The sequence below is a fragment of the Methanolobus halotolerans genome (assembly GCF_004745425.1).
In the GTDB taxonomy this organism is placed as follows: Archaea; Halobacteriota; Methanosarcinia; order Methanosarcinales; family Methanosarcinaceae; genus Methanolobus; species Methanolobus halotolerans.
The window spans coordinates 114483-229825 of record NZ_PGGK01000004.1 but is presented as its reverse complement, the minus strand read 5'-3'; the positions used below and the strand labels follow the sequence as shown (position 1 = coordinate 229825).

Sequence of the window (115343 nt, the reverse complement as noted above, 5' to 3'; positions counted from 1 at the left end):
CACTTTAGGCACTTATTATTCCAGATTAAATGCGGCAGCTTAAATTTACTTTGATGAATTATCTACGTGCAAAGTTCTAAGAAGAAATTGGTTAAATATACAGTAATAATTAAAATTTTAATGTTATTAAGCACTGAATAACATATATACTAATAGACCAAACTAATATTGTATGAAAGAAATTACTACTGATGAATTATCTGAGAATTTACATAGATATAAGGTAATCGATATCAGGTCCGTTGATGCTTATAACGGATGGAAAGAGGGTGGAGAAGCAAAAGGGGGACACATTAAGGGTGCAAAATCACTGCCATATAAATGGTCACACTATATTGACTGGATAGAGATCGTAAGAAATAAGGGTATAATGCCGGAAGATTCTCTTCTGATCTATGGTTATAACAAAGATAACATCAAAGAAGTGGCAGAACTATTTGGAAAAGCCGGATATCCTGATGTAACTGTTTACAACTCATTTTTCGAATGGGCTGAAAAGGATCTGCCCATGGAACGCCTTGAAAGGTACAGGCAGCTGGTCTCAGCTGATTGGTTAAATCAGTTGATCACAAAGAACAATGCTCCTGAGTATAATAACGATAAGTTCGTGGTATGCCATGTCCACTACAGGAATCCTCTAGATTATGATGAAGGGCACATTCCGGGAGCAATACCAATTGATACAAATTCTCTCGAATCCCCGCAGACATGGAACCGCCGCTCTCCCGAAGAACTAAAAGAAGCACTGGAAAGTGCAGGCATATCATATGATACCACAGTTATTGTTTATGGAAGGTTCTCCTATCCAAAGAACGAGGACCCCTTCCCGGGAAGCAGCGCAGGTCATCTGGGTGCAATGCGATGTGCATTTATCCTGCTTTATGCCGGTGTAAAAGATGTCCGTATACTCAATGGAGGTCTTCATTCATGGCTTGATTCAGGTTATGATGTCACAAAAGAGCCTGCTGTAAGCAACAGAGTGTCTTTCGGTATCGAAATTCCTCAAAAGCCTGAGATAGCTGTCGATCTTGAAGAAGCAAAAGAGATTCTTTTATCCTCTGACAAAAACCTGGTGTGTGTCAGAAGCTGGCGGGAATATATCGGAGAGGTAACCGGTTATAATTATATTCAGAAAAAAGGCAGGATTGCGGGAGCAGTTTTCGGGGATTGCGGGTCAGATGCATACCATATGGAAAATTACAGGAATCTGGATCACACTATGCGTGAGCACAGGGAAGTTGCAGAAAACTGGAAGAAGGCAGGGATCACTCCTGACAAGCGCAATGCATTTTACTGCGGAACTGGCTGGAGGGGCAGTGAAGCCTTCTTTAATGCATGGCTTATGGGGTGGGATAATTCCGCAGTTTATGATGGCGGATGGTTTGAGTGGAGCAATAATGATATGCCATTTGAAACAGGTGTGCCGGAAGAATGATAATAGAGGATCTTATGCCGGAGATCGGAGAAAGTTCGATCAAAGAGAAACTGGTAGCTTGTTTGAAGTCTGATCCAAAAACCCTTCCCTGTATGTTCTTCTATGACCCGGCGGGGTCGGAGTTGTTTGAGAAAATAACAAAACTTGAGGAATACTATCCACCAAAGATCGAGATACCATTGTTAAGGTCAACTGCCAGAAAACTGAACTCCGATCTTAAAGACTGCAATCTTGTAGAGCTTGGGAGCGGGGATTGTTCAAAGATCTCTGTATTCCTTGATGAAGTTCCTGAAGAAGTCCGTCAGACTATAGTGTATTACCCAATGGACGTCTCCAGAGAAGCTCTGGAAAAGTCTGCCCGTATTCTCCGGAAGAGATACCCCGAAATGGGTATTCATGGGGTCAATGCTGATTTTCTTGAGCATATGGAAACAATTCCGGGAAATAGAAAGAAGTTTTTCTGTTTTTTCGGGAGCACAATAGGTAATCTTACTGAATTAAGAACAATGGAATTTATGAGACATCTCGGAGATGTCATGAACAGTAACGACAGATTGCTTCTTGGGGTTGACATGGTAAAAGATATTACTGTAATTGAGAGGGCATATAACGACAGTCGGGGAATCACTGCGGAATTCAATAAGAACATATTGAAAGTTACAAATAATCATCTTGGAACAAATTTCAATCCTGATGATTTTGAGCACCTTGCGTTCTTCAATAAGGAACTGTCCCGGATCGAGATGCACTTAAAAGCAAAAAAGGATCTGGAAATAACAAGCCCTCTGCTAAACGAAAGTATAACCTTTAAAAGAGGTGAGACAATCCACACGGAAAACTCTCATAAGTATACTGTTGACCATATCAGTAAAATGGCAGATGCCGGAGGCCTTTCCCTGGCAAATATCTATGCAGATGGTAAAAAGTGGTTTTCTCTTGCTGAAATGGTGAAAAGATGACCGATTTTAAGAAAGACTTTCCGATACTTGATAAAGAGATATATGGGAAACAACTATTTTATCTTGATAATGCAGCAACAAGCCAGAAACCAAATCTAGTGCTTGATACTATATCTGATTTCTACAGGTCTGACAACAGCAATATTCATAGAGGAGTGCATTATTTAAGCGAGATATCAAGTGAAAAATATGAGAAGGCAAGGCAAAAGGTCTGTGACTTCATTGGTGCCGGTAATCCGGATGAGGTGACGTTTACTGCCGGGACAACCGATTCCATTAATCAGGTAGCACGCTCGCTTGAACCGGTTTTGAAGGGCAACGAAGTTATGATAACCGGTGTGGAACACCACTCAAATATCGTGCCATGGCAACTCGCAGGTGCAAAGCTCAGGGCAATTCCGATGGATTTTGACTGCAATTTGTTGATGGATTCAATGGAGATTACTGCTAAAACAAAACTGATATCGATCTCTCATGTCTCGAATGTCCTTGGTTCTGTAAATAAGATAAAAGAGATAACCGGGATCGCAAAGGATCACGATATTCCTGTCCTGGTGGACGCAGCCCAGTCTATCCAGCACCTGCCGCTTGATATGAAGGATATAGGTTGTGATTTCCTGGCTTTCTCAGGCCATAAGATGTATGCAGCTACCGGGGTTGGCGTGCTTTACACCAGCGAGCGCTTTAGTGATATCATGCCTGCAAAAGGCGGTGGGGGTATGGTTGACAGGGTGACCCTTGAAGAAACGACTTACCTGGACCCTCCTCTAAAATACGAAGCAGGCACACCCCACATTGCGGGTGCAATAAGTATCGGTGCTGCAATCGATTACATGCAGAATATCGGCATGGGCCGGATAAGGAAGCACGAGCATGAGGTATATTCCTATGCAAGGGACAGGTTACTGGAAACCGACGGTGTGACGGTTTACGGGAACACCGAAGAGATGTGCGGTTCCATCTCGTTCAACCTTGACGGTATTCATCACTACGACACAGGACTGATACTGGACAAGATGGGAATAGCTGTGCGGACCGGACATCACTGTGCCCAGCCTCTGATGAGGTCCCTCGGAACCGAAGGCACGGTGAGGGCAAGTTTTGCATTGTACAATACAAAAGAAGATGCCGATATGCTGATTGAAGGCATAGAAAAAGTAAGGATGATGTATGCATGAGAGATGCTGTCCAGGACGAGATCATAGCACAGTTCGATGGCCTCGAATGGCTTGACAAGTACGGTCTGCTCATCTCCTATGCCAAAGAGCTCGAGCCCATGGATGAGAGATTCAGGAACGAGGAGAACTCCATCAGCGGATGCCAGTCAAAGGTCTGGATCAGGACATATAAAGAGGACAGCAGACTCATAATCGATCTTGATAGTGATGCCATGATAACCAGGGGAATCATTTCTCTTTTACTCAAGGTTGTGAACAACCGCCCTCCTCAGGAGGTACTGGATCTCGACCTGTATTTCATAGATGAGATCGGCCTGAAGTCAAATCTTTCGCCTGCAAGGGCGGATGGGCTGGCGTCGATCATCAGGAGGATTAGGGAGGTTGCTGAGAGAGAGGTGAATTAGGAACATTGCTTTATTGACAGATATCTGGTGGACAGAGGTGATTTAAATGCCTGTCAAGCCAGGATGTTAGATGTTCTAAATTACCAAAAGGATTTTCAGCACAGGCTCTATAACCTACCTGTCAATGGTTGTGAAAACGTGAAAGATGAAAAAAAAGAGTATCTAGTACACAAGCAGCTTTATGATGAAACCGCAAGAAAGAATAAAAAGATAGGTATGGTCAATCTGGTGATCTTTGGTATTGGCCTGGCCCTGAAATATCTGGGTATGCCTGAAACAGGAGAGCACTTTATATGGCTGGGTTTCGTCATTCTTTTATACACGTTTGGCTCCAACATGATGGCAAAACGTGAGATGCAGAAACATAAATCAAAATGAGAAGTTGTTGATATTTTTAGCGTTGCTTAAACTAAGAAGGTGTGGTATGTCAACAGATGATATTCAGATAAGGGAAACAAAAGACTCAGATTTTAACAATGTAATGGAAATTGAAAAAGAGGCTTTTGAATCTGAGGATGAAGCAGTTCTTGTAGCTCAGCTTCTGGAAGATAAAAGCGCAGAACCAGTCATATCTTTGTTGGCTTTCAAGAAAGAAGAAGCATTAGGGCATATTCTTTTCACAAAAGCAGCCATTGATGGAAATACATCATCTCCATTAGTTTACATTCTTGCACCTCTGGCAGTTAAACCGACCCATCAGAGACAGGGAATTGGTGGAATGTTAATTAATGAGGGATTGAATAGATTAAAAGCAAGTGGTGCTGAAATGGTTTTTGTTTTCGGACCTGAAAGCTATTATCCAAAATATGGATTTAAGCAGGATGCTGCAAGTATGGGGTTTACTGCACCTTATCCAATTCCTGAAGAACATGCGGGTGCATGGATGATCTATTCTCTAAGCACAGGAACAACTGATGGATTTAAGGGCAGAGTTGTTTGTGCAGATGCTTTGAATAAACCAGAGTATTGGTGAGAATGAAAAAGCATTGAACTAACATATTAAATAAATCCTTCCAAATTCATGCATGAGAGATGAGTGCATGACAAGTCCATAAAACTCCCTCCATTATTCCCCGCCCCTCTCCAAAACTAAATATACGATACTGAAAATTAGGAGGCTAGAATTTACTGGTGATAACGTGGTTTCCATTTCAGAATCAAAAACTAGGAATCCTTATGTTGAGCTCCTCCGGCCCGAGATAGCCGATATGGATATTGCCCTTCCTGCTGCCAGTGCTCTGCTGGCAGCCTATCTTGCGACTGGATCGTTCCCTCCGTTGATACCTTTCATAATCGCGGTGATTGGCGGTTACGCAGCTATCACGAGTTCCTATGTCTATAATGACTGTTGCGATATGGATATCGATAAGATCAACCTTCCCAACCGTCCGCTGGTATCCAAACGGCTCACGCGGAATCAGGCGCTCAAATACGCGCTTTTCCTTTTCCTGGTTGCCGGTGCGGCTGCGCTTATACTCAACCCGGAGTCCTTTGTGGTGCTTTTGATAGCTGTTGCAACAATCAGCATCTACTCGGCCATAGCTAAAAGAGCCACATTCCTGAGCTTTGTGCCCGTGGGTATTGCCTACGGTCTTGTTCCCATAGGTATCTGGCTTGCATTCGACTCTACCGGAGTGCTTAACATTCCCGGGCTTTTCGGCGTAGTCCCATCCTACGGTGACATACTGCCGCTGCCTGCAATTTTCCTTGGTTTGATGATGTGTTTTACAGATTGGGGTTTCACTCTTTCGGGCGTTGCAAGGGACATTGAGGGAGACCGTGCAAGAGGTGCTCCCACATTCCCGGTAACATTCGGGGTGCCTGGAACTGCAAAGTTCGTAACCCTCATGTGGGTCGTAGGTGTTGTTGCTTCCATTGCCATCGGACTCACAGCAAAGATCGGTCCCATATACTTTGCCGGTGCGTTGCTTGCAGGCGGGTGGATGCTCACTCAGTCATTTGATTTTATGAAGAACCCGACACCTGAACGTGGAGGAAGATTGTTCCTTCAGGGTTCCAGATACAGGGGCATCATGTTTGGTTCTCTCATTCTTGATGTAATACTTTGCATATTTGTTCCGGCATATGCCGTTATATTATGGTAGGACTAGAATTAATTAATTGTGAACGAGGTTCGATATGGATGCGGATATCATTGTAATAGGAGCTTCCCCTGCGGGAGTTATGGCAGCAAGGAATGCATCAGCAAAAGGCTGCAAAGTTATCCTTCTGGATAAAAAAGAAGCAGCAGGTGTGCCCACCCACCCGGCGAACACGTTCTTCAAAGGAATGTTTGACCGTACAGGCGAGAAAGTGGACCCGAGTTATGTTGTCAAGAACCTCAGGGGTGCCTATATTATAGCACCTTCGGGCAGGAATGTTGCTTTTGAAGGAGATGCATACTTCCTTGACCGCAGGAAGTTCGATGAATTCTATATCAGGCAGGCGGAGGAAGCGGGCGCAGAGGTTCGCTTTGGTATAGAGGTCCTAAACGTTCTCAGGTCTGAAAAAAGCTTTCTGGTAAGTACTTCGAAAGGTAAGATGAAGTGTAAACTGGTAATCGTCTCGGACGGTATCAACTCAAGGATAAGTGCACTTCTTGGCATGAAACCCATAAAGCATCCGGAAGATATCGCCTGGTCCCTGGAAGCCGAGATCGAGGCAGAAGGTATCGGTGAACCGGATATGTTCGAATACTATGTTGGGAATCATGCACCGGGCTGGAAGTCCACTTATTCTCCATGTGGCGGGAACAGGGCGACCCTTGGTATGTATGTACGCAGGCACGGCAAGGATGTCTCTGATTTCTTTGATGACTGGCTTGAAAAGTTCAAGACCCTGAAGGGTATAGATGAAGTGAAGATCATCAACACATCAGTGGGTGGTGACCCGATAGCTGCTCTCCCGGGGGAGATAGTTGCAGACGGCGTAATGATAACCGGCGGCTCCGCAGCTCAGTCCGGCATAGGATATGGCATGCATGCAGGGCAGATGTGTGGTGACATCGCAGCTGAAGCCATTGCAAAAGGTGATACATCAAAAAGATACCTGTCCGAATACAGGCAACTCTGGAACAGAACATACAGGACAGAGTACTATCTTGGAAGGTTAGCCCTTGAGACTCTCAGGAAAATGAACAATAAAGAGATCGATGAGATGATAAAGGTCTTTGAAGGAGAAGACCTGAAGATCCTTGGTGGAAGTCCCTTTAGCCAGGCTTTACAGATATCAAAGATGATATTGAAGAACAATCCCTCTTCGATACTCTCATACAGGGCTGTCTTCAGGACAAAGTGAACGATGAAGGATAAATATTATTTCTACAGGAACCCGTTTTTCAAAGTATATGCCCGGCTAGAGGATGGCAGGGTCAGGATGAAGACTTCAGGTATAGCATCCTCTATCATGGGCTCATTTGTTTCGGATATATTGGAGATATTCGAGGATACAAAACCCTCTAAGGTAGAAAAAGACCGGCTGATATACTCTACCTGGATGCCTCCCATACCCAGCGAGGCATTTGACCGCCTTGTATCAAGCCAGATGAGTGCAATGAGGGGAAAATATATTCCGGAACAGATCACAATCTCAATCACCGAGGAGTGTCCTAACAGGTGTATACACTGTGCTCTCCCGGACACCAGAAATAATGCACGGCTGGATCCTGGTGTTGTGAAGAGCGTGATTGACCAGGCCCAGCATATGGGTACAACTCTTATCATATTTGATGGCGGGGAGCCTCTGCTCTACGATGGTCTTGAAAATCTCATCAGCTATGTCGACCAGTCATGTGCAATCCCTGGTCTTTTTACGTCCGGTGTGGGCCTGAATCCGGAGCGTGCTTCAAGTCTAAAAGATGCCGGGCTCTCTATGCTTAGTGTAAGCCTTGACAGTGCACATGAAGCAGGACATGACCTTATGCGTGGCAGGCCGGGCGTTTTCAGGGAAGCCACGGATGCTATAAAGAACGGTCTGGATGCCGGTCTTCTGGTCGGTATCTATGTGGTTCTTTCCCCCCGGAACATCGGTGAACTGGATGACTTCTATGAGCTTGCAAAGGAACTGAGTGTGCATGAACTTTCTTTCTATGAGATAGTTCCCACTGGCAGGTGGCAGGGTCATGAAAAGGAAGTCCTTTCTGCAGAAGATCTGGAAAAGTTCGATGATTTCGTAGAGCGCACATCCTGTGCAGAAGGCCCGCGTGTATTCCCGATCCCTCAACTCATCCGAAAAATGGGCTGTTTTGCAGGCAGGAAGTGGCTCCACGTAACTCCTGAAGGGAATGTGCTGCCTTGTGCATGCATGCCGAAACCATACGGTAACATCCACAGTGAATCATTGGGATCTGTATGGAAAAAGATATATAAAGACCCTGTTTTCAAAGCAGGTCCCTGCCTGATGCGGGATCCTGAATTCAGGAAGGTCCATCTCGGACTTGAACGATAATTATTATAAAAACTATAAAAACAGAATGGGAAGGGTGAAAGTTCACCCCTCAATTTTGATCAATTTTTGATTATTTAAGGAAACCTGACCTCTGGAGAGCCATGAGGTTCTCGGTTGTAAGTTTGCCACCTGACTTGAACTTATCGAAAATATCCTCTGCATCCTTGCGGGCATCTGCCTTTGCAGCCTCTTTCTTGCCATCGACATCGCCTTTTTTGATCTTGCGGATCTCTTTATCAATGTCACGGATCTCTTTCTGAGCTGATATAAACAGTTTGTGCTGCTCATCGGCACTTTCCTGGAACTTGACAAAATCCTTGTGGGCAGCGTCGGATTCTGCACGGATCTTATCCGCTTCCTTGAAAGTGGTAATCATCTTATCGTGATAATCCTGTGCTTGCTGGGCATATTCAGAAAGTACTTTATGATGTTCAGAAGCCTCGTCTCTTATTTCCTGGGCTTTGTTCAAAAGGTCCTTGAGTTCCTGATTGCCTTCAAGCTGTTCTTTCTTTGCAGAATAGAGTTTCTGAAGTTCAGTAATCTTGTTGACAAGTTCTCTTTCCTTGCTTGTCGTAAGGACTTCGGTCTGCTGTGTGAATTCCAGTTTGTCGATCTCTTTGCGTATGTCCTTTATAGAAGGGCCGCCAAGATTGTTCACATTGCGGATCTGGTCTATCTGTGCAAAGATGTCGTTTGCCTTTGCGTTGACCTCATCACGAAGTACTTTGTATTCCTTTACCTTCTCGTTGTTCTCATCGCGGAGTTTCTTGTACTCCTGTGCTTCGTTGATAAGGTCTTTTGTCTTCTTGTTGAGCTCGTTACGCTTTGAGGCTAAATTACTTGCTTCTGCGTTGAGTTCGTTTCTTTTTGTCTTGTATTCTTCAGACTGCTTCTTAAGTTCAGTCTTCTTGTCGTTCAGTTCTTTCAACATATCCTTTTTATCCTCCCGATCCAGCAAAAAAGCTGGCATTTCATGCATTCATAATGCACGATTCTGGCTTTACGGGTCCAGTGCCTGGATCACTGGTATTACTGCCTCAAGGTCTTTTTCTGTGATGACAATGTCGGCGTGCTCGTGTAATATAGGTTTTGAATTAAATGCTATGGCATATCTGGCTCTTTTGAAGATACAGATATCATTGGCACCATCACCTATCACAACACACTCTTCGGGTTCTATCCCATATTCACCGGAGATCTCTTCCAGGACAGGTTCCTTTGATCCTTCTCCTGTAAGAGGTCCCGTGACCTCCCCTGTTATGTGTCCATTGTCTATCAGAAGTTCGTTTGAAACCACATGGTCCATACCCAGTGTTTCACCCACACGCTCTGCAGCAAGGGTGAATCCGCCGGATATCATTGCGGTTTTGTATCCATGGGATTTTAAAAATTTGACCAGCTCTTTTGCGCCAGGCATGAAAGGCATACTGTCCAGGGCTTCTTTTGCCCTTTCAAAGTTCAGACCTTCCAGAAGACGCACTCTCTCAGTAAGGGCCTCTGAGTAGTTGAGTTCTCCATTCATAGCCAGTTTGGTTATCATGGCTACCTTCTCTCCTACCCCTGCAACTTTTGCAAGTTCGTCAATGGTTTCAGCATCTATCAGGGTGCTGTCCATATCAAAAACTACTAACTTGATCCTTGCTTCAGAATTGTCAGTACTACTCACTTGATCAAACCTAGATTTTAAATCCCGTCATGAAACAGTATTTAAGTGCCGAGATTGATGTGAAATAAGTCACATTGCTTTTAAGGTTTTCGGACAAATACTTTCAAACTAAGCCCTTTTTTTGAGTTGATGCTAAAAAAGATTGCATGTGATCTGTTTATATATAGCTAATTATTATATATTATAATATATTATTATCTTGTATTATGCTTTTTAATCACGTTTTTAACCAGGAGGTATTAGATGGTTAACGAAAATGTAAGTTCAGATAATGTGGAAAATGTGGATATTGCAAAGGATGTGCTTAATCAACTTCCATGTATGGTGATGGCCGTTGATCTGGATTTTAATATACTGTTCTTAAACAACACAGGATGCGAATGGATGGGGGACGATTTTGAAAATGTCGAGGGTAAGAAGTGTTATGACTTTGTGCAGTCCTCCCATTGCAGAACAGATAACTGCCGCGTCAAGCAGGCAATGAAAAATGACAGGAAGTATGTATGGAGAAATGAGATTACAACCGGAGGCAAGACCTTCCCCATCGAATACACTGCGTCACCTTTGAGAGATAAGGATGGTAATATTGTGGGCGGAGTCGAGTACGTCATTGATATTACCGAGAGGGTGAAGATCGAGGAAGAAGTTCAGGAACACAGCCGAACTATAATGGAGCTTTCTACTCCGGTTATCAAACTCTGGGAAGGTATTGTAATACTTCCGCTTGTAGGGGTGATTGACACTATGCGTGCCCAGCAGATTATTGAGAATCTCCTTTCATCTATAGTTGAGAACGAAGCCACCGTGGCGATACTTGATGTGACCGGTGTTCCGATGATCGATACCAGCGTTGCACAGCATATTCTCAAGACTGTCAGTGCGGGTAAAATGCTTGGCGCTGAAATTATCATAACCGGTTTCAGCCCCAATGTTGCCCAGACTCTTGTAACTCTTGGGGTTGACCTAAGTGATATTATCACATGTGGCTCGTTAAAAGATGGTGTATCAAAAGCCTTCACACTTGTAGGAAGAAAACTTGTGTAAGCAGAGGTGATTATGTGGAAATTCCAATACTGAAATTGAAAAATATTCTTCTCACCTCGATACAGAGTGATATGAACGATGATGACGCACTGAAATACCAGTCCGATGTCATGTCAACTCTGGAGAAAAGCGGTGCTAAAGGTCTTGTCATAGACATCACGGCAATGGACATAATCGACTCTTTCATGGCCCGTGTCATCAATGAGACCGCAAGAATGGCACGTCTAATGGGTGCAAGGGTTGTCCTCTGTGGCATGCAACCAATGGTTGCGCTGACACTGGTTGAAATGGGGCGTGAGCTGATCGGTGTGGATACCGCACTGAATCTTGACAAAGGTTTTGACAAACTGGTAAAAATGTTCAACGAAGGGGTTGATTGAAATAAGTGAGATTAGCATAGATCTTCGAAATGAAGATGACATCCTAATAGCCAGGCAGACTGCAAGGAAAAAAATGGCTGATATAGGCTTTGGCTCTGCTGATCAGACACGTATGGCCACTGCGATCTCCGAGCTGACAAGAAATGTGATCAAATATGCAGGAGAAGGTGTATGTCATATTGTTACGGGAACTTCTTCTTCAGAGATATGTATTAAAGTAGAGATCGAGGATTATGGGCCAGGCATTGTTGATGTGGACAAGGCTATGGAAGATGGTTATACAACTGGTGGAGGACTGGGTGCAGGCCTCCCCGGTGCAAAGAGGCTTGTTAATGATTTTCAGATAGAGTCGCAGCCCGGATTGACAAAGATAAATCTGGAAATGAGTCGTCCACATGTCTGATATCCCTGCTCCCGGTTCTGCTGGAGGGAATCTTGAGGCAAAAGTGGAGGTAACAAAGACCTCTCATGTCGCAAACGTTCAGACCAAAGTACGGGCAATCACAAGGATACTTGGTTTTCCGGAACTGTACATATTCAAGGCAGCAATTTCAGCATCTGAACTTGCCTCTAATCTTGTGTATCACACTTCTGCAGGTGGTACCATATCTATCAGAGGGATCAGGAAAAACGGATGCATCGGGATTGAGATTATTTCAATCGACTCTGGTCCGGGGATAAAGGATGTGAATATGGCTTTGCAGGATGGTTATTCAACGGGACCGGGTCTTGGATCAGGTCTTCCTGCAGTTGAAAGGTTGATGGATGAACTTGACATTTTGGTAACTGACGATTTCAAAACATGTATTAGAAGCAGGTTGTGGTATTTTTGCGAATAGCAATGGAATCCCGTTCGTTCAATGGAGACGTACATTGTGGGGACCAGTGTGACTGGTGGCTTGAAAATGATCTTCTGACCCTCTGTATGATCGACGGACTGGGTCATGGAATACATGCAGAGGAAGCTGCAAAAGCTGCTCTTGGGTATGTCTCTTCCCATCTCGGTGAATCTCTGGATACTCTCTTTTCGGGATGTGACAGGGCTGTCAAACAAACAAGAGGTGTGGCCATGGGTATTGTCCGTGTGGATCAGAATGAGTACAGCCTTGAGTATGGAGGTATCGGGAACACACGTGCTATGATTTACGGGGAAGATGTTTCTCACTTTTCTTCAAGCTGGGGTATCGTGGGAGGCGGTTTCAGGCATTTGCACATTGAGAGAACACAGTTATCTCCTGATAACCTCCTTCTTATGTGGACAGATGGTATACCTGAAAGTCTCAAGCTTTCGGCGTACGATAGGTATCTGCTTCAGGATGAACAGGAACTGGCCAGAACACTACTCGGGGATCACGGTCGCATGACAGATGATGCAACTATACTTGTGTATATGACAGGGTGATGAATATTACAAAAACGGAATTCAAAGACAGGTATTATAAGATTTTAAGGGGTTATGTCGAGACACATGAAGAAAAGTATCTTATGAGATCTGAAGATCTGGGTTATGAACTGGTAAAATTCAACGTTCCTCCAGAAGATATCATCGAGTTGCATGAAACTGCAGTTTCAAGATTGACCACTGAACTTCCTCCCAAGAGAATGATGGAGTCAGTAGGTTTCCTTTCAACACCTCTTGTAGAAGTCATGATGGCTTATGGACTTGCTTTCAGGCGATGGATCGAGGATCTGGAAAAGAACAAGCAGGAACTTATGGTCTATTCAGAGGAACTGCAGTATTCTAACCAGTTGAAAGAACTTTTTGCAGATATCCTGCGTCATGATCTGTTAAATCCTGCATCTCTGATCAACGGCTTTGTCGGCATTCTGCTTGAATTGGAGGACGATGAAAAGAAGAAGTCCTTGCTTTCCAATATTGAAAAAAGTAATATTAACCTGATCAATATTATAGAACAGGCAGCGGAACTTGCCAAACTTGATTCTGTGACCGGACTGGATTTTTCAGCGGATGACCTCGGAGTGATCCTCAGGAATATTGCAGATGAGTTCACACCGGAATTCGAAAAAAAGGAAATGACCATATGTCTGGAAACAGAGGGCCGGTATCCTGTATTGGTGCACTCTACGATAAAACTGGTCTTTGCGAATCTTGTATCCAATGCGATCAAGTACAGCCCGAAGGGAAGCCATGTGGAAATATCCATCTCAGACTCAGATGATCAATGGCAGGCATGTGTGAAGGACCGGGGAAGTGGCATTCCCGAGGAGGACTGTGAATTTATATTTAAACGCTTTTCAAGGCTGGATAAAGCAAAAAAGGGAAGTATCAGGGGGAAAGGTCTTGGTCTTGCAATTGTGCATAAGATTGTAACTCTTCACAACGGCAGTGTTGGTGTGGACAGCAATTTTCCTGAAGAGGGCAGCACTTTCTGGGTCAGGCTCGATAAAGCTCAGGTAAGTTAATTAAATAAAATTTTCCTGCTTTGTCCTGTATCCGTTACTCCTGAATACAGGTGCCGGTATTATTCCAAAAGTAATATATGCTACTCCGAACATTGCACTACTGTGATTTTACATGGCAAAGATTGGATTCATTAAACTAGGTAACCTTGGTATGAGCCAGGTTATTGATCTGGTACAGGACGAAATCGCAGCAAGAGAAGGGATCACTGTTCGTGTTTTCGGAACCGGTCCAAAAATGGGCAAAGACGAAGCAGCCGCAACAGAGGAGCTTAAAAAATTCGATGCTGATTTCTACGTCATGATCAGCCCTAACTCAAGCGCACCCGGGCCAACCGCAGCACGTGAACTTTACAAGGACGTTCCATGCATCGTTATTTCCGACGGTCCTACCAAGAAGGACGACCGCGCAGCTCTTGAGGAAGCAGGCTTTGGTTATATAATCATGACCGTTGACCCGCTCATCGGTGCAAAGACAGAGTTCCTCGACCCTGTGGAGATGGCATCATTCAACTCCGACGCAATGAAGGTCCTTTCAACCTGTGGTGTTGTAAGGCTCATTCAGGAAGAACTCGACAAGGTTACTGCAATGGCTGACGAAGGTAAGGAACTTGAACTTCCGCACATACTCGCAAAACCGGAGAAATGCATAGAGAGAGCAGGTTTCAACAATCCGTACGCAAAGGCAAAGGGACTGGCAGCACTCCATATGGCAGATATGGTCGCAAAGATCAACTTCCCTGCATGCTTCATGATGAAGGAACTCGAACAGGTTGCGCTCACAACAGCAGCAGGTCACGAGATGATGCGCGCAGCAGCGCAGATGGCAATCGAGGCAAGGGAAATAGAGAAGGCTAACGACAGCGTCTTCAGACAGGCACACTCCAAGAAAGGAAACCTGATGACCAAGACCCGGCTCTACGAGAAACCACAGTAAAGTACCATCTGGTACTTTTCTCTACTTTTTTATGGATACACTAACAGTTCTGGTAATTGCAGTTGTAGTTTTTGCAGTGTTTGTATTGCTGACTGCGTATTTTCTCAAGATGGCTACATCCATGGGTTCGGAGTCCGGTAAAATAAGGAATTCAAAGGAATCTGACATTTGCGACCTTCCGGATGAGGATAAAAAAAAGGATAAAAGATAAAGTTAGTTTTTTTATTATCCTGCTCAATTCTTCACAAATATTGCATTGAATGCCCGGACATTTTTAGGCCTTCGGATATCTCTGATAATTATTCTCTCATTCCTCTTTATTCCGGGGCATGGCTATGATCTCCTTCACCTGCATGCTGAAAAAGTCAAATGAGTGTGCAGGCCTGAGTACCACTGAAACATCAGCTCCCCATCGGGTTCCGCCAATGGCAATTATCTCCGTGTCCTTTGAAACAGGTATGTGTCCCGAATCCGCTGCCATCATGGCGCATTCAATAGCTACCTTGAAACCTTTTCCGAAGACCGCACGAAGTGTATCAGAGATCACGTCCGCCCTGCTGGCGCCTCCTATGCGCTTCTGGATTGCCCTCTCTACACCTGAGAACATGTGTGACTGGGTTGTCATAACAATTCCCAGTTCATTAAGTTTTTTAAGCTTGTCCTCATCAACTTCCCATTTGCCGCTCTCTTTCAGGCCGTACTGATGTGTGATCGCAATTATCTTCACTTTCTGGTCTTTGAATTCTTCAGCTGCCTTTAATGCGGTCTCTCCACTTGTACTGGCAAGTACCACATATTCGATCCCGAGTTCAGCTGCTCTTTTTGCAGATGCTTTCAGAAGTTCTTGAGTGTTCTCTGGTCCTACATCTTCAAAATATGTTATTGATCTTTCCATTTTATCACCTGGATTCTGAATATACCATTGCTTCGTTTATCTGATATAAGTTATTGTAATGGCAAACGATGCTCTTATCTATGTAGCAAGTATATATCTTCATCAGGGAGTTGACTTAGTTCCTTTTGGAAGGTGATTTTTTGTCAGAAACAGATTACGATGATAATGATGTAAAGATAATGACAAGTACAATAAAGTCTGAGAGTCCTGTTCTTATAGAAGGCTTTCCGGGGATTGGGCTGGTTGGTAATATTGCAAGCCAGCAAATAATCGATGAGCTCAAAATGGAATATATGGGTTCTATGGACTCAAGGCATTTTCCTCCCATAACTGTCCTTTATGAGGGGCTCATAAACATGCCAGTAAGGATCTATGAAAGCGTCGAGAACAATATTGTCATGGTGGTGTCTGACATTCCTGTAAACCCAGTGGTAGCCTATGATATAAGTAAGGCTTTTCTTGACTGGGCACAATCTATCAATGTCAAGGAAGTTGTTTCTCTTGCTGGAATTGCCACGATGAGCGAGGACCATCAGGTCTTCGGTGCAGCAACAAATAATGAGATGCTGGAGAAGATAAAGGATAAGGTGGAACTTTTCAAGATGGGGACGATATCCGGTATTTCGGGGAGTATAATGTCCGAGTGTCTGGTACGCCATATGCCTGCTATAAGTCTGCTGGGATCGACAAGGAGCCAGAATCCTGACCCACGGGCAGCTGCAGTTGTGATAGACGTATTAAATCTCCTTTATGATCTTAATGTTAATACCGAAAGTCTCATAGAACAGGCAGAGAAGATCGAAATAGAAATGCAAAGGCTTGCAGAGGATATCAGGACAAGCGAACAGCCTCCGGGTCCGAGAAAGGAATTCCCGATGTATGGGTGATAAAATGGAATACGTTGCATTAACCGGTTTATCTGAACGTGTAATCGCAGAATTAAAACAGAACAGGTTACTTACTATCGAGATTCGAAGCCCTCATAATTTCTTTGCGGCAATGAATCTGGCCGTGGGTGAGTTTATCTTTCTCACACGTACAAGTCCGGATGACCTGACAGGTGGGACAACCGGTATAGTAGCAAGACTGCTCAAACATCACGTAAGTACTCAGAGGGTCGTTCAAAACAGTGAGATGTATTATGAAGAACGTGAGATGACGATTCTCCGGTTACAGCTCGACCCCAGGTGTATAGCTCGTGTACGTAAGGTTCTGAATAACAAGATGGGTGAAGTTTCAAAGGTTGACGCAGAAGAAATACCTTTGTACAATGCACAGTAATTCTTTGTAACGTTTCATTCATATGTATCAGGGGTCTTTTCAAGCCCCTCTTCTATTTTTTGAATAATGTCCCTGCTTATGCCCAGGGGGACCTCTGTATCTGCGTAATCGCTGTGTTTTCTGGAACCTTTACAGCCAAAGGACATGCCAAGTCCCTGCGTAAGTGGTCTTGCAGTGCAGTCACAGCATATGGAGGCGGCTCCGATGCCAGTAGTATCCGGCCCTTTTCCGAAATGGTACGCATATGCCTGCAAGATCCTCATTGCACTTTCAGGTCTGAGGAAAAGCAGGAATACGTCCGGATCATTTTTGCTCACGGACAATGGTTCGATACGGATCGATCTGTATTCCTTTTCGATGCATAGAAGTGAGTCTGCCGCCCTGATCGCGGTTTCCATGTCCCTGTACCTTCCGGCCCGCAGGTAGTAATCGGCAGGGCTCCGGGATGTTTTTCCCAGTATATGATCTCCTGCGCTACAGCGTTGTTTTTCAATGAGGAATGATTCGCCGTATCTTGCCCTATGTACGATCTCGCAATACAGCAGCTCTGAAGAAGTTCCCTTCTCATTCTCGAATGTAATACACACAGGCTCGCCAATGCCTGCCAGTGATATGATGTTAGGTATTTCAAGCTGTGCTCTCAGGCGGATTCCTCCGTTTTTCGCCTGAGTTCCTCTCTTATCTCACCTGCATAGTTGTGTGCAAGCCTTGTGGGTTCCGGAAGTTTGTATCCTTTAAGGCAGTGTTGTACCACCTCAAGGCAGCTACCCATGGAAACCTTGTTTCCGGGAGCTATGATTATCGGGTTACTCTTCTTGTTGGATTTCAGGACCCAGCCTATCTGCTCCTCATACTGCATTAGTTCATGGTATTCGCCTGTATTCACAGGAGTGATGGCGTGGCCGCAAAGTATCTTTTTTGAAACACCGACCGTGGGGACATCCATTACAGCACCAAAATAAGCCGCCATTCCCGCTCTTATCGGATGGTTTATCCCGCAGGAGTCAAATATCGTGATGTCCGGCCTTGTGGACACCTGCAAAAAAACAGATGCCATGGCACATCCCTCTCTGAAATTGAGATATGTGGGTATGTAAGGCAGCCCCACTTCCTGGATAGCATGCCTTTTCTCAATGACTTCCATGGTTGCATAGTCGAGAATGACCATTGCACATATTATATTCTTGTCAATGTATGAGCAGTCCATGCCCGCAACTGTTTCTATCCGATCGAAACCGTCCTCCAGATCGATTCTTTCAACGGCCCTGTGCTGTAGTTCCCTGAGTTCTTTCAGACTTCGTTTTTGTGGGTCGAACCACTCACGCAGTCTATCTTTATTCAATTGTTGTCCTCACTGTGGTAAACACCGGTCCGCGGATATCTATTTTTTTCTTCTTGCCGGTTATATAGCGGCTTGCAAGAGGCTCCAGGCAGATGTTTATCTCGGATGGGACCTTGACGATACGTACCCTTGTCTCAACTTCATCCTCGCCGTTTGCAATGGCCTCTTCTATGTCCCTTGCAGCCTTTGCGGCAAAGGAGTCAAGGAATCTCAATCCCGTTCTGGCGGAATGGTTCTCGAGGGCTTCTTTCCACTTCTTGTTATCGGGTATGCCAAGTATATCATTATTGAATACAACTATCTCGTTGAAAGCGGCGGGTCCGCAGAGTTTGGTGTTCTCTTCAGGTTCGACGACACTGACCTTTACATTCTTCCCTTCGATCTCATTTTCCCATGCCACGAACTCGCATGGGCTTGGAGTGGAGCCATATTCATCACATACAGCTACAATGGCCTCTGCGATATCTTTACCCTCCGGGGTTTCAGGGACATTTTCCACATAGATCATTCTTGCAAGTTCGTCATCTGCCATATTCCACTCGGAATATTGTGCGATCTGTGGGTATATGAGTGAACGGATGTCAGTTGCGTTGTATAATATCATTGCAAGTCTTTCGACACCTAGCCCGAGATTCATTACCGGGCAGGAGATGCCGTATTGTGCAAGTGCAGTGGGTGAATATATCCCGAAAGTGGCGATTTCCACCCAGCCGTCGGAATACTTGGTCCTGGAGCCTACTAGCTTCGGGTGGTATGCGAAGACCTCGATCTGCGTATCAGGAACATAGTACTTACTGCGCTTGTCATCGGGCCTGAACATGAACTTCTCGAATCCGAACTGGGACAGCAGGCTCTGGGCCACGGCCTTTCCATGGTCTACGGTCACATCCTCATTCATTATCACACAGGATGCGGAGTAATATGTCATAAGGCGTGCAGCATCTTCTTCCTGTTCTCTCCTGAAACAGCGGTCAATGGAAAACAGATTGAACGGAGGCTTTGCGCGCTCCTGAAGGGATGCGAGGCTGATGAACCACCCGGAGGTCATATGGCTTCTCAGTGTCCTTCTTGTAGACTGGGGGACCAGTTCCTTGAACTCGGGAAACACCTGGTCTATCATCTCGACTACGAGGGTATCTGATACGCCGACTGCTGATGATATCTCCGGAATGAGGTCATCTCCCTCGATGTCACCCTTCTTGTAAGAATGCAGGATCTTCCTGATCGTCTCGACATCCTCATCACCAATATCTCCCAGAATGCATCTGATTGCACTTATGCTCTCATCAGAAATACCGACATTGGGGCGTGGCAGGCCGGCAAGATAATAGCACCTGTCAAGGACTGCAAGGGCCTCGTGCCCGAACTGCTTGTGAACTTCCCTTTCATCCACTATAAGCGGGTTCATCATCTCTTCAAAGCCCATGCGAAGATATGCTTCACGCAGTTTTGAAATGGTCTCATATATAGGATGTGGTTTTCCATATTTGATGGACAGATGAGGATACTGTTCGTTCAGACCTGTTGTTTTTACGAACTCTTTTCCCGCGTTCCACGTGCTGTCAAAATCTTCATTGGCTTTTTTCTTTATTTCATCAGGATCGAATCTCATGAACAGTCCTCTTAATATTATAAAGGAAATTAATCTGTCCTTCTCTCAAACTCTCTCATCGCGTTTTCCAGTCTCAGCTGTCTGATGGCAGTCGACACATCTCCGCGTGTACGCTCGAGTATTGCGCGCGTGGTATCTGTTTTGTGTCGAAGGCCCCGTGTCATCGCATCCGGGAAATCGAACATCATAAGGCATGTGTATATCTCTTCCATAGTGTCCAGGAACTTTTCTGCTTCCGGGGCCCTTTCCTTCCTTAAAAGGTCAAGTATGTGCCTCCTGAGTTCTCCGTTCACATCACCCAGGCCATTAAGGTAAGCGGCATATTCCACTTTAAGTTCTTCCGGTCCTGGTATGCTGTTGGTTTCAACTCCGTGCCTGAGCAACTCGAAAACTATGGAACATTCGACATACTCCTGCTGAGCATGCTCGACAAATCCTGAATAGTATACATCAGGATGTTCCTCAAGAACGTAACTGAGGTCTTTGATCGACCTCTTAGATGTTTCAAGGAGTACGGTAGCCTTTTCAAACTTGCCTTTATGCATGTCGAACATGGCTGTCCTGCAATTGCGTACTATGTCGCGTGATATTGCTAAACTTCGCTCGCGGGCTGTATCCTTATCCTCGAGTTTTGTTCTGATCCTGTCGAAGATGTCAATTATCACGTTTCCCCCATCTTGCTACAACTGTGGATGAGCCTATTACGGCTTGTTACTGTTTAAGGAAAGAACAGTGTGCCAGTCCCGGTGGACTGCACATTGAGAGAACCAAATGCTTAATTATACGGATTATTCCTTATTACTCGTCAACTGGTATTGTTTCAAGCTGACTGGCCACGTCCCAGATAAGGGTTCTGGTGTGAACAGGAATGTTCGGATCATTGCTTATATCTTCAAGCACTGATATGCTTGATGAGGTTCTCAAGAATAACGGTTCGTCTTTTTTCCTTAAAGTTTCCAGAACTTCATTTGCGGAACGTCTGATATTTCTAGGAACCGAATTGTCGTTCGCTATATACTCTAATTTCTGTTTACATTCCTCAATGACTTGTCCATAATCTGACATATGATCACCTTGATAATTTTAAAATCAAAATAAGGGTTACCTCAGTTATTCCTAAATAGTTACGTTCTATAAAAAGACTTTCATTGGTATATATTTTGTGTAACCAGGATGGAATTCAATGACAAATACGGACGATGATATGGTAAAAAAGATCTCCAGAATGCTGGAGATCGGTGGCACTATGCTTGCGCAGCATTGCGATGTTTGTGGATCGCCTATGTTCAGATACCAAGGTAGGATCATGTGTCCTGTCTGTGAGGGCGCGACTGACCCGCGCAACAAGCTCCAGCAGGAATTACAGCCCGAGTCAGGCACAAGTAACAGGCTTGCTCCAGTATCTGCGGAAGGGGATTCTCTTTCCGAAGAGCTCAACGACATACAGTCGCAGGCTGCGATGGAAGATACGGTAAAGACAGATGCTCCCTCTCAGGTACCAGAGGCAGACTCTGCCAGACATCCTTCCAGCCAGCCGGATTCTCCTTCAGCAACTGAACTTGAATCACTGTTGATGGAAAAGATGATCTCATGCGCGCGTTCCATGCGCTCAGAGGATGACATCAGGAAAATATCCGATCACATGGATATGATAGAACGTGGTCTTTCAATAATCGAGAAAATGAGGAAGACACTTTAGATATAGTATACTTTAAGGGATAGCAGGGATAGCACAATTTTGTGTTATCCTGTGTACTCCCTGCTGACAAGTTCCCGTATGCGGATGGCAGTTTTTGGTCCGATGTTCCTGACCTTCAGCAGTTCCTCATAGTCTGCCTTGATAACATTTTCCACAGTTCCGAAATGCTGCAGGAGACTTCTGGCAGCCTTGGGACCGATATCAGATATGGATGATATGATGTATTCCTGCTGTTGCGGAAGCATCTGGGAGGCTTTCTTCCCATGAAGGCTGACCTCTCTTTTCTCCTCTGTCTGCTCCCTTTTTGCTATCTGTTTTATTAAACTGGCTGTATCTTCGGAATCCCTTGTATACAACACCGCCACACCGAAATCAATGGCAATAGAGGATAGTGCGCCATGTATGGCAGCAGGATTGAGTTTCCTGCTTGTGAACAGGTTCTCTCCTTCAAGTATCAGCACAGGCTTTTGATATGTCCTGCTAAGGTTTGATATCTGCTCGAAGAGCTTATGCTCGATGAGCGAGCTTGTAAAATCCTCTGTACTCTTCCTTTCCACAGCTATCCGGTCGCTCAGAATATAATCCCCGACTTCCAGTGTCTTTAATATAATGTCCACTCCTGCCTTATCGAGCATTCTGGCAACAGAGCTTTTCACTTCTCTCTGGTCCACAATGACCTTCGGGGAGTTCTCATCAAAATCGGCCAGTGTGACCTGGTCATTGTATTCCGTGTCTGTCAGCGTCTCCTGATGATTCTCTCTTGCCCCGGAAGGCATAATGTCCTGGAGTGTCTGCATATTACTTTGCATTTTCTTCTCTTTTGCAAGGCTGCTCCAGTAGTATCCCTCATCCCTTGTTCCTTTGGTGACAAGGACCACAACACGTCCTTCATGTTTTCTCCCGGTCCTGCCTTTTCTCTGAATGCTGCGTATCTCGGAAGGGACCGGTTCATAGAAGAGCACCAGATCTGTGGATGGAATGTCCAGGCCTTCTTCTGCAACCGATGTGGCCACAAGGGTGTTGTACTCTCCTGCCTTGAACATGTCTATTATTCCGACCTGTTGTTTCTGCGTAAGTCCTTTGTCCTTGTACTTGGACGCCTGTCCTACAAAGCGTACCGGCCGGATAAGTTCGATCTCTGCAAGTGCACCGGTTATCATCTCCGCAGTGTCGCGATAGTTGGCAAAGACTATTACCCTTGAATCCGGTTTATTGGTGAGCTGCTCAAACACGATTTGCTTCACATGCTCCATTTTAGGGTGTTCGCAGTCGCAGTTACTGAGACGGTGGACTGCCTGCCTGATATACAGGTCCTCTGCCAGACGTTTGGATGCCTTGCTCCCTTTACTGGAGCCCGCTTCATTGTCAAGTCTTTCCATATACATGCGCAGGGCACCAAGTCCCTGTGTCTCAGTAATCTCCACTGCATGGCTTACTTTGAGTATCTCTGCAAGTATGGAGATGGCAGTGTATACCGATGACTCTGGTAAACCTCTCAGTTCCCCCTGCAGTCTTTGTTGCAGTGAAAGCAGGTCCTTCTTGGAAACATACCTCTGGTTGTGTATGGGATAGCCTGCATCTGTGAGCTTTTTATACCTGTCATCAAGGACCTTCTGGAGCAGGTCCTTTATTTCTTTCATCTCGGACGGAAGGTTGATACGCTTCCATTCGATGTCCTTCTTCTGGATATACTGGGCCACATCCCTGTCCGACTCTGTCTTAACAGCGACCGATTCGATGCGCAGGGCACGGCATACTTCGGCTATTCTCTCATCCGAACTTCCGGGGCTTGCCGTTATCCCCAGGCAGAGGGGGTCCCTGGCAATTTCAAAATACTTTTCCGCAATATAGGTATAGGCATAGTTCCCGGTTGCACGGTGTGCCTCATCAAAGGTAATGTGCGTCACATCATCAAGTGTGATACGTTTTGTAAGAATATCGTTCTCGATGACCTGCGGTGTTGATACTATCACCCGGCCACTCTTCCACAGTTCCTCTCTTTGCAGGGGATTGATGCTGCCTGTGAAGGTCAGTACCTCTTCCTCGGGTATGGACAGTACTTTACGGAAAAAAGATGCATGCTGTTCAACAAGAGGCTTTGTGGGTGAAAGTACCAGCACCTTCCCGCCTGCCTTTTCCAGGCGCGATGCGATGACCAGAAGGGCTACTATGGTCTTTCCGAGCCCGGTGGGGAGGACGACCAGCGTGGATGCCGCAAGAGCCTTTCCGGCCAGGTCCAGCTGGTAAAGCCGCTGCTCAACAGCATCCTGTTTGATCAGTGGGTGTCTGATATGTTCTGGCATGTTTTCAAGCTAAAAGTTTGTCATATATACAATCTTTAAGCTTTTAAATATGTGGCAAGCACGGTGAAAGTATTAGAGTGCAGTTCCCGCACTCTCAAAATCCTTGCTCTTGTACATGAGGTCGTACAGGGTATCCTCTATGCCCTCGATGGATGTGCGTACCTGCTTCATACTGTCTCGTTCGCGTATCGTCACAGTATTGTCCTCAAGGGTGTCATAGTCGATGGTGACTGAATACGGGGTGCCTATTTCGTCATTTCTCCTGTAACGGCGTCCGATGGTACCCGAATCATCATATGACACAAGCAGCCCCTTCTCCCTGAGTTTGCTCTCCATTTTTCTGGCAGGTTCGATGAGTTCCTTCCGTGTAAGCAGTGGAAGCACGGCAATCTGGACAGGCGAGACCTCATTCCTGAACCTCATGATGATCCTGGCCTCTTCTTCAGTATCTTCTTTTGCCGGCATTGCCTCTTCATCGAAGGCATGTTCCAGTACCGTATAGAATATCCTGTCTATACCGAAAGAAGGTTCAACCACATGAGGCACGATGTTCTCACCGCTGACCTTGATGGTCTCTTCTGCGAATTCAACGACGCCCTTCGGAATGATGATCTCCTCGGAATCCACAATGACCTTGATCTCTTCTTTTTCCAGGTCTTCTCTAGGGAGTGCCTTAAGTGCTTCAGCAACTGTTTTAGCCTTTCCCTTGAACAGTGGTCCGAGTTTTCCCATGTTCGGTTTTACGACAAACCGGGTTACCATTTTAGGCTCGGGATATTCCCTGTAAATGGAGAGTTCGGTCTTGCTGACCGCAGCATGTGCGCAGAGGTCGTAATTCGTTCTGTCGGCGATCCCTACGACCTCCACCCAGCCGAACCTGTCAGTACTGACCTCTGCATCCCAGCAATCCATGGCATAGTGTGCCATCTCATCCTTCTTGTGCTGTCTGAATCTCAACATCTCCGGGGCAACACCCACACGCTGCAGGAAAATGTTGGTAAGGCCTATCTGGTATGCAAGGAATTCGTGGGCGATAATGCCTCTCTGCACTGCCTCTGCAATGGTTATCTTCTCCACTTCTCCCTTCTCCTGTGCAGCGTCCGAGTACAGGTTCAATATTGTGTCAGCAAATCTGCCGATGTTCGGATGGCTCTTATCCTGCGGGTCTATGAATATCTCGGCCTCTGCCTGGGTGAACTCCCTGAGCCTGATGACTCCCTGTCTCGGTGATATCTCATTACGGTATGACTTACCGATCTGGGTGGCGCCGAATGGTAATTTTTCACGATAGAAGCGTGCAAGCCTCAGGAAATCAACGAACATTCCCTGGGCTGTCTCAGGACGCATATACCCCTGTCTCCCGGAGCCAGGGCCGATCTGGGTCTTGAACATAAGGTTGAATTCATAGGTTTCACCAAGTTCACCCTCACACTCAGGACATTTTATCTGGTTTTCCCTGATAATCCTGTCCAGTTCATCGTTACTGAGTGCATCTGCAACAGGCACTATCCTGTCGACTAGGTGGTCAGCCCTGAAAGCTTCACCACATGCCCTGCATTCACATAGCGGGTCCGAGAAACCGCCAACATGACCCGATGCCACAAAGACATTTTCGATACCCACTGTAGGGGTTTCAATCTCCATGAACCCTTCCTGGATCACGAACAGTTCTCGCCATATCTGCTCAATCCTGCGTTTTAGTGTGCTGCCGAGCGGTCCGTAATCATAGAATCCTGCACTTCCTCCGTAGAGTTCGAATGAGTTCCACAAGAAGCCCCGACGTTTCGCCAGTTCTATAACCTGTTCATATTTATCCATAAAATATCCTCATAATTATCAGTCGATTATAAATATTGATAGAACCTCGACAGTTCCATTGGATTTAATAGTAACGCGACTTCACTTAATGCAATGCATGTGCATTGTTCGTACTTTTTGTGTACATATTTGACTTTATGCCATGCATAATGGATATATAGATGCTCATATCTTTTTCAAGCTGAGCAAGGTCAGTAAAGCAATCATATTTCATATCGTACCACCACTTTATATGATTCAATTGGTCATTTCAAAACTTGACCTTGCTTATCTTATCCATTGTCCTTTGCGCTTTTTTCTGATTCTGACATGAATCTGCTTATGTATTTTAGTCTGCCAGCTTTGTGCTTTTAGTTCAATCTGAAATATGTCCGGGAATGACCCCCCTGTTTCCGATGGAAAAAAGAAACTAACTCACTGCACCTGTTACACAGGATCAGATAAGTACTAAAAAAACCAGGAACCATTTAAGTTAAGATTCCATTGCTTCATCCGGAGTAAATCCTTTGTGAACTATCATGGAGATCCGGGATACAAGTTTTATCGGATCATCTGACTGGAACACGTTCCTTCCAATGGCAACCCCTTTTCCTCCTACCTGCAGGGAATCGTATATCATCTCAAGCAGCTCATTCTCTGTTTCCATTCTCGGTCCGCCTGCTATGACTACGGGTACCGGACATCCCTGAACTACCTCTCTGAATGAGTCCATATCGCCTGTGTAGTTTGTTTTGACTATGTCTGCACCAAGCTCAGCTCCGATCCTTGCAGCGTGTTTGACATATTCAACATCATGCTCGGATGTTACCTTTGATCCTCTGGGATACATCATTGCAAGCAGCGGCATTCCCCATTCATCACATTTGCGTGCGATATGGCCCAGGTCCTGGAGCATCTTTGCCTCATCATGCGCACCGACGTTTATGTGGACAGAGACTGCATCGGCTCCTACCTTAATTGCTTCTTCTACAGTGGTTACAAGTACCTTGTGGTTCGGGTCTGGTCCCAGGGATGTGGAAGCTGAAAGGTGGATTATCAAACCGACATCCCTGCCATAGCCTCTGTGTCCGTACTTGGGAAGTCCCATATGTCCCAGGACTGCATTTGCTCCTCCTTCTGCAATCTTGTTAACGGTTGATGGCATATCTATTAACCCTTTTATAGGACCGGCTCCTACTCCGTGGTCCATTGGGATTATTATAGCATTGCCGGTATTACGGTCAAATATCCTTTCCATCCTGACAGATTTGCCAATTTCGCTCATGCATCCCTCATAGGCTTGATTCTACATAATTTTTACGTGACTGCTCTCACAGCCAAGGCAGTGGGCTTTCTCTACCCTACACCCCGGCAGCTGTAAACCAATATGCTCATAAGTTTTCGTTCTGGTACCTGCCGCAGTATCCCTCACTGACGTCCTGGTGAAGACTGTAGAATACAAGCTGCAACAGACGTGCATTCTTCTTAACCCTGAAGCCGTGGGGACTGTGTACTACAAGCATTGATTCACTCCTCCCTTTGTACCCGGAATCCCACACTGCGGATTCCACGGTGACTCCGCATCTGAGCAGACTTGATCTTGGCCTTGCGATGGCAGCCAGATCCAGGGGTATATTGACGATCTCGTTGAATCTTATCTTGTAAGTGCCAGGATCCAGGAATGCCCAGCCTTCACTGTCGAACTCAATGATTTCGCTTTCCGGTATAAGTCTTTCACTGTTATCAAAATCCACTGCTCCTGCACCTCTAAGCAACTCGATACTTTTGAGAGTAAGCTCAAAACTGTTGGGTTGCAACTGGGTCTCAGCATCTATCATGTTCTCAACCAGCGGTATCTTGCTGTTGATCCTGTCTTTAAGTTCGTCTCTGGATAGCATTGTCATGGACACTATCTTCTGAATAATAAGATATTATTATTGCGGCGTTGAATGTATTATGGGTGTAATATCTGAAGTAAAACATATGGGGTGAGCATGTGTTTTTTAAAACTATGTTAATATGTTCTTGAAACGATTAAAAATGTATTTAAGCCTTGCAATTGATGATTTATAACAGGATATAAAAAGGGTATCATGGGGGAACTCTTTATGTATAAGGTTATAAGTGCAAAAGTAGCATCTGGTACAGATGGCGGTAAAGTTTACAATACCGACCTTGATGGAATTGGCGGGCGAGTAAGGCTGATATTTGAACTATATACTATGATCGATCCGGGTCAGGATTCGACTGCAATAGGGGTCGAATGAACGGCGGTGTAACGTATGAGCACAGGCCCGGAAACAGATTACGCTCTGCCAGGTAAGGCTGAATCCTACTGGCTGTCCACAACTCCGGAATCCAGTTATCCAAGTCCTTCAGAAGATGTGGAAGTGGATGTAGCGATTGTCGGGGGAGGTATAGTGGGGATTACCTCTGCATTACTTTTGAAACAAGCGGGGTTGTCAGTGGCTGTGATAGAGGCAGGCAGGATACTTCACGGGGTGAGCGGCCAGACAACGGCAAAGGTCACCTCGCAGCATCACCTGATATATGACCGGCTGATCTCTCATTTCGGGGAAGACCAGGCAAGGCAGTATGCAGAATCGAACCAGGCAGCTATAGACAAGATTGCCTCTCTGGTAAGGTCCGAGAATATCGATTGTGATCTCATTTACAAACCTGCGTACGTCTATGCAGGTTCCCTGGACTCTGTGGAAAAGATACACAAAGAAGTGGATGCAGCTAAAAACCTGGGACTTCCTGCCTCCTTCGATGAGAGCCCGCCTCTGCCTTTTGGAACGCACGGAGCTGTCCGTTTCGATAAGCAGGCGCAGTTTCATCCGCGTAAATACCTGTGCGCCCTTGCGCAGCAGATACCGGGAGGAGGATCCCATATATTCGAAGAACAACAGGTACATGGGATAGAAGGTGAAGGTCCTGTAAACGTAAAAACGCATCAGGGCATTACAGTGAAGGCGCAGGATGTGGTTCAGGCAACACATTTCCCTATAGTGGACAGGCCCGGAATGCTGTTCTCCCGGCTTTACCAGTCCCGTTCGTATCTGCTGGGAGTACGCATCGACGAACCTTTTCCTGATGGTATGTTCATCAATGCGGAAAAACCTGCCCGTTCCATGCGCTCCCAGCCGGCCGATGATGGTGAACTCGTGCTTGTGGCCGGGGAAGAACACAGGACCGGTGAAGGTAATAACACTATAGGCCACTACAGGAGGCTGGAGGAATGGGTCCGGTCCGTTTACCCGGTAAATTCGATCGATTACCACTGGTCGACACAGGATGTCATGCCGGCAGATGGTGTTCCGTATATCGGAAGAATCACATCCGGCAGCAAGCATTCATATCTGGCAACCGGCTTCCGCAAATGGGGTATGACCACCGGCACAGTGGCAGCAATGATCATCAGCGATATGATCCTCGGTAAGGATAACTCCTGGGCTCCGGTGTACAATCCCTCACGCTTCAAGCCGGTCGAGTCTGCGAAGCAGATATTCTCCCAGACCGTGGAATCAACCAAAGGTCTTGTGGGTGCCAGGGTACTTCCACTTCACGAGGATGCCGCGCATATAGTTCCCGGCACAGGTGCTATTGTTAAGATCGGGGGTGAGAGGGTTGCTGCCTATCGTGACGATAAAGGTGATATCCATGCCCTTGATCCGGCATGCAGGCACATGGGATGCTTCGTTTCCTGGAACAATGCTGAGAACACCTGGGATTGCCCGTGTCATGGCTCACGTTATAATGTAAAAGGAGAGGTGGTCCACAATCCTGCTGTTCACAACCTGTCTGAAAAGAATGTAAATCAAAACAAGGTAAAGAAATAAAGTGTTTTTTTTTGAGAGGTGTCGGGAGCCTTTCTTAAGCTCCCCTTTTTGTTAAATCTTTTATAAGTTCCTATCAACTCTCCTATCATACTCTCCCATACTTGTCCTCAAGTCTTTCTATATCTTCTTCTTCTATGAAATCTCCCTTTGCTATTTCAACGAAGGTGAGGTTCTCATCTCCTGTGTTCATGATGCGGTGTACAGCAGTCGTCGGGATATCGACTGAATCTCCATCTTTAACTTTGAAGTGCTGTTTATCCTCATCTACGACCCCTTCCCCTTCCACCACGAACCAGTGTTCGCTCCTGTGGAAATGTCTCTGGAGGGATATCTTTTCCCCTGGCATCACGGTAATGGTCTTGACCTTGAAACCAGGGTCGTCTGACAATATCTTGTAATATCCCCATGGTCTCTTGTCTTCTGTTTTACGTTTGTCCAGTATGGTCTCATAGGCATTGATATAATCATCTGCCATTCTGTCAGCAGAATATTGTTTTTCAGCGACCTCCCTGCATTTCCTGCGCGGGATTGAGTCGATATACTTCAGTGCATCCACAGCCTCATCAATATCGTTTACAATAAATCCTGTTTCCCCGCTTTGGATCAATTCCGGCATTGAGCCTCTGTTATAGGCTATGACAGGTGTGCCACAGGCAAATGCCTCGACTATTCCCAGCCCGAAGGGTTCGTCGAACTTGACCGGGTGTATTAATGCATATGCATTTGAAAGCAGTTCCTTTTTAAATCCGGAATCTATATGTCCTTCGTAAGTGATCTGCTCACCATCGATATGTGGCCTGACCTCTTTCTCGAAATAATCCATGTCGGGGATAAAACCGGCTATTCTCAGTTTCATGCCCGATCTTTTAGATATTTCGATAGCATCCTTAATTCCCTTGAACCTGTCAAGTCTTGATAAGAAAAGAATGTAATCCTGCGGCTTCTCATTGAACGGGAAACTCTCCACATCAATACCATGAAGGACAGTGGCGACATAATCCAGTTCGGGACACCTGTGAGAGTCACTGATGGATACATAGAATGTGTTCTCGTTGTATTTCTTATAAACCGGCAGGATGGACCTGGACGAAAATCCATGTATGGTCGTGACTACCGGAGTGTCTACAAGCCTGCTGTACGTAAGTGGCAGGAAATCGAAATGGTTGTGTATTATATCGAACTCATCAGCCCTTTCGAAAACCTCTGCTATATGCAGGCTTTCATAGACCTTTACATTCATCTCCTTGTCTTCCTCATAAGGTCTTGGGTAAACAGAATGCAGCTTTCCTGCAGTACTTGAATCTCCTGTTGCGAACAGTGTGACATCAATGCCCTTCTTTAACAGACTCTCCGTCAGCAAAGAGACTATATACTCCCACGGCCCGTATTTCTTAGGTGGTGTGCTCCATGCGATTGGAGATAACATAGCTACTCTCAAGAAAATTCCCCCTCAAATTCCCCTCTAATACTAAAGTAGATTTGTCTATAATGATTTGCAACTTTTTACATAGTCCAGCAGGTCTGATAATTTAGCAGTGGCTACAGATACGTATGTGTCAGCACTTCCATAATACAGACGTACCTCATCACCATGAACTATCCACCCACAGGGAAATACGACATCGTTGACATCGCCCGATCTTTCATACATTTCACGTGGTCCGAACACCCAGCCTTCCGACCTGCAAATCACCTTGCTCGGGTCATCCAGGTCAAGCAGTGCCAGTCCCAAACGATAACTTGTCTTTGATGTGGTGGCACGCACACCGTGGTACATGAGAAGCCACCCATCTTTCGTGCGGATCGGCTGTGGTGACAGTCCTATCTTATTAGCATCCCACCAGCCGCCTTCACGTGCATATAATAGTACCTGATGTTCTCCCCAGTACTTCATGTCAGGTGAGAAGGAGATCCAGATGTTGGACTTTGCCATGGCCATACTGGACACCGGCCTGTGGAGCATCGCCCATCTGTCATTGAACCTTACCGGGAATATGGCTGCATCCTTGTTTTCCGGCGGCAGGGTAGCTCCTATCCTTTCAAAATTACGGAAGTCCTTTGTAAGTGCCATTGCTGTCAAAGGTCCGGACTCAGAATAGGCCGTATATGTTATAGCCCATAAATCCTGTTCGGGAATGTGAGTTATACGCGGATCCTCTATTCCGTACTGCTCTTCAGGATAGTTCTCCGGTTCCGGGCTGAAGGTCGGTTTTTTGTCTATGCTCCAGTTTTCATAACCATCCTTGCTCCGTGCAACAGTGACATGGGAGAAACCCCTGTGATCCTCTACCCTTACCATTAGCAGTGTTTCTCCGTCCACGATTGCCGCTGCCGGGTTGAACACAGAGTTGGCCGGGTATGGCCAGTTCTCTGCACGGAGTATTGGGTTGTTCTCATAACGCTTGAATAACTCTCCCCTGTCTTCCCATTCCATATTCATTCCTCCTTTAAACTTTAGCTCAGGCTCTTGGTTGAGAATTTATTTTTCCCGTAAATTTGCATTAGTTCTTTGCCGGTTTCCTGTTGCTTTGATCCTTCTGTTTTTTCAGAATATCTGGTCAGCATCTCCAGGGCCATGATAAAACAGACCACTGATTCAGCTCCCTGGTTGGGATTCATTCCTTTCATGTCGAGTCCGTCACACACTGCCCCGCTCTCGTGGTCGTACATGACTGCATTTAACCTGTTCCTGCCAAGGAAATACTCTATGGAGCGGTTTGCAAGCTGAAAATATCTTTCCCTGCGGGTCAGTTCGTAGGCAGTGACATAAGCCTCTGTAAGATAGGCAGCATCAATGGGTTGTTGCCCAAATAATGCCTTTTCACATTTGTATTTACACCAGCCTTCATTTCCCACAAGGTCAAAGAACTCCCCGTTCCACTGAAGTTCCGTAAGAAAATCCAGGGTTTTTATCCCCGTATCCCTGTATTTCGGGTTGCCTGTAAGATTATATGCGAGCATAAGGACCTCACACATCTTGGCATTACCATATGTTACCTCCGGCTCGAACCACTCCCAGTCATCCTGCCTGTTATCTTCGTATAGGCCTGTCAGATGATCCGCATACCTGATGAAAACCGGGAGAAATATGTCCTTATCAATTCCCTTGTCCAGTATCTCATAAAGGCCTGACATTGTGTACGCTTTTGCCCTGGGTGCATGGATCTCATCCATGACCGGCCTGGACCTGCGTATCATCCCAAGTGCATGGGAACGCAGATTATCGGGGAGCAGGGAGCACGCACATACATGTCCCAATCCATACAGAGCTCTTCCGAAAGTGTCATCGCTTCCTTTATCATCCAGGAATTTCCTGTCATAGCTCATGAAATTATGAAAATGCCCTTTTTCGGTCTGTGCATGGTCCAGATAACTCAGATACAGGGTAACAAGCTTTTTTATATCCCTTATCCGATCGTTTCCGGACATAGCCCTTGTCAGCGCTACCAGGCCTCTTCCTACGTCATCGGTGCTGTAGCCGTGCCGGCGACTCGGCACTCCGAAAGTTGCATGCTGGAATATGCCGACATCATCTGTCATTGAGATCATGTAGTCAAGTTTTGTTTTCGGCAGGTTAACGGAGAATAACGAGAAATCTGTTTTTTCATCTGTTGTGGACACAGGATAGTTTTTAAGGGCAAGTCTGAATATGCTTATATATTCTTTACCGACGTTCTTCCAGATCATCTGTCTGCCAAATTCATAGGCATTTCTGCGCATCTCATTGCATTCCTGCGGATTTTCGATCAGGTGCATTAATGCTTTACTGATGCCTGTAATGTCCTCGAATTCTACAAGTATGCCACGGTTCTCAGTAAGCGTCTCCTGAGCATACCAGTAGGGAGTAGATACGATTGCTTTCCCCATTCCTATGGCATAGGTCAGGGCCCCGCTGACGACCTGTTCTCTGGAATGATAGGGGGATACGTATATGTCACTTGCAAGGATGTATTCATAAAGTTCGTTTTTCTCAACAAACTTGTCATGGAATATGACATTACTTTCAAGCCCAAGCTCATGGACCTTATCTAGGAGATATTCCCTGTAAGCCTCTCCAAAGTTCCTTTTAATTTCAGGATGTGTGGCACCCAGTACAAGATATTTCAGGCCGGGATGCTTTTCAACCACTGCCGGGAGTGCATCCAGGGTGGTCTCAACACCTTTGTTAGGGTTGAGGAGCCCGAAAGTAAGAATAAGGGGCGACCCTTTCAGGCCCAGCAGTTCTTTATGCTCCTTCGAGTCCGTGAAAGGGCAATCCGGAATTCCGTGATATACTAACTCTGTCTTACCATTATGGATATCGTATACTTCATGCAGGATGTTCTCTGAAGTTTCACTCATCACGATTACCTTATCGGAGTACTGCATGAGTTTCTCAGTTACCCTGCGATACGGGGGTTCCGGATCTTTTATCACTGTATGGAGGGTTGTTATTATTGGCTTGTCTATACTTGAAAGCAGTGCAAATATGTAGTCTCCGGCATCTCCCCAGTAAAGGCCGAATTCATGTTGTAGACATACCACGTCATGATCTGATCGATTGATGTGATCGGCTGCACGGTAATAATCTTCCAGTTTGTTTCTCCTTATCTCAAAGACGACTTCTTCCGGATAGTCGTAGGTCTCATCTATATCATTTAACGCTATAACTTCACAGCAATCGACCTCATCTTCCTTTGATATGGTATTGAATAGGTCGGAAGTGAACGTGGCGATCCCGCATTCTCGCGGAACATACGTTCCTATAAAAAGTACCTTTAATTTTCGTTTCAAATAATTACCCCCAATTCATAGTATGTTTGAACATGCTTTCAGAAAATATGAAATATGTCAACCTTACTTTTAATAATTCAAGTAAAGTTACAACTATTTGTCCCATTATTCAAAGATACTACCCCTCTTGTAACATCAGTCCTTTCTTCCCCGTCTGACCACTGGCCTTTGCTTTTTCGCGGTCAGGTAACTAAATACATATTGGGCCAAATTCTATTTAACCTTATTCACAAACAAATTTCTAAGCGGGTGCCCTTTTTCTAAGTTAGTTTCTGGGGCAGGGTGGACTATTTCGGCATGCTGCGGGCTTATTTATGAGGTCTGTGTCTGAAAGATGGCATATATGTCTGTAAATGTTAGGGATATATGTATTATTAGTAACAAAAAAATGTAAACAAATTATATATTTTAACTTTAAAACTAATATCTTCCAGCTTTTTACTACATGTATATTATTTTATAAGAGATGGCTGATAAAAAGCTATTTATACTATGCAAAGGCTTTCGAGCCCTTGCTCAACAAACCACCACGTGGAGCATATAGGGATGATCATAACTGAAAGTCTTTCCTAGCCCTGGCTCTGTATCCACCACGAACAACCACAGGCTATTGAAGGTAGACTCCGGTTACGGATCATGGCTTTTCCACAGACTGGTTACTAACAATGAATGGGTGGTAACTAGATGTCACTTAACGAATCCGTAAACAGAATAGTAATAGGTTCAGGAGTTATCTTCGCAGGTACAATAAGCGGACTCCTCCTGAACATCTTCATCAAAGGGGTACTGACAAGGAACCTCTCCCAGACCGACTTCGGCACTTACTCACTCGCACTTACTGTCATCTCCCTCACAGGCGCTATTGCCACACTGGGGCTGCATGAAGGTGTACCCAGGTATATAGCATATTTCAGAGGTAGAAGAGAAGATCACAAAATCCAGGAAATTGTCGTATCAGGCTTGTTAATGGGACTATTGGCAGGCCTAGCAGGAATGTTCATATCCCCTATCGCGTTCCAGCATTTCGCAGCAGGTATGTTCGATACCCATGAAAACATCCTCTCAGTGATAAGGATAATGATCTTTGCGATCCCGCTCACTATATTCATGAACATAGCCGTAGCAATTTACAGAGGTTTTGACCGTACTAACGTCAACATGTACTTCTATGATGTGATAAGGCCGGTATCTTTGTGGATATGTGTATCATTAGCCGTGTTTACAGGTGTATCCCTGCATACCTTCGTACTTGCAGATCTTCTCTCGATGATATTCACATTCGGCCTGATGGTCGTATATTTCATCAAGCACCCTCCTTTCAAGCCGGAGCTGAAGATACGCTTCAGCGAACCTACCAGGCAGCTGTTCAAGTATTCGTTCCCGCTGCTCATAAGTGCGACTCTGCTAAACCTTATGACATGGACGGACACTATAATGCTGGGATATTTCAAGTCCTCGGAAGTTGTAGGCGTGTACAGTGCAGTCTACCCACTGGTCAGTTTCCTTACGATTATAATAACATCGATGGGATTTGTGTACATACCGGTAGCATCCAGGTTATGGGGGGAGGGCTGCAAGGATATTCTTGAATCCCTCTACCAGATAGTAACAAAATGGTGCTTCGTACTCTCATTCCCGATATTCGTGCTAATGTTCGTGTATCCCGAAGCCATCCTTACAAGGCTGTACGGTGCGGAGTATGCAATGGGTGCCACGGTATTGAGGATCCTTTCGCTGGGTTTCATCACGAATGCTTATTTCGGGTTCAACTACCACACCATTATGGCTGTGGGCGATTCCGGTTTCCTCATGAAGTGTTCAACAGCAAGTGCCGTGATAAATGTAGTATTCAATTTCCTGCTGATACCTGACTATGGTATGCTTGGAGCAGCAGCAGCATCGGCGGCATCCTTTGCATCCATCGAACTTCTCATGACGGCAAGAGCATGGAGAACCCACCAGATGCATCCTTTTACGATGGCCTACAGAAAGTTCACAGTCATCTGCCTGTCACTTCTGTCATCAATGCTGATACTCAAATTAGCGTTCCCGACAGTTAATATGATATGGGTGTACCTTTCGTTCCTCGTGCTGTATCTCGTCATCTGCCAGTATTCCGGTATCATCGACGCTGATGAAAGGACAATAGCCAGAGAAGTGCGCACGAATGTCCGGCGCCATATAGGTGGTTTTGTGCCAAGATCGATCAGGAACGTGTAAATAAATCGCTAATAATATCCGGAAGTCGTGTAAGCGAACTGATAGAACTGAGCTGCAGGGAAGCGGGTTTCGCAATATTCGGAGCCACTATCCTGCCTTTTTTCCTTATTTCTTTTAATTATGTGCAGAAATGAGCATATGTACGAGTTTACCGATATGAGTTCTGCGATGACCTTATGAAATACTGCCCTTCAATGGCAAGACGGCCGTATAAAGGATTATGTTTTATAGTATTCTATTCTTTCAGACTATGCAATATTATCTTTAAGAAAAGATTGAGACACCCGATAAACCACCACGCTTATGGTGCCTCTTTCCTTACGAATCCGGGATGTCCCCGCATCCCTTCAATCCCCACTCACTCAACCCGCATGGTTGAGAAGGCAGGATGAGACGCCTGATAAAGCACCACGCTTTAAGGCATCTCTTCCTTATATGTCCGGGATATTCCCAATATCTCTCTTTAGCTCCACTCCCTGATCTTTGCGAGCGACCCCTGCCGCAGGACGTAATAAGTTGTTTTTTTATTTAAGCAAAACCTTTCTTAATTGCAGGAATGAGATTATGTTTTATTGATATCCTGCTTTTCAATAGCGTTATAATTCCATGCAGGCGCTCAAAGTAGATCACAGCCATAAAATTGCACTATTCATGACTATAGTACGTAATATGCAATAGGGTCAGGTCAAAGTCCTTTAAAGGAACAGATATTCAGCTATCACTCTTAATCTTCCCGGCAAGTTCTGCTCCGAGTTCACGAATTAGGCTGAGATTGTCTTCCTTAGCTGGCCCGTTAATCTCCACAGCACCCAGGATTTCCACCTTTGTAGATTCAAGAGTTGTCTGAAGCTGTTTGATCGCGCCTCCTCCCCAGCCATAGGAACTGAGTGCTATGGCATACCTGGTAGGCGGGCGCAGAATCTTGAAAACATTGGCTGCATAAATAGCAAGAGGATGCATCCCTCCAAGCACCGTGGGAGTTCCGAACACAATGCCACGGGAATCTACAAGGTCCATGGCGATATCACCAAGATCGGCGTTTGCCAGATTATATATGCGTACCTCAATGCCCTCTGACAGGAGTATCTCAGATAATGCCTTAACCATGTTCTCCGTGGCACTCCACATACTCACATAGATCACGATTACCTTCTCTTTTGTCTCTCCGGCTGTCCAGAGGTCATATAACCTGAATATCGTTTCAGGATTCCTGTACATGGGTCCATGGCTTGGGGCGAGGAGCAGGGGATCAAGTTCCCTTGCTTTCTCAAGTCCTTTCTTTCCCATACTCTTGAAAGGCATCATGATCTCGCCGAAGTAACGCTTTGCAAGAGTGGAAAGGTCCTCTACATCATCCTCGTAGATGCCAAAGGCCGTATGTGCACCAAAGAAATCACATGAGAACAGGACCCTTTCTTCAGGAAGGAATGTGAACATTGTCTCAGGCCAGTGGAGCCAGGGAGCCTCTATAAACTGCAGGGTCCTGGCTCCAAGGTCCAGAGTATCGCCCTCTTTAACGGTCTTTATCCTGTCCCGCGGGGTATCAAAGTAGAGCTCTGCCATCTTTGCCCCCTTCTCGGTCGTGACAAGCACAGATCCGGGTACCAACTCCATGATAAAGGGAATGGAGGTCGAGTGGTCGGGTTCAGCATGGTTCATCACCACGTAGTCGATATCGCTGAGTGAACCGACCTGCTCTATCCTGGCCTTTAATTCCTTTTCGAATCCAGGGTTCACAGAGTCTATGAGTGCAGTCTTCTCGGCTCCTTTTACCAGGTAAGCGTTATAACTGGTTCCCTGGGGCAGTGGTATAAGGGCGTCGAAAAGACGGCGGTTCCAATCTTTTGCCCCAACCCAGAAAACGTTATCAGCTATTTCATGTGTAGCATATTTGTTCATATCCATCATTGTTTAATTTGCCAGATCCGGTAATTTAATGGTACTGAAACAATGCTATCACGGTCCGATCATTCTCCTGCGGAATAAATACATAAAGAATAAATAAGCATAGAATTATTATAGACATGGGGGTATTAAATGTCTGAACAAGAAGAATTTAAACATGAAGAGCTACTTGATAAGATGGGTGAGAAGCTGGGTTTCACTCCCTGTATACTTGAAACACTCGGAGAAGTCGATTCCAAATTCCTGAAAAAGTATGGCCTCTGCAATCATAAACTATTGTCAGATGGCGCACTGCCTGCTAAAATGAAAATACTGATGGCACTTGCGGTAGTTGCATCCAAGCAGTGTGAAAGGTGTACTGTAGTGCAGATGCAGAGCGCACTCAATAACGGTGCCACCAAGGAAGAGATCATGGAAACAATGGATGTCATCTTCATAACTTCAGGAGCTCCTGCAGTGGCAGCTTGTAGGGATGCCCTCAAACTCCTTAAATAATTCCTGAAACAAATCTTTATGAAGATTGGCAAAAACGAATTACATTTTTTTATGCACGGATCAATGCAGGAGTTGTGAATGCAGTAATGGCTTAATAAATAAATAAGAGGGGTTGATCCTCCTCTCGTATACTCATGCCGGAACCTGCATCTTACTCTCCCGGTCCCAGTGCCGGTGCTGTGCTATAGCGGCAATGAAGGATTCATTGAACCCGCCGTCCATGGGGTCGCGTACTGTCACAATGCCTTTATCTGACACAACATCAGTTCCGTCACCTGCAAATTCAACTCCGGTGACATCGGAGGAAGCAAGCAGGTCTACGCCGTCACCTGTTGCTCCAATGGGTTTGCAATGCCTGAAAGCTTCATTGATGAAGTGAACGGCATCTCCATGCATCTTCAGGCTGCTAATACTTTCCTGACCTCCCGGGATGTATATAGCGTCGTACATCACAGACTCAGCAGCTTCATAGTTTTTATCTACTTCCATTTCCTTTCCTTGCGAGCTTTTAAGCATACCTCTGAACTTAGAGATGATCTCAGTCTGTGCTCCGGCATCAATCAATGCCTTTTTGACACTCTCAACTTCGCTGTGGTTGTACCCGGTAGCAGCAAGAATGGCTATCTTCCTTGTCATCACAGTGTCCTTGCGCGTATGCTCGCTAAGCTCCTGGCTGACGTTCCTGGATTTCTTTGTCACCGGGGATCCACCCTTTGTTTTAGGTGCATCCGCACCCACACCCTTTGCAATCTCGATAGCGAGGTCCCCATCCACATTATTGAACATATCTACGATACCCTGCCGGATGCTGCGGTCCTTGACCTTTCCTATCTCGAAATGGAATGCCTTTACGATGTGCATCTTTTCGGGCTCTGACATGCTGTTCCAGAAAAGCTTTGCCTGGCTGTAGAAGTCCTTGAACTTCTCACTTCTTGCACGAATCTTCCTGCCTTCCACTTTTTCCATATAGTGAACGTAGCCTCCTTCCTCTGAAGACGCGGGTCTTGGCAAACCTTTGGCGACAGTATTGGGGAAATAACTTCCCTTTCCCTTGTTGATGGTCATGCGGTTGTAGCCTTCTCTCTGGTTGTTACTTACAGGTGCAAGAGGCCGGTTGATAGGTATCTCCTGGAAGTTGGGACCTCCGAGGCGTATCAACTGTGTGTCCAGATAGGAGAACAGCCTTCCCTGCAGTAGGGGATCGTTTGAGAAGTCAATGCCCGGAACTATGTTTGCTGGGCAGAAAGCCACCTGTTCAGTTTCTGCGAAGAAATTGTCAGGGTTGCGGTTAAGTGTCATCTTACCGATCCATTTGACAGGTACTTCCTCTTCTGGCCATATCTTTGTCGGGTCCAGAATATCGAAATCAAAGTTCAGTTCATCCTCTTCCTCTATCAGCTGCACTCCCATCTCAAATTCGGGATAGTTCCCCGTCTCGATAGCTTCCCACAGATCGCGTCTGTTAAAGTCGGAATCCTTTCCGGCCAGTTTCTGTGCTTCATCCCATACAAGAGAGTGAATGCCGAGTATCGGCCTCCAGTGGAACTTTATGAATCTGCCCTTTCCTTCAGCATTTACGAAGCGGAAAGTATTGACGCCGAATCCCTGCATCATCCTGTAGCTTCGGGGGATGCCGCGGTCAGAGAGCAGCCACATTATCATGTGTGCATTCTCCGGATGTTGCGCCACGAAATCCCAAAATGTGTCGTGAGCTGCTGAAGCCTGGGGTATCTGGTTGTCCTGCTCAGGTTTGATGGCGTGGACAAGATCCGGGAACTTCATGGCATCCTGGATGAAAAAGACTGGGATGTTGTTACCCACGATGTCATAATTGCCCTCTTCGGTATAGAATTTAGTTGCAAAGCCCCGCACATCCCGCACAGTATCAGCCGAGCCTCTGAAACCAACGACTGTAGAGAACCTGACGAACACGGGCGTCTTCTTTTCCGGATCCTGCAGGAATTTCGCGAAAGTGTACTCTGTGAGGGGTTCATATACCTGAAAATACCCGTGTGCTCCCGATCCTCTTGCATGGACAACTCTTTCAGGTATCCGTTCATGGTCAAAATGGGTTAGCTTCTCCCTGAAGTGAAAGTCTTCGAGCAGTGTTGGTCCCCTCTCTCCTGCCTTCAGCGATATGTCGGTATCATCAACCCTGAGTCCCTGGTTGGTTGTGAGTAACTCTCGCTCTTTGTCTTCGTTAAACTGTTCAAGTTGCTCGTTTTTACTATTTTCATCTACTCTCCTTTTATTCATGATATGGTCCTCTTCTATGATATTCACGAGCAATTATCTGATCTTAATCGCGCTGAAGGAATAAAGGCACATACTAAGTAGGTTCAGGATATGCGCTATGATATTGTTTCGGACACAATGTTATGTGGCATTCTATTCACATCAGAATAAGCCCTGCTTTCATATCCCCTGATCTGGCTGGTGTTAATCTGTAAGCCAAGCTACTTTCCACTACCTACTCCCTACAAGAATGAGAGTCCTTAATATTTGAACGTTTTTATATGTCTAATGGGAGATATTTTGAAGTAAGTGAATTTGTGCGGCATGATGCAGTGATTGCCACCTGAGATGTCCAGTAGTGCTTTGCCAAACCTGGTAACGGATTTCAAATGCTTTTTTTCCGCGTATCTTATTTTTTGTATATCAAAAAATTAGGTATATGGGATCATATTGTAATATCATAGGTAATATTGTAATATGATGTAACCTTTCAGGATTCATAATAGTTGCAATCGTTACAAGCTGTTAGTTAGTTAATAATTAGGGAGTGTTGGTATGACTGAACGTCAGGTTGAGAGTGTGCTTATCGAAATTCCGCAAGGAAGTCGTAACAAATACGAGTACGATAAAGAGAAGAAAATGGTCAAATTCGACAGAATGCTTTTCTCTTCAATGGTATATCCCTGTGAGTATGGGTTTTTTCCCAATACTCTGGCACTTGACGGGGATCCTCTGGATGCCCTTGTTTTAACATGGGAGCCTACATTTCCGGGATGTATAATAGATGTACACCCTGTTGCATTGTTTGACATGAAGGATGATAAGGGAAGGGATGAAAAGATACTCTGTGTTCCGGAGACTGATCCTTTATGGAATCATATATTAACAATTGAGCAGGTGCCTCCTCATCTATTGAAGGAAATAACTCATTTCTTTGAAACTTACAAGAATTTAGAGAACAAGCACGTGGTGATCTTTGGCTGGGAAGGTTTCGAAGCAGCGGTCAATGTACTTCGGGAAGCTAAATGTCGATACGTTGAATAAAATAAATGATTATTCCTCTTTTTTTCATTTTAGAGCTTATGCTTCCTGCTTTGTCTTGAATCATAAAAAGCCTTGCCTATATCTATGTAATAATTTAATTAATTATTTAGTAAATATTAATTTTGGTTGTGAATGATTTTATATACAATTAGCTCTCAATTTATGATTATGAAAGGATTCTCTATCAATATCGAAGACGCAACTCTGGAAAATGATAATTTCCGCAAAGTTCTCTACACTTCAAAGCACAGCCAACTGGTACTTATGAGTCTCAGGCCCCGGGAAGAGATCGGGATGGAAGTGCATGAGGAAAATGACCAGTTCTTCCGCTTTGAAAGTGGACAGGGAAAGTGCATAATAGACGGCAACGAGTATAAAGTAAGTGACGGGGTTGCAGTGGTAGTGCCGGCAGGCGCACAGCACAATGTCATCAATACCTCGGAAACCGAAGAACTGAAACTCTATACGATCTATTCGCCGGCACACCACAAGGATGGCATCGTGCGTGCCACCAAGGAGGAAGCTGAAGCCAATGAGGCGGAATTCGACGGAGTGACTACGGAATAAGATTATAATAAGCGGAATACAACTGATTTCAGGCTAAAGACTTGCTGCGCTTTATGAAAATAAAGTGTTCCTGTTTTTACCGTTAAACTTATTTTAGTGCACTGGCTTTAGTTGCTGTTATACAATGCAGCCCCCAATGCTCCCGTTATCTGCGGTTCAGCAGGTACGTAAAGTGATATTCCCAGTTCTTTTTCCAGCGCAGATTTAATGGCGGTATTCTTTGCCACGCCTCCAACGAAGGCCACATTTTGTTTTAGCTCTAATTGTCGGGCCATGACAGCAACTCTGCGGGCAATACTCTCAATGATCCCGGCTGCTATATCCTGCTTCGTAAACCCTCTCGTACGAAGCGATATAACCTCGGATTCTGCAAAAACAGTGCACATACTTGTTATACTCGCAGGTGTTTCAGAGTCAAACGCCAGACTTCCCAGGTCATCTATCGGAACTTCAAGAGCACGTGCAGTGTATTCTAAAAACTTGCCTGTGCCAGCTGCACACTTGTCATTCATTAAAAAATCAGTTACCTTGCCGTCATTTACCGAAATTACTTTGCTGTCCTGCCCACCAATGTCGATTATCCCGTTAACTTCCGGGTACAGGTGATATACGCCCTTAGCATGGGTAGTAATCTCGCTGATGGCCTTGTCTGCAAACTGTATACTATTTCTTCCATAGCCTGTTGCATATACATGGTCAACATCTTTCTTGCCGATGCCTGCATGGTCGAGAACTTCCTGATATGCAATCTCAGCAGCTGATATGAAATCGAATGCTGTTGGGCGTATGGTCTGAGTGATTTTCCTGCCATCTTTGATCAGGACTGCCTTTGTTGTGGCAGAACCGGCATCCAATCCAACTGAGATCATGAAAGCATCTCCATGAATGCATCCACCCGGAGCCCGATCTGTTCAACATCCGAGTTACTATAATCCGTCTCAACAAAAAGCATAGGTATTCCGGCCTTTTTCAGGGCCTGCTGGACCTTATATTTCTCGATGTTGTATCCATGGCAGAACTGCAGGGTATAGTAAACAACTCCATCGACTTTAAAGTCTCTAGCAAGTTCCAGAATGTTATCTATACGTCTGTCGTTAGGACTCATACAGGAGCAGGGTATTTCTATGTATCTTTCGGCCAGTGCGAGCATAGGTTCCTTGTCTTCATCTACCATGTCCCAGAACGACCTCGTGCCGGTACAGCTTTCCTCTACAACGATCACACCACCTTTGTCCTCTATGATCTCAGGTACTTTCGTGTTACCGCCTGGCATTGGACAACCGGAGATCATTATCCTGGGCCTGTGTGCACCTTCAGGTTCAACGCTCTCCACTTCACTGATAAGCATCCGAAGGTGTTCCTTTAATTCGCCGGGTGACAGGAAATACTGCTTCTGAAGGATTTTCAGCATATCGACTCCGCTTATAGGACTTGGATCTCTCTTTCGTAGTTCATAGAGGCTGTGTAGAAGCTTTCTGGTCTCGTTGGAGGATATGATCTCCTGTCGTAATCGTTCGTTAGTTACCTTGTTGCCTGTAAGCTGTTCCATGGCATCCCTGAACTTATCGAGCTCAGTTACAAAGTATTTCAGAGCTTCAGGGGTGTCAGGCCTTTGAGGGAGATCAATTACGTAGGTCGGAACATAGTTATCCAGCAGTTCATACATCTTTTTTTTGCTATCACAGGTGTTCTCGGCTACGATCATATCTACCATACTGAAGTGAGAACAGGATTTTACACCTGAACAGCCATCGTTGACAATTGATCCAAATGAGGATTTCACCAGGGGGCAGATGTTCCTTGGTAAATATTGTTCCGCAATGGATATAGTGTCGTTCTTTCCCCCGCATAGTATCATGCGGTCAGCACCTGCAGCAAAGATTATCTCGTCAGGTACGAAAAGACAAAAGGTACCAACTGATTTCTTCCCGGATCTCCTTTCATCTGATACCTGATGGATACGCTCAATATATGCGCTTTTGAGATTTTCAAGGCTTTTGAAACAGTGCATTTTATCAAAAAGCATTGGTATTTTATGCATGTTAAGTCTTTTGCGGATCAGAATTAACATTAAACGTATCTAATCTCCCTCTAAAATCGCAAATAATGGTTTGACATTATAGTTTCCCTTTGTTTTTATCAATAGTGTTGATATGATATTACAGTTAATGCTATATTAATTTCTAAATAAGTAGTCAATAGCTGTACGTACATATTGTACGTATGCACATTTGATCAATTTACTAATGGGCATTTGTATAAACAACTCAGGGACTGATATCATGGTAAGACTAAAATGGGAAATTAAATGGGATAGCGCACAACTTGGAAAAACAAATGATTTTGTAATGATCGATGGGATCAAATATTTCAATCGTGATTTTTTGAATATGGAATATTTAAAAGAGAATGACCATCATACAGAAGATGATAAGGGCCAGATAAATTATTACGATATAGTAGTTGATGGAAAAGTCTATGAGAACGGTGCATGGTACTATACCGATTACAAAAGCCATGCAAGGGATTTTAGCAACTTTGTAGCTTTTGGTGAAGATGTAAAATTGTCTGTTTGATTAAAGAATCCTTTATTGAAGGGATACTAATATCTCCTTTGTCTTTTTAGTCACTTCACAACTCGGATGCTTCCCGAATTTGAGCATAAATGCTTGGTTGGATAAAACTAATATCGTATAAGTTTGTAAAATTGAATATTGATTTTTTATAAGGAATGGGATACATGAAGTTGTTACTATTCGATGTTGAGTATTTTTGGTTTGACACACACTGTAAAACGATTGAAACCGTGGGGGATGTAGAAATCGAAGAAAGAATAGAGGATACTGCCGTTGTTTTCATCCATGCTGAAGCAGAGGATGAAGAAAGAATGAGCAAGGTAATAAAAAGTGCAGTGGGAAACATCAAGTGGTATCTGAATAAAGTAAATAAGAACAAGATCGTCTTGCATTCATTTGCCCATCTGTCTTCAAGTAAATCATCGCCTGAATTTGCAATGGAAGTTATCGTATCGATTGAAGAAAAACTGAAAAACAAAGGAATAAACGTTTATTCAGTGCCTTTTGGATATCTTTACCAGTTCTCCATCCATGTTAAAGGCGAGTCACTTGCAAAGGTTTTCAAAGAGATTTGAATACCAGGAAAATACCTTATCAGCAAATCCCGGATTAAAAAATGAAAGTCAGAGAAAGCGGAATGCCTGATGAAGATGTATGGAAAGGGTTTTTTGAACCGAATAAAATCCTTAAAATGCTGAGTTTGAATGATAAGGCTGCAGATGTAGCAGATTTTGGTAGCGGGTATGGAACTTTTACAATCCCTGTTGCAAAGATAATAAGCGGAAAGGTCTGCGCTATCGACATAGAGCCGGAAATGATAGAGATCACAGAACAAAAGGCAAAGGCGGAAAATCTAAACAATGTTGAAACCGTACTCCGTGATTTCATATCAGAAGGCAGCGGTCTTGAAGATGAAAGTGTGGATTATGTCCTCCTCGCTAACATTTTGCACCTGGAGGGACCGGAAAAGTTGCTCAGAGAAGCTAACAGGATTCTAAGACCAAATGGAAATGTAGTGATCATTCACTGGAACTACGATCCGGCAACTCCGAGAGGGCCACCAATGGAAATCCGGCCTACACCGGAAAAATGTATTGAATGGGCTATTTCTTCAGGGTTCAGCAATCCGGATAAATATGATTTAAAACCATATCATTATGGAATTGTCCTGAGTAAAGAGTGGTGATTAAATGAAACTTGGTATTGTTATAAGTACGAATGAACCGGAAATTGTCTGGAACGCTTTCAGATTTGGAGTTACGTCACTGAAAGCGGAACATGAAGTAAAGATTTTTTTGCTGAATAAGGGAGTTGAAGCAGAGGGGATCAAAGATGAAAAATACAATGTAAAAGAACAGATCGATTCATTTGTTGAGGATAAAGGAGAGATACTCGCTTGCGGGACCTGCCTGGAATCAAGACAGAAAGAAGGGTCCGATGTTTGTCCGATTTCAACTATGATGGACTTATTGGTATTAGTAGAGGAATCGGATAAGATTCTAACCTTTGGCTGATATGGTAAACCCGATTCAAAAGCCTGTGTACTTCCATGCAATTACTTTATGGAAAAATGATGGGTTTTGAAGAGTTCTCTGGTGTGCTGGAAAATAGCAGATCATAAGTTTTGAAATAGGTTCAACGCATAAAAACTACAAAGTAGATTGTTCACTTTATGTTCACAGAAAAAGTGAGGTTTTTATATGCATCGTTTCCAGAAAGAAATAAGTTCATGTATTGATTGTAAGAAATGCTGGGATGTATGCCCTGCCAACATGGTTACTGAAGGTAATCGCTTTACTCCGCAAGGAAAGATCGAATCGCTTGCAAAGATAATCGCAGGTGAGGAACTCACACAGGATGAGATGGATAATATTTACCTTTCCACACGGTGTGGAGCATGTGATGATGTATGTCCTGTGGACATACCCATAACTGATATTATCCAATATGAAAGGGAGCTGTTAGCACAGCAGGGCAGGGAGCCTGCCAAAACCACTGCCATCTCAATGAACATTATCGAGCGTAACAGTCCCGGAAGCATGGACCCTTCAACGAGGTTTGACTGGGTGACTGACGATCTTGAGATCGCCGAAAATTCTGATATAGCCTACATGACAGGCTGCTGGATTGCGCACAGCCAGCCGGACATAGCCAGGTCCACTATTCGTCTGCTCAACCATGCCGGTATTAAGCCAATGCTTCTGAAGGAAGAGAAATGCTGCGGTCTTTTTCTCATAGACAACGGTCATCTTGAGGAGGCAGCATCTCATGCAAAAGGTTTCGTAGACTATATTGAATCCCTGGGAGTGAAGAAGGTTATAGCCTCATGCCCGGGTTGCTACCTGGTTCTGGGTCAGGATTACCCTAAACTCTATAGGGAACTGAACTTCGAGGTAGAGCATTCCCTTAACTTGTTCAGGGATATGATCGCTGACGGCACTCTCAAACCCGGAAAGCTCGATTACACCGTTTCAGTAAGAGACGCCTGTCCACTGAGAAAATCAAAGGATGTCCCACGCAGTATTCTTGAAAGTATGGGTGTTGAAGTTAAAGAGCTCTTTGACGGTAAACATGTGTGCTGCGGAGGTCCTGCCGGGTTTAAACCCAACTTCCCGGAAATATCTTCTGATGTTGCTATGTTGTCGGTTCAGGACTATAAAAAGAAGGCCGATATGATGATATCGTATTGTCCTTTCTGCATGCATCACATAGGCGGTGTTTGTAAGTCAAAGGATGAAGAGTTGAATATGAAGGACATTTCAGTTTTGCTTGCAGAAAGCATATTTGGAGATGTAAAGGAGGCAGAATCATGAAAGTCGGATTGATCAGGTGTATGCAAACAGAAGACATATGTCCTGCAACAACGGATTTTAAAGTAATGAAGGAGAAAAAACTTGCATTCGAGGGTGTTGAGGATGAAATTGAAGTGATCGGTGTTGTTTCATGTGGTGGTTGTCCCGGTAAAAAAGCAGTTCAGAGGGCTGCTGAAATGGTCAAAAGAGGGGCAGATACAATCGTTCTTGCTTCCTGCATCACAAAAGGTAATCCTATAGGCTTTGCCTGCCCGCATGCTGAACAGATGAAATCAGCAATTGAAAAGAAAATCGGTGATTCGATACAATTAATTGATTATACTCATTGATGGCTCTGTAGAAATCACATATATGCTGACAGATTTTCGTCCTGTAGGGATTCCTCTAAGCAAAGGTGGCATGTTTAAAATTTAATGTTAATACATTTTAAGCAAGCTTTTTAATTTAAGACCAGTTTAGCTTATATAGAAATATGTAATTACATATTCAAAGTCTGACCAGAGTCCCAGGGGCCTGTACAGATGGGTAGGGAGCAGACATATTATCTGATTCACATGGGGTTCAAGTGAAACAATTAAAAGAGTATCCTAGGTGCAATGCATACATGCATAATGGATAAACATAAAGCATAATACAAAGAGTCGTATCTGTATATTGCCTTGGATTGAAAGGTAAACTAAACATGCAGATGCATGATTTGTGAATGTAATTATGAACTTTTTTGTTTCATACCTTATGTGCATATTGAATTAATTTGCGACATGCTGTAAGATAGGAAGAAATTTAAATGGCATTAGAGAATCTGAATCAGAAGAAAGATATTCTATCGTTTTGTGATGTTCGAATAGAGCAATTGACCAATGATAGAAAAAAGGTATTGACTCAATGTGAAGATGAATTTAAATATGAGATAAATTCAAAATTCGCTGCAAAAATTGAAGAAATAAATCATATTAAAAATATTGTAAATGATGGCAAATTAGATGATCATTCAAAATATGATTTTGATAAAATTGAATAAGTGTGCTTATAGGCATATTTGAGTTGATATAATACAGGCAGTATACTAGAATATAAGCAAGTTATACAAAATTTTTTTATTCTTCTTTCTCTTTTATTTTATTCTCACTAAATTAAATTTGTTTTTGCTTTGAATCGTGAGAAAAGGTTCGATCTGTAGAAATACTTGGTCTGAAAGTGATTAATTATGCTAGTAATATTTTTTAAATGGGCTTTGATTATTTCACAGCTACTGCTCTGGGAAGCAACTGATTTTTTACTAAAGGTTCAGTTAAATGATGTTAATACGGTTAGTGGGCCCGCGGAGATTCGAACTCCGGACCTCCGCCGTGTGAAGGCGACGTCATGACCAGCTAGACCACGAGCCCAGAAATAGAGATAAATACATATGCAAGGCTATAAAAGTATCGCATCATTGGATCTCAGGCTTTTACTTCGATCTTGCCTTCAACAGGGCGTATGTCAGGAGTGCTACTATGAGAGCGCTGCTGAATACTGATATGAGAGCAGTTGTCGGGGGTAAATATGTGTATGCGGCGATTGCGATAAGTGTTCCCGCTACAAATGCTATTGGTATCAATACAGAGTTCTTTATCAGCGTTTTTTGGTCTAGTTCGAATGATGTCATTTTTACTCAGCCCAATATCTTAACAATTATAATATATATTTATATCAATATCAATTTTTGGGTATATAAACTTATCTAAGAATTATCGTTAACAGAGCCATTCGCGTTAATCCTGTGCACATAAAAAATTAAACATTATGTGTTTCTAAACATGTATATTTATACATAAATTTATATGAATACCAAACTGTACATATTTTATAACATCTAAGTTGAAGTATGTGCGTATTTATAAAATATTGATTATATAATTAACTTATTATGTTTGTTAGTTAATTATTGTGTGAATCCTCCTCTTTAGAAAAATGGAATTGGTTTTTACATATGCTTGAACAGTACAGGTCAAGAATCCTGGTTGTAGATGATGATCCCGTTAATGTCCGGTTAGTGGAAGCCCAGCTGGTCAACGAATATGACATAGTGACTGCTTTCAGTGGTGAGGAAGCCCTTAAGGTCCTTGCTCAGGAAAAACCTGATCTAATAATCCTCGATGTTATGATGCCGGGCATAAATGGCTATGAAACCTGCAGACATATAAAATCATCAAAAGAGACATGCTTCATTGTGATAATTGTAACAGCACTTTCCTCAAGAGATGATCGTCTGGAGGGCATCAGGGCAGGAGCCGATGATTTCCTCGCAAAGCCCATTGACAGGGTAGAGTTGATCACTCGTGTGAGGAATCTTTTAAAAAGCAAAAAGTTACATGACAAACTGATCGCCGAAAGTGAGCGTGCAAAGAAGTATCTTGAGGTCGCCGGCTCCATGATCGTTGCACTGGATGTCCACGGTACTGTAGTCCTTGCCAATGCGAAATGTTGTGAGGTTCTGGGGTATGCCGGGAGCGAGTTGATCGGTTCAAACTGGTTCAGTAAGATCATCCTGCCTGAACACAGACAGGATATGTTATGTTATTTCAACAGAATATTAGAAGATGGTCCGGAGTCAGTTGAGTATTCCGAGAGCTACATTCTCACCAGGAGCGGCAGTAAAAAGCTGATATCATGGCAAAATTCATGCATGAAAGACTCCTCCGGCAAGATCACAACAGTTCTGGGCTCGGGTTCGGATATCACAGAGCAAAGGAATACCGGGCAAAAGATTAAGGAATCTGAAGAAAAATTCAGGGCACTTTTCGAGAACTCGGTAGACTCTGTCATGATACTGAATTCCGATGGTATTATCCTGGAAGCGAACCATGCAGCCTGCAAAATGCTGGGGTATAGCCGTGAGGAAATCCTTCTGATGTCCGGGAGTGATCTCATTACGCCGGAACTCCGGGACAAGTGCATGGAAAACGCTGCCAGACTTATGGAAAAAGGACAGGATATGTTTGAAACTATCTATGTCAGGAAAGATAGTTCCCGGGTGCCTGTGGAAATAAATGTCAAACTCATAGATTATAATAAGGAAACTGCCATTCTTAGTAACGGGCGTGATATAACCGAAAGAAAACTGGCGGAAAGAAATCTTAAGAAAAGTGAAGAGAAATTCCGCCTGCTTGCGGAGAATGCCAACGATGTCATCTGGACAATGGATAAGCATTGCAGGTTTCTTTATATAAGTCCTTCAGTTATGAAGCTCAGGGGCTATACTCCTGAAGAAGCACGAAATCAGGTCTTTGGGGAGGCCTTCACTCCTGACAGTATCATGAAGATAGAATCAGCTGTTAATTCTTTTTTTGCAGATATGCAACCTGGTGAGATGCAGAACCACTCAGAAGTACTAGAAATAGGGCAATTTCACAGGAATGGCCATGTTGTCTGGACTGAAGCAGTAGCTAGAGCTGTTTTTAGCAATGATGGGGAATTCCAGTTCTTCCTGGGTGTCACCCGTGACATAAGCGAACGAAAAAAAGCGGAGGAGGCCATACATAAATACACCCGGGACCTTTCAAAGGCAAACGAAGCCCTGAAATCTCTTGACAGGATGAAGGATGAGTTCATTTCGAATCTGAGTCATGAACTTAAAACACCGCTCATATCTATCAAAGGGTACAGTGAACTTGTTCACGATGAGGTGCTGGGCCCCTTAATCAAAAACAGAAGGATGCCATGCACATAGTGCTGGATAAATACGATCATCTGAGTTTCCTGCTGGACTCCCTTATATACATGAGCATCGTGAAATCCGGCAATGTCAAATACCGATTCGATCCCGTCAGAATAGAGGACAGCCTGAGGAGGGTAACTGACGATCTGTCATTCAAGGCCGGGGAAAAACAAATTTCAGTGACAAACTCTTTTGAAAATGACCTTCCTCTTGTAATGGGTGATGTGGAATACCTGCCATATCTTTTCAGGTCCCTTGTCGATAATTCTATCAAGTTCAGCCCCCCGGGCGGCAATGTGGATATCACAGCCTTCAAGGATGACGGTCATGTGCATATTATAATAAAGGACAGTGGCATAGGTATTCCAAAAACTGAATTCTCAAATGTTTTTAAACGTTTTTATCAGATCGATGGCTCAATGGCAAGAAAATATGACGGCAGTGGGCTTGGATTATACGTGAGCAAGATGATCGCCGATGTCCACCAGGGGGGAGATATGGATAGAGAGTGAAGAGGGCTCTGGAACACATGTGCATGTAAGATTTCCCTATTATTCTCCTTCAGCCGGCATATAGGATGTCACGTTGAATATGGCAATAACAGTGGCTGTCAGGCCGGGAAGCCCGGTCATCATCCCTCCTTATAGAAAACAGTTTATAACTTGGTAAACTATCCACTTTCTGATGTATGTGGAACAAGTGTTCTCCCGGCTTAAAGAACTGTATCCGAACGGTTATTTCCATGCGAACCGGGACCCTTTTTATCTTCTTATCTCAACTGTCCTGTCCCAACGCACACGCGATGAGGTAACTATTCCTGCTACACAGGATCTTTTCGAGGTGTTCGGTACTGTTCAGGAACTGGCAGGAGCAGATGTGGATGAGGTCCGGGAACTTATCAGGAACGTAGGTTTTTACAGGGTCAAATCACACCGTATTATCGATATATCCCGTATGATTTTACAGGATTATGGCGGTGTGGTCCCAAACAGCATTGATGAGCTTCTCAAATTGCCCGGAGTTGGACGCAAGACTGCCAACTGTGTGCTGGGTTATGGGTACGAGCAGGATGTCATAGCAGTAGATACCCACGTGCACCGGATATCCAACCGCATGGGCCTTGTCGATACATCAGAGCCTGATGAGACTGAAAAGGAACTTGAAAAAGTTGTTTCAAAGCAGGACTGGAAGGATATCAATGGTCTGATGGTGTTGTTCGGTCAGAACGTCTGCCGTCCTGTAAGTCCGAAATGCGGGGGATGTATTATGAATGATATCTGTCCCAAGATCATTTAAGATTGATCGGATTACTTTAACCAGAAATTGCTCAACCAAGAGTAAATAACTATATTAAAAACAATGGGTACAAGCTTATGAAAATCTGTTTTTTTGGAGTTGGAGGAGTTGGAGGGTACTTTGGAGCTCTTGTGACGAAAAAATTTGGTGAAAAACACGATATTTTCTTTGTTGCACGTGGTCCTCATGAGGATACCATAAATTCACAGGGTTTGACGTTGAAAAAATCCGGAGGTGAGGAACTAATAAACGTTTCTCCGAAATTGTGCACTAATAATGTTGGCGATTTACCAATATGCGATATTATTGTATTATTGGTTAAGGCATATGACCTGGAAAGTGCGATTGCTGAAATTGCTAAAATATCCAATGAGGAGACTGTTATTCTTCCATTATTAAATGGTGTTGATATTTATGAAAAGATAAGAAGTCAACTGGATACAGGAGTCGTTTTCCCTTCATGTATTTATGTTGGCACTCACATTGAAAGTCCCGGGGTTATTTATCAAAAAGGCGGTAGTTGTAAAATATCGTTGGGAAAAGACCCAATGTATCCTGAATTTTATCCAAGGGCATTGTTATCATTGCTAAATGATTCATCGATCAACTTTAACTGGGAGAATCCGGTCCAGATATCGATATGGTCAAAATATATGTTCATAGCAGCATTCGGATTAGTAACAGCTGCTTATGGAAAAACATTGGGTGAAGTATTAGACAGTCCTGAATTGAGCGAACTGACAAAGTCGATAATGAATGAGGTCGAAGAAATAGCTAAAAAGTTGGATATCAATTTAGACAACGATATTGTAGAAACTTCACTTTCAAAAGCAAAGGGATTTCCATATGAAGCGAAAACATCTTTCCAACGGGACGTGGAGCTAAAAGGAGAAATAAACGAAGGTGACCTGTTTGGAGGAACATTGATTCGTTATGGAAAAGAGCTTAACGTGACTACTCCAAATACCGAAATAGTATATACAAGACTTCTAAACAAATAGGGGTAACTTCGCAAATCAATGTATTATTTAACTTAAGCCATCTGTCCCAGGATTATATTTAGCTCTTGAAACTAAGAACGAAAGTTTCAACAAACTATTTATTGATATATAATATATAAAGCACAAATCTCGTGATTCTGCCATAAATCTAATATATAAAGCGCTGGTTTTGCACGAGAAATAGTAAATCCCCTATCTGAATATTAGCATAAGAACTAATAAGCGAATCCAAACAAATTAATATTAAACAAATTGCAAACAAATTGATATTTATAGTATATACGTAGGTGAATCATGTTACTAATCGGAGAAGCATTAATTGGCGAGGAACCAGAACTCGCACACATTGACATTATGGTCGGAAACAAAGACGGTCCTGTGGGCCAGGCATTTGCAAATGGTTTTACACAGTTATCAGTAGGTCACACGCCTCTGCTTTCAGTGATCCGTCCAAATCTTCCGGCAAAGCCTGCAACACTTATCGTTCCAAAGGTCACAGTAAAGAACATGGCCCAGGCTGCACAGATATTCGGTCCTGCACAGGCTGCTGTATCAAAGGCTATCGCAGATGCTCTTGAAGAAGGGGCATTCGGAGACATGGATATTGAAGACATAGTTGTTGTTGCAAGTGTTTTCATCCATCCTGGGGCAAAGGACTACAATAAGATATACAGATATAACTACGGAGCAGCAAAATTGGCAGTAAAACGTGCAGTTGATGGTTTCCCGGATGTTGACACTGTACTTAGAGAGAAGGACAGAATGGGCCATGCTGTTATGGGATTCAAGGTCTCCAGACTCTGGAACCCGCCATATCTGCAGGTTGCCCTGGATAACCCTAACCTTCCTGTAATTCTGGACATCGTAAAGCAGATACCAAAGAGCGATCACGTTATTCTTGAAGCAGGCACACCTCTTATCAAGCGCTATGGTGTGGACGTTATCTCAAAACTCAGGGAGATCCGTCCTGATGCATTCATAGTTGCTGACCTCAAGACCCTTGATACAGGAAACCTCGAGGCACGCATGGTTGCAGACGCAACAGCAGACGCAATTGTCGTTTCAGCTCTTGCACCAATAGCAACCATGAATAAAGTTATCGAGGAAGCCCACAAGACAGGTATCTACGCTGTCATGGACACTCTCAACTGCGACGACCCTGTGGCTGTACTCAAGAAGCTTGATGTACTCCCTGATGTAGTTGAACTTCACCGTGGTATCGATGTTGAGAGTACTGCGCACGCATGGGGAAGTATAGACGACATCAAGGCACTCTCGCCAAAGATACTGGTCGCAGTTGCCGGTGGCGTACGTATCGACACCATGCCACAGGCACTTGAAGCAGGTGCTGATGTCCTTGTGGTAGGAAGAGCTATCACCAACGCCAAGGATGTAAGGCAGGTTGCAGAGAAATTCATTGAAGGCCTTAACAACCCTGAGATCGACCAGTTCAGGGTAATGACCGACTTCTAAGCGTGTGTTCTTCACACGTTTTCTTTTTCTTTTATCTTTTCACTTTTGTATTTATACTTGAAGTTACATCTATAGTGCTACGTACTTGACACATATACTGATATTCATATTGGAGTGACCGAAATTGAGTTCTACACTGATAGTCCTGAACCTCAAGACATATCTTGAGGGTACAGGCGAAGGCGCCGTAAAGGTTGCACAGGCATGTAAAGAAGTTGCAGATGATTCCGGTATAGAGATTGGTGTTGCACCACAGTTCTGCGATATCTATCGTGTAGCATCACAGGTTGACCTGCCGGTCTATTCACAGAGTCTTGACCCGGTAGGTGCAGGCAGTTTTACCGGACATGCATTCGCTCAATGTGTAAAGGATTCAGGCGCAATCGGAACTCTTATCAACCATTCCGAATGCCGTCTTACGCTGGCAAATATCGATGCATCGATCAGCGCTGCAAAAGGAGTCGGCTTCAGGACAATAGTCTGTACCAACAATGTTGCAACCTCCGCAGCAGCAGCAGCACTTGGGCCTGATTATGTTGCTGTGGAACCACCCGAACTGATCGGTTCCGGTATCCCTGTATCACAGGCGGACCCGGAAGTTGTGACTGGTTCCGTGGAAGCGGTAAAGCGTATCGACCCTGCAGTACAGGTTCTCTGTGGGGCAGGTATATCAAAAGGAGAAGACCTTGTAGCGGCTCTTGAACTTGGTTCAGTTGGTGTCCTTCTGGCATCAGGTATAGTAAAAGCTGCAGACCCCGGGGCCGCACTTGAGGATCTTGTAAGTAAGATCTGACTGATTTTTCCTGTTTTCTTTTTCAGGGCAGGCTCAACCATGCGATAAGCAGTAGCAGAGTTGCAATTAGCATTCTGGCGGCCATCGATATGTCGATATTGAATTGTTGCTTCAGCATAGCGGAAATGCCTACCGGTGGGGGTGCTATCAGTATTGCGGCAATGAAAAGGGGTATGCCGGTTATGAAGTTATTGGCTACGATCATTAGATATAACCCCTGGATTCCGAGATATAATCCGAAAGCAGCGGTAAAGAATATCCCGATTTTGTAAAACCGGATATATTGCTGGGGATTTTGGGATAAGCCGTTCACAATATCACTAATCTGATATAGGTGCAGGTACCTGATAATATTTCCCCTGTGTATCTTCCCGCGAATATTGTCAGAACAGCATGCAAATGGAAGTTGGGAAATGATCATTTCGGGAATGATGTCATATTCTGAGTTTGCAGCCTATGCCACAAAGCAGCTCCACTATATCATCATTAACCTTGGTGGCATCTGCATCTCCGGCTATGCTGACACGATAGGTAACGCTGGTCCTTTCGGTTTCTTTCAAGCCGGTGTAAGTATCTATTTTATTCACTGAGATTATGCCGCCTTACACTGGCAAACATAGATGCATCCTTTACAACCGCAAAGGATACGTATCTCAAAAGGAGAGGATCTTGCAGCAGCTCTTGAACTTGGTTCAGTTGGAGTTTTCCTGGCATCGGGTATCGTGAAGGCTGCGGACCCGAAAGCTGCGCTTGAGGACCTTGTGACTAAACTGTAAGTTTTTTGATATCATTATTATTGGTTCTACAGAATACCTACTTTTTATTCTTTTTTTGCATAAGTATGCATGGAATTTATTTGTTTTAGACATCATGCCATAGTAAATGGAAAGCAACTACTCTGCCGGAGTCAAGTTATTATGCTTGATTATGATGCTTATTACTAACAGTTTGAAGATTAGGCCGTAATACTTATTAATCATAAAAAATTTTAGTACCAACCACACATTGAAAATATGTGTGCAAGGAGTCCAAAGGAATTTACTAGATTGGCTTTGAACTCCTTGAGCCTTAAAGGCAGAAGTAAGATAGGCTTACTAGACTTAAGACTTCCTATTTCTGCTTTAAGAGTAAATAGAAAAAGCGGATATTATGTGTGAAAAGCAAAAAAATAAAATTTTGAAAACAGAATCTTCCTTGGGAGATACACTTGTGGATAGTTGTAATCAAGAGCACTTTGATGCTACTGGCGATGGTATATATTAACTTTACTGGCAAATTGTATGAACGCTCCAATGGTAGCAGATATATAAATGTAGATTGGTTTGTAAGTGGATGTCAAACAACATCCAAAAAATTCAATTCCCCCGCTCCCTGTGAAATGAAAATTACTATCTGGGTTAGTGAGCCAATAAGTCTAACTCCAATAGTCCATAGTGTTCCTGAATCTTGTTCAGCTTCTGGAAACGATTATATTGATGTTCCAAGTAGTGGGGACTACAGGACAAATGTGAAACTAGAAGTTAAATGCTATGCATATCTACCCTTGAAAACTTTGGTTGGAATGAGAGAAGATTCTTGCTATTGTGATATTTGATGGTGAGGTTTGAGATCTAGTTTCAATGGTGACAAATAATTTATATTTACATTTAGATGCGTTAACAATCCATTTAATTCTACTAAAATAGATTGTTAAAAGAAAATCAAAAATGTGGATATAAAATTTTTATTGAATTCAGGGAATATTTATTATGTTTGGCTTTAAAAAGATGGCAATTGTTTTTGTCTTGACAATTTTGTGTACTTTATCATTAGGTTGTGATGAAAAAATTAGCACTGATGATATTTTATCGAAAGTGCATATGAGGGCAGATTCCTTTGAAGACTATTCCTATACAATGTATGTTAATTCAAGCCTGGATGACAATAATACGGAAAAATATAGTATTATTTGGAAAAAACCTGTGTTTATGAAAGGCTCTTTTCAAGCATCAAACATTAATCCAGGAATTGGGATGATGTCCAATAGAAGCATGCAATTAATTTATAATCCTGATTATGGCATCGTTTTCAAAAAATCACTATACAATACTTCAGACGATGACAAATTATTTGAGCCAAATCTTTATTCTGTGTTTTTAAATGAAACACTTAACGGAATGTCACCATCTCTGGTAGGATCTGATATTATAGATGGAAGAGATGCATATATACTTGAGTTAATTCCTTCAACCGATAGCAATAAAACAATAGGGGAAAAATCAAAAATATGGGTTGATAAAAAAAATTGGATGGTTATAAGATATGAAATTTCTAATAAAAATGAGGATGCGTTATTTGTAGTAAGTATCAAAGACATAAAAATAAATTCTGATATTCCGGAACATGTGTTTGATTTTGAGATACCAAAGGAATCAAAAGTAATAGTGCTGAAAGAAGAACAGTTTAGTACTGAATTAAAAAAGCTGCAGTTGGAAGTCTCAAGAAAAAGGGTTACTTTTGAAATACTTACTCCTGATTATATGCCAAAAGGATACAAACTCAACTATACAACTGTCTCCTCTAGTATGGATACTCAATATTTATCGTTTATACATAGTGGCTTTAGTATTTTTTCAGGCCAGCCTTGTGAAAGAGTGACTCTTGTTTATACAAATGGTGATAACGAACTACATGTTAGAGAAGTTCTTTCTGAAAGAAATACATCCGATATCTATGGCTTTGAAAAAGACGTAAACCATATCAATATCAACGGAAGTGAAGGAAAGATTTATCCTGTTTTTGAAGGAAATATGAAAGCACTTGAGTGGCAATCAGGAAATATCACAATTACTATCATCTCTTCACTCAATGAATCAGAGATTAAATCGATTGCGGAGTCTTTTTCATAACTACGGAAGGTAAAAAAAGAGGCACTGTAGAAATCATTGTCAATTAAGACTTTCGAATCTACATAACCTTTAATAACTTTTTTTTGCTGGATATGTTTTGTTTCAACGGATAGTGCAACCAATCCCCTTAAGCTGTCTTTCTATCTCCTGCTGAACCTTCTCAACTTCAATATCGCCCATTATCATCACCCGGTATGTCACACTCAGGCGGCTTGTGCCTTTTATTCCGTCATATCTGTCGATTATCTCCACTGAAACAACATCCCCGTTGCAGTAAATGAAGTCCGTGATGACATTCGGCTCGGCACCCTCGGGAATAAGAACCGATACATCCCTCAGATGATGCTCAAGATTCTCGAGCTTCCACTCATGCATTTCCTCTTCGCTCAACAGTCGGATATTCTCTGTTTTGAGAGGTATCATCCTGCTTCCAGTATCCAGCACAACGGTTCTTGGTGTGACCTTGTTTACGATACCTGTGTGTACGATTCCAGAATAGGTGTGCATGATGCCGATCTCCTGTCCAATGGATTCCAGCAGGCTGTCAAACTCAGCGATCTTTGAGTTTATGAGCTTGTCAGAGCGGCGAAGTGCCGATGCAGTGTCACCGAAATGTACTGCTGCACCTTTCATTTTTGCAGTGAAGGCTTCCACGTCCTTTTTCCTGACAATGGAGGACATCTCACCGCACTGTTTCATGAAAGCATCATGCACCTTGAGAACTTCCGGGTTCTCCATCTGGATGTATGCGTAGAGGTACGGGTTCTGTCCAAGTATCCTGCCTACGAAATCAAGCATGATGTCGTAGACCGGGCTCATGAACCTTCTTGATTCGTTCACGCTGAAATCGAGGCTCTCAAAAGTGGTGCCGATGGTGATGTAGGCAAAGTGAGTAAGTCCCTGCACAACGGATACGAATCTGTCGTGCTCTGCCGGGCTGATGACCTCGATGTGTGCTCCGTTATCCTCAAAAAGTGAGCGCATCACAGGGAACCATTTGTCACATCGTCCCTCGATGGGTGTAAGTATGAATATCTGTCCATGCAGGCTTGGTATGGATGGTCCGAACATGGGGTGGGTACCAAGTATCTCCACATTTTCGGGAGCGTACTTCTTCATGGCCTCCGTGGGTCCGGTCTTAAGAGATGTGAAATCCATCAGCAGGCTGCCACCCTTCATTTTCGGTGCCGCCTCACGGATGACATCTTCAGTTATATTGATGGGCACTGTGACTATGACTATATCACTGGTGCTGATCGTGGCATCAAGGTCACAGGCGAACTCCACTCCCATTCGTTCAGCGATCTCGACCTTGCCGCTGCTGCCCCATACAACAACCTCATAACCATGGCTCTTGAAAAAAGGGGTGAACCATTGCCCCATCTCTCCGGTACCACCTATAATAAGGACTTTCAAATTCAGAGCTCCTCCAGTACTGCTTTTTTCATAGTGCTTACCGGCGGTTCAACACCTGTCCATATCCTGAAAGCCTCTGCTCCCTGGTAGATGAGCATCATTTCGCCGGTGATCGCTTTTGCACCTGCTTTTTTTGCTTCCTTCAAAAGCCTGGTTTCCAGAGGATTGTAAACAATATCTAATACAGTAAGTTCAGGGTGCATTTCCTCTGATGTTGCTATTGTCCCTTCGGTATTGGGATGCATTCCCATGGTGGTGCAGTTGATAAGTATGTCACTCTCCATGATAAGTTCCTTGATGTTCTCAAGTCCGCATCCTCTGGCACTGGTGGCAATGAATGAAATATCGGATGCCAGGTCAATGGCCTTCTGCTCCGTCCTGTTGGCTATGGTGATATTTGCTCCATCCTTTGCTAACTGGAAGGCGATTGCACGGGAAGCGCCTCCTGCACCCACTATGAGCAGATTAGAACCTTTTATTTCAACGCTCTTTTCCTCAAGAGTACGTTTTGCTCCAAATCCGTCTGTATTATAACCCTTCATTCCGTCCTTGAAATCGATAGTGTTGACAGCACCTATGCTCTTTGCCAGCGGATCAGCATCAACGATCTTCAATGCTTCCTGTTTCAGCGGTACTGTAAGGTTCACGCCGCCAAAACCCATGGCCTTACCTCCGAGAAGAGCATCCTTCAGATTACCCCGGCTGACCCTGAATGCATGATATGTACACTCCATGCCAAGTTCCCTGAAAGCTGCATTGTGCATATGGGGGGATCTTGAATGTGCTATCGGGTCACCGAACACTCCGAAAACGGTTCTCAAAAGAGTATCTCCAGAGCTGATCTTAGTTCGTGGATCTTGATCTGTCCGGGTGCAACGGCTTTTGCTATTGCTCCGTATGTCAGGCATGAACCATAACAGGGAGCAACTATGCGGCTGTGTTTTCCAATTTCTCCCATTGCAATTGTGCAAACAGGCTTTTCCATATCTGCGGTTGCCTGCAATACATTGAGTACATCCTGCTTTGATTGTGCCATTACTGCCAGTTTCGCAATATCGCCACCTGCTTCATGTGCACTACTGAGCATTCCTTTCATTTCCTTAACAGATGGCGTACCATAGAAATCATGGGAGGAAACAATAACTGTTACACCAGCTACTGTTGCAGCTTCTATTACTCTGTTACGCTGTCCGGCATCTGTACTGAGCTCGATATCGACTGCTTCCACAAAAGGGAGTATATCGATCAGGACTGCAATCCTCTCCTCTTCGCTGCCTTCCCACTTGCCGCCATCCGATAGTAACCTATTGGTTGCAATACACGGAAGATTGGTATTGGCTTTTATCCTGTCAATAATTTTCTTAGCCTCATCAATGTCTGAAAAATTGAGCAGGTCCAGTCTCAGTTCAAGCATGTTCGCACCCAGCCATTTTGCAGCTTTTGCATTCTCGGCGGGGTCATCACCTATCACTGAAACTATAGCAGGTTTTTGATCAAGGTCAAAAGTCCCTATCTTTACCATCGGTGACATCTCCGGCTTATTTCTCTATAATTGTCTCTTCTATCTTCATTCCGAAGTGGCGGCCTATGTCCTCTGAGTGGACCAGTATCTCATCACCAACCTTAAGATCGGTAACAGCTATGGGCTCTTTGTCCTTCGTAACGAGTTTAATTGTCTCTGCATTCTGGAGTATGTTCTTGATGATCTTTCCATTAAGGTCTGCTTCAACCAGCATAAGAGGTCTTCTTTCTATTTTTACACGGCCTACTACGCCTTTTCTCTGCTTTCCTTCACCGTCAACTATAGTGACCTCGTCGCCTGCCTGGAGTTCGGAAAGGTAGCGTGTCTTTTCCCCTACTTTGATATAGGCATGTACCGCACCCGCGTTGACCCTGAACGGACGGGATGCAACGTAAGGGCTTTCTTCTGATTCGGAATGCACAAGGAACATGCCGTTTGCCTGTGATCCAACAAGCATTCCCTCTCCTTTTATCATCAGGTTGCATGTATCCACACAGACTCTGTCACCCATGCCAATAGACTCAACCCTTGTAACAACCGCGGTCTGGATCTCTATATTCTGAACACCTGCATTTTCGACGATCTCTGAGGTCTTTTTTATCTGGCTCAGATCTTTTGTGTCAAGCAGTACACCGTCAGTGCCGTGTTCCATTGTCTCAAAAGCAAGCTTTGCTTCTTCGGAGGTCTTGACGCCTGACATGATCTTAACATCTTTCTTTTGAAGTCCTGCTATAAGGTTCTCCAGCGGGATGACCTGCCAGTCAGTGCCTATGGTTATCAGATAATCGCAGATGTTTCCCATCTCTGCTGCAAAGTTCTCATAGTTCTTGTTGCGAATGACGACATATCCTGCAACTTTGAGCCCTTTTTCTTTCAGGCGAAGAGCAGTCGTAACGTCAAGAGAGCCGCCGTAGTCAGGCGGTAATGGCTTTGTTCCATCACCTTCTCCTCCTTTTCCTACTACGATTATGTCTGCTCCTTTTACCTGGTCGGAGGCAAATGCAGCAACTTTAGCATTTCCAAGCTCCTTTACCTTCTCAACATCTGCAGCATTGACTAATATGGCATCCACGCCTGATTCCATTCCGGTGGTAACCACAGCCTTGCGTTCATCCCAGTTGCCCTCATCGGCTTTGATCCAGATCATCTTATTGTTCATATGAGCACGTCCGCAAGCATGGAATACTATTTGAATTCATTTCAGCATTTCCAGTGCTTCTTCAACTGACCTTTTATGATGCACTATCTGTGTTATGGCTTTTGTAATTTTTGTAGGATTTTCGTGCTGGAATACATTTCTTCCTATGGCAACTCCTCTTGCACCCGCTTCCATTGCACCTTCTATCATTTCAAGGAACTCCTTGTCGGTGTTTGTCTTAGGTCCGCCTGCAATCACAACCGGAACCGGGCAACCCTTTACTACATCCTTGAACGAATCTACTTCTCCTGTGTATAGTGTTTTGACGACGTCAGCACCAAGTTCTGCACCGACCCTTGCAACATGTGCAACAAGTTCCGGGTCATGCGGATTGGTGATGTTCTTTCCACGTGGATACATCATTGCAAGCAGTGGCATTCCCCAGTAATCACATTCTCTTGCGACATTCCCAAGTTTCTGCAATTGGTCCGCTTCGGTCTCCGATCCGACATTAACGTGTATCGATACGGCATCAGCACCCATTTTCATTACTTCTTCCACAGTGCATACCTGGACTTTGTTATTGGGGTCGGGTCCAAGTGAAGTAGAAGCGCTCATGTGCACTATCAGGCCTACATCGTGTCCGTATCCTCTGTGCCCGTATGTAACAATTCCTTTTTGCATGAGGACTGCATCCGCTCCGCCCTCTGCAACTTTGTTTATGGAATCTGCAACATTTATTAGCCCTTTTATAGGTCCATCGGATATCCCGTGGTCCATGGGGATGATGAGAATATTCCTGCTGTATCTGTGCATTATTCTTTCAATACGTATATTTTTCCCGATCTCTGTCATGGTGTTTGCCTTCCTTCTGTATTATACTGCTTAAACTTTGAGTTCAATAGTACTAACGTGTGCATCAGTGTATAAATGATTTCTTTGCTACTATGTCACATAGTGACACGGTTTATTATTTAAAGGTTATCGTCTTACCATGAAATGAATCTGAAAAATAAAAAAAGTTATCTGTCTTTCAGGAACTCGCCTATATGTATTCCTTCTGAATCGATATAATAGCTGATAAGACGTTTTTCGTGAATGCTTCCATGCATCTTTAAAATGTAAAGGGCTTTTTTAATATCACTCTCTATCTCCAGGTTTCGCATGAGTATGAGATTGTCAACAAAGGATGATATCGGTATTTCAGAGACGAGTGGGTCACTTCCTGCAGCCATATTTCCGCTGATGAATAAGGATGTGACGTCCTTATCCTTAAAGATTCTGATGAGGTTTGACAGGTGTTTTCTCTTTTCTGAGCAATCTCCGAAAGCATGGTCGAATCCCGATATGTCGTCAAGTACTATTCTTCTTGCTCCTATAGCTTCGATATGCTCTTGCAGTTCGGCAGCATGTTTGCAGGCATTGATCTCCGAAGGAGCCACGCAGAGTATCCTGACAAGGTCTCTTTCTTCCAGTTCTTTGATGTCCATTCCGAAGTTTGCAGCGTAGTGCCGGATCTCTCCGGGTGTTTCTTCAAAACTGCTTATAATGCCTGGCTCCCCTTTCCTTGCCCCGTCAACAATGAACTGCAGGCCAAAAAGGGTTTTACCTGTACCTGTATTGCCGGCCAGTAATGTAGACGATTGCCTGAACAATCCTCCTCCCATGAACTTTTCCAGTTCTTCTATTCCGAATCCTGTTCTTTCGGAATTCCATTCCGGTTTGGGAACAGGGACCTGAATCCTTGGGTACAGGTGCGTTCCGGAAGCTGATATTTCAAAGAAATGTTCTCCGCTAAGATAGCTCATGCCGCTGAATTTCACAACTCTCAGACGGCGATCCGTGTGCACACGCTCTATCTTCTGGGAAAGATATATCACGCCATCGGCAATGTCGGTGATGACCGACCTGCACATTTCTACGGTCGTCATCGTCCCGGTCATGTATACAATGGCATTCCAGTCATTTATTGCTGAATTAAGTGAATACATGAATCTTCTTCTTTCAGCTTCAGGGAATCCGAAACCAATTGGGGTGACAGGATCAATAAGTACTCTGTCGGGGTTTAGGGATGCAACTGCGTTACCAAGGTCCACCAGCATTGTCAGGGGGTCCCTTTCTACCGAACTGATATTGTATGTGCGAATATTCAGGCTCTCTTCATAGAAATCGTAACCCGATAATATCTCACGTACCGAACTCTCGGATTTGGTAGTGGGGCATACATAAAGGACTTTTTCTCCTTCCCTGGCTGCATAGCACAGACTCTGGATTCCAAGTGTTGTTCTTCCTGTGCCGGGATTTCCTGCTATGAGTATTGTTGAGGGCTGGGGAATCCCGCCACCCAGTATTTCATCCAGGCCGGGTATGCCTGTAGACTTTGTATCCAATATAATTCCTCGATCAATAATGCGGTAACCAGAAATATTATATTTTTCTTTATATTAAATTTCCTCTCCCTTATGTAGTTTACATTTTGATTTTACTTAACACTATTTGTTTTTGTGGCATCATAACATGAAACTGCCTGATAATGTGAATTCCAACATCAATATTATCTATTAGCATCACATAAAGATGAACACATGAGAGAACTAAAGATTCTTGTTATCAATAACTATGGGCAGTTTTGCCACCTTATCCACCGTTCAGTAAGGGATCTGGACATGGATACTAAGATCGTTGCCAACACAATACCTATTGATGATATTCTTGACGAAGAACCCGACGGGCTGATACTGAGCGGCGGTCCTGCTCTGGACAGGGCTGGCATATGCTCTGAATATATTGAAAGTATTGACCTTCCGATCCTTGGTATCTGTCTCGGGCACCAGCTGATCGCTAAGACATTCGGCGGAGGGGTTGGTCCGGGTCCGTCTGGCGGATATGCGAACATCGAGATCGAGATCGTTGATGAGGATGAGATCCTGAAGGGACTGGGTCCGCGAACCTCTGTATGGGCATCACATGCGGATGAAGTTGTAAGCTTACCCGGGGATTTCATACAACTTGCAAGGTCTAATATTTGTGAGTACGAAGCAATGAGGCATGTGGAACGTCCAATCTTCGGTGTGCAGTGGCATCCTGAAGTAGCACATACGGAAAAAGGAGAACAGCTTCTGACGAACTTCTTCGAGATCTGTGAGAAATATTGATCTCACATACCCATTTTCTTCATCATTTTTTGCATGTTGAACTTACCGCCACGGAATCCTTTCATGGCTGTCTGCATCATTTTGTGATACTTCAAGAGTTCCCTTACATCATCTGCACTGGATCCCGAACCCATGGCAATTCGCTTGATGCGGGAGCTGCCGATAAGTCTTGGGTTGAGCATCTCTTCCTCTGTCATTGAATCCATGAGCACTCTGTAGCGTTTGAGCTTATCACCGGTGACCTGGTAGGCATCTTCGGGTATCTTGGCACCCATGCCTCCAAGGGGCAACATCTGCATGATCTGTTTCATGGGTCCCATCTTGTTGAGGCTCTCAAGCTGCTTGTACATATCCTTGAGGGTAAAACGACCTGTCATCATGGCCTGTACATCGAGTTCCTCGTCTCCAAGGGCTTCTTCTGCCTTTTCTATAAGACTTTTGATGTCGCCCATTCCCAGAAGCCTGGAAATGAACCTGTCCGACTCGAACCTCTCAAGGTCATCGGGTGTCTCTCCCATGCCGATAAAAGCTATCGATGAGTTTGTTTCGGATACTGCGGAAAGTGCACCGCCACCCTTTGCCGTACCATCCAGTTTGGAGATGATCACACCTGATATACCCACCGACTCATTGAATGCACGAGCCTGCTCGCTTGCCTGCTGTCCTATCGCACCATCAAGTACGAGCAGTTTGTAATCAGGTTTTGCAACGTCATGGATGTTCTCCATTTCAATGATAAGGTCGCTTTCAAGGGAGTGACGTCCGGCTGTATCCACAATGATAATGTCGTATTTCTGGACCTCTTTGAGTCCTCTTTCAACTATTCCCACTGCATCGGGGTTACCCTCCTCTCCGTAGAATGCAACGTTAAGTTTGTCACAGAGGGTCTTTAACTGTTGGTAAGCACCCGGGCGGAACGTATCAGCACAGATCACTGCAGGTTTAAGACCTTTTTTCTGGAAATAACGGGCAAGTTTAGCAGACGTCGTGGTCTTACCGCTACCCTGCAACCCTATCATCATTATCTTCTGAGGTTTGAGCGGAATCTCTGTGCTCTTGCCGATTATACTGATCAGTTCCTGGTATACTATCCTGATCACATGTTCCCTGGGATTCATCCCGGAGGGTACCTCTTCCTTGAGCGCGCGCTCTTTGATGTGCTTTGACATCTCCATGACCAGCTTAACGTTCACATCGGCCTGAAGCAAAGCTCTCTGGATATCCTTGACAACCTCGTTCACGGTACGTTCGTCGATGCGTCCGGATTTAACCAACTTCTTGAGTGCATCCTGCAAGGAACTTCCTAATTTATCCATAACCATTTAAAGATCATCCTGTATATTTTTGTTAATAAATGGGCAGTTCGTATTTAATATTGTTGTGAAACTCTTCTGCATGCTGTACATCACCGTATCAGGCGATAAGCACAACTGCCATCATCACTGAAAGCACGCCAAGCCACTGCCTTTGAGCTAAGCGTTCCTTCAGAAGTATCCATGCCATCAGGACTGTTAGAGCCGGGTAGAGTGATGTAAGTACGGCTGCTATGTCCAGTCTTCCTGCCTGGGCTGCAAGTGCGTAGAACAGGTTTCCTCCTGTGTCCAGTACGCCTGCAAAGATCATAAGCGGGAAATAAGTGATTACCGGCACTTTTGTCTTTTTCATATATATAGCTGCCAGGCAGAACATTATCAAGGAAGCTATCCTTGCTCCGACAAGTGGCCACAGGATGGCATCTCCCTGTATCCTGTCAATAAATATCATGAAAAGGCCAAAGCCAAGACCTGCTACCAGTGGGAGTCTCAGGTTGTATAGATTTATCTTCGATCCGTCCTCTTCTCTTGATATGAACCAGACCCCTATGAATGCAAATATAAAGCCCAGTATCTGGCTGTTGGCAGGTAATCCTTCCAGTGCTATGCCAAAGGTCACGGGAATGATCGCACTTGATACTGCCGCCACAGGGGCAACGACTCCCATCTTGGAGGCAGAAAGGGCATGATACAATGCTAAGATACCGATACCTCCGGAAATTCCTCCAAGTGCTCCCCATAGGATGTCCTGCATAGAAGGTACTACCTCTCCGATAATGAGTGCAGATGATGCGAGCAGTAATGCTCCGACTATCTGAGAAACGATTGCAACTGCAAGCGCACCGCTACGTTTCGTAGCGATTCCCCCGCAGAAATCACCTGCTCCCCAGCAGGCTGCAGCTCCAAGTCCGAATATAACAGTGGATAATTCCATCTACCAACTTGATCCTGTATTCTTTGACGAACCAAAGGATGTTTGATTGTAAAAAAAAGTATCTCAATAGCGGGGGATGGATTCGAACCATCGGTCTACGGGTTATGAGCCCGTCGGGATCTCCTGGCTACCCCACCCCGCTTCTTCGATTGCTTCCTTGTGTGGGAGGGCACTCCCCTACAACAATATCATTGCAGATAAAGGTTGCGTATGGATATGTTTCAAGCCAAAATATATATCTACTGTCTATGCAAATTATATTCTCGTCCGGAGGGATAAAAAAATGGTATTGCCTGATAAATTCAAATGCGTTGTGACTAACTGGGATTACATTTACGATCTTTGCAGAGAAGTTTCTGACCAGATAAAAAGCTCTGGCTATGAACCGGATATGATAATTGCCCTTGCAAGAGGAGGGTGGTTTGCAGGACGTGTGTTGTGTGACTTTCTGGGACTTGATGACCTCACCAGCCTGAAAATAGAACATTACCTCGGTACAGCACTTGCAGGTGATGGACCAATGATAAAGTACCCGCTGGCCGACAATGCCGTCTCAGGGAAAAAGGTGCTTATTGTTGACGATATCACAGATACGGGTAAGAGCCTGATGCATTCGATCGAGTATGTAAAACAGCAAGGCCCAAAAGAAGTAAGGACCGTGGTACTTCAGTACCTGGACTCTTCTGAATATGATCCGGACTATTGTGGCGAGCGTCTTGAGGAATGGGCGTGGGTTGTGTTCCCGTGGAACTTCCTTGAAGACATGATCGATCTGATATCAACGCTCATGAAAAAAGAGGAACGCAGCATGTGGAGTATTCCTAATATAAAGCATGGCCTTTACATGTACCATTCACTTGATTCTTTCGCATTCGAGATCGCCCAGCCTGGCAGACTTCCTGAGATCATGGCAGAGATGAACCGCAGGGGAATTGTAAAGTGCGTAACTGAAGATGGAGATCATTATTGGAAGCTTGCCTGATCAGGTTCCTGGCCGAATATTGTTATAATTGCTGCAGAATGATCAGGTCATTGTTGCTTCATCAGCCTGCATCCCTATGTTCAAATGCAGGCTTATCGCAAGAATTTTAATATATCATTATGCTTGTATAAATCGGTGAATCATGCCTCACAAATGTACAAGATGTGAATCTATCTTTGAAGACGGTGCTTCGGTCATATTGAGTGGGTGCCCTGAATGTGGCTGGAACAAGTTTCTTTTCGTAAAGGAAGACGGGTCAGAAGGTGAGGAGAACGAAATAGTTGGGGATGAGGAAAAGGTAGAGCAGCATACTGTCATAGATGAAAGCCATGATCATGCACCCCGGGGTAAGATCATCCGGGAGATTGATGATATCATTGGACCTGGTGCGGACAGACATAGTGTAGCCGAAGAGGAGGGCGAGCGTGTGGAATCCGTGCGCATCCTTGGTCCGGGCTCATATGAACTTAACCTTGATTCCCTTCTGGACCGCAAGGAAATAGTTATGGCAATAAAAGAGGATGGTGCCTATGCCCTTCATTTGGGGTCGGTTTTCAAAAAGGACAGGGAAAAGGGCAAAGCTAAAAAATAATTTTTTATGGATGAATCACCATGGATGCACATCTCCAAAAGCGATTCTGGGAGGTTGACGTTTTCCGTGGTATCGCGATCATCTTTATGGTGATCTACCATGTTTTTTTTGATCTGGAATACCTGGGCGTATATGAGTCGGGTGTTCGCTCAGGCATCTTGCTGTTTATTGGGAGGGGCGCTGCGATCACCTTCATTTTCCTGGTGGGCCTGTCCCTGACTTTGAGCTATTCCCGGGCAAGGCATTTTTCGGATAAGGGTCAGAATCTGTTCCCCAAATATCTGAAAAGGGGTGCGGCCATATTTTCATGGGGACTTGTTATTACACTTGTAACTGGCTTTTTTCTGGAGAGGGGTATGGTCGTCTTCGGGATCCTTCATCTCATCGGCGTTTCAATAGTCCTTGCTTATCCATTCCTTAAGTATCGTGTCAAGCCTCTGTCTGTGGGACTGGCAATATTGTTCATGGGTTTTTTCACGCAGAATGCATATGTGGATTTCCCCTGGCTGCTCTGGCTCGGCCTGAAACCCTTCGGTTTCTATTCCCTTGATTATTTCCCCCTTATCCCCTGGTTCGGCCTGGTCCTGCTGGGCGTATTCGCAGGAAACAACCTGTATCTGGGATACCGAAGGCAATTTGAGATACGCGATCTTGAGTACAATCCTCTGATAAGGTTACTCGATTATCTTGGCAGGAAGTCACTTTTTATATACATCGTACACCAACCTGTTATCATTGGTTTGCTGATGATCTTCGGGTATATTGATCTCAATTTTGCGGGATTTTGAAAGAATCCCGATGTATTATTTTGTGAAAGTTCCGCTCCTGTAATCCTCAAATGCCTGTCTGGCTTCTTCCTCAGTATTCATGACCACCGAACCATGCCAGGCAACAGGTTCATTGAGTGGTCTGCCCGACATTAGCAGGAATCTCACTCCCTTGTCTGCGGCCTTTATCTCGACCCAGTAATCATGCTCGAATATGACTAGGCTTCCACTATCAACAAGCGGTCCCAGCTCGGGATGGAAGTAGGCCTTCCCTTCAAGGACATATGCAAGTACTGTGTTTTCCTTCTCTGTATAATGCCTGTAGGATCCGTTGGCAGGTATTGTCACGTCAATGTACTCTATCGGTGTGATTATATTTTTCACAGGCCCGCGCATGCCCTTAAAATCTCCACAAATCACCTTGGCCAGGGTGCCGTTTGCGGTATGGACCTCTGGTATCTGCTCACTTTTGATTTCTCTGTATCGGGGCTCTGTCATCTTATGGTCAGCAGGCAGATTGATCCACAATTGCAGTCCCCACAACTCGCCGTTCTCATCTCCTTCGGGCATTTCCTGATGAACTATTCCACTGCCTGCGGTCATCCACTGCACATCCCCCGGTCCGATGACTCCTCTGTTTCCATGATCGTCGCTGTGCGTGATCTTTCCGGCCAGCATATAGGTTATCGTATCGATTCCCCTATGGGGGTGATACGGGAATCCCGACCTGTACTCCTCAGGATTATCGGAGTGGAACTCATCCAGTATTAAAAATGGGTCTGTCTCCTTTACATGGTTGTGGCTGAAAGCTCTTTTAAGATGCACTCCGGCCCCTTCGGTAACAGGTACGCTTTTGTTTATCTTACTGACAGTTCTTATATTGTCCATTACTGTCCCTTCCTCCTGGTATTGTTCTTATGTTCTCTTCGATAAGGACGTTTAAGCTTCCATCAATATATCCTGTTGTAATTCTTCGAATATGATGGCATTTTCGCGTATCCTGGCCTCTGCTTCCGTAAAATCCATATCCTTACATTCATTGTAGAATGCAGCGAACCTTGCAAGCCACATAACTCTCAGGGCATCGATAAGATTGATGTCGTATGTTTTGGAATACTCTTTATAGATGTACCACACAATACGGGCCCAGTGGTCGGCTCCAAGTTGCTCATCTCCTTCAAGGAAGCTCTTCAGATGGCGCAGGACATCTGATGGCAGCAGAGTGTTATATATGTCCGAATATTCGGAGTAACGTTTGGATACGGTCTCAAGCATCTTCTCCTTGTTCACGTTCACAGGAAGTGGTATGGGGCCGTAGTATTCTGATACTTCTACAATATCTGTTATTATGGGCTTTTTGTTCTTCTCTTCATAATATACAGCAAGGTCGAACATCGTTTTTACAACCTGCCTGAACATCGGGATAAGGGACGACTCGGGGTCCGCATATTTAGTCGTGGACTCGTGTAATTTAAGTCCGAGCATTGCCTCCCTTATTCTGCGTCTCTCTGCAGATGCTACTGTCGTGATGAATATATCGATTCCAAAGTCAGAGGGGAAAAGGGGGTGGTTCCGAAGTATTTCCATGAGCTTGCATGATATGCAGAACTCACCGCCGATAGGTTGCCGTATATCACTTCCATAGTATGCCCTTGTAAACGGGTATGCGAGGTTATTGGTGATGACTCCGTCGAATTTGTCACGTACATAGAAAGGCACCACCAGATCCGTACGTCCGTATAGCACCGGCCTGACCATCTCCTGTATCCATTCTCCCTTTATCGACAGGAGGTCCCCGTCTACAAAGGCAATGGCCTTTGAATTAAGTTGATGTGCTATTTCCATCACGGTTCGTATCCCATCGCCCTTTCCGGGGACTCCCATCTGTTCGACAACTATCTTTTTCACAGGTGATATGTCGAACATACCTGCGATCTCTGCTGTCCTGTCGGTCGAAAACCCGTCTGACACGACTATAAGTGTGTTGTACGGAGAAAGATACTGCAATACTCCTTCGCGGACCACGTTCATTACATGAAGTATAGTAGGTTCTACATTTTTGGTGAGTATTCCCACTACCACATCTGCTTCTTCTATCTCTTCAAGTCTGTCTCCTATACTCTGTTTAAGTTCCATGCAACTCCCCCTCTTGTGCGTTGATCTGGCTATAATTAAAAATCTATTTGGATTGTATTTAAATGAAACCTCCAAAAAATACCATGATTGGCATAACCGGCTCTATGTGGGAATTTATTGAAGGCACATTTCATTGTTTCATATTGTCTGAAAAGAAATACAATCGGGAATTTAATAGAAATGACAAATATTTATGTGCTGGCTGATCAGAAGAAGTCGTTGAGTATTGTCTGCCTGTCATCTATCTTCTCAAGTTTGCTGACGCCTACTCCAAGAAGTCTGAACCTTCCTTTACCTGCGAATTCCTCCATAAGTAACAGGGCAGTCTTTACTATAGCCTGTTTATCAGTGGTCGCTGCGTAGAGGGTCTTTGCACGGGTATATGTTCTGAAATCCTCAAACCGGACCTTTATGGTCACAGTCCTGAAGCGAAATCTTTTCCTTGCCAGTGAATCATGTACTTTTTCCGAAAGGTCCAGAAAGACATTTCGTATTGCTGCAGGGTCAAAGATATCCTCCTCGAATGTATCTTCTGTGCTAATGGATTTTACTTCTTCTCTCTCCCTGACTTCCCGATGATCAATACCATTTGCAAGCTGGTGCATTACGACCCCGGTTCTTCCGAAACGTGCAATCAGTAGCTGCACATCCATAGTAGCAAGTTGGCCTATGGTCTCTATGCCCATTTCTTCCAGAACGGGACTGGTCTTTTTTCCTATACCTGGTATTTTTGAAACCGGAAGTGGAAAAAGAAAATCTTCGACTTCGTCCGGTCTTACGACTGTCAGGCCGTCTGGTTTGTTGAAGTCCGATGCTATTTTGGCCAGGATCTTGTTAGGTGCTACCCCGATGGAGCATGTCAGCCCTTGCTTGCGGAGCACCTCCTCTTTTATCTTTCGTGCAAGCAGGGATGCAGATTCATAATCCTCTATGCAGTTGCTGATATCAAGGTACGCTTCATCTACACTCACCTGTTGGAACCTGTCTGCAAAGATGCGCATAAGGTTCATTATTTTCTCGGATGCTTCTTTGTAGAGTTCCATATTCACAGGCAGGTAGGTGGCATCAGGGCAGAGTTTGTATGCCCTGGAGATCGGCATTGCCGAATGTATCCCTAATTCCCGTGCCTCATATGAACATGTGCTGACCACTCCTCTGCCGTTTCCTACTTTCGGATCCGAGCCCACGATGACCGGAAGTCCTTTGAGCTCAGGTCTTTCCCTGACTTCGACGGAGGAATAGAAACTGTCCATGTCTACATGTAGTGTGATCCTGTTCCTGGCTGGATTGTTCATTTTGGTTGTTTTATATAATAAGTTATTTAACTAAATTATGGGATACTATATTAAAATAAGGGAATACTGAAATAATATCACATCCTAAGGTGCATGGCTCAGGTGTACAAATGTATATTTATATCTCAATGTTCGCTTATTTCGTTGTCCTTTTCCTGACTCTGCGTGATATCCGTATATTCAGGCGTACAGGTATTGTTTCCTATCGCAAGGGTGCCTTGAAAGGGCTGATCGCATCGACAGTGGTGCTCTTTGGAGTCCTGATCACACCTGCAAACGCAGAACTGGGGCTTCTTGCAGTTTTCATCGGACTTTTTATAAACCGCAAGGGTATCAGGGAAAAAGTCTTCATTGAAGCAGGTACCGTTGACCGTCTGCTGGGCAAGACTGATATCTGATATTATGTATTGTCCAATCAGCCGCAATCCAAAAGGTATAAATGTAAGAGTATTTATTATAAGCCGATACAGACTTAGTTTCATATACTTAACAGTTCAATTAATAATTTCACAATTATATACACTAATGGAGAATTTACATGGGAAATATTAGACAAACCAACATCAAGAACGTTGCATTACGTTTAGTTGAAAACTACGGCAACACCTTTACAGAAGATTTCGACGCCAACAAGCATCTTGTAACAAAGTACACTACCATCGAGAGTAAGGTCATCAGAAACCGTGTTGCAGGCTATGTAACAAGAAAGATGACGCACAAGCCTAAAGAATAACCTTTGAGGGGATGATCCCATGTTCGAAGGAGTTCTACCTGCGCTTGTAACCCCGTTCTCAAAGGATAATAGCATTGATTCCGAAAATTTCTGCAATATCGTCTCTTTTGTAGAAGAAGGCGGTGTTTCAGGTATAGTTGCCTGTGGTACGACCGGTGAATCGGCTACCCTCTCGATGGATGAGCACAAAGAACTGATCGCTATTGCAATGGACTGTGCCAGTGTCCCGGTAGTGGCCGGTACAGGGTCCAACAATACGGCAGAGGCAGTTGAACTTACCAAACACGCAGCCGATGTAGGGACTGATGGTGCTCTTGTTATATCTCCATATTATAACAAATCCAATACTGCCGGGCTGCTGGCTCATTTTAAGACCATCGCGGAAGCTGCGGATATTCCTATCATTCTGTATAATGTACCTTCCCGTACCGGTCAGGACCTTTCAGTGGAAGTGATCGCAGAACTTGCCAGGGTGGATAACATCGTTGCTGTCAAGGAAGCAAGCGGAAGCGTGGAAAAGGTATCGTGTATACTTGAGATGACGGCTGATGAGGATTTTATCGTACTTTCAGGCGAGGATTCGCTAACATTCCCAATAGTCGCCCTCGGAGGCAGTGGAGTTGTATCTGTCATTGCTAACGTGGTTCCTGATATGATGGTAAAACTTGTGGAATCGACGAAAAAGGGAGATCTGCAGACAGCAAGGGAGATGCACTTCAAGATGGCGCCTCTGATAAGGGCTCTCTTCTCAGAGACCAATCCTATTCCTGTGAAGCGTGCTATGGAACACATGGGACTTGTGGAAGGAAATCTCAGACTTCCTCTTGCACCGCTTAGTAAGGAGAACGATACGATTCTGAAAGATGCCCTTCGCGGGCTGGGGTGCATATCATGATCAATGTAGCGGTCACAGGTGCATCCGGCAGGATGGGGCGGCTCATAATTTCAAATGTTCTCCGGTCTGAGGAAACCAGGCTATCTGCGGCATTCGATCTCATGAATGTGGGAAGTGACGCCGGCGAGGTCGCCCAGCTCGGTGCTCTTGATGTTCCTATCTCATCTATAGATGATATGGAGTCGGTGCTGAGATCTTCAAAGACCGATGTACTTGTTGATTTCACAATTGCTGATGCAACGGTTGCCAATGCTCCCCGGGTAGCTTCGAGCGGGGTGAACCTGGTTATAGGTACTACGGGTCTGAATTCCGAACAGAAAGCTCTGATCAAGGACTCCATTCTTAAGAATAATGTTGCAGGAATCATATCTCCGAATTATTCCGTGGGTGTGAACGTATTCTTCGGGATACTCAAAGAGGCTGCAAAATATCTGGAAGATGCGGATATCGAAGTAATAGAGGCCCATCATAACCAGAAGAAGGACGCTCCAAGCGGTACTGCTCTGCGGGCTGCGGATATTATCAGTGAGGTCCTTGGAGGCAAAGAATATGTTCACGGACGTCAGGGTCTGGCACCCCGCGGCAAAGAGATAGGGATACATGCCGTACGCGGAGGGGATATAGTTGGTGACCACACCGTACTTTTTGCAGGTGACGGTGAAAGGATCGAGATAAAACACCAGGCGCATTCGCGACAGGCCTTTGCAGGCGGTGCGGTAAAAGCAACTATGTGGATTGCAAAAGCAAAGCCCGGTGTCTATACAATGAATGATATTCTGGGATTATAGTCCCTATATTTTCTTTATTTGATACGTAAGGTCAATCTTCATGCATAGTTCTTTATGAACAAATGTGGCATAGTTCATTCTATTTACGTTCACATATTATCATGATTTATAATTATTTATAACCGTCGATATTATATATTTGGCTGTATATATTATATGTTATAGCACCACTACACTCCACAAAAGTGCTATGCCATCTGTACCTCCATAATTTCAATTTTTCCTGTTTTCTTTTTAAAAAGTTCAGAGCAAATGTTTCGCAATATTCTCCGATATAACCCTTCCGCAGTATATGCAGCGGAGTTTCAGGTTATCATCATCCACTGTGACATTGAATCTGGATGTTATCGGTTCGTTGCTGTTGGAGATACAGTTGGGATTGATGCATCTGACAACACCTTCCATAAATTCTGGGATATGGACCTTCTTTTTCTGGGATACGTTGAAATTGCGTATTATGTTTATTGTTGCATTTGGTGCAATAAGAGCTATCCTGTCAACCTCGGTGACCTTGAGTTCCCGGTTCTCTATCTTAACAACATCTTTTTTCCCGCACTTTCCGGGTGAGTTCAGCAGAACACTCACGACTCCCTCACTGGAGTCGGGTATGCCAAGTATTTTAGTCACATTTAGGGCCTGGCCTGCTGTTATGTGGTCTATGACTGTACCATTTTCTATCCTGCGGACCCTTAGTTCCTCTTCCTCGCCCATTACTTCATCGCCCCCAGCACAAGTGCTACCAGTGCCATACGTACCGGCACACCATAGAATGCTTGCTTGAAATAGCATGCATGTACGGTTTTATCCACCTCGGGATGTATTTCGTTCACCCTTGGGAGAGGATGCATTATCCTGAGTTCTGGTCTTACGTTCTTTAATAGATCAGGAGTTATCTTCAGCCTGTTCGCAACCTTCTGGAACTCAGCAGGGTCAGGAAACCTCTCCTTCTGAATGCGTGTCATATAAAGCACATCTACATCATTGATGGCCTCTTCTATGGAATCAAGCTCTGTGACCTTTGCACCTCTATTCTCAAGGTCGTTTATTATTTCCTCGGGCATTCGCAACTCCCGTGGTGATATCATGGTTATCTGAGCTCCGTAGAGGGAGAGCGCATAACAAAGCGAGTGCACAGTCCTGCCATATTTAAGATCTCCGACAAGTGCTATTTTCAAACCTTCCAGTTGGCTCTCTCGTTTGATTGTATAAAGGTCAAGCAGTGTCTGTGTGGGGTGATGTCCTGCCCCGTCCCCTGCGTTGAGTATGGGTATGGCGGAAAACTCAGATGCAAGGCGTGCGGCCCCTTCCTTGGGATGCCTGAGTACGATGGCATCTGCATAACTGTCAACAACCCTTATGGTATCTGCAAGTGTCTCTCCTTTTGCAATGGAGCTGGCATCGATTGAACCGAGGTTGAGCACATTTCCTCCAAGTCTGTACATTGCGGTTTCGAAAGACATGCGTGTTCTGGTGCTTGGTTCAAAGAAGAGGACTGCCAGGACCTTACCACTGAGAAGGTCGGACTTTTGTTTACCACGGGCTATGGGTTCCATTTTTTCAGCGGTCTCAAGTATATGATCTATCATATCCTTGGAGAAAGATGTCATTGAAATAATATGATGGTCCTTGAATCTCATCGACCACTAAAGGAATTCCATCAGATATATGTTTACTGATACATCTCACTCCTGATCAGATCTGTCTCCTCTGGATATGAGGATTTTCATAAGCCGGTCCCACTCATCCGTCTTGACATCCTTACAGATATGCTTTGTATCCCCTGAAGATTTTCTCTTTGAAGGTTCAGTAAGTTCCCGGAGGTCCATGATAGCACGCATCAATCCTGCAGTTTCGCTGAAGATGTCCTTTGCTTCCCCCGGCTTAAGGTCTCCTTCTTCAAGATACTTTTCACATTCTTGCTCTTTCTCATAGAGCATGTCAAGGAATACCTGTATATTCTCCAGATCTTTAGAAGTGTACCTTTTCTTGTTAACAATCTCCCATACCACTTCGTGCAGGTCGACTTCCTTCCCATCAAGCGTTATTCTGCGCGGTATCTGCTCCCCTACCCAGAAAAGACGCCTGTTCAGGCTGTTTAGCAGCTTGTTCCTCTCACTATCGGTTATCTCACACTCTTCAGCCATTTCCCTCATATTAGAGTTGAACTATATATTATTAAGATTTAATCCCGATTAAATTTATAGGTTTTAAAGTATTTAGTACTAAGAACATAAATGTAGGTGATTAGATAAAACCCATAATTCAGGTTGCTCTGGATCTTCTGGAAACGGACCGTGCTATCCGGATAGGACAGGAGGCCCTTGAAGGCGGTGCCGACTGGATAGAAGCAGGTACACCCCTTATCAAGAGCGAAGGAATGGATTCCATCAGGAAACTAAGGGAAGCCTTTCCGGCAAAGGTCATTGTAGCCGATATGAAGATTGCGGATACCGGTTCAATGGAGGTCGAAATGGCTGCAAAGGCCGGTGCAGATGTTATTGTGATACTAGGCAGTGCGGATGATTCCACGGTGCTTGAGGCTGTCAGAGCGGCAAAGAAATACGGTGCAAGGATCATGGCTGATCTTATATCGGTCCCTGATCCGGTCCCGCGCTCGGGGGAACTGGAGAAGATGGGTGTCGATATCATTAACGTACATGCAGGCATCGACCAGCAGATGACGGGCCGGGACTCGCTTTCCCTGATGAAGGAAGTTGTAAGGGAAGTCAGCATACAGGTTGCCATTGCAGGAGGACTAGATATCGGTTCATGCTCAATGGCGGTTAAGGAAGGTGCGGACATAGTGATAGTAGGAGGCAATATAGTCCGTTCTGCTGACGTCACCGCTTCTGCAAAGGCTATCAGGGATGCAGTGGATTCTCCTTCTGTCACAGGGTATTCAAAGAAGACTGTGGATGAAGAGATCCGTTCCATTCTGGGATCAGTATCAACTCCCAACATTTCTGATGCAATGCACCGCAAGGGTGCCATGCAGGATATATTTACCATGGTCCCCGGAAAGAAAATAGTAGGTACTGCCGTCACTGTCCAGGCATTCAAAGGGGACTGGGCTAAAGCCGTGGAAGCTATAGATGAAGCAAATCCCGGGGATATCATCGTTATTTATAACGGTAGCAGGCATGTGGCTCCCTGGGGTGGCCTTGCAACCCAGAGCTGCCTGAACAAGGGGGTCGCAGGTGTGGTGATAGACGGGGCTGTAAGGGATATAGATGACATACGGAGAATTGATTTCCCTGTATTTGCAACGTGCAATGTGCCCAATGCCGGGGAACCCAAGGGATTTGGCGAGATCAATTCCGAGATAGTATGCGGCAACCAAGCTGTAAAGCCAGGTGATTATATTGTGGGAGACGACAATGGTGTGGTTGTTATACCCCGGGAGCATGCATACGAGATCGCAAGGCGTGCAAAGGAAGTTGAGAAGACCGAACAGCGTTTGTTCGAAGAGATCAGGAGGGGGGCAACCCTCTCAGAGGTTATGGACCTCAGAAAATGGGAGAAGCACTAATGATGGAACTGCTAAAAGTACTTGTTTGCATGCCCTTTTTACTCTATGCCTGTTACGCGGACATAAAGACACGCAGGGTTGCCAACGAGGTGTGGGTTGCCATGTTCGGGGTCGGTTACATATTCATTCTCTATGACCTGATGATGCTCGGCATGCCATATCTTGTCAGGAACGTACTTACCTTCGCTTTCATCTTCACATTCGTGTACATCCTGTTCCAGCTCGGGGCCTTCGGGGGCGCAGATGCCAAGGTGCTAATGGTCATATCTCTTATTATCCCGATGTTCCCGGATATCACGATATATGGCACACAACTGCCGATTAACGGAGTTCCGCTGCTGGGATTGTTTGCCTTTAGCGTATTCGGCAATTCGGTGATACTCACAGTGGTGGTGCCTGTAGGTTTGTTCATTTATAATCTTCTGAACAACTCACTAAAAGATAATCTGAAAAGCCCTCTCTACATGTTCATAGGTTATCAAACTCCGGTTTCAGGACTTGCAGAGGGTCATATCCGCATGATCGACTCATACAGTGAAACCGATGAAGGCGTAAATTTCGGGTTCTCCAGGTCAGGGACAGAACTGACCTCGAATGTCATCGCAGAACTAAAAGGCCATCTCCGGGAAGGCAGGATCAATGACAGTGTATGGGTCACTCCGGGCCTTCCCTTCATGGTCCCTATTACCGCGGGCTTTATAACTGCAGTTGTCTTCGGTGACCTGATATTCTATCTGACAATGCAGTTCATGATGATGTGAACTGCTTTTCCTTTTCATCATCTTTTAATACCACTGATTACAAAATGTAAATCAGGAGGTGGGCTCTTTGGCAGATAAGATCACAGAAAAGAAAGACCGCAAAGTTGATGGTGAAAAGGAAGCAAAGGAAGCAAAGGTGTCTCCTGTCAGACCGGGCGATTCCCGCGTGCGCGGCAGAAGGCATCTGCTGGACACATGCGAGTGAACGAAGCTATCAGGCTTTCTCACTTTACGCAAGTATCTCTGACCACACGGCTTTGATCTCCTCGTCCGAAAAACTATTATCTAGCTTTGCTTTTGTCAGAATGATCAGTTCTTTTTCGAGTCCTTTTATGGCTTCAACGATCCTGCCACGCTTTTTAGCCTGTTCGATCTTTAAAGTCTCTTTTTTATTATCAATCGCAATCCCGGGGGATTCTGTCTCTTTAATATTCGCAACATTCTGATGGGCGGATGAAGGTCCTTCCTGATCTTCGCAGTACTTGCTTATTTCCTTCAGGAATATGTCGCCATATTTCTTAAGCTTGTACTCACCTACTCCTGTGATCTTCAGCATCTCTGCCTTATTGCCGGGCTTTTTGGAAGCCATCTGTTTCAGGCTCGTGTCTGCAAATACTACATAAGGTGGCACATCCTGCAGTTCGGCCATGCTCTTACGTAATTCTTTAAGCCTGTTGAATAACTCGTTCTCTTTGTTTGATGCCTTTTCCCTTTCAAATGCCGGGGACGCCTTGGTCTTGTTTTCTGTAAATAGCATGGCTTCTTCCGGCAGTTCCTCTTCTAAACCTTCGGCATCAGTAACGTTCGCTGCTTCTATGGTTGTAAGGGTGACAGTCCTTTTACCTACCATGATGTCCATGCTTGTTCTATTGAGTTTGAGAAGTGGATATCTTGCCCCTTCCACCTTAATCAGGTTCTGCTGTATCATCTCGCGGGCGATCTCCAGCCATCTGTCCCGGGTGTGAATATCACCTGTACCATATGACTTCAGCTTATTGTGCTTCTTATCCCTGATCTTTTTTGCATTGGAGCCGCAGAGAACATCAATGACATGATTCATGCCGTAGCGCTGGCCAAGTTCATCGATACAGTTTATCAGCAGTTTCGCTTCGTCTGTACCGTCGATCTTCTGTCTTGGCTGCAGGCAGACGTCGCATTTACCGCAGTTATCATCTTCGAGTATTTCTCCGAAATAACCCAGGAGCACCTTCCTGCGGCATATGGTACTTTCACAAAAAGCAACCATGTCCTGGAGTTGCTTTAAGGCTATGTCCCTTTCTTCCTTCTTTCCTTTCTGCTTGATGAAATACTCGATCTTGTACCTGTCCCCGCGGCTGAAGAATAGGGTGCATTCACATTCGAGCCCGTCACGTCCGCCCCTTCCTGTCTCCTGATAATAACCTTCCAGGTTTTTTGGAAGGTCATGGTGGATGACGAAACGCACATTGGACTTGTCTATTCCCATTCCGAATGCGACGGTTGCCACAATGATGTCGACATCGTCCTTGATAAATCTCTCCTGGTTTGTCTCCCGCTGGGAATCGCTAAGCCCTGCATGGTATGGGAGCGCATTGAAATGGTCCTTCCTGAGCCTGGCAGCTATATTGTCCACGTTCCTGCGACTCTGGCAATAAATTATCCCACTTTCTCCCCTGTGTTTTCTCAGGTACTGTAAAATCTGGTTATATGTTTCTTTTTTCGGCCTGATCCGGTACACAAGGTTCTTGCGGTTGAAACTGGCAACATAGGTATTACCTTCCTTGATCCTTAACTGGGAAATCGTGTCTTCCCGTACCTTGGGAGTAGCGGTTGCGGTCAGGGCTATGACAGGTACTTCCGGGAACTTTCTCTTCAGGAAGCTGAGCTTGCGGTACTCCGGTCTGAAATCGTGTCCCCATTCGGATATACAGTGGCTTTCATCGATGGCAAAAAGACTAACCTTAACCTTTTCAAGCAGGGATGTAGTATGGGACATTGTAAGCCTTTCAGGTGCCATATACAATATCTTGATCTCGTTGTTCTCGACATCCCTGTAGATATTCCTTGACTCTGTGTAGTTCAGGGTGCTGTTCAGGCAGGCGGCATTAATACCGCTTGCCTGCAGGCTGTCTACCTGATCCTTCATGAGAGAGATGAGCGGAGAAACTACAACTGTCAGCCCGTCCAGAAGGAGTGCAGGCAACTGGTAACACAGGGACTTACCCCCTCCTGTGGGCATCAGTACAAAAGTGTCCCTGCCTTCAAGCACATCTTTTATAATGTCTTCCTGAAGGGGGCGAAAACATGAGTAACCAAAGTACTTCTGAAGAGTTTGATGCATCTTTTGACCGTGATCTTTTTCCTGCCTATATGGACTCTGTGTATATAAGATTCTGGCAAGCAGGGTGCAAGTAATATTCCCCGGGTTGGCAATGCGTATGTATTGTGGGCTATGTTTATCCTTCAAAACCTCCCGGAAGGCGAGCATTAATAAATACGAACTTATATCTGAGGAATAAATCCCATTGAAAATCCATCTGAACATCTAAATTCATTTAAACATCATTTGTCGGAGTTTATATTTATGGTTAAAGTAGACAATTTCATTCCAAAAGCGATAGAGAAGATCAGTCAGCATGTCGATGGCAGGGCCATCATAGCACTCTCCGGGGGAGTTGACAGTTCTGTATGTGCGATCCTGGCCCATCGTGCTATAGGTGACAGGCTAACACCGATCTATATCGACACGGGCCTGATGAGAAAAGGGGAGACTGATAGGATAAAAGAGATATTCTGTGACATGAACCTCCAGGTTGTCGATGCAAAGGACCGCTTCCTCGGAGCTCTTGCAGGCATCGAGGATCCTGAGGAGAAACGTAAGGCTGTAGGTGAGGCCTTCATACGTGTTTTTGAAGAAGAGGCGAAGTTACTGGAGGCTGAGTACCTTATACAGGGAACCATCTATCCCGACAGGATCGAATCAGAAGGTGGCATAAAGTCCCACCACAATGTGGGTGGTCTTCCTTCGGTCATGGATTTCAAGGCAATAGTGGAACCAATAGAGGACCTGTACAAGGATGAGGTCAGGGAGGTGGCACGTGCCCTTGAACTTCCGCATGAGATTGCCGAAAGGATGCCATTCCCCGGCCCCGGTCTCTCAGTAAGGATAGTGGGACCGGTCACTGAGGAGCTTGTGGAAATTGTCAGGGAGGCCAACGCTATCGTGGAAGACGAACTCGTAGAGAAGTTCCATCCATGGCAGACCTTTGCAGCTATCATCGGCAAGGGGACCGGTGTAAAAGGAGATGTGAGGGTCCATGGCTGGATAGTCGCAGTGAGGGCTGTGGGTTCAAGGGACGGCATGACGGCAGAGGCTATGGAATTACCATGGGATGTCCTGAACAGGATCGAATCCAGGATCTCAGCCGCACTCCCGACGGTTGCACGTGTAGTTTATGATCTTACACCAAAGCCTCCGGCTACAATAGAGTTCGAGTAAATGTCCCTTAATACAACAGTTCTTGAGATCAGGAACCGGCAGAGGGTGAAACCTTCTCCTCCTGATAGACCGTGTGCGGCATGGGCCGGAGTTGACCTGCTGGATGGCTGTAAAGTCGATACCCTAACAATAATTTTCAGGACCTCTGGATGCTGGTGGGGAAAAGCGGGAGGCTGCACCATGTGCGGTTATGTCTACGATAGTGCCCAGACTCCGCCATCGAATGCGGACCTGATAAAGCAGCTTGGAAATGCAATGACAAAGGCATCCGGCTTTGATCTGTTCATGGTAAAGATATTTACTTCAGGAAGCTTCCTTGATACCCGTGAGATCCCTCTTGAAGTGAGGCATAATATCCTTTCATCTCTGGAAGAGGACCCGCGGGTGGTCAAAGTATTGGTGGAAACCCGGCCGGAATTCGTTACTGAAGAGGCAATAAAAGATTGTCGCAGCTCCCTGAAGGACAAGGCTTTTGAGATAGCCACAGGTCTTGAAACAAGTTCGGATCTTATCCGGAAGGAATCTATCAATAAGGGTTTCACTTTCGATGATTTTAAAAGGGCTGCCAGAATCGCCAGGGATGACGATGCAACAGTAAAGACTTACCTCATGTTGAAACCTCTTTTCCTGTCCGAGGGACAGGCCCTTGAAGATATGGTGAGGTCTGTCAGGGATGCCGCTCCTTACAGTGATACTTTCTCAATAAACCTCTGCAATATACAGAATGGTACATTTGTTGAGAATCTTTGGCAGAGGGGGCAGTACCGTCCTCCGTGGCTATGGAGCATAGTCGAAATCCTCAAAAGAACCAAACAAGAGTTCCCCGATATGGTAATAACTTCCGACCCTGTGGGTGCAGGTTCAAAGAGGGGTCCTCATAACTGCAAGGAATGCAGCAGAGATGTTGCAGATGCCATAAGGCAGTTTTCGATAACTCAGGATATTTCCTGTCTGGAGGTCCCTGATTGTGAATGTAAGGATATGTGGGAATGCGTGCTGCAGCTGGATGACCATACTTTTGGAGCGCCCATTACCGATTAATATTTAAAGAGATCATATCCGGTGAAAGGGAATATTTCCCTTTCAATCCTTGTATACCATTGTTCCTATCCCGGAGTCTGTGAACAGTTCCAGTAAGATTGAATGGGATATGCTTCCATCGATGATATGGACTTTCTCCACACCGCTCGTAACCGCAGTTGCGGCACCTCTCAGTTTAGGGATCATACCTCCGGAAATGATGCCATCTTCTACAAGTTGCTCGATCTCTTCTATAGTGACCCTTGAAATACGTGTTGATTTATCATTGATATCTCTGAGGAGCCCCGGCACATCGGTCATAAGAACAAGCTTTTTGGCTCCGAGCGCAGCTGCAATGTCTCCTGCAATCGTGTCTGCATTGAGGTTAAGAGCCTTTCCGCTCATGTCCGTTGCAATAGGGGATATCACCGGGATGTATTTTTCCTTTATGACAATGTTCAGTATCTCAGTGTTTATGATCTCTGTGTCTCCAACCCATCCAAGGTCAACTTCATGCTCAATACTTTCGATAACAACTTTCTGGAATGGTTTCTTTTTTGCGATGATCATTCTGCCATCTTTTCCGGAAAGGCCTATTCCCTTTCCTCCGTGCCTGCCTATGAGTGAAACTATCTCGGTATTGATGTTACCTACCAGTACCATCCTTGCAATCTCAAGAGTTTCGTCGTCGGTTATGCGCAACCCACTGACAAATTCCGGCTTTTTACCCATCCGTTCCATTTTCTGAGTGATCTCCGGCCCGCCTCCATGGACGATTATCGGGTGGAAGCCTACAAACCTGAGCAGCACAATGTCCTGTACGATATCGCTCATTATGTCGGAATTTACCATGGCATGGCCGCCGACTTTGATGACCATTACAGAATTATAGAATTCCCGGATATAAGGTAGCGCTTCTATCAGCACGTTCTCTCGCTTAAGTGTCATGTTAATACCTGTATTATTGATGGGGCCGGAAGGTAGGATACAATTATTCCAGTGCCTGTAAATGGTATAGATTATCCTTTCAACGATTTAAAACTTGTTTGGCAGAGCTGCCAGAGTAAAAAAAGAAACCCATCTGTATGGGTTCGAAATGATCAGATCTTGTCCAGCTTGTCAATACCAACTTTCTTTACGAATGGCTTGTTGATCTTGTCGGGCATCCAGTCTGGTTTGTTCTTGGGGGCCTCGACCATCTCTCTCCATCCCTTGAATACATGGATCTTTTTTGTTCCACGCTCACGGAGCCTGATATCTTCTGGCTTTGATTTCGTTCCTTTTCCTCTGTTGGCTACCTTGAGAGCTGCCTGACGTGGCTGCTTTCCAGTGAACACCCCATGTTCGTTTCCTTTTTTATCTCTTAACACAAAGTTTCTTGTTTCAGACATGTTGTCACCTCGTAATCATCATGCGATTACCACTGCTTATCGTATTTAGTATGTAAGGTATATATATTTTTCTTTTAATGTGTTCCTTTGTTCTTGATTTGTTGCAATATTGTATTTCTAGTAATGGAAAATCCTCAAAAGGAGGTCGTTTCAACACTTATTTTAACTGTGTATCCGACACTTGAACGGTATACTGCAACAAGACAAATAAACTTGTTTTGTGTCCTGTGTAATAAAACATGTACAGGGTCCTTGACTTATCCTCTAACTAATAAATTTGCTAAGTATGGCACTAAGTCCGGATATATCTCATTATTTGTTTTTTTAACACAACATTTACATGTGATGAGTCCATTTCAAGTGCTTATTAGCAATGTTACTAAAAAGGTTTACTCTGTCATTTTTATTTTGAGGTAATATCATGGAAGTTCCAGTCGTTAAACTACCGGATATACAGGCTAACAAGCCTCAGATCCCGATCAACCTTACACGTGTAGGTGTCACTAACGTAAAAAAACTTGTTGAGGTCAAAAGAAAAGAAAAACGTCCTGTTATTCTAATAGCTACGTTTGATATTTTCGTGGACCTTCCTTCGCATTTGAAGGGGGCGAACCTCTCTCGTAATTTCGAAGCGGTTGACGAAGTTCTCGAAAAAGCCGTCAGTATGCCTGTTTATGAGATCGAGCAGCTATGTAGCGATGTGGCACAGAGTCTGCTGAAACGTCATGAATATGCAACCCGTGCAGAAGTGATCCTGAAAAGCGAATATGTTATAAAAAGAGAATCCCCTGCCACAAAAATGGAGTGTCAGGAAGTCGTGGATATCTTTGCGGAAGCTATCGCACTGCGTGATGATGTGGAGCGCATGGCTGTCAAAAAACTCATAGGTGCGGAAGTCATCGGAATGACTGCTTGTCCCTGCGCTCAGGAGATAATGAGAGACAATGCCAGGCAAGAGCTGGAATCCATAGGTGTGGATGACCAGAAGATCGCCAAGTTCCTTCACAGGGTTCCCATGGCAACCCACAATCAGCGTGGACGCGGCATAATCTCTATTGAAGTTGAAGGCAACATTTTCGTATCTCTTGAAAAGATAATTGAGATTATTGAAAATTCTATGAGTTCCAACGTATTTGAACTTCTCAAGCGCTCCGATGAGGCCATGGTTGTCCAGAGGGCTCACACCAATCCGAAGTTCGTGGAGGACTGCGTGCGTACAATGGCAAAGAATGTCGTAAAGGAGTTCCCTGCGCTGCCGGACACAGCTATTGTAACTATAAAACAGGTCAATGAGGAAAGTATTCACCGACACAATGCATTTGCCGAAAGGGTTGCAACATTTGGTGAACTGCGAAGTGAGATGTCACAGGAGTAATACACAGACAGATATTAATCCTGCCTGTTCAATATTTCTGTATAGTGAAATGAGGAGTTCGATTGACGGAAGAATCAGAAAACCTGAATGCCTCTGACATAAACGGAGATCCTGTCGGACCCGGGACTGTCGTGAGGTACATAAATACCGGTACAGTAGGAAAAGTCACTGAGATCAAAACAGATGAAGAAGGCATTTGGGCTTTGATGGATAGTACCGGACTTTACTATAAGGTCGAGACACTTGTAGTGACGGATGCAAGCGAGTTGAAGGTAAAGGCGGAGACCGCAAAGACCGCTTCCGAAGCAGAAGAGTATATGCGGCGCTACGGTTCAGCAGGTCCTGATCAAGTTGATATCGGGCAGGTGACAGGCGGCGGCTGATCCGCTCGCATGCTGTTCATTTTTGATTCAGTTTCTACCTTCTTTTTCCAGAAGTGTAAGGGAACGTATCCATTCTCCTTTTGGTTCTCTTGATGTGCCTACCACAAGCCTTTTAATGTCGCCTGCCTGCTCCACGGTGCCGCTGGCCTCTATAGTCTCAGCAGCAAGGGCCTGGCCGGCATAGGTATGCGTGTAGGAAAGTACGTGGTCTATCTCCTCGTGCTCTATCATATAGACTGAAGGGCTGTCAAATGCAAGGTCAGCACTTGTTACCTTTGCTTCTATCTTCATTTTCCCTACGTCCTTTCCTCTTCTGATAGGTTCTTTTATCTGTTCCCGGTCCCGTACAAAAAGAAGATCAAAATACGTCCCTTCAACCATTCCACGGTTACCTTTTCTCTTCTCATGAATAACAAATTCCTCAAAACTTATCTCGGGAACACGCTTTAGATATATCTTTTTCCACATCTCCTCATCAATATCCTCAATAGGGCCATCTTTATCCTTTGCATCCCTTATGGCATCCCTTGCCACAAACCAGTCTGCGCCGTACACTACAAAGTCGACATCGGACCCTTCATTCTGCAGTCCGGGCAAGAACGAGCCTGTTACTCCCATCTTGTCCATTGGCACGCCTGCCTCTTCGAGTGTCCGGACAATTGCACCGACACGGCTGTCCGAGCTGCAGAGATGTTCGATGACATCATTTGGTCTCAAGACTTGCTTGATACTATCTTCCGGGACCACATGTACATCTTCTACCCATTCCGGCCTGTTCTGACGCATGAAATCAAAAGCTACATCAAAATCATATTTCTTGTAACGGGTGCCCTCGAGTTCTCTTTCCCCGTTCTCGTCCGGTACGTACCTCAAAGTCGACCTTATGCCATGAGGGTGGAAATAATCGGAAACTGCAAAGATCCAGTCGTCTTCTGTTATCAGGAAATCCCTTATCCTTGTTTTTATCATCGGTATCATCCATAGCTTATTTTCTAGGTTGGGTTAAAGTAGATTGTATTTATTCATGAAAACGGTTTGCAAGCATCTGTGTCTTTTCAAATGAGTTAAATATATCTGAGTACATTCAATAAGGGTGTATTTGTTCTGAAATACTGATCAGGTGAATTTTTTGAACTCCCTCGATAAATGGATAAGAAGTCTTCGACGCCAATTCCACCGTGAGCCGGAACTGAGTTTTAATGAACACCGGACACAGAAGGAAATAATGTATGTGCTTGAAGATCTTGGTATAGCCTGTAAAAAAATCGCAGGTACCGGTGTTATTGCCGAGATCCATGGAAATGGCCCCGGTCCTTGCATGGCTATCCGTTCTGATATGGATGCCCTCGCTGTAGTTGAGAGGGCCACCGGATTCAATGAGGACTATATATCCCGCAATCCGGGTGTGATGCATGCCTGTGGTCATGATGGCCATATGGCTATTGTGCTTGGGGCTGCCAGGTTACTTCAGGAGCAGAGGGATTCTTTCGGAGGTTCTGTGAGGCTGATATTCCAGCCTGCTGAGGAAGTCCCGCCTGGCGGGGCAGTAAGGGTCATAGGGGATGGCGGTCTTGAAGGCGTGGATGCTATCGTTGGTCTGCATATATTCGGTGATGTCGATGTCGGGGCAATTAACATACGTGCGGGTCCATTCATGGCAGGTTCGGTCCGTTTCACTGTGAAGATATTCGGAAAAGGCGGTCATCACTCAACGCCTGGCGACTGCATCGATCCTATAGCAATAGCTGCTGACTTCATATCTTCCCTGAATACCCGGGTGTCTGAAAAAGTCGATCCTTCTGACTATGCGCTTGGCTTTGGTACTGTCAATAGCGGTGAACAATTCAACAGGACTCCGGATGAGGTTGAGATCGTAGGCAGTTTCAGGACATTCAATGCGGAGGACACTGAAGCTATAAAGGATAGCATGTCATCACTTCTTGATTATCTTGTGACTGCCTATTCTCATAAGGATCGCCGCGGAGTTCCTTCCTATGAGCTTAAAGTCCAGTATGGCTACCCTGTGCTTTTCAATGACCCGGTTTTCACAAAAAAAGCCACAAGATTGCTGAAAACCAGGTTCTCAAATGTCAATGACGATGCCCGGGCAATATTTGGTGCAGAGGATTTTGCATATTATCTGCAGGAAGTCCCGGGCATGTATGTTATTCTGGGAACAAGGAATGTAGAAAAAGGTATTGTGGAAGGGAACCATTCCTCCGGCTTTGACATTGATGAGGATGTATTGATCACCGGTGTTGAGTTGCTTTACTCTGTGACTCTTGATTTCCTTAATGTCCCACGGGCGTATGTCAGATCGGAGCATCTATTAAATGAACATCATACCTTTTTCATCTGAATACTCTTCAAGGGCAAAATCATTTGTAATTGATGTACTTGCAGGTGAGGGGTTCGCCTATGATCCGCAAAAAGATCCTGACCTTGATGATATCGAAGGCAATTACATTCGCAAGGGCGGGATCTTTTTCATATCTCTTGCCAACGGTGAGGTCGTCGGAACATCTGCGGTAAGGGATATGGGTTCAGGTGCCTGTGAGATCAAAAGGCTCTATGTCAGGAAAGAATGCAGGGGCAGGGGTCTGGGCCTGGCCTTATTTCGGACCGCACTGGATTTTGCAGAAAAGCACCATTCAAAAATAAAATTGAAGACCGATCCTTCTCTCAGGAAGGCCATATCGATCTATCTGGGGCATGGTTTTGTTATAACAAAAAAAGAAGGTGGGTTCCTGTATTTTGAAAAGTCCCTTTGAGCTGTGTTAATCTGTACAAATACTATTCAGATATATGCACTTCAAATATTCTTTAACATTGCAACTTCATCGCAATTAGGGAATTTCGGACATTTAATGCATCCGCTCCATATCTTATGTGGGAGTTGTTGCTTATCTATCTTATCGAAACCCTGTTTTTCAAAGAAGGGAACTGCATAGGTTAGCGTGAAAACTTTATTTATGTCAAGTTCCTTTGCCTCATTGATGCAGGATCTGACAAGTTCGGTGCCTATGCCCTGTTCTCTATGTTTTTGTTTCACGGCAAAGGACATTATCTCTGCCATGTCCTCCCAGCTTACCTGGAGGGCACAGCAGCCTACGATCTCGTCCTCTATTTCACAAACGTAAAAACTGCGGGTGAACTCATACAGTTCACTCAAAGAACGCTGCAGCATCATTTCCTGTCTTGCATAATAGTCTATGATGATCTTGATCTCTGGTATGTCACGAACAGTGGCCTTTCTTATTATCAATAATCGATCTCCAGGAATTATTAAAAGAGAAATAGCGAGCGTGAAGGGATTTGAACCCCCGGCTTGCAGCTTAGGAGGCTGCCGCCATATCCTGACTAGGCCACACGCTCATGTTGTGCTACTCACGTAATAACATTCAGTATCTTAAACTTATTGGTGGGACTGTGTATTCATGGTATTTACTAGATTATTTCCACTGCCTTAAAAGAAATTTCCTCATGATCACAGCATCTCTTCTATCTTTTCAATAAATTTCCCATTATTTGTTACATTGAGGTCAATCCCAAGCGCCTCCGGAGGAAATCCCAGAGCAAGCCCCATAAGCTGGGTGTAGTGTAGTACAGGTATATTGTAATCAACCCCTGTTCTCTGTTTTATTTCTTCCTGGCCCGCATCAAGCTGCATATGACAGAAAGGACATGCATTGACTATGCAGTCTATAACTGCTTCTTTAATCCTTGAGAGTTTGTGGTCGGCCATTTTAAGGGATTCATCCTTCAATGCGGAACGAACTCCTCCTCCGGCTCCGCAGCACTCCATCTTATCGGGGTAATCCACGCTTGTGGCTCCCAGGCATTCTATCAACTCATCGAAGAATTCCGGGCGATTAGAATCTCCCAGTTCCCTGCTTTTTGAAGGTTTAAGCAGATGGCAACCGTAGTGTACAGCAACTCTTAGTTTCAGTGGCTTCTCAATGTGTGATCTGATTATATCAGTCCCTATGTCTCTGTAAAGATATTCTATTATATGCCTGACCTCGATGTTCCCTTTAAACTCCTTTCCGATCTTTGCAAGATACTCGTTCGTTCTTTCTCTGAGGACCGGGTCGCTCTTGAGCATGTGGTTCGCATCTGCCAGTGAAGCAAAACAGCCGTTGCATATGGTCAGTATGTCGCGCTGAAGCTTTTCTGAGAGTACGATATTGCGACCCGCAACAGCCAGCCAGCTGGGTTCATCGAATGACCTGAAAACGCCAGGTGCGGGGCAGCAGGAAGCACCCTCCAGGTCCGTGCAGTCGATATTCAGTTTAGCCAGGCATAATCTGGTTGCCATTTCTATGCCCGGGTATCTGTTTGGTATCACACAGCCAAGGAAAAGTGTCAATCCTTTCATATTTCCTCACTTCCTGCATCTTTTTTTCCTGCTCTGTTCAGCAACCTGTCAAACCCACATGAAGTAAGGAGTATTTTAACTTCTTCAAGCTCTTCTGCATACTTGTGAACAGTTTCAGGTAGCTCATTGAGTCCGAGTTTAATTCTCTTTTCCCGGTTATCCTTGTCAATTGGCACTGCATGTCCATGTTCCAGAAGAAGTTCACTGACCTTTCTGTGCTCGGAATGCATTATTCCTTCGTGTACTGCAACTTTTCTGATCATAAGCACGGCATCTACGATATCAATGTTTCTCGGGCAGCGCTCCTGACAGTTGTAGCAGGTCGTGCACATCCATAATTGCTCATCATGCAGGACATCGGCGGTCTTAGCAGCTTTTCTGACAAGTTTTCGAATGTTAAGGCTGGTATGCCTGCCTGAAGGACAGCTGCCACTGCATACGCCACATTGCATACACTTGAAGATGTTCTTGCAGGCGTTCTTGACTTCATTTAAGACAAATGCGTCATCTTGTGGTATAGTAGGCATGTTACTCACATTTTTGAGAGTTCCTCTTTTCAGGGAACATAACAATAATACTCTGTTTGTGTATTTTTTGCAAATCTGATAAACCTTCCGACAACAGTTACCTGATCTTCCTTTTGACGGAAATACTTATTTTCCGTCGACCAGGGGTACAATGTCCCGTACAACCTGATAAAGAACTGACAGTACAGGTTTATCATGTATTAGGTTTCTTTGTTTATGGGTGTGGTTATAAAAACCTGCATTTGCTTCATACCACTATATTTATATATGATGGAGTAGGTAATGGGTTACTTACAACCCCTAAAGAATAGAGGAGTAATCAAAATGGTAAAAGCAAACCCGGTAACAAAGGAAGAAGTGTTACAGACTGTAGCCGAGTGCGATGTCAAATTTATCAGGACTCAGTTCACCGATACTCTCGGTATGATCAAGAGCTGGGCTATTCCTGCAGAAGACCTTGAGGGTGCATTTGAAAATGGTGTAATGTTCGATGGTTCATCCATTGAAGGGTTCACAAGGATTGAAGAATCCGACATGATCCTTATGCCCGATCCTACAACCTTCAGGATACTTCCATGGAGACCAAAGGAAGGTGCAGTTGCACGTATCATTGGTGATATATTCAGGCCGAACGGAAAACCCTTCGAAGGCGACCCGAGATATGTCCTGAAACAGGCTGTTGCAGAGGCAGCGGAAATGGGCTACACAATGAACACAGGTCCTGAACTTGAGTTCTTCCTCTTCGAACTTGATGAGAAAGGTCATCCAACAACAAATCTCACTGACAGGGGAGGATACTTCGACTTTGCTCCTCTTGACAAGGCACAGGATGTAAGGAGAGCAATCGACTTCGCTCTTGAGGACATGGGCTTCAAACTGGAAGCTTCCCATCACGAGGTTGCACCGTCACAGCACGAGATAAACTTCAGATTCGGTGATGTGCTGACCACATGTGATAACATTATTACATTCAAGTATGTTGTAAAGTCCATTGCAGCACACATGGGATATTATGCAACGTTCATGCCGAAACCACTCTATGGGGTGAATGGTTCAGGTATGCACTCCAACCAGTCTCTCCTGATGGATGGAGGTAATGCATTCTACGACCCGGATACGCCGGATCAGCTCTCTACAACTGCAAAGCAATATATTGCAGGGATCCTTGCACATATTCGTGAATTCGCTGCAATTACCAACTCAACAGTTAACTCCTACAAGAGGCTTGTACCCGGATTTGAAGCACCTATATACTGTACATGGTCCGCATCAAACCGCAGTTCCCTTATACGGATCCCTGCCTCGAGGGGCCTTGGTACACGGGTAGAGCTCAGGTGTCCTGATCCGGCATGTAACCCATACCTTGCATTTGCAGCAATGCTCAGTGCAGGTCTTGACGGTATCAAGAAAGAGATGGAACCACCAGCTTCAACCGATGTCAACATCTTCAAACTTACTGAAGAGGACCGGGCGGCAAGGGGTATTGAATCTCTGCCAGGCGACCTTAAGGAAGCTATCGATCTCATGGCAGGCAGTGAATTTGTAAAGGGCGTAGTTGGAAAGCACGTCTTCGAGAACTATCTTACTGCAAAGAATGCCCAGTGGGACGACTACAAGGCACAGGTTCACCAGTGGGAACTGGACACATACCTTAGTATACTGTAAGGGGAATCCCCTTACTCTCTTTATGGAAAAAATCAATATTATTAATTATAACATGTCTTTGGTAGTAGCCTTTTTCTGGCTGCTAAAACGTGAATATCTTAGTTGTTCACGAAAATTCGGGCTTCTCTGATATGGATGTTGCATGGTTAAATTCATATCATTTAAATACTATCTTATAGCCCTAAAAATTAAATACTTATAGTGATCAACATGTGCGGAATTATAGGCGTAATCGATCGGACCATGGCCAGAATGGACGGCTCCAGTATTAAAAAGGCCCTGGGTCTGATGGATGAAAGAGGAAGTGGCGAAGGAGCGGGATATGTAGCTTACGGCATATATCCCGATTACCCGGATTGCTATGCGATCCACGTTTTTTTCGATAATCTGTTAGAACCAAAATCAGATGTGGACAAGATACTGCAGAAATGGGGCAGGATAGTCCATCAGGAGGAGATACCGACATACGAACAACCGGGTCTCAAAAAAGAACATATTCCCTGGCGATATTTCTTCAAACCTTATACCGATCTGATGGTGGGTACAACAAACCCTGATGATGATAATGTCAAGCGCCTTGTGATGACCATCAATTCGAACGTAGAAGGTGCTCTGGTTTTCTCATCCGGGATAAATCTTGGAGTATTCAAGGCTTCCGGCTGGCCCGAGGATGTGGCCAACTTTTACAGAATAGAGGATTACAAAGGTTACATATGGCTTGCGCATAACCGTTATCCGACCAATACGGCCGGATGGTGGGGGGGAGCTCACCCGTTCAATCTGCTTGACTGGTCAGTTGTTCATAACGGTGAGATAACTTCTTACGGTACTAACCGTCGCTATGTGGAAAGCAATGGTTACAAATGCACGATGTCAACTGATACGGAAGTAGTGGCTTATTTATTTGATTTTCTAGGAAGAAGGCACGGTCTTCCTTCAGATATGATAGTTGAAGCACTTGCTCCTCCTTTCTGGGACGAGATCGATGAAATGCCTGAAAAGCAGGAAGAATTCATGCGTACATTGCGTCTTACATATGGCCCTGCACTGATGAACGGTCCCTTTGCAATAGTTGTTGCTACAAAGGATGGTATAGTGGGCTTCACTGACAGGATAAAGCTACGCCCCCTTGTCGTAGGGGAAAACGGAGCTCGTCTTTACATTTCAAGTGAAGAAGCAGCCATACGCGTAATGGACCCTGAGGTCGAGAAGATATACATGCCACGGGCAGGAGAGCCGGTTATCGGGAGTGTTGTGGAATGAGTCTTGGAAGTGTTCCCCTTAAATATAAAATCAGTATTGACCGTGAACAGTGCATGAAATGTATGCGCTGTGTTGATAATTGTTCATATGGTGTTTACAGGGTAGAGGATGATAAGATCCTCATTGATTCCCGCAAGTGTACTGCATGCCACCGCTGTATGTCCATGTGTCCGAGAGATGCTATAATGCTCCAGGAAAAACCCGTGGACTACCGCAGCCATCCCCTATGGACAGCAGAGGCTCGTGAGGATGTCATCAATCAGGCACGCACAGGAAAGATAATCCTGGCCGGAATGGGCAATGCAATTGATTACCCGATCATATTTGACAGGCTGGTGCTTGATGCATGCCAGGTCACCAACCCGAGTATCGATCCTCTGAGAGAACCGATGGAACTGAGGACGTACCTCGGTAAGAAACCTGCAAAGCTCGAGTTCACAAAGAACAATGGCGACGTAGAACTCAGTACAAAGCTTGCGCCGAATCTCAAACTCGACACACCGATAATGATCGGTCACATGAGTTACGGTGCCATCAGCCTGAATGCACAGCTCAGTCTGGCAAAGGCGGTTGCGAAAACGGGAACCTTTATGGGCACCGGTGAAGGGGGTATGCATGATGCTATATATCCATATCAGGACCATATGATCGTCCAGATCGCATCAGGACGCTTTGGCGTTGATATAAATTATCTCGAACGGGGTGCTGCAATCGAGATCAAGGTGGGCCAGGGTGCAAAACCCGGTATTGGCGGTCACCTTCCGGGAGAGAAAGTATGTTCTGACGTATCCTGCACCCGTATGATCCCATTGGGTTCGGATGCTATCAGTCCTGCTCCTCATCATGATATTTACAGTATAGAAGACCTTGCCCAGCTTGTACGCAGTCTCAAGGAAGCTACAAACTGGGAAAAGCCGGTCTTTGTGAAGATAGCCGCAGTACATAACGTAGCTGCAATTGCTGCAGGTATCGCAAGGTCTTCCGCAGATGCGGTAGTAATCGACGGTTTTCGTGGTGGCACGGGTGCGGCACCCAAGGTATTCAGGGACAATGTCGGTATTCCGATCGAAGCTGCAATTGCCGCAGTAGACCAGAAGCTGAACGACCAGGGTATCAGGAATGAGATATCGCTGATAGCCAGTGGTGGCATCCGCAACAGTGCAGACCTTGCAAAATCCATTGCGCTTGGTGCTGATGCAATCTATATTGGGACGGCCTCGCTCATAGCGCTTGGATGCCGTGTATGTGGTAACTGTTACCGTGGACTCTGCCCGTGGGGTATTGCAACCCAAAGGTCTGAGCTTGTAGAACGCATCGATCCACAGGTTGGTTCGCAGAATGTTGCAAACCTTATCAACGCGTGGACACTTGAACTGAGTGAGCTCATGGGTGCGGCGGGTCTTAACAGTATTGAGAGCCTTCGTGGCAATCGTGAACGTTTGCGTGGTTATATGCTGGACGAAGGCCTGCTCAACGTGCTCAAAGTAGAATCAGTGGGGGCCTGATGGAAGTGGAACCTCTGGTAATAGATGCAAAAGGTATGCACTACACTCCATTGAACAAGATGATACGTGCGGCAGTAGCCTCCGGTGTTAAGGAAATAGTGCTCAATAATGTTTTGGGGCAGCGTTTTATCGGAAACGGATTAAGGGGGGATGCAAAGATCATCATAAACGGTGTTCCCGGCGGTGATCTCGGAATGTTCATGAGTGGGCCGGAATGTGAAATATTCGGTGATGCCGAACATGCTCCTGGAAATACAATGGATAAAGGGTCACTGATTATACATGGAAGCGCAGGTGATGCAGTTGCACACAGCATGCGCGGAGGAAAAGTTTTCGTAGAAGGCAATATCGGTTACCGTGGCGGTATCCACATGAAGGAATATGAGGACAAGCGTCCCATACTTGCTGTAGGAGGCACGTCACATGCATTCCTGGGTGAATACATGGCTGGTGGCCTTATTCTGGTACTTGGTATCGGGCATGAACCGGCAGTTCGGGACCGCGGCATAGGTAGCGGGATACACGGTGGAGAGATTGTCATAAGGGGTGATGTCAACGATAAACTGCTAGGTGTGGGAGCCACGAAAGTCCTCTTCACTGAGGATGATCTGGAAAGGCTGGCTCCTGTGATAGAAGAATTCTGTGAGAGGTTTGACCTGGATTCGTCTTCTTTCCTGGACACGAACTACTCGAGGATAATCCCTTCAAGCAGCAGGCCTTTTGCAGGTAAGTACACATGGGATTGATCGAAATGGCAGGTAAGAATTATCTTGATCTTAAGGCAGAGGTATGGGATACCGGGAAATGTGCGTCATGTGGTGCATGTGTTGCTGTATGTCCGGCAGATTCCATCTTCTTTAAAACCGGTGAAGAATCGGTCCATCCGTTCAACAGGGACTACTGTAAAGATGTGAATGATAACGTACCCTGTGGTGCATGTTATGAAGTGTGCCCCAGACTTGAGAAGCAACCTTCGGAGATAATCGGTAACTATCTCAATATAATGTCCGCAAAGGCAGCATTCGAGATCCCTGGAAAACAGAGTGGTGGTGCAGTCACGGCAATACTTTCAAATGCACTGGAACAGGGAATGATAGATGCGGTTGTAACAGTCGTGGAAGATCCCTGGAGCCTGAGGCCCTCTTCAGCCGTAATATCTTCCAATGAGGTTCTCATCAACCACGCAGGAAGCCGTTACAACTGGTGGGTACCATTGGTTGCATCCCTGAAAGAGGCTGTGATCACACGCAAACACACAAAGATTGCGATTGTAGGGGTTCCCTGTGTCGTACAGGCAATCCGCCAGATGCGTGAGAGTGACCTTGACATCATCAGGCCGTTCAAGAAATACATACGTCTTATAGTAGGTCTGTTCTGTACTGAAACCTTTGACTACGAGAAGCTTATGCAGGACAAACTTATCTCTGAAAGAAATATCGATCCTCTGGATATCATTCACTTCGATGTGAAAGGCAAGCTGGAAATAACCCTGAAGGATGGATCACTGACCCTCATATCTCTCAAGGAGGTAGAGGATTGTGTACGTCCCGGCTGTAAGATATGTACAGACCTTACTGCATTATATTCAGATATTTCTGCTGGCTCCGTCGGAAGCCCTCAGGGTTCTACTACCCTGGTCATTCGAAACCCGGTAGGCAGACATTTTGTGAACAGTGCTGTAGAGCACGGTAAACTGCTGCCGGAGAATAAAGTTGATATGGGATCTGTCGAAAAACTTTCCGCAAAGAAGATCGAGAGGATGCCAGAGGAGTAGTCTGAAAAGACATTACATTTATGGGCGCGGTACCTATACACTTCCTCTATTCTTCCTAACCATGCAATGGGTACCGTGTCCGAATTTTTTAAATGTTCAAAGCGGTCAAATGTGGTAGTAAAATCTTACTGCATAAAACCGCCATGAAAGTGATTTTTTAATTTGTCGGGAGAATTTATCTTATTGTCAAACACAATCTTATATTATTCTTTTGCAGCTTTCACGGATACGATCATCTTCCTGTAATTGAAGGTATCGATGCCGTTTCCTCTGTCGTTCAGGATTACTGAATAGGTGCTGTATCCAAATCCCTCATAGAATCTCTTTGCTTTTTCGTTGCCTGACCACGTACAAAGGTATATCCTTCTAAAACCTTTAGCAAGTAGTTTTCCTTCCAGTCTGGAAAGCAGCAACTTGCCTATCCCTGACTTACGGTAAGAAGGATGCGTGGCAAAGAAATTAACATATACTCCGTCTTCACTCTGCCATTTCTCGGTGCAACCCGCCATTGCAACAAACCCTTGCATCTGATCGGAAGGTTCCGGTTCTCTTAGCTGTGCGACAAGATAGTTTGCGTAAGGAACTGCAAGGGTATTTTCAACCCTTTCACAGATTCCTCCTCTCCTCTGTGAAAGAGGTGGGCAGAAATCATTGTCAACAAGTTCAATAAAACGGAAGACGGCCTCGAAGTCTTCCTTCGTCGTCTCCCGTATGACAATGTCCTGTTCCATGTTTAAAAAGCGTTCAGGTATCTATTGACTTCCCATTCATGTACCTGTGTCCTGTATGCGTCCCATTCGGCTCTTGCAAGTCTCAGGATGTTGTCATGCACATGGGCACCAAGCTTCTCTCTGAGAAGTTCATCTTTCTCCAGGCAGTCACAACTTTCGTTGATAGTGCTCGGGAGAGTTTCAATGGACCTTTCTTTAAGCTCCCCTGGTGTAAGGTCGAATACATTCTGGTCCATAATTTTCGGAGGCTCGTTCCTGTTCTTTATACCTTCAAGTCCTGCTGCAAGTATGGCAGCGAAGGTCAGGTAAGGATTGCAGGAAGGGTCCGGGCTTCTCAGTTCCGTTCTGGTACTGTTCCCACGGGGTGAAGGTATGCGGATAAGAGAACTGCGGTTCGCGCCAGACCATGTGATATAGACCGGTGCCTCATATCCTGGTATGAGTCTCTTATACGAGTTGACAAGCGGGTTTGCAATACAAGAGATAGCTTTTATGTGGTCAAGGACACCGGCAATGAAATGTCTGGCAATGTCGCTTATCTGCATATCGGCATCCGGGTCATAGAATGCATTCTTCCCTTCCTTTGAAAGTGACAGGTTAATGTGCATCCCCGAACCGTTCTCAGTGGCAATGGGTTTTGGCATGAAGGTAGCGTGCAGTCCGTATGTTTTTGCAATAGTTCTTGTGACATACTTGAACGTTACCACATTGTCGGCTGTCGAGAGTGCATCCCCGTACTTGAAGTCGATCTCATGCTGTCCGAAGGCAACTTCGTGGTGTGAAGCCTCTATATCGAAATTAAGATCTGTCAGTGTAAGTACAATATCCCTTCTGATGTCCTCTGCAAGGTCAGTAGGTGCGAATTCAAAATAACGTCCGTAATCATTGGGAATCGTTGTGGCCTTTCCATTCTCCTTTGCAAAGAGGAAGAACTCGAGCTCGGGTCCTACGTTGAACTGGTATCCCATGTCTTCTGCTTCTTTAATGATCTTTTTCAGGACATATCGCGGGTCGGCTTCGAACGCTTTTCCGTCCGGCAGGTATACATCGCATATCATCCTGGCAACCACACATTTATCATTCCCCCATGGAAGGATGGCAAAAGTCTGGGTATCAGGTCTGAGCACCATGTCGGACTCATCGATCCTGACCATTCCTTCGACGGATGAACCGTCAAAGGAGATACCCGTGGTCAATGCTTTCTGTATCTGAGTGACCGGAATCTCAACATCCTTTACTATTCCCTGAATATCAGTGAACTGCAATCGTATGAACTTTACGTTGTGTGTTTCGATGGCTTTGATCACATCGTCTTTATTGTTAATCTTCATTCAATCGCCTGTTGTAACTTCCTCTTATTCCTGAGCAGTCCATGCAAAACTGCGTTTGGATATTATTAAAAGGTAGAGTTATATCTTCCTGTTGGGAACTGAGTTTTTTCTTCCTTTTGAAGTTCCGGTTAGCCAGGTAAAAAGGACTTTTTATATAAATTTTATACTTATGTCTTTCATTTTATTCCTTGCGGCGACATTAATGATCAGTGGCGTAAGCGATTCCAACATTGCAGCGGCTTCAAGCGGTCCTGTGTCAAGCGGTCTCATTCTGGAAATGTCTTTAATGAGTCCGAAAACAACTTTCTTTGAGTATTCGGAATTTGCACATACCCCTATGTCGTAATCGAGTTCAAGTTCAAGATCTGCAAGTTTTTTCGCAGGGACTGTGTGAAATGCGGATGCCAGTTCTGTTCCTGCAGGTAACATATTTTCAATCTCCTGTGTAGCACTTCCCGCCTCAGGCATTGTGAAACAGAAATAGTCGGCATTGAACTGGTCGCTTGTGATAGGTATGGTGCGGGGTTCGGCATTGGGACTGATGTAGCACAGGTTCTTTTCCATGGGTACGACAACACTGATAAATATCTGTTTACCGATCACAGGTGTTATCAGATCTATCAAAGACCGAAGCTGATTGTACCGAATAGCGATAACAACTATCTCGGCTTCCTCAGTTGCATTTTTATTGTCGCTGCCGGTGATATTTGCATTATAGCCCTGTCTTTTCAGTATATCTCTGTACTCTGCAGCGAACTTCTCTGCTTTTTCAGCATTGCGGGAACCGATGATCATATCGTGTTTCTGCCCCCAGCGAAGTGCGAACCCTTTACCTATATTGCCTGTTCCTCCAAGTATCGCTATTTTCATGCCTGTTCTCCATTCCGATCTTGATCATTAGCTCCAAATTAGTTAATCAATGCTCTTGACACTTTTATAATTGACCTGTGGTACTGTGTTAATCCGTATCAAGCTATTTATACTATTCGAGGATATATCATGTTTTTATTTCAGACACAGGCATGGAAATGCTCCAAAGACCTTCTTTTTTACTGTCCATGTACCGTCAGATACTTTTCCTTAAACCTCTGGTAATCCTCCTTCCGTACTATTTTGATGTCTCGGGAGTATGGATGGTCTTTCCGATATCTGATTTTATGGCCGGTCTTTTGAGTATGTTCCTGGTCGTGAAGGAATATCGCTATTTTCAGCACCGGGTAAATAATACATTTCCTTAATCCTGTAGGTCCATTCACGACAATTATTTATATTTTTGAATCCCTGCTTAATATGGGAGGTTATCAGATGCCGGAGAAATCCTGGTTCTTTGCAACGGAAGAAAATGATCAGATGGAAGAAAAATCAGAGTTTGTCAGAGCAAAGAGGACTTCTGTTATTATTTCAAAGAAGGGCGAGTCAGTTAATTCTCTATATGATTGCCATGGTTGGGAATATGGCACGGCGACCAGCGAAAACACTGGGAACGATGGCACAACTCTCGAAGCTTATGATAATACTACAGAAGACAGGAAATAAGGGTCCTGTTCTGAAAAGATAGATCTCTGGTAGAAGGTGAAGTTTTTGGTTTCATGGGTTTTTGCTATAAATGAGAATGAACTTGCCGACGGTGAGAAAAAACCGTTGCTTCTTGAAGGCAATGCAATACTGCTGGTCAGGCAGGAGGGGAACTTCTATGCAATGTCCAATAAGTGTCCTCACATGGGCTGTCCCTTTTCAAAAGGAACTCTGAAAGGATTCATTGTAAAATGCCCTTGCCACGACTGGGAATTTGATATAAGGAACGGTGAGTTTCTCGCTGCATCAGAGATAAAGGATACTGTCTATGGTACTAAGGTCTCTGACGGTCAGGTCTTTGTGAACATGAAAGGTGATCTTTAATGAAGAAAGTGGTAATGTACACCCTGAGTACCTGTCCCTGGTGCATGAGGGCAAAGAAATACTTCAGGGAACATGATATTCCCTTTGAGTATATAGATTATGATAAAGCTGATGAAAAAACCCGCAGATCTATCATGGAGGATTGTAAGTCACATGGTGAGGAGATGTCCTTCCCATTTGTCAAAATAGGAGATGATGTAGTCGTAGGCTACAATCCCCAGAAGTATTCAAAATTACTGGAATCATGAAGGGGAACTGATGGATACAGAGAAACGTAAACAACAGTTAAGGACAATGTTCCAGCGTGTGATCGATCCGCTGGGATACAAGTACAGCCCTGATGAGGAACTTGTCGATTTTCTGCTGGAACAGGAAGTAATGCTGGAAAAGGAGAAAGGCAGCCCTTTCTGTCCGTGCCAGGGTTTGACCGGTGAGAGGGAACATGATATGCAGCTGGTATGCCCTTGCATACCTTTTCACAGGGAGCACTTCGATGCAATGAAACGTTGCTGGTGCGGTCTTTATGTTCATAAGGATGTTGACGATCCTGATGACCTTCCTCAGATTTCCAGGAAGGAGTTCGAGCAATCAAGAAAGAAGGAGTGAAATAAATGGTGGGGGAAGAAAATGATATAATACGGAACATAAAAACAAGAAGAAGTGTCCGTGATTATGTTGATAAGCAGGTGAGTGAGGATTCCATAAATAAGATAATAGATGCTGGAATCCATGCTCCTACGGGTTTCGGATCGGAGCCCTGGTTCTTTGTAGTCGTACAGAACAGGGAAATGATGACAAGGATGTCCGACTACTGTAAGCCGAAGTTGCTTGCACAACTTGAAGATGTGCCGAATGACAACATTGCTGACTTTAAGAAGATGCTGAAGCAGGAAGAGTTCGACATTTTCTATGGGGCCCCTGTGCTCGTCATTGTACTTGGGAGTAATGCCGGTTTCACTACAGATTATGATTGCGCCATGTGTGCGCAGAACATGATGCTTGCAGCTCATTCAATGGGTATTGGCAGTTGCTGGGTAGGTACTGCCTGCTTCATCCAGGACAATGTGGAGTTCATGAGCGAACTTGGGATACCTTATGATTACCGCGTGATAGCACCCATTGTATTCGGATATGAAGGCAAGGTCCGGGAGAGACCTCCCAGACAGGAGCCAGAGGTAGTCTGGATACATTGATCTGCCAGATCTTTCCTTTTTTTTATTCAGGGATACTTTCTTCAAGCTTCTGCGGAGTGAAACGAATCCTCGCCGAGCGGAACATAACTTTCCGGTTCGGACCATTTCGCAGCGAGTTTCTCTTCCTGCGCTTCCAGGATTGTGTTCGTGATCCTGTCCAGCATTTCCATTGCTCCGCGATATCCTATGGCCAACATCCGCTGGGCTCCGACCCTGTCGTGAATCGGGAACCCGATCCTGACAAGAGGAATTCCTATGTCCTTTGAAATGTATTTGCCATTGGAATTGCCTATCAGCATCTCAGGCTTTGCCTTTTTTACCGCGTCATTGAACGCATCGAAGTCCACATCCTCTAGGACCGTCACATCACAGTCCGGCTTCACCTGCCTGACCCTCTCCATAGCATATTCCGCGAATCTGGGTGACTTGCTGGAAGCCACGACCAGTAAAGGGTGCATTCCATTCTCAAGTGCGAGGGAAAGTATTCCTAAGACATTGTTCGGGTCTCCATAGATGGCCACCTTTGTGCCATACACGTATTTATGTGCGTCCACCATTGCATCTATCAGGCGCCCTCTTTCCTTCTGGTAATCCTCATGTATGTCCGTTCCTGCGATCCCGGACAGTTCAGTGAGCAACCTGTCAGTGTACTCCAGACCGATGGGCAGTGGCAGATTATGGGAAGGGATCTCGAATGTCTTATCCAGATAACTGACTGCTTTGTTATTGTTAGTTATTCCCAGGCCAATTGTTGCAGCACTGTTCTTCATATCCGCTATATCTGAGTGAGTGGTTCCTCCGGGAAATATCTTCTGGAGTTTTCCTGTCATGGGTGCGTCAAATGTCTCCGATATATCCGGCAGGAGTATGAAAGAATTAGAGCCTAATGTATCTGATAGTATCTTCTTTAGTTCACGTGTGTCTTCTGGTGATATGTTCTCTGAAAGTACAACATTGAGTTTATTGTTGAAGATCTCGTTTCCGGATTCGTGGATCGTGAATTGTTTCACAATGGCTTCCACTGCCTTGATGTAACCACTGTTATGGCTATCCTCATAGCTGGGTGTGGGGACCGGGATTATCATTATTTCATCTGCAAGGTCCTCTTCTTCTCTGAAATCTGCAATGATACTTCCGATGTCGTCCCCGATTGTTTCGGCAAGACAGGTAGTGGAAACACCGATCACCTTTGGGTTGTAACGCAGGATGAGGTTCTTCAATCCCTTCTTGAGGTTCTCGCTCCCGCCATATACAGCACCTTTCTCGCTCAGGGAGCTCGACCCTATGTCCACTGGCTCCTGGAAGTGGTGTGCAAGATGCAGCCTCATATATGTGCTGCATCCCTGGGAGCCATGGAGCAGTACCATGGAATCCTCTATTCCCTTGAATGCTATCACACTGCCTATTGGCTGGCACATGATACATGGGTTGACTGTAGAATAATTCCTCTCGGTCATGCTACGGACTCCTGCAGTGCTGTGGCGTTGACATCATGCATATTGTCTCTTTCCTTTTTCATTTCTTCTGGTTTTGTTTTATGTTGTGGTTTCAGGCCGGAATCATTTTTTGTACGGATGCTTGCGTCCACTGCGGGTTTAAGCTTGCTTCCGTATACCTTCCAGACAGGACTGCTTATGGATGAATCGAGTTCCCTTGCGAAATTGAGGAATCCGTCGTAACCTTCGAACTCAATGACCCTGTCATGATTGAAATCACAGAAAGCGACACCAAGCTTGTAGGCCAGGAACCTTTCCTTGACACCTGCAACCATGAGGTCTGCCTTCTGTTTTACAATAAGGTCTGCAAGTTCCAGCGGGTTTGCGTCATCTACAATGACCGTTCCATCCTTTACCTGGTAACTGATCTGCCTGTAGTCATCCCGCTTTCCGGTCTGTGTGCCTATTATAACGACTTCCATTCCAAGTTCCCGAAAGCCCTTTATGAGTGTAAGTGCCTTGGCAGCACCTCCCATGTATATCGCAGCAGTCTTTCCCCGGAGTTTATTCCTGATCGTCTCGATCTCGGGCATTATTCTCTTTGTTTCCTGCTCGATTATACCTTCGGCTATCTTCTTCATCTCTTCGGAATCGAAGAACTCAGCTACTGTCTTTAATGCGATGGCGATATCTTCTATCCCGAAGTAGCTCACCTTGCGGAAAGGAATTCCGTACTCCTTGTCCATCCACTTCGCGAGATATGTCATGGATCCTGAGCACTGCACCAGATTCAACTGAGCTCCGTGTGCCTTCGAGATGCTGTCTGCTGTTGCATCTCCTGTCATGGAAGTTATCACTTGTATTCCCATTTTCTCAAAGAGGGGCTTTACCAGCCAGACATCTCCTGCCACATTGTAATCACCTAGTATGTTAATCCTGTATTCTGAAGTTATTTCAGGTTCCTTTGTTCCGATCAGTTGCATAAGTGCGTTGCATGCTGCCTTGTATCCGTCGGACTTCGTTCCTTTGAATTCTTCTGACTGCACAGGCAATACAGGAATGCCAACCTTTTCACTTGCTTCTTTGCAAACTGCCAGGAGATCGTCACCGATTATACCGACAATACAGGTTGAATAGACAAAGATGACCGGTGGGTTGTATAGCTTGGCCAGCTCTTCAATGCTCTTTGAGAGTTTTTTCTCACCACCGAATACTACGTCCAGTTCCTTCATATCAGTTGAAAAACTGGTACGGAACGTTTCCTTATCACTTGAAAGGCTACCTCTGATGTCCCATGTATAACTTGCACATCCGATTGGACCGTGTACAAGGTGTATAGCATCGGTAACGGGATTCAGTGCCACGCGGGCTCCGGAATATACACAGGCTCTCTGGCTCATTGAACCGGCGATGGATGTATTGTCGCATGCAAGTTCGCTGCTTTTTTTTGCCTGCTTCAGGGCTATGTATGGCTGTCTTTCATCCAGCGTACTTATCACGCTTGTAATGTCTGGCATGTTCTCACTCCTAAATAATATGTGAGGCCGTTATTGTACGACCTCTAGTTCTTCTTCAGGGACTGTCTTGTCCTTTATGTCCAGGAAAGTGTTCCCTATCCACTCGATCATGCGGGCTGCTCCTGCATATCCCATTAATGGGAAGTGATGCAGGTTTGCCCTGTCCATTATCGGGAATCCCACCCTGATCAACGGGATCTCCTCAGCAAGTGCTATGTGCTTACCATAAGTGTTCCCGATCAGCATATCCACAGGCTCGTTCTTGATGACCTGATGGAGTGTGAAAAGGTCAGCTCCCGTAAGTATCTGTGAATCCGGATACAATGGATGTACCATTTCTGACATTTCCTCTTCGAACTTCTTGCTAACAGTACCTGAAAGAATTACTGTTGGCTCCATTCCCATCTCAAGCACCAGGCTTGTCAGACCCTGGATGATGTCAGGATCTCCGAAAATGGCTACTTTCTTTCCATAGTAGTGTGCATGGGCATCTGTCATCATGTCAACGACCCTTGCCCTTTCCTGCTCTATTTCCGGTGGAATTGGTACGTTTGCAAGTTCGGCTATCTTCATGATCAACCTGTCAGTGTAACGTACACCGATGGGTATCGGTCCTATCTGTACAGGCATTTTGAACTTGTTCTTGAATACGGTTGCTGCTGCACCGCCGGCCATGCCACAGAGTGCAATGGTTCCAAGTGAGTTTGCACTGTCTTCCACATCTCCGATGGATGTCCCGCCCTTTGCGTAAAGTGATCCGTCACCGGAAAGACCGGAATCGAACACCTCTGTCTGGTCAGGGAATACGATAGCCGGGACATTCAATATAGAGAGTATTCTTTTAATTTCCCTGATGTCTCCCGGATCAACGAAACCTGGTATTATATTGAGTTTGCCGTTTGGCTTTGACTTCTGGGCAAAGGTTGTGACGAATGACTTTACCATGTTATCATAGCCTGTTACGTGGGAGCCTACATAACTCGGGGTTGATGCAGCACATAACTTAATGTCCGGGTCAATGAGTTCTTCCATTTTGACATCTTCAATGATCTGGTTCACATCGTCACCGATGGTCTCTGCCACACAGGTTGTGTGAATGGCAATGACCTCAGGTGTGTAAACTGCTTCAATGTTGCTAAGTGCCTGCCTGAGATTGGATGCACCACCGAAAACAGCTGTTCCTTCATAGAAACTGCTGCTTGTGCCTGTTGTTGGTTCTCTGTAGTGTCTGGTAAGGCACATCCTTAAGTATGACAGACATCCCTGTGACCCATGGCTATGTGGCATACAGTTGTGTATGCCCATTGCAGCGTAAACTGCACCAATGGGCTGGCATATCTTGGCAGGATTGATCACCAGTGCATCACGCTGAACGCTTTCCTTTGGAGTATAATCTAACATTTTCTATTCCTCCCTTATTCTGCCTTCCACGGGACTTTCATCAGGCTCCATGTTGGGTTGTTCACTGCCATATCTATGTCTCTTGCAAAGTTCAAAACACCAGAGAATCCAGTGTAACGTCCGCTGTAATCATAGGAATGTATCTGTCTGGATGGAATCCCCATCTTTTGTGCCATATACTTGTCCTTGATCCCTGAACAGAACAGGTCCGGCTTGAGTTCCTTTATGAGGAACTCAGTTTCATAGTGGTTGAGGTCGTCTACTGCGATTGTTCCGTCCTTCATTTCAGGTAACATTCCTTCGTAGTCCATAAGTCCAAGCTTTTCCTTGAGTTCCTGCATACGTTCTTCACTGATAGCAGGCTCAAATCCTTCTTCCATCTCGTAGTGGAGATCTTCAAGCATTCCACTTGAGGCCTTCTCCTTCATGCCTTCGAGGACCTGTCTGCCTTCGTAGTCATCGCGGTGTGCGAATTGGTATCCTGCCACAAGCACCTTCATACCAAGGTCTTCGAAAAGGTTCTGGTAATGGTGTGATCTGGACCCTCCTGAGTAGATGAAGACCTTCTTGCCTGCAAGCTTCCTTTTGTACTTCTTAAGTTCTGGTTCGATCTTTGCAATTTCTTCTTTGATCACTTCTTCAGTCTTGTTTGTCAGTGTAGGGTCATCAAAGAACTTTGCCATTTTTCTTAGTGACTTCTTCGTACCTTCTATTCCAACGTAGTTTACCTTCAGCCATGGAACTCCGTACTTCTGTTCCATCATACGGTTGGTGTAATTGACTGACCTGTGACACAGCAGGATGCTAAGCTTTGCCTTGTGTGCTTTTGCAAGACTGTGGAATGATCCGTCCCCTGTGAAACTTGAGACGATACGATATCCTATTCTTTCGAATATCGGCCTGATCTCCCAGAGGTCTCCACCGATGTTGTACTCGCCGAATATATTTATGTCAAAGGGAGTGGGGTCTTCCAGTTCCTCAGTACCGACCACGTGTTCCATGAGCACATTACTTGCAATGTGGTGGCCGGCTGACTGGCTTACACCTCTGTAACCTTCACAGCGAAGTCCCATGACCTTGATGCCATGTTCTTGTTCTGCTTCCAGGGCGACCGCCTCTATGTCGTCACCGATAAGTCCTACAGGGCATGTTGCACATATGGAGATCGCACCGGGTTTGAATATCCTCACAGCATCATCAATAGCTGCCTTGAGTTTCTTCTCGCCACCGAACACGATATCCGTTTCTACCATGTCTGTGGAAAAACTATATTGCAGGTAGTTGTCGCCACCGTTTTCAGCCTTACCCATATTCCGCCTGGTTCCCCAGGTGTAATATCCACATCCAATTGGTCCGTGAACGATGTGAACCATGTCCTTGATGGGTCCCATTACCACACCCTTACCACCGGCAAAGGCGCAACCACGATTTGTCATGATGCCGGGTATTACTTTGCTGTTAGCTTCGATATGCTGCTCTGTGTCGCAGGAATCCTTGACAACGAAGTGTTTTCTCCTGTCCTTTGCTACTTTTTCAGGATAAATCTTCATCATCTCATCGACGATATTCTGTGAGGATTCAATTTCAGAACTCATTGTTCCTCCCTTTCGACTGTGATATTTCCTTCTTCTCCCGTCCTTATCCTGTAGGATTCAGGTATATCTGTTACGAAGATCTTTCCATCTCCTGCATGGCCTGTCTGATTGATGGTGATTATTCTTTGAACGATTTTGTCTGCTGCCTTATCATCGACAACTATAGTGAAAAGACGCTTTGGGATGAAGGGTATGCAGTTCTTTGACGAGACCCCTTCCTGTTCAGGAAGTGGCGGATCGAATTCATAGCACAGTCCTTTTTGTTTTCCTCTGCCCATCACCTTTTCCACGGTGAAAGAAGGGTATCCGCACTCTGAAAGTGCATCAAGGGTCTTGTGCACTTTATTCATGCGGATGATTGCTGTTATTTCCTTCATTTGAGATCCTCTCCGGTTTTAAAGTCCGCATTCACCGGTACGTATCGTGTAAGAGCTTTCAACCGGGTTAGTGAAGATCTTCCCATCTCCATACTTTCCTGTGTGAGCTGAGCTCTTTATTATTTCAACAACTTTTGACTTATCTTCATCTTCAACTACCATCATGAGCATTGTCTTTGGAAGCTCGTCAAATTGTACTTCAGTTGTATGGATACCTCTCTGTTTACCTCTTCCAAAAACATCTGTCTTGGTAAGGGATACGTAGCCTTCTTTTTCGAGTTCTTCTACGATGTCAGATACCTTGTTAGGCCTGACGATTGCACGAATCATCTGCATTTGTTTTCCACCTCACAGTTCAATTATTCCGAATTCCAGCATCATTGCTTCCAGATCTTCCATTTCCATTGGTTTTGGGATTACGAACAGGTCATTGTTCTCGATGTTGTTTGCCAGTGTAAGGTACTCCTGTGCCTGGTCGCATTCCGAGTCGAATTCGATAACTACCTTCCTGTTGATCTCAGCACGCTGTACAATGTTGTCTCTTGGTACAAAGTGAATTAGTTTGCTTCCAAGTCTTTCTGCAAATGCTTCAAGGAGCTCACGTTCTCCGTCTACCTTTCGACTGTTGCAGATAATCCCGCCAAGACGTGCACCCCCCTTTGCGTACTTCTGGATACCCTTGCAGATGTTGTTTGCTGCATAGATCGCCATGAGTTCACCACTGGCAACTATGTAGATCTCCTGTGCTTTTCCTTCACGGATTGGCATTGCAAAACCTCCACACACTACATCACCGAGTACGTCATAGAAAACATAATCCAGGTCTTCTTCGTATGCACCAAGGTTTTCAAGCAGGTTTATTGATGTGATGATCCCCCTTCCTGCACAGCCGACACCTGGCTCCGGTCCGCCGGATTCTACACATTTGATTCCTCCGAAGCCCGGCTGGATCAGGTTGGCCAGTTCTACAGATTCATCGCCTTCTGTTCTTAATGTGTCAAGTACTGTCTTCTGGTTAAGACCTCCAAGGAGCATTCTTGTTGAGTCTGCCTTTGGGTCACATCCTACTAACAGTATATTTTTTCCCATAATGGCGAGTGCTGCTGTCAGATTCTGTGTTGTTGTTGACTTGCCTATTCCGCCTTTTCCGTATATTGCTACTTGTCGCATGGTCTTTTCCTTCTGTACTTTGTAGTTGATTGTGTTGTACTGTTTTGGAGCTGCCTTGCTTATATAGTACAACGGAATCCTATGTACCATTTAATAGTACATAAATCTATTTATTATGGTTTATTATGGCCTTTGTCTTTTTTGAGAAAAAAAGCTAGCTTGAAGTCGAAAGACATAATTTGTTTAAAAAATAGTATATGTATATATGATCTGCAGATTTGCTATTAAAACCTTCAAATCCAGTCCGATTTAAGCAAACACCTATATAATGGTATTTGGGAGACTTTCAGCTATATTATGGAATCTTTGAGTCAAGGCAGAATCTGGTTTTGGTCTTTATATCCGTTGCATTCCTGGTAAGCAGAAAGTTCAGTCACTAAAAAAAGTAAAGAGAATGGCAGTGATCTGTCCTTTTTTTACAGATGTTTACTACGGTTGGCAGGCAGATTTTACCTTTTAAAGTGGCATAAACTGCAATGATAGTTGTCTAAAAATAGAAAATCATTTCTGGTTACTAAGCTTTTTTCAGTGTCAGCCAGAATATACTTCCCTGGCCTTCCGGATTATCCGCGACCCCTACATCTTCATCGTGCAGGTCAATTATTCTTTTTACGATTGCAAGGCCTATGCCAGTACCCCGTACATTCTCTTTGTGGAGACGTTTGAAACGCTCGAATACTTTTGCTTTTTCAAGATCCGGAACTCCATCTCCCTGGTCTGTGATGCTGAACTTCCATTTGTCTTGCAGGTCATCGATCTTTATCTCAATAGTACTATCATCGGGACTGTACTTGATGGCATTGGACAGCAAATTACTGAAAACCCCTTCAATCATGGGGTTTACCATCGCGGGATATGAATGATCCGGCAGTTTATCCAGTTTGATCCTCTTTTTATCTATGTCCGGTGAATATCTGTTCACAACATCCTGCAAAATGGAACCGATATCATATCTGACAAAAGTTACTTCTTCTATGGACTCGAGTTTTGCAAGCCGGGCTGCTCCTTCGATCAGATCTATAAGCTTTGATGTTGAACGGTTTATGTTTCCTATGAGGTGCTTCTGTTTCTCGTCGGTATCCGTTTCTTCAAGGATCTCGGTAAATGATTTTATGAGCCCTGCAGGATTTAGCAGGTCGTGGCGAAGGACATCTGTAAAGAGGTCTTTAAGTTCGTTGGAACGCTCCAGCTGGCTTGCATATTCCATTAACTTGATCTCAGCTTTCCTTTTTTCAGTGATGTCCTCTCCTGATATCAGGATTCCGGTTACGTCTCCTTTTGAATCGGTCAGGACGGAATCATACCACTTGAACAACTTTTCTTTACCGGTTTTTGTGACGAGGGGATATTCGTGGTATTCATTCTGCTCAATCAGTCCTCTTTGCAGGTTATCATATGTGCTTTTTACGTCCCTGGTGCAACTATCGATAACGAACAGGTCGATCCAGTTCCTGTTCATAATGTTAATTCTGTTATAGCCGAGAAAATCAGCACCTTTCTTATTGATATGAATGAGCTTGTACTCAGGATCGAGGACCGCAATCAGTATTCCTACATAATCAAGATATTTGTGAGCCTTATCAAGCTCGGTAAGTAAGCTGTCATGCTGCTCCTTTATCCGCAGGAGGGAGGTGATCTTCTTGTCGAGTTCGAATCTGTCAGCAGGTTTTTTCAAAAAGTCATCAGCACCTACTTCAATGCCTTTCTGGTGATCGTCCCTGGATGTCAGGGATGTGAGCATTATAACTGGTATAAAATCGAGTTCGTAGTCCTTTTTTATTATCCTGCATACGTCAAAACCATCCATTCCAGGCATAACGACGTCAAGAAGTATGAGGTCTGGCTCCTCTTTTTTCACTAATTCAAGCCCCTCTTTCCCGGTAGGTGCAGTGATAACATCATAAGTTTCACAAAGATATGAAGTAAGGATTGCTACGTTGATCTTCTCATCATCAACGATCAATATTTTTTGTTTACTACTCACATCCATATACAATATTATTATAATATATAATATATTATGTTTTGAATTTATATGTGGTTGTAGATTCAAGCTTTTTATAAGAGGAGTGTAAAACCCCTATGTCTTTAGCTTCACATTAAATCGAAGATTTAATGGGAGTTCCATTTCTTTGAAATGGAACACAGGGGATGTAAGCGTCCATCGCCTCTGATTCCGTATGTATTCTATTACCGTTTATACTCCACAATATTACTTCATTAACGTAAACTATAAATAACGTTAACTCTAATATATGTTTGTATGTTAAAAGCCTGCAAGTATAGGATGTATCCTACAAAAGAGCAGGAAGAGAAGTTCTTTCAGCATTTCGGAGCATGTAGATTCATCTATAATTGGGGTTTAGAACAAAAAATCAAAACCTATGAACAGGACAGTAAATCAATTTCAAGATTCGACCTGAATAAAGGAATAACAATGTTGAAAAGAGACGGAAAGCACGATTGGCTCAAAGAAGTTAACTCTCAGTCATTACAGGGTGCTACCCTCAATCTCGACAATGCCTTTACAAAATTTTTTCGGGAAAAGAAAGGATTCC

General features: G+C 44.7%; 124 protein-coding genes, 3 tRNA genes and 1 pseudogene (1 of these 128 only partly in view). 70 read left to right on the top strand and 58 right to left on the bottom strand.

Annotated features, from left to right (window positions below):
* Positions 1–172 precede the first annotated feature (172 nt).
* From CUN85_RS05735 to CUN85_RS05695, 9 genes are all read left to right on the top strand, one after another.
* Entirely contained in the window at positions 173–1435 is a 1263-nt protein-coding gene (locus tag CUN85_RS05735; RefSeq protein ID WP_135389367.1) for a rhodanese-like domain-containing protein, read from the top strand.
* The gene (gene egtD, locus CUN85_RS05730) at positions 1432–2394 is read left to right on the top strand and encodes an L-histidine N(alpha)-methyltransferase (protein ID WP_135389366.1); all 963 of its coding nucleotides are present in this window, start codon (positions 1432–1434) and stop codon (positions 2392–2394) included. The genes CUN85_RS05735 and egtD overlap by 4 nt, the downstream gene beginning before the upstream one ends.
* Positions 2391–3572 (top strand): aminotransferase class V-fold PLP-dependent enzyme, encoded by a 1182-nt coding sequence (locus CUN85_RS05725; protein ID WP_135389365.1) that lies wholly within the window; start codon positions 2391–2393, stop codon positions 3570–3572. Before egtD ends, CUN85_RS05725 begins: the two co-directional genes overlap by 4 nt.
* Positions 3569–3976, top strand: a complete 408-nt coding sequence (locus CUN85_RS05720) for a SufE family protein (RefSeq protein ID WP_135389364.1) — start codon at positions 3569–3571, stop codon at positions 3974–3976. The genes CUN85_RS05725 and CUN85_RS05720 overlap by 4 nt, the downstream gene beginning before the upstream one ends.
* A 138-nt stretch (positions 3977–4114) precedes the next feature.
* Positions 4115–4354: a hypothetical protein gene (locus CUN85_RS05715; protein ID WP_135389363.1), complete on the top strand. Its 240-nt coding sequence runs from the start codon at positions 4115–4117 to the stop codon at positions 4352–4354.
* A gap of 46 nt (positions 4355–4400) precedes the next feature.
* Positions 4401–4949: a GNAT family N-acetyltransferase gene (locus tag CUN85_RS05710; RefSeq protein WP_135389362.1), complete on the top strand. Its 549-nt coding sequence runs from the start codon at positions 4401–4403 to the stop codon at positions 4947–4949.
* 166 nt (positions 4950–5115) lie between these two features.
* Positions 5116–6081 carry a UbiA prenyltransferase family protein gene (locus tag CUN85_RS05705; protein WP_205804366.1) on the top strand — a complete coding sequence of 322 codons (966 nt, stop codon included), beginning with the start codon at positions 5116–5118 and terminating at the stop codon, positions 6079–6081.
* Positions 6082–6115: 34 nt separating this feature from the next.
* Entirely contained in the window at positions 6116–7273 is a 1158-nt protein-coding gene (locus tag CUN85_RS05700; RefSeq protein WP_135389361.1) for an NAD(P)/FAD-dependent oxidoreductase, read from the top strand.
* 3 nt (positions 7274–7276) lie between these two features.
* A complete protein-coding gene (locus tag CUN85_RS05695) occupies positions 7277–8422 on the top strand; it encodes a radical SAM/SPASM domain-containing protein (RefSeq protein WP_135389360.1) in 1146 nt (381 codons plus the stop codon).
* 70 nt (positions 8423–8492) lie between these two features.
* On the opposite strand, the gene CUN85_RS05690 is transcribed toward CUN85_RS05695, so the two are convergent.
* Both CUN85_RS05690 and serB read right to left on the bottom strand, forming a co-directional pair.
* On the bottom strand, positions 8493–9353 hold the full coding sequence (locus tag CUN85_RS05690; protein WP_135389383.1) for a coiled-coil protein: 861 nt from the start codon (positions 9351–9353) through the stop codon (positions 8493–8495).
* A gap of 69 nt (positions 9354–9422) precedes the next feature.
* Positions 9423–10088 carry a phosphoserine phosphatase SerB gene (gene serB / locus CUN85_RS05685; protein WP_135389359.1) on the bottom strand — a complete coding sequence of 222 codons (666 nt, stop codon included), beginning with the start codon at positions 10086–10088 and terminating at the stop codon, positions 9423–9425.
* A gap of 243 nt (positions 10089–10331) precedes the next feature.
* Here serB and CUN85_RS05680 point away from each other — a divergent pair, with 243 nt between their 5' ends.
* The 8 genes from CUN85_RS05680 to CUN85_RS05645 all read left to right on the top strand — a co-directional run bounded on the left by CUN85_RS05680 (position 10332) and on the right by CUN85_RS05645 (position 15081).
* Positions 10332–11132 (top strand): PAS domain-containing protein, encoded by an 801-nt coding sequence (locus tag CUN85_RS05680; RefSeq protein WP_135389358.1) that lies wholly within the window; start codon positions 10332–10334, stop codon positions 11130–11132.
* Positions 11069–11512: an STAS domain-containing protein gene (locus CUN85_RS05675; protein WP_268921595.1), complete on the top strand. Its 444-nt coding sequence runs from the start codon at positions 11069–11071 to the stop codon at positions 11510–11512. The genes CUN85_RS05680 and CUN85_RS05675 overlap by 64 nt, the downstream gene beginning before the upstream one ends.
* Positions 11505–11915, top strand: coding sequence for an ATP-binding protein (locus CUN85_RS05670; RefSeq protein ID WP_235856215.1), 411 nt, complete (start codon positions 11505–11507; stop codon positions 11913–11915). Before CUN85_RS05675 ends, CUN85_RS05670 begins: the two co-directional genes overlap by 8 nt.
* Positions 11908–12351, top strand: a complete 444-nt coding sequence (locus CUN85_RS05665) for an ATP-binding protein (RefSeq protein WP_135389356.1) — start codon at positions 11908–11910, stop codon at positions 12349–12351. Before CUN85_RS05670 ends, CUN85_RS05665 begins: the two co-directional genes overlap by 8 nt.
* Entirely contained in the window at positions 12342–12914 is a 573-nt protein-coding gene (locus CUN85_RS05660; protein WP_135389355.1) for a SpoIIE family protein phosphatase, read from the top strand. Before CUN85_RS05665 ends, CUN85_RS05660 begins: the two co-directional genes overlap by 10 nt.
* Entirely contained in the window at positions 12914–13936 is a 1023-nt protein-coding gene (locus CUN85_RS05655; RefSeq protein ID WP_135389354.1) for an ATP-binding protein, read from the top strand. Before CUN85_RS05660 ends, CUN85_RS05655 begins: the two co-directional genes overlap by 1 nt.
* 112 nt (positions 13937–14048) lie before the next feature.
* Positions 14049–14870: a F420-dependent methylenetetrahydromethanopterin dehydrogenase gene (locus CUN85_RS05650; RefSeq protein WP_135389353.1), complete on the top strand. Its 822-nt coding sequence runs from the start codon at positions 14049–14051 to the stop codon at positions 14868–14870.
* Between the two features lie 31 nt (positions 14871–14901).
* Positions 14902–15081 carry a hypothetical protein gene (locus CUN85_RS05645; protein WP_135389352.1) on the top strand — a complete coding sequence of 60 codons (180 nt, stop codon included), beginning with the start codon at positions 14902–14904 and terminating at the stop codon, positions 15079–15081.
* A gap of 96 nt (positions 15082–15177) precedes the next feature.
* On the opposite strand, the gene CUN85_RS05640 is transcribed toward CUN85_RS05645, so the two are convergent.
* A complete protein-coding gene (locus CUN85_RS05640; protein WP_135389351.1) occupies positions 15178–15765 on the bottom strand; it encodes a pyruvate kinase alpha/beta domain-containing protein in 588 nt (195 codons plus the stop codon).
* Positions 15766–15905: 140 nt separating this feature from the next.
* Between CUN85_RS05640 and CUN85_RS05635 the strand changes: the two genes are divergently transcribed.
* The gene (locus CUN85_RS05635; RefSeq protein WP_135389350.1) at positions 15906–16652 is read left to right on the top strand and encodes a proteasome assembly chaperone family protein; all 747 of its coding nucleotides are present in this window, start codon (positions 15906–15908) and stop codon (positions 16650–16652) included.
* Positions 16653–16656: 4 nt separating this feature from the next.
* A complete protein-coding gene (locus tag CUN85_RS05630) occupies positions 16657–17046 on the top strand; it encodes a DUF473 domain-containing protein (protein ID WP_235856213.1) in 390 nt (129 codons plus the stop codon).
* Positions 17047–17060: 14 nt separating this feature from the next.
* Here the strand turns inward: CUN85_RS05630 and CUN85_RS05625 are convergent, their stop codons facing one another.
* The 5 genes from CUN85_RS05625 to CUN85_RS05605 form a co-directional block, all read right to left on the bottom strand.
* The gene (locus CUN85_RS05625; RefSeq protein ID WP_235856212.1) at positions 17061–17633 is read right to left on the bottom strand and encodes a DUF169 domain-containing protein; all 573 of its coding nucleotides are present in this window, start codon (positions 17631–17633) and stop codon (positions 17061–17063) included.
* Between the two features lie 53 nt (positions 17634–17686).
* Positions 17687–18388: an endonuclease V gene (locus tag CUN85_RS05620; RefSeq protein WP_135389347.1), complete on the bottom strand. Its 702-nt coding sequence runs from the start codon at positions 18386–18388 to the stop codon at positions 17687–17689.
* Entirely contained in the window at positions 18381–20000 is a 1620-nt protein-coding gene (gene sepS / locus CUN85_RS05615) for an O-phosphoserine--tRNA ligase (RefSeq protein ID WP_135389346.1), read from the bottom strand. Before sepS ends, CUN85_RS05620 begins: the two co-directional genes overlap by 8 nt.
* Positions 20001–20029: 29 nt before the next feature.
* On the bottom strand, positions 20030–20665 hold the full coding sequence (locus CUN85_RS05610) for a haloacid dehalogenase (protein ID WP_135389345.1): 636 nt from the start codon (positions 20663–20665) through the stop codon (positions 20030–20032).
* A 133-nt stretch (positions 20666–20798) separates the two neighbouring features.
* The gene (locus tag CUN85_RS05605) at positions 20799–21065 is read right to left on the bottom strand and encodes a UPF0147 family protein (protein WP_135389344.1); all 267 of its coding nucleotides are present in this window, start codon (positions 21063–21065) and stop codon (positions 20799–20801) included.
* 118 nt (positions 21066–21183) lie between these two features.
* Here CUN85_RS05605 and CUN85_RS05600 point away from each other — a divergent pair, with 118 nt between their 5' ends.
* Entirely contained in the window at positions 21184–21699 is a 516-nt protein-coding gene (locus CUN85_RS05600) for an Sjogren's syndrome/scleroderma autoantigen 1 family protein (protein ID WP_135389343.1), read from the top strand.
* A 44-nt stretch (positions 21700–21743) separates the two neighbouring features.
* Here CUN85_RS05600 and CUN85_RS05595 read toward each other — a convergent pair whose 3' ends face one another.
* From CUN85_RS05595 to CUN85_RS05580, 5 genes are all read right to left on the bottom strand, one after another.
* Positions 21744–24002, bottom strand: a complete 2259-nt coding sequence (locus tag CUN85_RS05595; protein WP_135389342.1) for a DEAD/DEAH box helicase — start codon at positions 24000–24002, stop codon at positions 21744–21746.
* Positions 24003–24074: 72 nt separating this feature from the next.
* Positions 24075–25820: a glycine--tRNA ligase gene (gene glyS, locus CUN85_RS05590; protein ID WP_135389341.1), complete on the bottom strand. Its 1746-nt coding sequence runs from the start codon at positions 25818–25820 to the stop codon at positions 24075–24077.
* Between the two features lie 85 nt (positions 25821–25905).
* A complete protein-coding gene (locus CUN85_RS13520) occupies positions 25906–26034 on the bottom strand; it encodes a hypothetical protein (RefSeq protein WP_268921594.1) in 129 nt (42 codons plus the stop codon).
* A 258-nt stretch (positions 26035–26292) separates the two neighbouring features.
* Positions 26293–27084 (bottom strand): 2-amino-3,7-dideoxy-D-threo-hept-6-ulosonate synthase, encoded by a 792-nt coding sequence (locus tag CUN85_RS05585; protein WP_135389340.1) that lies wholly within the window; start codon positions 27082–27084, stop codon positions 26293–26295.
* A 106-nt stretch (positions 27085–27190) separates the two neighbouring features.
* Complete coding sequence (locus tag CUN85_RS05580; RefSeq protein ID WP_135389339.1) at positions 27191–27703, bottom strand: deoxyuridine 5'-triphosphate nucleotidohydrolase; 513 nt, start codon at positions 27701–27703, stop codon at positions 27191–27193.
* A 204-nt stretch (positions 27704–27907) separates the two neighbouring features.
* Between CUN85_RS05580 and CUN85_RS12960 the strand changes: the two genes are divergently transcribed.
* Both CUN85_RS12960 and CUN85_RS05575 read left to right on the top strand, forming a co-directional pair.
* A complete protein-coding gene (locus CUN85_RS12960; protein WP_167848799.1) occupies positions 27908–28066 on the top strand; it encodes a hypothetical protein in 159 nt (52 codons plus the stop codon).
* A gap of 15 nt (positions 28067–28081) precedes the next feature.
* Positions 28082–29641, top strand: coding sequence for an FAD-dependent oxidoreductase (locus CUN85_RS05575; protein WP_135389338.1), 1560 nt, complete (start codon positions 28082–28084; stop codon positions 29639–29641).
* Between the two features lie 85 nt (positions 29642–29726).
* Here the strand turns inward: CUN85_RS05575 and CUN85_RS05570 are convergent, their stop codons facing one another.
* Genes CUN85_RS05570 through CUN85_RS05560 form a run of 3 tightly spaced genes read right to left on the bottom strand, consistent with a single transcriptional unit; the run spans position 29727 to position 34414 of the window.
* Positions 29727–31079 (bottom strand): glycosyltransferase, encoded by a 1353-nt coding sequence (locus CUN85_RS05570; protein WP_135389337.1) that lies wholly within the window; start codon positions 31077–31079, stop codon positions 29727–29729.
* Between the two features lie 45 nt (positions 31080–31124).
* A complete protein-coding gene (locus CUN85_RS05565) occupies positions 31125–32075 on the bottom strand; it encodes a glycoside hydrolase family 130 protein (RefSeq protein ID WP_135389336.1) in 951 nt (316 codons plus the stop codon).
* Positions 32076–32095: 20 nt separating this feature from the next.
* A complete protein-coding gene (locus CUN85_RS05560) occupies positions 32096–34414 on the bottom strand; it encodes a glycosyltransferase family 4 protein (protein ID WP_135389335.1) in 2319 nt (772 codons plus the stop codon).
* Between the two features lie 684 nt (positions 34415–35098).
* Between CUN85_RS05560 and CUN85_RS05555 the strand changes: the two genes are divergently transcribed.
* Complete coding sequence (locus tag CUN85_RS05555; RefSeq protein WP_135389334.1) at positions 35099–36634, top strand: oligosaccharide flippase family protein; 1536 nt, start codon at positions 35099–35101, stop codon at positions 36632–36634.
* Between the two features lie 711 nt (positions 36635–37345).
* Here the strand turns inward: CUN85_RS05555 and CUN85_RS05550 are convergent.
* Positions 37346–38542: an FprA family A-type flavoprotein gene (locus CUN85_RS05550; protein ID WP_235856211.1), complete on the bottom strand. Its 1197-nt coding sequence runs from the start codon at positions 38540–38542 to the stop codon at positions 37346–37348.
* Positions 38543–38671: 129 nt separating this feature from the next.
* On the opposite strand from CUN85_RS05550, the gene CUN85_RS05545 reads away from it, so the two are divergent.
* Positions 38672–39034 carry a carboxymuconolactone decarboxylase family protein gene (locus CUN85_RS05545; RefSeq protein ID WP_135389333.1) on the top strand — a complete coding sequence of 121 codons (363 nt, stop codon included), beginning with the start codon at positions 38672–38674 and terminating at the stop codon, positions 39032–39034.
* 132 nt (positions 39035–39166) lie between these two features.
* On the opposite strand, the gene CUN85_RS05540 is transcribed toward CUN85_RS05545, so the two are convergent.
* Positions 39167–41290, bottom strand: coding sequence for a catalase (locus CUN85_RS05540; protein ID WP_135389332.1), 2124 nt, complete (start codon positions 41288–41290; stop codon positions 39167–39169).
* 534 nt (positions 41291–41824) lie between these two features.
* On the opposite strand from CUN85_RS05540, the gene CUN85_RS05535 reads away from it, so the two are divergent.
* Together CUN85_RS05535 and CUN85_RS05530 are read left to right on the top strand one after the other, a co-directional pair.
* Entirely contained in the window at positions 41825–42313 is a 489-nt protein-coding gene (locus CUN85_RS05535) for an inorganic diphosphatase (protein WP_135389331.1), read from the top strand.
* Between the two features lie 168 nt (positions 42314–42481).
* Positions 42482–42880: a cupin domain-containing protein gene (locus CUN85_RS05530; protein ID WP_135389330.1), complete on the top strand. Its 399-nt coding sequence runs from the start codon at positions 42482–42484 to the stop codon at positions 42878–42880.
* 107 nt (positions 42881–42987) lie between these two features.
* On the opposite strand, the gene CUN85_RS05525 is transcribed toward CUN85_RS05530, so the two are convergent.
* The gene (locus CUN85_RS05525) at positions 42988–43749 is read right to left on the bottom strand and encodes an acyl-CoA dehydratase activase (RefSeq protein WP_135389329.1); all 762 of its coding nucleotides are present in this window, start codon (positions 43747–43749) and stop codon (positions 42988–42990) included.
* A complete protein-coding gene (locus CUN85_RS05520; RefSeq protein WP_235856210.1) occupies positions 43746–44951 on the bottom strand; it encodes a double-cubane-cluster-containing anaerobic reductase in 1206 nt (401 codons plus the stop codon). Before CUN85_RS05520 ends, CUN85_RS05525 begins: the two co-directional genes overlap by 4 nt.
* 211 nt (positions 44952–45162) lie before the next feature.
* On the opposite strand from CUN85_RS05520, the gene CUN85_RS05515 reads away from it, so the two are divergent.
* The 7 genes from CUN85_RS05515 to CUN85_RS05485 all read left to right on the top strand — a co-directional run bounded on the left by CUN85_RS05515 (position 45163) and on the right by CUN85_RS05485 (position 49290).
* Positions 45163–45456 (top strand): DUF427 domain-containing protein, encoded by a 294-nt coding sequence (locus CUN85_RS05515; RefSeq protein WP_135389328.1) that lies wholly within the window; start codon positions 45163–45165, stop codon positions 45454–45456.
* 155 nt (positions 45457–45611) lie between these two features.
* Positions 45612–46031 carry a threonyl-tRNA synthetase editing domain-containing protein gene (locus CUN85_RS05510; protein WP_235856209.1) on the top strand — a complete coding sequence of 140 codons (420 nt, stop codon included), beginning with the start codon at positions 45612–45614 and terminating at the stop codon, positions 46029–46031.
* A 41-nt stretch (positions 46032–46072) separates the two neighbouring features.
* The gene (locus CUN85_RS05505) at positions 46073–46642 is read left to right on the top strand and encodes a class I SAM-dependent methyltransferase (RefSeq protein WP_135389327.1); all 570 of its coding nucleotides are present in this window, start codon (positions 46073–46075) and stop codon (positions 46640–46642) included.
* A 4-nt stretch (positions 46643–46646) separates the two neighbouring features.
* A complete protein-coding gene (locus CUN85_RS05500; protein WP_135389326.1) occupies positions 46647–46970 on the top strand; it encodes a DsrE family protein in 324 nt (107 codons plus the stop codon).
* Between the two features lie 186 nt (positions 46971–47156).
* Positions 47157–48269 carry a (Fe-S)-binding protein gene (locus CUN85_RS05495; protein WP_135389325.1) on the top strand — a complete coding sequence of 371 codons (1113 nt, stop codon included), beginning with the start codon at positions 47157–47159 and terminating at the stop codon, positions 48267–48269.
* Positions 48266–48598, top strand: a complete 333-nt coding sequence (locus CUN85_RS05490) for a CGGC domain-containing protein (protein ID WP_135389324.1) — start codon at positions 48266–48268, stop codon at positions 48596–48598. Before CUN85_RS05495 ends, CUN85_RS05490 begins: the two co-directional genes overlap by 4 nt.
* A gap of 458 nt (positions 48599–49056) precedes the next feature.
* Complete coding sequence (locus CUN85_RS05485) at positions 49057–49290, top strand: hypothetical protein (protein ID WP_135389323.1); 234 nt, start codon at positions 49057–49059, stop codon at positions 49288–49290.
* Between the two features lie 293 nt (positions 49291–49583).
* Here CUN85_RS05485 and CUN85_RS05480 read toward each other — a convergent pair.
* Both CUN85_RS05480 and CUN85_RS05475 read right to left on the bottom strand, forming a co-directional pair.
* Positions 49584–49657: transfer RNA gene (locus CUN85_RS05480), tRNA-Val, on the bottom strand.
* 62 nt (positions 49658–49719) lie between these two features.
* On the bottom strand, positions 49720–49917 hold the full coding sequence (locus CUN85_RS05475; protein WP_135389322.1) for a hypothetical protein: 198 nt from the start codon (positions 49915–49917) through the stop codon (positions 49720–49722).
* A 324-nt stretch (positions 49918–50241) separates the two neighbouring features.
* Between CUN85_RS05475 and CUN85_RS05470 the strand changes: the two genes are divergently transcribed.
* The 6 genes from CUN85_RS05470 to tpiA all read left to right on the top strand — a co-directional run bounded on the left by CUN85_RS05470 (position 50242) and on the right by tpiA (position 56532).
* A complete protein-coding gene (locus CUN85_RS05470) occupies positions 50242–51981 on the top strand; it encodes a PAS domain S-box protein (protein ID WP_135389321.1) in 1740 nt (579 codons plus the stop codon).
* A complete protein-coding gene (locus tag CUN85_RS05465; RefSeq protein WP_135389320.1) occupies positions 51972–52481 on the top strand; it encodes a sensor histidine kinase in 510 nt (169 codons plus the stop codon). The genes CUN85_RS05470 and CUN85_RS05465 overlap by 10 nt, the downstream gene beginning before the upstream one ends.
* Before the next feature lie 172 nt (positions 52482–52653).
* Positions 52654–53265: an endonuclease III domain-containing protein gene (locus tag CUN85_RS05460; RefSeq protein ID WP_135389319.1), complete on the top strand. Its 612-nt coding sequence runs from the start codon at positions 52654–52656 to the stop codon at positions 53263–53265.
* Between the two features lie 77 nt (positions 53266–53342).
* Positions 53343–54266 (top strand): ketopantoate reductase family protein, encoded by a 924-nt coding sequence (locus CUN85_RS05455; protein WP_135389318.1) that lies wholly within the window; start codon positions 53343–53345, stop codon positions 54264–54266.
* A gap of 294 nt (positions 54267–54560) precedes the next feature.
* Entirely contained in the window at positions 54561–55739 is a 1179-nt protein-coding gene (locus tag CUN85_RS05450; protein ID WP_135389317.1) for a bifunctional 5,6,7,8-tetrahydromethanopterin hydro-lyase/3-hexulose-6-phosphate synthase, read from the top strand.
* A gap of 124 nt (positions 55740–55863) precedes the next feature.
* On the top strand, positions 55864–56532 hold the full coding sequence (tpiA, locus tag CUN85_RS05445; RefSeq protein ID WP_135389316.1) for a triose-phosphate isomerase: 669 nt from the start codon (positions 55864–55866) through the stop codon (positions 56530–56532).
* 22 nt (positions 56533–56554) lie between these two features.
* On the opposite strand, the gene CUN85_RS13300 is transcribed toward tpiA, so the two are convergent.
* Positions 56555–56737, bottom strand: coding sequence for a hypothetical protein (locus CUN85_RS13300; RefSeq protein WP_235856207.1), 183 nt, complete (start codon positions 56735–56737; stop codon positions 56555–56557).
* A 229-nt stretch (positions 56738–56966) separates the two neighbouring features.
* Positions 56967–57119 carry a hypothetical protein gene (locus CUN85_RS12955; protein WP_167848798.1) on the bottom strand — a complete coding sequence of 51 codons (153 nt, stop codon included), beginning with the start codon at positions 57117–57119 and terminating at the stop codon, positions 56967–56969.
* A 63-nt stretch (positions 57120–57182) separates the two neighbouring features.
* Between CUN85_RS12955 and CUN85_RS05435 the strand changes: the two are divergent.
* From CUN85_RS05435 to CUN85_RS05425, 3 genes and pseudogenes are all read left to right on the top strand, one after another.
* A pseudogene (locus tag CUN85_RS05435) lies at positions 57183–57308 on the top strand (triose-phosphate isomerase); the annotation flags it as partial.
* A 431-nt stretch (positions 57309–57739) separates the two neighbouring features.
* Positions 57740–58126 (top strand): hypothetical protein, encoded by a 387-nt coding sequence (locus tag CUN85_RS05430; RefSeq protein ID WP_135389315.1) that lies wholly within the window; start codon positions 57740–57742, stop codon positions 58124–58126.
* Positions 58127–58298: 172 nt separating this feature from the next.
* A complete protein-coding gene (locus CUN85_RS05425; protein ID WP_167848797.1) occupies positions 58299–59420 on the top strand; it encodes an outer membrane lipoprotein-sorting protein in 1122 nt (373 codons plus the stop codon).
* Positions 59421–59522: 102 nt separating this feature from the next.
* On the opposite strand, the gene CUN85_RS05420 is transcribed toward CUN85_RS05425, so the two are convergent.
* From CUN85_RS05420 to CUN85_RS05395, 6 genes are all read right to left on the bottom strand, one after another.
* Entirely contained in the window at positions 59523–60836 is a 1314-nt protein-coding gene (locus CUN85_RS05420; RefSeq protein WP_235856206.1) for a prephenate dehydrogenase, read from the bottom strand.
* Positions 60837–60838: 2 nt separating this feature from the next.
* Positions 60839–61657: a shikimate dehydrogenase gene (gene aroE / locus CUN85_RS05415; protein WP_135389312.1), complete on the bottom strand. Its 819-nt coding sequence runs from the start codon at positions 61655–61657 to the stop codon at positions 60839–60841.
* A complete protein-coding gene (gene aroD, locus CUN85_RS05410) occupies positions 61654–62358 on the bottom strand; it encodes a type I 3-dehydroquinate dehydratase (RefSeq protein WP_135389311.1) in 705 nt (234 codons plus the stop codon). The genes aroE and aroD overlap by 4 nt, the downstream gene beginning before the upstream one ends.
* Before the next feature lie 16 nt (positions 62359–62374).
* Positions 62375–63517, bottom strand: coding sequence for a 3-dehydroquinate synthase II (locus tag CUN85_RS05405; protein ID WP_135389310.1), 1143 nt, complete (start codon positions 63515–63517; stop codon positions 62375–62377).
* 36 nt (positions 63518–63553) lie between these two features.
* Complete coding sequence (locus CUN85_RS05400; protein ID WP_135389309.1) at positions 63554–64351, bottom strand: 2-amino-3,7-dideoxy-D-threo-hept-6-ulosonate synthase; 798 nt, start codon at positions 64349–64351, stop codon at positions 63554–63556.
* 167 nt (positions 64352–64518) lie between these two features.
* Entirely contained in the window at positions 64519–65886 is a 1368-nt protein-coding gene (locus CUN85_RS05395) for a gas vesicle protein GvpD (RefSeq protein WP_135389308.1), read from the bottom strand.
* A 195-nt stretch (positions 65887–66081) separates the two neighbouring features.
* Between CUN85_RS05395 and CUN85_RS05390 the strand changes: the two genes are divergently transcribed.
* On the top strand, positions 66082–66651 hold the full coding sequence (locus tag CUN85_RS05390; RefSeq protein WP_135389307.1) for a GMP synthase subunit A: 570 nt from the start codon (positions 66082–66084) through the stop codon (positions 66649–66651).
* Between the two features lie 2 nt (positions 66652–66653).
* On the opposite strand, the gene CUN85_RS05385 is transcribed toward CUN85_RS05390, so the two are convergent.
* The 3 genes from CUN85_RS05385 to CUN85_RS05375 all read right to left on the bottom strand — a co-directional run bounded on the left by CUN85_RS05385 (position 66654) and on the right by CUN85_RS05375 (position 69040).
* Complete coding sequence (locus CUN85_RS05385) at positions 66654–67973, bottom strand: signal recognition particle protein Srp54 (protein ID WP_135389306.1); 1320 nt, start codon at positions 67971–67973, stop codon at positions 66654–66656.
* Between the two features lie 91 nt (positions 67974–68064).
* Positions 68065–68898 carry a DMT family transporter gene (locus tag CUN85_RS05380; RefSeq protein ID WP_135389305.1) on the bottom strand — a complete coding sequence of 278 codons (834 nt, stop codon included), beginning with the start codon at positions 68896–68898 and terminating at the stop codon, positions 68065–68067.
* Between the two features lie 67 nt (positions 68899–68965).
* A tRNA-Met gene (locus tag CUN85_RS05375) sits at positions 68966–69040 on the bottom strand.
* Positions 69041–69181: 141 nt separating this feature from the next.
* Between CUN85_RS05375 and CUN85_RS05370 the strand changes: the two genes are divergently transcribed.
* The 3 genes from CUN85_RS05370 (at position 69182) to CUN85_RS05360 (ending at position 71260) form a co-directional block, all read left to right on the top strand.
* Positions 69182–69880 (top strand): phosphoribosyltransferase, encoded by a 699-nt coding sequence (locus CUN85_RS05370; protein WP_135389304.1) that lies wholly within the window; start codon positions 69182–69184, stop codon positions 69878–69880.
* Between the two features lie 142 nt (positions 69881–70022).
* A complete protein-coding gene (locus CUN85_RS05365) occupies positions 70023–70472 on the top strand; it encodes a Zn-ribbon domain-containing protein (protein WP_135389303.1) in 450 nt (149 codons plus the stop codon).
* A 20-nt stretch (positions 70473–70492) separates the two neighbouring features.
* On the top strand, positions 70493–71260 hold the full coding sequence (locus CUN85_RS05360) for a heparan-alpha-glucosaminide N-acetyltransferase (RefSeq protein ID WP_135389302.1): 768 nt from the start codon (positions 70493–70495) through the stop codon (positions 71258–71260).
* Between the two features lie 15 nt (positions 71261–71275).
* On the opposite strand, the gene CUN85_RS05355 is transcribed toward CUN85_RS05360, so the two are convergent.
* The 3 genes from CUN85_RS05355 to dinB all read right to left on the bottom strand — a co-directional run bounded on the left by CUN85_RS05355 (position 71276) and on the right by dinB (position 74670).
* Positions 71276–72127, bottom strand: coding sequence for a pirin family protein (locus CUN85_RS05355; RefSeq protein WP_135389301.1), 852 nt, complete (start codon positions 72125–72127; stop codon positions 71276–71278).
* Between the two features lie 51 nt (positions 72128–72178).
* Entirely contained in the window at positions 72179–73375 is a 1197-nt protein-coding gene (locus CUN85_RS05350) for a glycosyltransferase (protein WP_135389300.1), read from the bottom strand.
* A gap of 206 nt (positions 73376–73581) precedes the next feature.
* A complete protein-coding gene (dinB, locus tag CUN85_RS05345; RefSeq protein ID WP_135389299.1) occupies positions 73582–74670 on the bottom strand; it encodes a DNA polymerase IV in 1089 nt (362 codons plus the stop codon).
* Between the two features lie 110 nt (positions 74671–74780).
* Here dinB and CUN85_RS05340 point away from each other — a divergent pair, with 110 nt between their 5' ends.
* From CUN85_RS05340 to dapB, 4 genes are all read left to right on the top strand, one after another.
* Positions 74781–75068 carry a hypothetical protein gene (locus tag CUN85_RS05340; protein WP_135389298.1) on the top strand — a complete coding sequence of 96 codons (288 nt, stop codon included), beginning with the start codon at positions 74781–74783 and terminating at the stop codon, positions 75066–75068.
* Between the two features lie 140 nt (positions 75069–75208).
* Positions 75209–75403, top strand: a complete 195-nt coding sequence (locus CUN85_RS05335) for a 30S ribosomal protein S17e (protein ID WP_135389297.1) — start codon at positions 75209–75211, stop codon at positions 75401–75403.
* Between the two features lie 19 nt (positions 75404–75422).
* Entirely contained in the window at positions 75423–76298 is an 876-nt protein-coding gene (dapA, locus tag CUN85_RS05330; protein ID WP_135389296.1) for a 4-hydroxy-tetrahydrodipicolinate synthase, read from the top strand.
* On the top strand, positions 76295–77086 hold the full coding sequence (gene dapB, locus CUN85_RS05325) for a 4-hydroxy-tetrahydrodipicolinate reductase (RefSeq protein WP_135389295.1): 792 nt from the start codon (positions 76295–76297) through the stop codon (positions 77084–77086). Before dapA ends, dapB begins: the two co-directional genes overlap by 4 nt.
* Positions 77087–77329: 243 nt before the next feature.
* Here the strand turns inward: dapB and pyrI are convergent, their stop codons facing one another.
* From pyrI to CUN85_RS05310, 3 genes are read right to left on the bottom strand one after another with little or no spacing between them, the layout of a single operon-like run.
* Positions 77330–77797, bottom strand: a complete 468-nt coding sequence (gene pyrI / locus CUN85_RS05320; protein ID WP_135389294.1) for an aspartate carbamoyltransferase regulatory subunit — start codon at positions 77795–77797, stop codon at positions 77330–77332.
* Complete coding sequence (gene pyrB, locus CUN85_RS05315; protein WP_135389293.1) at positions 77797–78723, bottom strand: aspartate carbamoyltransferase; 927 nt, start codon at positions 78721–78723, stop codon at positions 77797–77799. Before pyrB ends, pyrI begins: the two co-directional genes overlap by 1 nt.
* A gap of 45 nt (positions 78724–78768) precedes the next feature.
* On the bottom strand, positions 78769–79230 hold the full coding sequence (locus CUN85_RS05310; protein ID WP_135389292.1) for a DUF5788 family protein: 462 nt from the start codon (positions 79228–79230) through the stop codon (positions 78769–78771).
* A 104-nt stretch (positions 79231–79334) separates the two neighbouring features.
* On the opposite strand from CUN85_RS05310, the gene hxlA reads away from it, so the two are divergent.
* The 3 genes from hxlA to CUN85_RS12950 all read left to right on the top strand — a co-directional run bounded on the left by hxlA (position 79335) and on the right by CUN85_RS12950 (position 81581).
* On the top strand, positions 79335–80615 hold the full coding sequence (gene hxlA / locus CUN85_RS05305; RefSeq protein ID WP_135389291.1) for a 3-hexulose-6-phosphate synthase: 1281 nt from the start codon (positions 79335–79337) through the stop codon (positions 80613–80615).
* Positions 80615–81376, top strand: a complete 762-nt coding sequence (locus tag CUN85_RS05300) for an A24 family peptidase C-terminal domain-containing protein (RefSeq protein WP_135389290.1) — start codon at positions 80615–80617, stop codon at positions 81374–81376. Before hxlA ends, CUN85_RS05300 begins: the two co-directional genes overlap by 1 nt.
* Positions 81377–81443: 67 nt before the next feature.
* A complete protein-coding gene (locus CUN85_RS12950) occupies positions 81444–81581 on the top strand; it encodes a hypothetical protein (RefSeq protein WP_167848796.1) in 138 nt (45 codons plus the stop codon).
* A gap of 24 nt (positions 81582–81605) precedes the next feature.
* On the opposite strand, the gene recQ is transcribed toward CUN85_RS12950, so the two are convergent.
* A complete protein-coding gene (recQ, locus tag CUN85_RS05295) occupies positions 81606–83696 on the bottom strand; it encodes a DNA helicase RecQ (protein ID WP_135389289.1) in 2091 nt (696 codons plus the stop codon).
* 243 nt (positions 83697–83939) lie between these two features.
* Between recQ and guaA the strand changes: the two genes are divergently transcribed.
* The gene (guaA, locus tag CUN85_RS05290; protein WP_135389288.1) at positions 83940–84854 is read left to right on the top strand and encodes a glutamine-hydrolyzing GMP synthase; all 915 of its coding nucleotides are present in this window, start codon (positions 83940–83942) and stop codon (positions 84852–84854) included.
* On the top strand, positions 84855–85895 hold the full coding sequence (locus CUN85_RS05285; RefSeq protein WP_135389287.1) for an archaeosine biosynthesis radical SAM protein RaSEA: 1041 nt from the start codon (positions 84855–84857) through the stop codon (positions 85893–85895).
* 42 nt (positions 85896–85937) lie between these two features.
* Here CUN85_RS05285 and argB read toward each other — a convergent pair whose 3' ends face one another.
* On the bottom strand, positions 85938–86822 hold the full coding sequence (gene argB, locus CUN85_RS05280) for an acetylglutamate kinase (RefSeq protein ID WP_135389286.1): 885 nt from the start codon (positions 86820–86822) through the stop codon (positions 85938–85940).
* A 152-nt stretch (positions 86823–86974) separates the two neighbouring features.
* Positions 86975–87265 carry a non-histone chromosomal MC1 family protein gene (locus tag CUN85_RS05275; RefSeq protein WP_135389285.1) on the bottom strand — a complete coding sequence of 97 codons (291 nt, stop codon included), beginning with the start codon at positions 87263–87265 and terminating at the stop codon, positions 86975–86977.
* Between the two features lie 421 nt (positions 87266–87686).
* Here CUN85_RS05275 and mptA point away from each other — a divergent pair, with 421 nt between their 5' ends.
* Positions 87687–88640, top strand: coding sequence for a GTP cyclohydrolase MptA (gene mptA / locus CUN85_RS05270; protein WP_135389284.1), 954 nt, complete (start codon positions 87687–87689; stop codon positions 88638–88640).
* A 62-nt stretch (positions 88641–88702) separates the two neighbouring features.
* Positions 88703–89023, top strand: a complete 321-nt coding sequence (locus CUN85_RS05265; protein WP_135389283.1) for a DUF2098 domain-containing protein — start codon at positions 88703–88705, stop codon at positions 89021–89023.
* A gap of 27 nt (positions 89024–89050) precedes the next feature.
* On the opposite strand, the gene CUN85_RS05260 is transcribed toward CUN85_RS05265, so the two are convergent.
* Positions 89051–89992 carry a nucleotidyltransferase domain-containing protein gene (locus CUN85_RS05260; RefSeq protein WP_135389377.1) on the bottom strand — a complete coding sequence of 314 codons (942 nt, stop codon included), beginning with the start codon at positions 89990–89992 and terminating at the stop codon, positions 89051–89053.
* 151 nt (positions 89993–90143) lie between these two features.
* On the opposite strand from CUN85_RS05260, the gene CUN85_RS05255 reads away from it, so the two are divergent.
* Together CUN85_RS05255 and CUN85_RS05250 are read left to right on the top strand one after the other, a co-directional pair.
* A complete protein-coding gene (locus CUN85_RS05255; RefSeq protein WP_235856205.1) occupies positions 90144–91382 on the top strand; it encodes a M20 metallopeptidase family protein in 1239 nt (412 codons plus the stop codon).
* The gene (locus CUN85_RS05250) at positions 91357–91794 is read left to right on the top strand and encodes a GNAT family N-acetyltransferase (RefSeq protein ID WP_135389281.1); all 438 of its coding nucleotides are present in this window, start codon (positions 91357–91359) and stop codon (positions 91792–91794) included. Before CUN85_RS05255 ends, CUN85_RS05250 begins: the two co-directional genes overlap by 26 nt.
* 41 nt (positions 91795–91835) lie before the next feature.
* On the opposite strand, the gene CUN85_RS05245 is transcribed toward CUN85_RS05250, so the two are convergent.
* The 4 genes from CUN85_RS05245 to hdrC all read right to left on the bottom strand — a co-directional run bounded on the left by CUN85_RS05245 (position 91836) and on the right by hdrC (position 93928).
* A complete protein-coding gene (locus tag CUN85_RS05245; protein WP_328591237.1) occupies positions 91836–92288 on the bottom strand; it encodes an N-acetyltransferase in 453 nt (150 codons plus the stop codon).
* Positions 92289–92323: 35 nt separating this feature from the next.
* Positions 92324–92398, bottom strand: a tRNA-Arg gene (locus tag CUN85_RS05240).
* Between the two features lie 112 nt (positions 92399–92510).
* The gene (gene hdrB / locus CUN85_RS05235; protein ID WP_135389280.1) at positions 92511–93401 is read right to left on the bottom strand and encodes a CoB--CoM heterodisulfide reductase subunit B; all 891 of its coding nucleotides are present in this window, start codon (positions 93399–93401) and stop codon (positions 92511–92513) included.
* Positions 93398–93928 (bottom strand): CoB--CoM heterodisulfide reductase subunit C, encoded by a 531-nt coding sequence (hdrC, locus tag CUN85_RS05230; protein WP_135389279.1) that lies wholly within the window; start codon positions 93926–93928, stop codon positions 93398–93400. Before hdrC ends, hdrB begins: the two co-directional genes overlap by 4 nt.
* A gap of 324 nt (positions 93929–94252) precedes the next feature.
* Between hdrC and glnA the strand changes: the two genes are divergently transcribed.
* The 5 genes from glnA (at position 94253) to CUN85_RS05205 (ending at position 100135) form a co-directional block, all read left to right on the top strand.
* The gene (gene glnA / locus CUN85_RS05225) at positions 94253–95593 is read left to right on the top strand and encodes a type I glutamate--ammonia ligase (RefSeq protein WP_135389278.1); all 1341 of its coding nucleotides are present in this window, start codon (positions 94253–94255) and stop codon (positions 95591–95593) included.
* Between the two features lie 210 nt (positions 95594–95803).
* Positions 95804–96856 carry a class II glutamine amidotransferase gene (locus tag CUN85_RS05220; RefSeq protein ID WP_135389277.1) on the top strand — a complete coding sequence of 351 codons (1053 nt, stop codon included), beginning with the start codon at positions 95804–95806 and terminating at the stop codon, positions 96854–96856.
* On the top strand, positions 96853–98361 hold the full coding sequence (locus CUN85_RS05215; RefSeq protein WP_135389276.1) for a glutamate synthase-related protein: 1509 nt from the start codon (positions 96853–96855) through the stop codon (positions 98359–98361). The genes CUN85_RS05220 and CUN85_RS05215 overlap by 4 nt, the downstream gene beginning before the upstream one ends.
* Complete coding sequence (locus tag CUN85_RS05210; protein WP_235856204.1) at positions 98361–99107, top strand: GltB/FmdC/FwdC-like GXGXG domain-containing protein; 747 nt, start codon at positions 98361–98363, stop codon at positions 99105–99107. Before CUN85_RS05215 ends, CUN85_RS05210 begins: the two co-directional genes overlap by 1 nt.
* The gene (locus CUN85_RS05205; protein ID WP_235856203.1) at positions 99098–100135 is read left to right on the top strand and encodes a Coenzyme F420 hydrogenase/dehydrogenase, beta subunit C-terminal domain; all 1038 of its coding nucleotides are present in this window, start codon (positions 99098–99100) and stop codon (positions 100133–100135) included. Before CUN85_RS05210 ends, CUN85_RS05205 begins: the two co-directional genes overlap by 10 nt.
* Before the next feature lie 203 nt (positions 100136–100338).
* Here CUN85_RS05205 and CUN85_RS05200 read toward each other — a convergent pair whose 3' ends face one another.
* The 3 genes from CUN85_RS05200 to CUN85_RS05190 all read right to left on the bottom strand — a co-directional run bounded on the left by CUN85_RS05200 (position 100339) and on the right by CUN85_RS05190 (position 103067).
* Complete coding sequence (locus CUN85_RS05200) at positions 100339–100866, bottom strand: GNAT family N-acetyltransferase (protein WP_135389275.1); 528 nt, start codon at positions 100864–100866, stop codon at positions 100339–100341.
* 2 nt (positions 100867–100868) lie between these two features.
* Positions 100869–102197: a glutamine synthetase family protein gene (locus CUN85_RS05195; protein WP_135389274.1), complete on the bottom strand. Its 1329-nt coding sequence runs from the start codon at positions 102195–102197 to the stop codon at positions 100869–100871.
* A 150-nt stretch (positions 102198–102347) separates the two neighbouring features.
* Positions 102348–103067: an NAD(P)-binding domain-containing protein gene (locus tag CUN85_RS05190; RefSeq protein ID WP_135389273.1), complete on the bottom strand. Its 720-nt coding sequence runs from the start codon at positions 103065–103067 to the stop codon at positions 102348–102350.
* A gap of 435 nt (positions 103068–103502) precedes the next feature.
* Here CUN85_RS05190 and CUN85_RS05180 point away from each other — a divergent pair, with 435 nt between their 5' ends.
* The 5 genes from CUN85_RS05180 to CUN85_RS05160 are packed head-to-tail and all read left to right on the top strand — an operon-like array spanning position 103503 to position 105289.
* Positions 103503–103733, top strand: coding sequence for a hypothetical protein (locus CUN85_RS05180; protein WP_135389272.1), 231 nt, complete (start codon positions 103503–103505; stop codon positions 103731–103733).
* A 45-nt stretch (positions 103734–103778) separates the two neighbouring features.
* Positions 103779–104096 (top strand): Rieske (2Fe-2S) protein, encoded by a 318-nt coding sequence (locus CUN85_RS05175; RefSeq protein WP_135389271.1) that lies wholly within the window; start codon positions 103779–103781, stop codon positions 104094–104096.
* Positions 104096–104344, top strand: coding sequence for a glutaredoxin family protein (locus CUN85_RS05170; RefSeq protein ID WP_135389270.1), 249 nt, complete (start codon positions 104096–104098; stop codon positions 104342–104344). Before CUN85_RS05175 ends, CUN85_RS05170 begins: the two co-directional genes overlap by 1 nt.
* A 10-nt stretch (positions 104345–104354) precedes the next feature.
* On the top strand, positions 104355–104702 hold the full coding sequence (locus CUN85_RS05165; protein WP_135389269.1) for a ferredoxin-thioredoxin reductase catalytic domain-containing protein: 348 nt from the start codon (positions 104355–104357) through the stop codon (positions 104700–104702).
* A gap of 5 nt (positions 104703–104707) precedes the next feature.
* Positions 104708–105289: a nitroreductase family protein gene (locus tag CUN85_RS05160; RefSeq protein ID WP_135389268.1), complete on the top strand. Its 582-nt coding sequence runs from the start codon at positions 104708–104710 to the stop codon at positions 105287–105289.
* Between the two features lie 41 nt (positions 105290–105330).
* Here the strand turns inward: CUN85_RS05160 and CUN85_RS05155 are convergent, their stop codons facing one another.
* The 8 genes from CUN85_RS05155 to CUN85_RS05120 form a co-directional block, all read right to left on the bottom strand.
* Positions 105331–106746, bottom strand: a complete 1416-nt coding sequence (locus CUN85_RS05155; protein WP_135389267.1) for a nitrogenase component 1 — start codon at positions 106744–106746, stop codon at positions 105331–105333.
* Positions 106743–108242 (bottom strand): nitrogenase iron-molybdenum cofactor biosynthesis protein NifE, encoded by a 1500-nt coding sequence (gene nifE, locus CUN85_RS05150; RefSeq protein ID WP_135389266.1) that lies wholly within the window; start codon positions 108240–108242, stop codon positions 106743–106745. The genes CUN85_RS05155 and nifE overlap by 4 nt, the downstream gene beginning before the upstream one ends.
* Before the next feature lie 30 nt (positions 108243–108272).
* The gene (gene nifK, locus CUN85_RS05145; RefSeq protein ID WP_135389265.1) at positions 108273–109643 is read right to left on the bottom strand and encodes a nitrogenase molybdenum-iron protein subunit beta; all 1371 of its coding nucleotides are present in this window, start codon (positions 109641–109643) and stop codon (positions 108273–108275) included.
* 14 nt (positions 109644–109657) lie between these two features.
* Positions 109658–111238, bottom strand: coding sequence for a nitrogenase molybdenum-iron protein alpha chain (gene nifD, locus CUN85_RS05140; protein WP_135389264.1), 1581 nt, complete (start codon positions 111236–111238; stop codon positions 109658–109660).
* The gene (locus CUN85_RS05135; protein WP_135389263.1) at positions 111235–111615 is read right to left on the bottom strand and encodes a P-II family nitrogen regulator; all 381 of its coding nucleotides are present in this window, start codon (positions 111613–111615) and stop codon (positions 111235–111237) included. Before CUN85_RS05135 ends, nifD begins: the two co-directional genes overlap by 4 nt.
* An 18-nt stretch (positions 111616–111633) precedes the next feature.
* Positions 111634–111951, bottom strand: a complete 318-nt coding sequence (locus CUN85_RS05130) for a P-II family nitrogen regulator (protein ID WP_135389262.1) — start codon at positions 111949–111951, stop codon at positions 111634–111636.
* A 12-nt stretch (positions 111952–111963) separates the two neighbouring features.
* Complete coding sequence (nifH, locus tag CUN85_RS05125) at positions 111964–112785, bottom strand: nitrogenase iron protein (protein ID WP_135389373.1); 822 nt, start codon at positions 112783–112785, stop codon at positions 111964–111966.
* Between the two features lie 514 nt (positions 112786–113299).
* Positions 113300–114775, bottom strand: a complete 1476-nt coding sequence (locus tag CUN85_RS05120) for a response regulator (RefSeq protein WP_135389261.1) — start codon at positions 114773–114775, stop codon at positions 113300–113302.
* A gap of 273 nt (positions 114776–115048) precedes the next feature.
* Here CUN85_RS05120 and tnpB point away from each other — a divergent pair, with 273 nt between their 5' ends.
* On the top strand, positions 115049–115343 hold the 5' end (the start) of the coding sequence (gene tnpB, locus CUN85_RS05115; RefSeq protein ID WP_135389260.1) for an IS200/IS605 family element RNA-guided endonuclease TnpB. It continues 827 nt past the right edge of the window; 295 of the gene's 1122 nt are visible here — the first part of the coding sequence; its start codon is at positions 115049–115051; the stop codon falls past the right edge of the window.

Bases quoted from the DNA above. Each gene is read 5' to 3' on its own strand.
- CUN85_RS05735 (WP_135389367.1), top strand. From the start codon at position 173: ATGAAAGAAATTACTACTGATGAATTATCTGAGAATTTACATAGATAT.
- egtD (WP_135389366.1), top strand. From the start codon at position 1,432: ATGATAATAGAGGATCTTATGCCGGAGATCGGAGAAAGTTCGATCAAA.
- CUN85_RS05725 (WP_135389365.1), top strand. From the start codon at position 2,391: ATGACCGATTTTAAGAAAGACTTTCCGATACTTGATAAAGAGATATAT.
- CUN85_RS05720 (WP_135389364.1), top strand. From the start codon at position 3,569: ATGAGAGATGCTGTCCAGGACGAGATCATAGCACAGTTCGATGGCCTC.
- CUN85_RS05710 (WP_135389362.1), top strand. From the start codon at position 4,401: ATGTCAACAGATGATATTCAGATAAGGGAAACAAAAGACTCAGATTTT.
- CUN85_RS05700 (WP_135389361.1), top strand. From the start codon at position 6,116: ATGGATGCGGATATCATTGTAATAGGAGCTTCCCCTGCGGGAGTTATG.
- CUN85_RS05695 (WP_135389360.1), top strand. From the start codon at position 7,277: ATGAAGGATAAATATTATTTCTACAGGAACCCGTTTTTCAAAGTATAT.
- CUN85_RS05690 (WP_135389383.1), bottom strand. From the start codon at position 9,353: ATGTTGAAAGAACTGAACGACAAGAAGACTGAACTTAAGAAGCAGTCT.
- CUN85_RS05680 (WP_135389358.1), top strand. From the start codon at position 10,332: ATGGTTAACGAAAATGTAAGTTCAGATAATGTGGAAAATGTGGATATT.
- CUN85_RS05675 (WP_268921595.1), top strand. From the start codon at position 11,069: ATGTGGCTCGTTAAAAGATGGTGTATCAAAAGCCTTCACACTTGTAGG.
- CUN85_RS05665 (WP_135389356.1), top strand. From the start codon at position 11,908: ATGTCTGATATCCCTGCTCCCGGTTCTGCTGGAGGGAATCTTGAGGCA.
- CUN85_RS05655 (WP_135389354.1), top strand. From the start codon at position 12,914: ATGAATATTACAAAAACGGAATTCAAAGACAGGTATTATAAGATTTTA.
- CUN85_RS05650 (WP_135389353.1), top strand. From the start codon at position 14,049: ATGGCAAAGATTGGATTCATTAAACTAGGTAACCTTGGTATGAGCCAG.
- CUN85_RS05645 (WP_135389352.1), top strand. From the start codon at position 14,902: ATGGATACACTAACAGTTCTGGTAATTGCAGTTGTAGTTTTTGCAGTG.
- CUN85_RS05640 (WP_135389351.1), bottom strand. From the start codon at position 15,765: ATGGAAAGATCAATAACATATTTTGAAGATGTAGGACCAGAGAACACT.
- CUN85_RS05630 (WP_235856213.1), top strand. From the start codon at position 16,657: ATGGAATACGTTGCATTAACCGGTTTATCTGAACGTGTAATCGCAGAA.
- sepS (WP_135389346.1), bottom strand. From the start codon at position 20,000: ATGAGATTCGATCCTGATGAAATAAAGAAAAAAGCCAATGAAGATTTT.
- CUN85_RS05605 (WP_135389344.1), bottom strand. From the start codon at position 21,065: ATGTCAGATTATGGACAAGTCATTGAGGAATGTAAACAGAAATTAGAG.
- CUN85_RS05600 (WP_135389343.1), top strand. From the start codon at position 21,184: ATGACAAATACGGACGATGATATGGTAAAAAAGATCTCCAGAATGCTG.
- CUN85_RS05595 (WP_135389342.1), bottom strand. From the start codon at position 24,002: ATGCCAGAACATATCAGACACCCACTGATCAAACAGGATGCTGTTGAG.
- glyS (WP_135389341.1), bottom strand. From the start codon at position 25,820: ATGGATAAATATGAACAGGTTATAGAACTGGCGAAACGTCGGGGCTTC.
- CUN85_RS13520 (WP_268921594.1), bottom strand. From the start codon at position 26,034: ATGAAATATGATTGCTTTACTGACCTTGCTCAGCTTGAAAAAGATATG.
- CUN85_RS05585 (WP_135389340.1), bottom strand. From the start codon at position 27,084: ATGAGCGAAATTGGCAAATCTGTCAGGATGGAAAGGATATTTGACCGT.
- CUN85_RS05580 (WP_135389339.1), bottom strand. From the start codon at position 27,703: ATGACAATGCTATCCAGAGACGAACTTAAAGACAGGATCAACAGCAAG.
- CUN85_RS12960 (WP_167848799.1), top strand. From the start codon at position 27,908: ATGTATAAGGTTATAAGTGCAAAAGTAGCATCTGGTACAGATGGCGGT.
- CUN85_RS05575 (WP_135389338.1), top strand. From the start codon at position 28,082: ATGAGCACAGGCCCGGAAACAGATTACGCTCTGCCAGGTAAGGCTGAA.
- CUN85_RS05565 (WP_135389336.1), bottom strand. From the start codon at position 32,075: ATGGAATGGGAAGACAGGGGAGAGTTATTCAAGCGTTATGAGAACAAC.
- CUN85_RS05555 (WP_135389334.1), top strand. From the start codon at position 35,099: ATGTCACTTAACGAATCCGTAAACAGAATAGTAATAGGTTCAGGAGTT.
- CUN85_RS05550 (WP_235856211.1), bottom strand. From the start codon at position 38,542: ATGATGGATATGAACAAATATGCTACACATGAAATAGCTGATAACGTT.
- CUN85_RS05545 (WP_135389333.1), top strand. From the start codon at position 38,672: ATGTCTGAACAAGAAGAATTTAAACATGAAGAGCTACTTGATAAGATG.
- CUN85_RS05540 (WP_135389332.1), bottom strand. From the start codon at position 41,290: ATGAATAAAAGGAGAGTAGATGAAAATAGTAAAAACGAGCAACTTGAA.
- CUN85_RS05535 (WP_135389331.1), top strand. From the start codon at position 41,825: ATGACTGAACGTCAGGTTGAGAGTGTGCTTATCGAAATTCCGCAAGGA.
- CUN85_RS05530 (WP_135389330.1), top strand. From the start codon at position 42,482: ATGAAAGGATTCTCTATCAATATCGAAGACGCAACTCTGGAAAATGAT.
- CUN85_RS05525 (WP_135389329.1), bottom strand. From the start codon at position 43,749: ATGATCTCAGTTGGATTGGATGCCGGTTCTGCCACAACAAAGGCAGTC.
- CUN85_RS05520 (WP_235856210.1), bottom strand. From the start codon at position 44,951: ATGTTAATTCTGATCCGCAAAAGACTTAACATGCATAAAATACCAATG.
- CUN85_RS05515 (WP_135389328.1), top strand. From the start codon at position 45,163: ATGGTAAGACTAAAATGGGAAATTAAATGGGATAGCGCACAACTTGGA.
- CUN85_RS05510 (WP_235856209.1), top strand. From the start codon at position 45,612: ATGGGATACATGAAGTTGTTACTATTCGATGTTGAGTATTTTTGGTTT.
- CUN85_RS05505 (WP_135389327.1), top strand. From the start codon at position 46,073: ATGAAAGTCAGAGAAAGCGGAATGCCTGATGAAGATGTATGGAAAGGG.
- CUN85_RS05500 (WP_135389326.1), top strand. From the start codon at position 46,647: ATGAAACTTGGTATTGTTATAAGTACGAATGAACCGGAAATTGTCTGG.
- CUN85_RS05495 (WP_135389325.1), top strand. From the start codon at position 47,157: ATGCATCGTTTCCAGAAAGAAATAAGTTCATGTATTGATTGTAAGAAA.
- CUN85_RS05490 (WP_135389324.1), top strand. From the start codon at position 48,266: ATGAAAGTCGGATTGATCAGGTGTATGCAAACAGAAGACATATGTCCT.
- CUN85_RS05485 (WP_135389323.1), top strand. From the start codon at position 49,057: ATGGCATTAGAGAATCTGAATCAGAAGAAAGATATTCTATCGTTTTGT.
- CUN85_RS05475 (WP_135389322.1), bottom strand. From the start codon at position 49,917: ATGACATCATTCGAACTAGACCAAAAAACGCTGATAAAGAACTCTGTA.
- CUN85_RS05470 (WP_135389321.1), top strand. From the start codon at position 50,242: ATGCTTGAACAGTACAGGTCAAGAATCCTGGTTGTAGATGATGATCCC.
- CUN85_RS05465 (WP_135389320.1), top strand. From the start codon at position 51,972: ATGCACATAGTGCTGGATAAATACGATCATCTGAGTTTCCTGCTGGAC.
- CUN85_RS05460 (WP_135389319.1), top strand. From the start codon at position 52,654: ATGTATGTGGAACAAGTGTTCTCCCGGCTTAAAGAACTGTATCCGAAC.
- CUN85_RS05455 (WP_135389318.1), top strand. From the start codon at position 53,343: ATGAAAATCTGTTTTTTTGGAGTTGGAGGAGTTGGAGGGTACTTTGGA.
- CUN85_RS05450 (WP_135389317.1), top strand. From the start codon at position 54,561: ATGTTACTAATCGGAGAAGCATTAATTGGCGAGGAACCAGAACTCGCA.
- CUN85_RS13300 (WP_235856207.1), bottom strand. From the start codon at position 56,737: ATGATCGTAGCCAATAACTTCATAACCGGCATACCCCTTTTCATTGCC.
- CUN85_RS05425 (WP_167848797.1), top strand. From the start codon at position 58,299: ATGGCAATTGTTTTTGTCTTGACAATTTTGTGTACTTTATCATTAGGT.
- aroD (WP_135389311.1), bottom strand. From the start codon at position 62,358: ATGGTAAAGATAGGGACTTTTGACCTTGATCAAAAACCTGCTATAGTT.
- CUN85_RS05405 (WP_135389310.1), bottom strand. From the start codon at position 63,517: ATGAACAATAAGATGATCTGGATCAAAGCCGATGAGGGCAACTGGGAT.
- CUN85_RS05400 (WP_135389309.1), bottom strand. From the start codon at position 64,351: ATGACAGAGATCGGGAAAAATATACGTATTGAAAGAATAATGCACAGA.
- CUN85_RS05390 (WP_135389307.1), top strand. From the start codon at position 66,082: ATGAGAGAACTAAAGATTCTTGTTATCAATAACTATGGGCAGTTTTGC.
- CUN85_RS05385 (WP_135389306.1), bottom strand. From the start codon at position 67,973: ATGGTTATGGATAAATTAGGAAGTTCCTTGCAGGATGCACTCAAGAAG.
- CUN85_RS05380 (WP_135389305.1), bottom strand. From the start codon at position 68,898: ATGGAATTATCCACTGTTATATTCGGACTTGGAGCTGCAGCCTGCTGG.
- CUN85_RS05370 (WP_135389304.1), top strand. From the start codon at position 69,182: ATGGTATTGCCTGATAAATTCAAATGCGTTGTGACTAACTGGGATTAC.
- CUN85_RS05365 (WP_135389303.1), top strand. From the start codon at position 70,023: ATGCCTCACAAATGTACAAGATGTGAATCTATCTTTGAAGACGGTGCT.
- CUN85_RS05360 (WP_135389302.1), top strand. From the start codon at position 70,493: ATGGATGCACATCTCCAAAAGCGATTCTGGGAGGTTGACGTTTTCCGT.
- CUN85_RS05355 (WP_135389301.1), bottom strand. From the start codon at position 72,127: ATGGACAATATAAGAACTGTCAGTAAGATAAACAAAAGCGTACCTGTT.
- CUN85_RS05350 (WP_135389300.1), bottom strand. From the start codon at position 73,375: ATGGAACTTAAACAGAGTATAGGAGACAGACTTGAAGAGATAGAAGAA.
- dinB (WP_135389299.1), bottom strand. From the start codon at position 74,670: ATGAACAATCCAGCCAGGAACAGGATCACACTACATGTAGACATGGAC.
- CUN85_RS05340 (WP_135389298.1), top strand. From the start codon at position 74,781: ATGTATATTTATATCTCAATGTTCGCTTATTTCGTTGTCCTTTTCCTG.
- CUN85_RS05335 (WP_135389297.1), top strand. From the start codon at position 75,209: ATGGGAAATATTAGACAAACCAACATCAAGAACGTTGCATTACGTTTA.
- dapA (WP_135389296.1), top strand. From the start codon at position 75,423: ATGTTCGAAGGAGTTCTACCTGCGCTTGTAACCCCGTTCTCAAAGGAT.
- dapB (WP_135389295.1), top strand. From the start codon at position 76,295: ATGATCAATGTAGCGGTCACAGGTGCATCCGGCAGGATGGGGCGGCTC.
- pyrI (WP_135389294.1), bottom strand. From the start codon at position 77,797: ATGGGCGAGGAAGAGGAACTAAGGGTCCGCAGGATAGAAAATGGTACA.
- pyrB (WP_135389293.1), bottom strand. From the start codon at position 78,723: ATGAGATTCAAGGACCATCATATTATTTCAATGACATCTTTCTCCAAG.
- CUN85_RS05310 (WP_135389292.1), bottom strand. From the start codon at position 79,230: ATGGCTGAAGAGTGTGAGATAACCGATAGTGAGAGGAACAAGCTGCTA.
- CUN85_RS05300 (WP_135389290.1), top strand. From the start codon at position 80,615: ATGATGGAACTGCTAAAAGTACTTGTTTGCATGCCCTTTTTACTCTAT.
- recQ (WP_135389289.1), bottom strand. From the start codon at position 83,696: ATGCATCAAACTCTTCAGAAGTACTTTGGTTACTCATGTTTTCGCCCC.
- guaA (WP_135389288.1), top strand. From the start codon at position 83,940: ATGGTTAAAGTAGACAATTTCATTCCAAAAGCGATAGAGAAGATCAGT.
- CUN85_RS05285 (WP_135389287.1), top strand. From the start codon at position 84,855: ATGTCCCTTAATACAACAGTTCTTGAGATCAGGAACCGGCAGAGGGTG.
- argB (WP_135389286.1), bottom strand. From the start codon at position 86,822: ATGACACTTAAGCGAGAGAACGTGCTGATAGAAGCGCTACCTTATATC.
- CUN85_RS05275 (WP_135389285.1), bottom strand. From the start codon at position 87,265: ATGTCTGAAACAAGAAACTTTGTGTTAAGAGATAAAAAAGGAAACGAA.
- mptA (WP_135389284.1), top strand. From the start codon at position 87,687: ATGGAAGTTCCAGTCGTTAAACTACCGGATATACAGGCTAACAAGCCT.
- CUN85_RS05260 (WP_135389377.1), bottom strand. From the start codon at position 89,992: ATGATAAAAACAAGGATAAGGGATTTCCTGATAACAGAAGACGACTGG.
- CUN85_RS05250 (WP_135389281.1), top strand. From the start codon at position 91,357: ATGAACATCATACCTTTTTCATCTGAATACTCTTCAAGGGCAAAATCA.
- hdrB (WP_135389280.1), bottom strand. From the start codon at position 93,401: ATGAAAGGATTGACACTTTTCCTTGGCTGTGTGATACCAAACAGATAC.
- hdrC (WP_135389279.1), bottom strand. From the start codon at position 93,928: ATGCCTACTATACCACAAGATGACGCATTTGTCTTAAATGAAGTCAAG.
- glnA (WP_135389278.1), top strand. From the start codon at position 94,253: ATGGTAAAAGCAAACCCGGTAACAAAGGAAGAAGTGTTACAGACTGTA.
- CUN85_RS05220 (WP_135389277.1), top strand. From the start codon at position 95,804: ATGTGCGGAATTATAGGCGTAATCGATCGGACCATGGCCAGAATGGAC.
- CUN85_RS05215 (WP_135389276.1), top strand. From the start codon at position 96,853: ATGAGTCTTGGAAGTGTTCCCCTTAAATATAAAATCAGTATTGACCGT.
- CUN85_RS05210 (WP_235856204.1), top strand. From the start codon at position 98,361: ATGGAAGTGGAACCTCTGGTAATAGATGCAAAAGGTATGCACTACACT.
- CUN85_RS05205 (WP_235856203.1), top strand. From the start codon at position 99,098: ATGGGATTGATCGAAATGGCAGGTAAGAATTATCTTGATCTTAAGGCA.
- CUN85_RS05200 (WP_135389275.1), bottom strand. From the start codon at position 100,866: ATGGAACAGGACATTGTCATACGGGAGACGACGAAGGAAGACTTCGAG.
- CUN85_RS05195 (WP_135389274.1), bottom strand. From the start codon at position 102,197: ATGAAGATTAACAATAAAGACGATGTGATCAAAGCCATCGAAACACAC.
- CUN85_RS05190 (WP_135389273.1), bottom strand. From the start codon at position 103,067: ATGAAAATAGCGATACTTGGAGGAACAGGCAATATAGGTAAAGGGTTC.
- CUN85_RS05180 (WP_135389272.1), top strand. From the start codon at position 103,503: ATGCCGGAGAAATCCTGGTTCTTTGCAACGGAAGAAAATGATCAGATG.
- CUN85_RS05170 (WP_135389270.1), top strand. From the start codon at position 104,096: ATGAAGAAAGTGGTAATGTACACCCTGAGTACCTGTCCCTGGTGCATG.
- CUN85_RS05165 (WP_135389269.1), top strand. From the start codon at position 104,355: ATGGATACAGAGAAACGTAAACAACAGTTAAGGACAATGTTCCAGCGT.
- CUN85_RS05160 (WP_135389268.1), top strand. From the start codon at position 104,708: ATGGTGGGGGAAGAAAATGATATAATACGGAACATAAAAACAAGAAGA.
- CUN85_RS05155 (WP_135389267.1), bottom strand. From the start codon at position 106,746: ATGACCGAGAGGAATTATTCTACAGTCAACCCATGTATCATGTGCCAG.
- nifE (WP_135389266.1), bottom strand. From the start codon at position 108,242: ATGCCAGACATTACAAGCGTGATAAGTACGCTGGATGAAAGACAGCCA.
- nifK (WP_135389265.1), bottom strand. From the start codon at position 109,643: ATGTTAGATTATACTCCAAAGGAAAGCGTTCAGCGTGATGCACTGGTG.
- nifD (WP_135389264.1), bottom strand. From the start codon at position 111,238: ATGAGTTCTGAAATTGAATCCTCACAGAATATCGTCGATGAGATGATG.
- CUN85_RS05135 (WP_135389263.1), bottom strand. From the start codon at position 111,615: ATGAAGGAAATAACAGCAATCATCCGCATGAATAAAGTGCACAAGACC.
- CUN85_RS05130 (WP_135389262.1), bottom strand. From the start codon at position 111,951: ATGCAGATGATTCGTGCAATCGTCAGGCCTAACAAGGTATCTGACATC.
- nifH (WP_135389373.1), bottom strand. From the start codon at position 112,785: ATGCGACAAGTAGCAATATACGGAAAAGGCGGAATAGGCAAGTCAACA.
- CUN85_RS05120 (WP_135389261.1), bottom strand. From the start codon at position 114,775: ATGGATGTGAGTAGTAAACAAAAAATATTGATCGTTGATGATGAGAAG.